Source organism: Oceanobacillus caeni (assembly GCF_042678465.1).
GTDB classification, from domain to species: Bacteria; Bacillota; Bacilli; order Bacillales; family Amphibacillaceae; genus Oceanobacillus; species Oceanobacillus caeni.
On record NZ_JBHTKV010000016.1, the window covers coordinates 1 to 81,106 of the forward strand.

75 protein-coding genes, 2 tRNA genes, 1 other RNA gene, 2 pseudogenes and 1 riboswitch are annotated in these 81,106 nt (G+C 36.4%); of the genes and pseudogenes, 14 read left to right on the forward strand and 66 right to left on the reverse strand.

What is annotated here, in order from left to right:
- Positions 1 to 112: 112 nt before the first annotated feature.
- A complete protein-coding gene (locus ACFQ18_RS11835; RefSeq protein ID WP_047185274.1) occupies positions 113 to 466 on the reverse strand; it encodes a YlbF family regulator in 354 nt (117 codons plus the stop codon).
- 140 nt (positions 467 to 606) lie between these two features.
- Here ACFQ18_RS11835 and ACFQ18_RS11840 point away from each other — a divergent pair, with 140 nt between their 5' ends.
- Complete coding sequence (locus ACFQ18_RS11840) at positions 607 to 1,494, forward strand: PucR family transcriptional regulator (RefSeq protein ID WP_060667487.1); 888 nt, start codon at positions 607 to 609, stop codon at positions 1,492 to 1,494.
- A gap of 90 nt (positions 1,495 to 1,584) precedes the next feature.
- The gene (locus ACFQ18_RS11845; RefSeq protein ID WP_047185273.1) at positions 1,585 to 2,682 is read left to right on the forward strand and encodes an ABC transporter ATP-binding protein; all 1,098 of its coding nucleotides are present in this window, start codon (positions 1,585 to 1,587) and stop codon (positions 2,680 to 2,682) included.
- A gap of 99 nt (positions 2,683 to 2,781) precedes the next feature.
- Here the strand turns inward: ACFQ18_RS11845 and ACFQ18_RS11850 are convergent, their stop codons facing one another.
- From ACFQ18_RS11850 to ACFQ18_RS11860, 3 genes are all read right to left on the reverse strand, one after another.
- Positions 2,782 to 2,979 carry an alpha/beta-type small acid-soluble spore protein gene (locus ACFQ18_RS11850; protein WP_047185272.1) on the reverse strand — a complete coding sequence of 66 codons (198 nt, stop codon included), beginning with the start codon at positions 2,977 to 2,979 and terminating at the stop codon, positions 2,782 to 2,784.
- 165 nt (positions 2,980 to 3,144) lie between these two features.
- The gene (gene fumC / locus ACFQ18_RS11855; protein WP_047185271.1) at positions 3,145 to 4,530 is read right to left on the reverse strand and encodes a class II fumarate hydratase; all 1,386 of its coding nucleotides are present in this window, start codon (positions 4,528 to 4,530) and stop codon (positions 3,145 to 3,147) included.
- Between the two features lie 161 nt (positions 4,531 to 4,691).
- The gene (locus ACFQ18_RS11860; RefSeq protein WP_047185270.1) at positions 4,692 to 4,925 is read right to left on the reverse strand and encodes a hypothetical protein; all 234 of its coding nucleotides are present in this window, start codon (positions 4,923 to 4,925) and stop codon (positions 4,692 to 4,694) included.
- A gap of 222 nt (positions 4,926 to 5,147) precedes the next feature.
- On the opposite strand from ACFQ18_RS11860, the gene ACFQ18_RS11865 reads away from it, so the two are divergent.
- A complete protein-coding gene (locus ACFQ18_RS11865; protein WP_047185269.1) occupies positions 5,148 to 6,020 on the forward strand; it encodes a cation diffusion facilitator family transporter in 873 nt (290 codons plus the stop codon).
- A gap of 26 nt (positions 6,021 to 6,046) precedes the next feature.
- Here ACFQ18_RS11865 and ACFQ18_RS11870 read toward each other — a convergent pair whose 3' ends face one another.
- From ACFQ18_RS11870 to ACFQ18_RS11895, 6 genes are all read right to left on the reverse strand, one after another.
- Positions 6,047 to 6,814 (reverse strand): cobalamin-binding protein, encoded by a 768-nt coding sequence (locus ACFQ18_RS11870; protein WP_060667489.1) that lies wholly within the window; start codon positions 6,812 to 6,814, stop codon positions 6,047 to 6,049.
- 147 nt (positions 6,815 to 6,961) lie between these two features.
- Entirely contained in the window at positions 6,962 to 7,711 is a 750-nt protein-coding gene (gene map / locus ACFQ18_RS11875) for a type I methionyl aminopeptidase (RefSeq protein ID WP_047185267.1), read from the reverse strand.
- A gap of 313 nt (positions 7,712 to 8,024) precedes the next feature.
- Positions 8,025 to 8,135, reverse strand: coding sequence for a YjcZ family sporulation protein (locus ACFQ18_RS11880; protein ID WP_047185266.1), 111 nt, complete (start codon positions 8,133 to 8,135; stop codon positions 8,025 to 8,027).
- Between the two features lie 141 nt (positions 8,136 to 8,276).
- On the reverse strand, positions 8,277 to 9,038 hold the full coding sequence (locus ACFQ18_RS11885; protein ID WP_047185265.1) for a (S)-benzoin forming benzil reductase: 762 nt from the start codon (positions 9,036 to 9,038) through the stop codon (positions 8,277 to 8,279).
- 23 nt (positions 9,039 to 9,061) lie between these two features.
- Positions 9,062 to 10,435 (reverse strand): dipeptidase, encoded by a 1,374-nt coding sequence (locus ACFQ18_RS11890; RefSeq protein WP_047185264.1) that lies wholly within the window; start codon positions 10,433 to 10,435, stop codon positions 9,062 to 9,064.
- Between the two features lie 103 nt (positions 10,436 to 10,538).
- Entirely contained in the window at positions 10,539 to 11,291 is a 753-nt protein-coding gene (locus ACFQ18_RS11895) for a YhcN/YlaJ family sporulation lipoprotein (protein ID WP_047185263.1), read from the reverse strand.
- Between the two features lie 169 nt (positions 11,292 to 11,460).
- Here ACFQ18_RS11895 and ACFQ18_RS11900 point away from each other — a divergent pair, with 169 nt between their 5' ends.
- Positions 11,461 to 11,694, forward strand: a complete 234-nt coding sequence (locus ACFQ18_RS11900) for a YhdB family protein (RefSeq protein WP_047185262.1) — start codon at positions 11,461 to 11,463, stop codon at positions 11,692 to 11,694.
- Positions 11,695 to 11,861: 167 nt separating this feature from the next.
- On the opposite strand, the gene ACFQ18_RS11905 is transcribed toward ACFQ18_RS11900, so the two are convergent.
- The 3 genes from ACFQ18_RS11905 to ACFQ18_RS11915 form a co-directional block, all read right to left on the reverse strand.
- Complete coding sequence (locus ACFQ18_RS11905; RefSeq protein WP_047185261.1) at positions 11,862 to 13,028, reverse strand: anti-sigma factor domain-containing protein; 1,167 nt, start codon at positions 13,026 to 13,028, stop codon at positions 11,862 to 11,864.
- The gene (gene sigI / locus ACFQ18_RS11910; protein ID WP_060667494.1) at positions 13,025 to 13,753 is read right to left on the reverse strand and encodes an RNA polymerase sigma-I factor; all 729 of its coding nucleotides are present in this window, start codon (positions 13,751 to 13,753) and stop codon (positions 13,025 to 13,027) included. The genes ACFQ18_RS11905 and sigI overlap by 4 nt, the downstream gene beginning before the upstream one ends.
- A gap of 282 nt (positions 13,754 to 14,035) precedes the next feature.
- The gene (locus tag ACFQ18_RS11915) at positions 14,036 to 14,845 is read right to left on the reverse strand and encodes a S1C family serine protease (RefSeq protein ID WP_204798400.1); all 810 of its coding nucleotides are present in this window, start codon (positions 14,843 to 14,845) and stop codon (positions 14,036 to 14,038) included.
- A 180-nt stretch (positions 14,846 to 15,025) separates the two neighbouring features.
- Here ACFQ18_RS11915 and ACFQ18_RS11920 point away from each other — a divergent pair, with 180 nt between their 5' ends.
- The 4 genes from ACFQ18_RS11920 (at position 15,026) to ACFQ18_RS11935 (ending at position 19,481) form a co-directional block, all read left to right on the forward strand.
- Positions 15,026 to 15,580: a beta-class carbonic anhydrase gene (locus ACFQ18_RS11920; protein WP_047185258.1), complete on the forward strand. Its 555-nt coding sequence runs from the start codon at positions 15,026 to 15,028 to the stop codon at positions 15,578 to 15,580.
- Positions 15,581 to 15,712: 132 nt separating this feature from the next.
- Positions 15,713 to 17,215: a spore germination protein gene (locus ACFQ18_RS11925; protein WP_204798401.1), complete on the forward strand. Its 1,503-nt coding sequence runs from the start codon at positions 15,713 to 15,715 to the stop codon at positions 17,213 to 17,215.
- 8 nt (positions 17,216 to 17,223) lie between these two features.
- A complete protein-coding gene (locus ACFQ18_RS11930; protein WP_145524111.1) occupies positions 17,224 to 18,327 on the forward strand; it encodes a GerAB/ArcD/ProY family transporter in 1,104 nt (367 codons plus the stop codon).
- 5 nt (positions 18,328 to 18,332) lie between these two features.
- Positions 18,333 to 19,481: a Ger(x)C family spore germination protein gene (locus ACFQ18_RS11935; RefSeq protein ID WP_204798402.1), complete on the forward strand. Its 1,149-nt coding sequence runs from the start codon at positions 18,333 to 18,335 to the stop codon at positions 19,479 to 19,481.
- 45 nt (positions 19,482 to 19,526) lie between these two features.
- Here ACFQ18_RS11935 and ACFQ18_RS11940 read toward each other — a convergent pair whose 3' ends face one another.
- From ACFQ18_RS11940 to ACFQ18_RS11980, 9 genes are all read right to left on the reverse strand, one after another.
- Positions 19,527 to 20,597, reverse strand: a complete 1,071-nt coding sequence (locus ACFQ18_RS11940) for an undecaprenyldiphospho-muramoylpentapeptide beta-N-acetylglucosaminyltransferase (RefSeq protein WP_047185254.1) — start codon at positions 20,595 to 20,597, stop codon at positions 19,527 to 19,529.
- A 317-nt stretch (positions 20,598 to 20,914) separates the two neighbouring features.
- Positions 20,915 to 22,204 (reverse strand): NCS2 family permease, encoded by a 1,290-nt coding sequence (locus ACFQ18_RS11945; protein ID WP_060667499.1) that lies wholly within the window; start codon positions 22,202 to 22,204, stop codon positions 20,915 to 20,917.
- A 356-nt stretch (positions 22,205 to 22,560) separates the two neighbouring features.
- Positions 22,561 to 23,814: a 2-oxoglutarate dehydrogenase complex dihydrolipoyllysine-residue succinyltransferase gene (odhB, locus tag ACFQ18_RS11950; RefSeq protein ID WP_060667500.1), complete on the reverse strand. Its 1,254-nt coding sequence runs from the start codon at positions 23,812 to 23,814 to the stop codon at positions 22,561 to 22,563.
- Entirely contained in the window at positions 23,801 to 26,689 is a 2,889-nt protein-coding gene (locus tag ACFQ18_RS11955; protein WP_047185251.1) for a 2-oxoglutarate dehydrogenase E1 component, read from the reverse strand. The genes odhB and ACFQ18_RS11955 overlap by 14 nt, the downstream gene beginning before the upstream one ends.
- Before the next feature lie 396 nt (positions 26,690 to 27,085).
- Positions 27,086 to 27,559: a tRNA (uridine(34)/cytosine(34)/5-carboxymethylaminomethyluridine(34)-2'-O)-methyltransferase TrmL gene (gene trmL, locus ACFQ18_RS11960; RefSeq protein WP_047185250.1), complete on the reverse strand. Its 474-nt coding sequence runs from the start codon at positions 27,557 to 27,559 to the stop codon at positions 27,086 to 27,088.
- A gap of 47 nt (positions 27,560 to 27,606) precedes the next feature.
- Positions 27,607 to 28,452 (reverse strand): amidase domain-containing protein, encoded by an 846-nt coding sequence (locus ACFQ18_RS11965; RefSeq protein WP_047185249.1) that lies wholly within the window; start codon positions 28,450 to 28,452, stop codon positions 27,607 to 27,609.
- 67 nt (positions 28,453 to 28,519) lie between these two features.
- Positions 28,520 to 29,044 carry a methylated-DNA--[protein]-cysteine S-methyltransferase gene (locus ACFQ18_RS11970; protein WP_047185248.1) on the reverse strand — a complete coding sequence of 175 codons (525 nt, stop codon included), beginning with the start codon at positions 29,042 to 29,044 and terminating at the stop codon, positions 28,520 to 28,522.
- Between the two features lie 23 nt (positions 29,045 to 29,067).
- Positions 29,068 to 30,210: a tRNA epoxyqueuosine(34) reductase QueG gene (gene queG / locus ACFQ18_RS11975; RefSeq protein ID WP_204798403.1), complete on the reverse strand. Its 1,143-nt coding sequence runs from the start codon at positions 30,208 to 30,210 to the stop codon at positions 29,068 to 29,070.
- A 217-nt stretch (positions 30,211 to 30,427) separates the two neighbouring features.
- Positions 30,428 to 30,501, reverse strand: a tRNA-Gly gene (locus ACFQ18_RS11980).
- Positions 30,502 to 30,876: 375 nt separating this feature from the next.
- Between ACFQ18_RS11980 and dat the strand changes: the two genes are divergently transcribed.
- Positions 30,877 to 31,746: a D-amino-acid transaminase gene (gene dat / locus ACFQ18_RS11985; protein WP_047185246.1), complete on the forward strand. Its 870-nt coding sequence runs from the start codon at positions 30,877 to 30,879 to the stop codon at positions 31,744 to 31,746.
- A gap of 44 nt (positions 31,747 to 31,790) precedes the next feature.
- Here the strand turns inward: dat and carB are convergent, their stop codons facing one another.
- The 22 genes and pseudogenes from carB to ACFQ18_RS12095 all read right to left on the reverse strand — a co-directional run bounded on the left by carB (position 31,791) and on the right by ACFQ18_RS12095 (position 56,415).
- Positions 31,791 to 35,012, reverse strand: coding sequence for a carbamoyl-phosphate synthase (glutamine-hydrolyzing) large subunit (carB, locus tag ACFQ18_RS11990; RefSeq protein WP_204798404.1), 3,222 nt, complete (start codon positions 35,010 to 35,012; stop codon positions 31,791 to 31,793).
- The gene (locus tag ACFQ18_RS11995; RefSeq protein WP_047185244.1) at positions 34,999 to 36,078 is read right to left on the reverse strand and encodes a carbamoyl phosphate synthase small subunit; all 1,080 of its coding nucleotides are present in this window, start codon (positions 36,076 to 36,078) and stop codon (positions 34,999 to 35,001) included. Before ACFQ18_RS11995 ends, carB begins: the two co-directional genes overlap by 14 nt.
- Before the next feature lie 4 nt (positions 36,079 to 36,082).
- Entirely contained in the window at positions 36,083 to 37,267 is a 1,185-nt protein-coding gene (locus tag ACFQ18_RS12000; protein WP_047185243.1) for an acetylornithine transaminase, read from the reverse strand.
- Positions 37,260 to 38,060 carry an acetylglutamate kinase gene (gene argB / locus ACFQ18_RS12005; RefSeq protein WP_060667505.1) on the reverse strand — a complete coding sequence of 267 codons (801 nt, stop codon included), beginning with the start codon at positions 38,058 to 38,060 and terminating at the stop codon, positions 37,260 to 37,262. Before argB ends, ACFQ18_RS12000 begins: the two co-directional genes overlap by 8 nt.
- A gap of 10 nt (positions 38,061 to 38,070) precedes the next feature.
- Positions 38,071 to 39,297 carry a bifunctional ornithine acetyltransferase/N-acetylglutamate synthase gene (argJ, locus tag ACFQ18_RS12010; protein WP_204798405.1) on the reverse strand — a complete coding sequence of 409 codons (1,227 nt, stop codon included), beginning with the start codon at positions 39,295 to 39,297 and terminating at the stop codon, positions 38,071 to 38,073.
- An 84-nt stretch (positions 39,298 to 39,381) separates the two neighbouring features.
- On the reverse strand, positions 39,382 to 40,422 hold the full coding sequence (gene argC, locus ACFQ18_RS12015; protein WP_204798406.1) for an N-acetyl-gamma-glutamyl-phosphate reductase: 1,041 nt from the start codon (positions 40,420 to 40,422) through the stop codon (positions 39,382 to 39,384).
- Positions 40,423 to 40,657: 235 nt separating this feature from the next.
- On the reverse strand, positions 40,658 to 41,611 hold the full coding sequence (locus ACFQ18_RS12020; protein ID WP_204798407.1) for an alpha/beta hydrolase: 954 nt from the start codon (positions 41,609 to 41,611) through the stop codon (positions 40,658 to 40,660).
- A 111-nt stretch (positions 41,612 to 41,722) separates the two neighbouring features.
- Positions 41,723 to 42,265: a DNA-deoxyinosine glycosylase gene (locus ACFQ18_RS12025; RefSeq protein WP_338113669.1), complete on the reverse strand. Its 543-nt coding sequence runs from the start codon at positions 42,263 to 42,265 to the stop codon at positions 41,723 to 41,725.
- Between the two features lie 26 nt (positions 42,266 to 42,291).
- Positions 42,292 to 42,780: a hypothetical protein gene (locus tag ACFQ18_RS12030; protein ID WP_047185237.1), complete on the reverse strand. Its 489-nt coding sequence runs from the start codon at positions 42,778 to 42,780 to the stop codon at positions 42,292 to 42,294.
- 89 nt (positions 42,781 to 42,869) lie between these two features.
- Positions 42,870 to 43,826: an alpha/beta hydrolase gene (locus ACFQ18_RS12035; RefSeq protein ID WP_047185236.1), complete on the reverse strand. Its 957-nt coding sequence runs from the start codon at positions 43,824 to 43,826 to the stop codon at positions 42,870 to 42,872.
- Positions 43,827 to 44,185: 359 nt separating this feature from the next.
- Positions 44,186 to 44,371, reverse strand: a pseudogene (locus tag ACFQ18_RS12040) (purine permease); the annotation flags it as partial.
- 73 nt (positions 44,372 to 44,444) lie between these two features.
- Entirely contained in the window at positions 44,445 to 44,822 is a 378-nt protein-coding gene (locus ACFQ18_RS12045) for a cupredoxin domain-containing protein (protein WP_204798408.1), read from the reverse strand.
- A 182-nt stretch (positions 44,823 to 45,004) separates the two neighbouring features.
- Positions 45,005 to 45,997: an ROK family glucokinase gene (locus tag ACFQ18_RS12050; protein ID WP_047185233.1), complete on the reverse strand. Its 993-nt coding sequence runs from the start codon at positions 45,995 to 45,997 to the stop codon at positions 45,005 to 45,007.
- 79 nt (positions 45,998 to 46,076) lie between these two features.
- On the reverse strand, positions 46,077 to 47,747 hold the full coding sequence (locus ACFQ18_RS12055; protein WP_047185232.1) for a glycoside hydrolase family 13 protein: 1,671 nt from the start codon (positions 47,745 to 47,747) through the stop codon (positions 46,077 to 46,079).
- 69 nt (positions 47,748 to 47,816) lie between these two features.
- Positions 47,817 to 48,785 (reverse strand): sugar phosphate isomerase/epimerase family protein, encoded by a 969-nt coding sequence (locus ACFQ18_RS12060; protein ID WP_047185231.1) that lies wholly within the window; start codon positions 48,783 to 48,785, stop codon positions 47,817 to 47,819.
- A gap of 15 nt (positions 48,786 to 48,800) precedes the next feature.
- Positions 48,801 to 49,835 carry a Gfo/Idh/MocA family protein gene (locus ACFQ18_RS12065; protein WP_047185230.1) on the reverse strand — a complete coding sequence of 345 codons (1,035 nt, stop codon included), beginning with the start codon at positions 49,833 to 49,835 and terminating at the stop codon, positions 48,801 to 48,803.
- 5 nt (positions 49,836 to 49,840) lie between these two features.
- Positions 49,841 to 50,872, reverse strand: a complete 1,032-nt coding sequence (locus ACFQ18_RS12070) for a Gfo/Idh/MocA family protein (protein ID WP_060667512.1) — start codon at positions 50,870 to 50,872, stop codon at positions 49,841 to 49,843.
- 87 nt (positions 50,873 to 50,959) lie between these two features.
- A complete protein-coding gene (locus ACFQ18_RS12075) occupies positions 50,960 to 51,985 on the reverse strand; it encodes a LacI family DNA-binding transcriptional regulator (RefSeq protein ID WP_060667513.1) in 1,026 nt (341 codons plus the stop codon).
- 21 nt (positions 51,986 to 52,006) lie between these two features.
- Entirely contained in the window at positions 52,007 to 52,876 is an 870-nt protein-coding gene (locus tag ACFQ18_RS12080) for a DUF1189 family protein (RefSeq protein WP_060667514.1), read from the reverse strand.
- Between the two features lie 33 nt (positions 52,877 to 52,909).
- Positions 52,910 to 53,761 carry a sugar ABC transporter permease gene (locus tag ACFQ18_RS12085; protein WP_047185226.1) on the reverse strand — a complete coding sequence of 284 codons (852 nt, stop codon included), beginning with the start codon at positions 53,759 to 53,761 and terminating at the stop codon, positions 52,910 to 52,912.
- Between the two features lie 2 nt (positions 53,762 to 53,763).
- The gene (locus ACFQ18_RS12090) at positions 53,764 to 55,068 is read right to left on the reverse strand and encodes a carbohydrate ABC transporter permease (protein ID WP_060667515.1); all 1,305 of its coding nucleotides are present in this window, start codon (positions 55,066 to 55,068) and stop codon (positions 53,764 to 53,766) included.
- A gap of 69 nt (positions 55,069 to 55,137) precedes the next feature.
- A complete protein-coding gene (locus ACFQ18_RS12095) occupies positions 55,138 to 56,415 on the reverse strand; it encodes an extracellular solute-binding protein (RefSeq protein WP_222115721.1) in 1,278 nt (425 codons plus the stop codon).
- A 455-nt stretch (positions 56,416 to 56,870) separates the two neighbouring features.
- Between ACFQ18_RS12095 and ACFQ18_RS12100 the strand changes: the two genes are divergently transcribed.
- Entirely contained in the window at positions 56,871 to 58,658 is a 1,788-nt protein-coding gene (locus ACFQ18_RS12100; protein ID WP_047185223.1) for a glycoside hydrolase family 13 protein, read from the forward strand.
- Between the two features lie 136 nt (positions 58,659 to 58,794).
- On the opposite strand, the gene ACFQ18_RS12105 is transcribed toward ACFQ18_RS12100, so the two are convergent.
- The 7 genes and pseudogenes from ACFQ18_RS12105 to ACFQ18_RS12135 all read right to left on the reverse strand — a co-directional run bounded on the left by ACFQ18_RS12105 (position 58,795) and on the right by ACFQ18_RS12135 (position 63,052).
- Positions 58,795 to 60,093 carry a nucleobase:cation symporter-2 family protein gene (locus tag ACFQ18_RS12105; protein WP_047185222.1) on the reverse strand — a complete coding sequence of 433 codons (1,299 nt, stop codon included), beginning with the start codon at positions 60,091 to 60,093 and terminating at the stop codon, positions 58,795 to 58,797.
- Between the two features lies 1 nt (position 60,094).
- Positions 60,095 to 60,673, reverse strand: a complete 579-nt coding sequence (locus ACFQ18_RS12110) for a xanthine phosphoribosyltransferase (protein ID WP_047185221.1) — start codon at positions 60,671 to 60,673, stop codon at positions 60,095 to 60,097.
- A 112-nt stretch (positions 60,674 to 60,785) separates the two neighbouring features.
- Positions 60,786 to 60,887, reverse strand: a riboswitch (purine riboswitch).
- A gap of 181 nt (positions 60,888 to 61,068) precedes the next feature.
- Positions 61,069 to 61,256, reverse strand: a non-coding RNA gene (ssrS, locus tag ACFQ18_RS12115) — 6S RNA.
- Between the two features lie 73 nt (positions 61,257 to 61,329).
- Positions 61,330 to 61,581 carry a sigma-G-dependent sporulation-specific acid-soluble spore protein CsgA gene (locus ACFQ18_RS12120; RefSeq protein WP_047185324.1) on the reverse strand — a complete coding sequence of 84 codons (252 nt, stop codon included), beginning with the start codon at positions 61,579 to 61,581 and terminating at the stop codon, positions 61,330 to 61,332.
- Positions 61,582 to 61,598: 17 nt separating this feature from the next.
- Positions 61,599 to 61,733, reverse strand: coding sequence for a small, acid-soluble spore protein L (gene sspL / locus ACFQ18_RS12125; RefSeq protein ID WP_068675606.1), 135 nt, complete (start codon positions 61,731 to 61,733; stop codon positions 61,599 to 61,601).
- Between the two features lie 94 nt (positions 61,734 to 61,827).
- Positions 61,828 to 62,907 (reverse strand): annotated as a pseudogene (locus tag ACFQ18_RS12130) (AMP-binding protein); the annotation flags it as partial.
- A gap of 16 nt (positions 62,908 to 62,923) precedes the next feature.
- Positions 62,924 to 63,052, reverse strand: a complete 129-nt coding sequence (locus ACFQ18_RS12135; protein ID WP_257457562.1) for a hypothetical protein — start codon at positions 63,050 to 63,052, stop codon at positions 62,924 to 62,926.
- Positions 63,053 to 63,321: 269 nt separating this feature from the next.
- On the opposite strand from ACFQ18_RS12135, the gene ACFQ18_RS12140 reads away from it, so the two are divergent.
- A complete protein-coding gene (locus ACFQ18_RS12140) occupies positions 63,322 to 63,798 on the forward strand; it encodes a hypothetical protein (protein ID WP_246864129.1) in 477 nt (158 codons plus the stop codon).
- Between the two features lie 195 nt (positions 63,799 to 63,993).
- Here ACFQ18_RS12140 and ACFQ18_RS12145 read toward each other — a convergent pair whose 3' ends face one another.
- Positions 63,994 to 64,974 carry an MBL fold metallo-hydrolase gene (locus ACFQ18_RS12145; RefSeq protein WP_246864128.1) on the reverse strand — a complete coding sequence of 327 codons (981 nt, stop codon included), beginning with the start codon at positions 64,972 to 64,974 and terminating at the stop codon, positions 63,994 to 63,996.
- Positions 64,950 to 66,065 carry an o-succinylbenzoate synthase gene (gene menC, locus ACFQ18_RS12150; RefSeq protein WP_191963084.1) on the reverse strand — a complete coding sequence of 372 codons (1,116 nt, stop codon included), beginning with the start codon at positions 66,063 to 66,065 and terminating at the stop codon, positions 64,950 to 64,952. The genes ACFQ18_RS12145 and menC overlap by 25 nt, the downstream gene beginning before the upstream one ends.
- A gap of 144 nt (positions 66,066 to 66,209) precedes the next feature.
- Here menC and ACFQ18_RS12155 point away from each other — a divergent pair, with 144 nt between their 5' ends.
- On the forward strand, positions 66,210 to 66,677 hold the full coding sequence (locus tag ACFQ18_RS12155) for an S-ribosylhomocysteine lyase (RefSeq protein WP_047185220.1): 468 nt from the start codon (positions 66,210 to 66,212) through the stop codon (positions 66,675 to 66,677).
- A gap of 87 nt (positions 66,678 to 66,764) precedes the next feature.
- On the opposite strand, the gene ACFQ18_RS12160 is transcribed toward ACFQ18_RS12155, so the two are convergent.
- The 5 genes from ACFQ18_RS12160 to proB form a co-directional block, all read right to left on the reverse strand.
- Positions 66,765 to 67,472 carry an MOSC domain-containing protein gene (locus ACFQ18_RS12160; RefSeq protein WP_047185219.1) on the reverse strand — a complete coding sequence of 236 codons (708 nt, stop codon included), beginning with the start codon at positions 67,470 to 67,472 and terminating at the stop codon, positions 66,765 to 66,767.
- Positions 67,473 to 67,545: 73 nt separating this feature from the next.
- Positions 67,546 to 67,719, reverse strand: a complete 174-nt coding sequence (locus ACFQ18_RS12165; protein ID WP_047185218.1) for a hypothetical protein — start codon at positions 67,717 to 67,719, stop codon at positions 67,546 to 67,548.
- 12 nt (positions 67,720 to 67,731) lie between these two features.
- Entirely contained in the window at positions 67,732 to 68,586 is an 855-nt protein-coding gene (locus tag ACFQ18_RS12170) for an SPFH domain-containing protein (protein WP_047185217.1), read from the reverse strand.
- Positions 68,587 to 69,553: 967 nt separating this feature from the next.
- The gene (locus tag ACFQ18_RS12175; RefSeq protein ID WP_047185216.1) at positions 69,554 to 70,801 is read right to left on the reverse strand and encodes a glutamate-5-semialdehyde dehydrogenase; all 1,248 of its coding nucleotides are present in this window, start codon (positions 70,799 to 70,801) and stop codon (positions 69,554 to 69,556) included.
- A complete protein-coding gene (gene proB / locus ACFQ18_RS12180; protein ID WP_060667517.1) occupies positions 70,798 to 71,916 on the reverse strand; it encodes a glutamate 5-kinase in 1,119 nt (372 codons plus the stop codon). The genes ACFQ18_RS12175 and proB overlap by 4 nt, the downstream gene beginning before the upstream one ends.
- 560 nt (positions 71,917 to 72,476) lie before the next feature.
- Between proB and ACFQ18_RS12185 the strand changes: the two genes are divergently transcribed.
- Positions 72,477 to 73,244, forward strand: a complete 768-nt coding sequence (locus tag ACFQ18_RS12185) for an NRDE family protein (RefSeq protein ID WP_047185214.1) — start codon at positions 72,477 to 72,479, stop codon at positions 73,242 to 73,244.
- A 48-nt stretch (positions 73,245 to 73,292) separates the two neighbouring features.
- Here ACFQ18_RS12185 and ACFQ18_RS12190 read toward each other — a convergent pair whose 3' ends face one another.
- The 5 genes from ACFQ18_RS12190 to ACFQ18_RS12210 form a co-directional block, all read right to left on the reverse strand.
- Positions 73,293 to 73,688: a hypothetical protein gene (locus ACFQ18_RS12190; RefSeq protein ID WP_047185213.1), complete on the reverse strand. Its 396-nt coding sequence runs from the start codon at positions 73,686 to 73,688 to the stop codon at positions 73,293 to 73,295.
- A gap of 102 nt (positions 73,689 to 73,790) precedes the next feature.
- Positions 73,791 to 73,863 (reverse strand) — tRNA-Lys (locus ACFQ18_RS12195).
- Between the two features lie 114 nt (positions 73,864 to 73,977).
- Positions 73,978 to 74,196: a YdbC family protein gene (locus ACFQ18_RS12200; protein WP_047185212.1), complete on the reverse strand. Its 219-nt coding sequence runs from the start codon at positions 74,194 to 74,196 to the stop codon at positions 73,978 to 73,980.
- 107 nt (positions 74,197 to 74,303) lie between these two features.
- Positions 74,304 to 75,782: a site-specific DNA-methyltransferase gene (locus ACFQ18_RS12205; protein WP_047185211.1), complete on the reverse strand. Its 1,479-nt coding sequence runs from the start codon at positions 75,780 to 75,782 to the stop codon at positions 74,304 to 74,306.
- Positions 75,783 to 75,907: 125 nt separating this feature from the next.
- A complete protein-coding gene (locus ACFQ18_RS12210) occupies positions 75,908 to 76,090 on the reverse strand; it encodes a hypothetical protein (protein ID WP_047186799.1) in 183 nt (60 codons plus the stop codon).
- Between the two features lie 176 nt (positions 76,091 to 76,266).
- On the opposite strand from ACFQ18_RS12210, the gene pdxK reads away from it, so the two are divergent.
- Positions 76,267 to 77,082: a pyridoxine/pyridoxal/pyridoxamine kinase gene (gene pdxK, locus ACFQ18_RS12215; protein WP_204798409.1), complete on the forward strand. Its 816-nt coding sequence runs from the start codon at positions 76,267 to 76,269 to the stop codon at positions 77,080 to 77,082.
- 64 nt (positions 77,083 to 77,146) lie between these two features.
- Here the strand turns inward: pdxK and ACFQ18_RS12220 are convergent, their stop codons facing one another.
- The 3 genes from ACFQ18_RS12220 to ACFQ18_RS12230 form a co-directional block, all read right to left on the reverse strand.
- Positions 77,147 to 78,280 (reverse strand): 5-methyltetrahydropteroyltriglutamate--homocysteine S-methyltransferase, encoded by a 1,134-nt coding sequence (locus ACFQ18_RS12220; RefSeq protein ID WP_060669313.1) that lies wholly within the window; start codon positions 78,278 to 78,280, stop codon positions 77,147 to 77,149.
- 100 nt (positions 78,281 to 78,380) lie between these two features.
- The gene (locus tag ACFQ18_RS12225; RefSeq protein WP_047186802.1) at positions 78,381 to 79,298 is read right to left on the reverse strand and encodes a LysR family transcriptional regulator; all 918 of its coding nucleotides are present in this window, start codon (positions 79,296 to 79,298) and stop codon (positions 78,381 to 78,383) included.
- Positions 79,299 to 79,474: 176 nt separating this feature from the next.
- A complete protein-coding gene (locus ACFQ18_RS12230; RefSeq protein WP_047186803.1) occupies positions 79,475 to 80,893 on the reverse strand; it encodes an MDR family MFS transporter in 1,419 nt (472 codons plus the stop codon).
- Between the last annotated feature and the right edge of the window lie 213 nt (positions 80,894 to 81,106).

Sequence of the window (81,106 nt, forward strand, 5' to 3'; positions counted from 1 at the left end):
GTTGAGCTAACCGCTACTTCTGTCTTCACGGCTCGGGACTTTCACCCTAGAGATTGCACCCATGCCGGGCGCACAAAAGAAACGACTTCACATGGTGAAGTCGTTTCTCGTATTACTGATGATCCGGATTTCCATAAAGCTCTTCTAATGGTTTTGTAATAATTTTACTAATATCATTAATTAAAAGATTTAGTTGTTGTTCATCTTCCATTAGTTTAGAAATATCACTATGTTGTTGTACTTCTTCTACAACTGTGCGAGCTTGTTCTACTTCTTCTTCCGTTATATCTAATCCTTGCATTTGTTTTTCTTGTAATTGCATTTGTGTATCGCGAAAACGTTCAAATAATTGTTTTGCTTGTGGATTACTCATTACTGCTTCAAAGGAATTTTTTAAATGATTAAATTCCTCACTTTCTCGAATTGCTTTCTCCAAATCGTACGCACTATCATGAATATTAGCCAAAAACGTACCCTCCTAGATTTTTATTCTTATCCACTATATCAAACGTGATTTCCCATGTATACCCATAAGTCATTATTTAATTTCAATGAATCACCACTACCATGTTAAAATGGATATATATGATAGAAAAGAGGAATTACATGTATATGAATGATCTAAAGAAAATATTCCCATCTTTATGCTATAAAGATGAAGGAGTTAATATTCCAGAAAAATATAGTTGGTTTATAACAGATGATCATAAAATAATTGGGATTGATAAAAAGGAACTAACCCATAAAGATGAAGAAATATTATCGGCTTTTCTTACACCATACCATATTTTTATTCCTCAACCTACAGAATTAGAACAAATTTGGAATCAACGAATTCATACTAATACTAATAATGAATATGTTAATACATTTCGTTTTGTTTATTTTTCTACAAAGAACACTCCAATGGAACCAAAACTATTTAAAGAAGCAATACATAATTTCTATACAAACCCTGTAGCAATCATGTGGGAAAACGATCATCAAGGGGTTATCATCGAAGAAAAACCTAACATTTCGGATGAATCGATATCCTATGAACAAATGATTGACGTATTAATGAGCGATTTATATATAAACATACGCTTTTGCATCGGACCATATATGAATAAGTTGGAAAGATTAAATGATTTTTATACAACTTTTATAAAGGAAGCTAATATTGCATTTCACTATACAGACCAATCAGTTGTTACGTATGTTGATGCGATTCCCTATCTTCTGATCCACCAAGCAGAAAAGGAATTTTTACAAAAAACGAAAGATATGATATTAGGCGAATTGACAAATGATCAAGATCTACTCCATTCCATTAAGGTATTTATTCTAAGTAATCAAAATGTAACTACTGCTGCAAAAAAACTACATTTACATCGCAATAGCTTACAATATCGATTAGATAAATTTATTGATAAAACCGGTATAGATGTTAGACAATTCAGTGGTGCAATGGCTGTATATTTAGCGATATTGTCCATGGTGCACAAGAAATAGTCTATTCTTTGTGCACGTCTACCATTTTCAGAATTCTCCATAAACCATACAATATAATTAACCGCTTACACCAAATTGGAGGTAATAAAAATGGCTGAATTAAGATTAGAACATATACAAAAAAAATATGATAAAGAAGTAGTTGCAGTAAAGGACTTCAATCTACATATCAAAGACAAAGAATTTATCGTCTTCGTAGGTCCTTCTGGTTGTGGTAAATCTACTACACTACGTATGGTTGCTGGATTGGAAGAAATTTCAGGTGGAGATTTTTATATTGATGGTAAACGTATGAACGATGTTGCTCCTAAAGATCGTGATATCGCGATGGTATTCCAAAACTATGCTCTTTATCCACATATGTCTGTATTTGATAATATGGCGTTTGGATTAAAACTACGTAAATTTAGCAAAGAGGAAATTAACAAACGTGTGAATAATGCGGCCAAAATTTTAGGCCTTGAAGCTTATTTAGACCGTAAACCAAAGGCCCTTTCAGGTGGTCAACGTCAACGTGTTGCTCTTGGTCGTGCAATAGTAAGAGATGCAAAAGTATTCTTAATGGACGAGCCTTTATCAAACCTAGATGCAAAACTTCGTGTTCAAATGCGTGCTGAAATTCAAAAACTACACCAAAGATTACAAACAACTACCATTTATGTAACACATGATCAAACAGAAGCGATGACAATGGCTACACGGCTTGTAGTTATGAAAGATGGAATAATCCAACAAATCGGTTCACCAAAAGAAGTTTATGATCTTCCTGAAAATGTATTTGTTGCCGGATTTATTGGGTCGCCCGCAATGAACTTCTTTCATGGTAAAATAACAGACGGTTATTTTGAAATAGGAGACGTTAAAATAAAAGTTCCAGAAGGTAGAATGAAATCGTTACGTGAACAAGGATATACAAATAAAGACGTTATTTTAGGTATGCGTCCAGAAGATATCCATGACGAGCCGGCATTCATCGCTGCCTCTCCTGAAACAAAACTCAATGTAAAAATTGATGTATCAGAACTAATGGGGGCTGAATCCTATCTATATTCTTCCGTAGCTGGCCAAGAATTTGTTGCCCGAGTAGATTCACGTTCCAATATCAATGGTGGAGATCAAATTGATTTGGCATTTGATATGAACCGTGTACATTTCTTTGATGCAGAAACAGAAAGCCGTATTAAATAAGTTTTAATCAAAAATCGAGTACATGGTGCTCGATTTTTTGACGCCCCTCTAAAAAGAGGAAAGCCTTTGCTTTCCTCTTATGCCATTTCTATATTAAATTTATTGTCCACCATTTAGTTGTTGTTGAGCTGTGTGTACTAGACGTTTTGTAATTTCTCCACCAACAGAACCGTTAGCACGAGAAGTAGTGTCTGCACCTAAGTTCACACCAAATTCAGATGCGATTTCAACCTTCATTTGGTTTAGAGCTTGCTCAACCCCAGGAACTAATAATTGGTTAGAATTGTTGCTTGCCATTTTTATCTCACCTCCTTGTTTGTTGTATTTCTATTGTCTGTTATTTTTATAAATCCTATTACAAAAAAACATTGGTAAAATGTAGATATAATTCCAATTCAACAGCTACTACAAAAAATAAACGCTTGGAGTAAACTTTCTATTACTCCAAGCGTTTGCTATTCATTATTTAGGATGTGTCATTTCTTCCGGTTTTACAAATTCATCAAATTCTTCCGCTGTCAGCAATCCTAATTTAACAGCGGTTTCTTTTAATGTTGAGTTTTCATTAAATGCTGTTTTAGCAATTTTTGCTGCATTTTCATATCCAATATGTGGATTTAATGCAGTTACTAGCATTAAGGAATCATTTAAATTCTTTTCAATTTGTTCATGGTTTGGTTCGATTCCTTGAGCACAACGCTCATCAAAAGAAAGAATACTATCGGCTAGTAATTGACAAGATTGTAAGAAGTTATAAGCAATAACTGGTTTGAATACATTTAATTCAAAGTTACCTTGGCTTGCTGCAAAGCCAATTGTAGCATCATTACCCATTACTTGTGCAGACACCATTGTAACTGCTTCACTTTGAGTTGGATTAACTTTACCAGGCATTATCGAGCTTCCTGGTTCATTCGCTGGTATGGTAATTTCCCCAATTCCGCAACGTGGGCCACTTGCTAACCACCGGACATCATTAGCAATCTTCATCATGTCCGCAGCAAGACCTTTTAGTGCACCATGAGCATATACAGATTCGTCATGACTGGTTAAAGAATGAAACTTGTTTGGCGCGGAAACAAATGTTTTTCCAGTAAATTCACTAATCGCCTGACATACACGTTCTGAGAATTCAGGATGTGCATTTAGGCCTGTACCAACTGCTGTTCCCCCAATTGCTAATTCTTTAATATGCTCAACACTTTCCTTAATCATCATTTCTGATTTTTCAAGCATACGATGCCATCCACTAATTTCTTGTCCTAATGTTAGTGGTGTAGCATCTTGAAGGTGAGTTCGTCCAATTTTTACGATATCAGAAAACGCATCGATTTTTCCTTTAAGTGTATTTTTTAATGTTTTCACAGCAGGAAGTACTTCATCTTCTAATTTTAATACGAAAGCAACATGCATAGCTGTTGGGTATGTATCATTAGAACTTTGTGATTTATTTACATCATCATTAGGATGAAGGATTAAATCGCTACCATTTTCTAATAGCCATTTATTTCCAACATGTGCGATTACTTCATTGACATTCATATTCGATTGTGTACCACTGCCAGTTTGCCAAACTACTAATGGGAAATGGTCATCTATTTTCCCTTCAATAATTTGATCTGCTGCATAGGCAATAGCTTCGGCCTTTTTACTATCTAATAAACCTAGATCACTATTAGCTTTTGCCGCACTTTTCTTCAAAATCGCAAATGCACGAACAACTTCTTTTGGCATTAATTCATTTCCAATAGGAAAGTTTTGTTTACTACGTTGTGTTTGTGCACCCCAGAATTTGTCTGCTGGTACATTAATTTCCCCTAATGTATCTCTTTCAACACGGTATTCCATCCTGTAATTCCTCCCCTATGTTACTTTTACTATCAACTATATTGTAACAAATTTCATAACAAATAAGGTACTAAATATACTAGGTTTAAGGTAATTTTATAAAGAAGTTGGATAAAAAACTACAAAAAGCCCCACCAATAATGGCGAGGCTTCCTATTTTTCTACTCCCAAACGTAGTCCATATACACTTGGCTATATTTTAAAAATTCATCTTTATTATCTGTCTCAATCGAATAATGGATCTTGTCCAATATTTTTTGTTTATTCCAGTTAAAGCAAATCTCATCCAACATTAACTGTGCATTTAAACCAAACTCATAAGGGATTTCTTTTCTTGCATAAAGTTCCGTACCTGCATAGCGACGAAAGTTGTATATTACTTTTTGTTGTTTCAAGAGAACTCCCCCTTAACCTTTTTAATATTATAATAATTTTTTAGAAAAATCTCAACACTTATTTTTACAAATACATGATGACTTTTGATTCATAATAAGTAAGGTATTTATTTCATTCCCTGTAATCATAATAATTAAACTTCTTACATATCCTGTCTTTTCTTTAGACTATGAAATTTACATATGAGAGAATTTAGGTAACAACATAGCGGAGGAAATAAGATGAATTACGCAGATAACTTAAAGCAGGCTGAAAAAGGAGCATGGATAAGCATAATAGCTTATATCACTCTTTCTATTATAAAATTGCTTATTGCTTATGTTGGTGACTCTGATGCCTTACGTGCTGATGGATTAAATAATGCAACAGATGTTATCGCATCAATAGCCGTCTTAGTTGGATTGAAAATTTCCCGTAAACCACCTGATAACGATCATCCATATGGTCATTACCGGGTCGAAACGATTGCCTCCTTATTTGCAGCTTTTATTATGGCGTTTATAGGGATACAGGTTATTTTCGATACATTCCAAAAAGTCATTTCTAATAAAGTGTCGGAGGCTCCCAATTTATTAACTGCTTGGACAGCTCTAGGTGCGGCTATTGTTATGTTTTTTGTTTACCAGTTCAATGTTAAACTTGCTAAGAAAATAGAAAGTAGCTCATTGAATGCAGCCGCACAAGATAATAAATCAGATGCTCTAGTAAGTATTGGAGCATTTGTAGGAATTATCGGTGCGCAATTTGGACTATTCTGGCTTGACCCGCTTGCAGGCTTTGTTGTGGGAATCATCATTTGTAAAACAGCTTTGGATATTTTCAGGGAAGCAACCCTCACTCTGACAGATGGTTTTGAAGAGGATAGATTAAAAGAGATTCAAGCAAGTATTGAAAAAGTGAAGGAAGTAAAAGAAGTGATTGATGTGAAAGGGAGAATCCACGGAAATCAATCACTTTTAGATGTAACCATATTAGTTGATCCCAATTTAAATGTCATTCAAAGCCATCGCATAACCGAAGATATTGAAAATTACTTGTATGACCAACATAAAATAACTTATGTGCATATCCATATCGAACCATACTGTAAATAGGCTGTTCAAAATAACAGCCTATTTAACTATTCATGTATAATTGACACTAGTTTTCTTAATCCATCTAATAATCTTGGGGATGGTCTACAAAATAGTGATTCCTCTAAAACATGAATCTTTTTATTTTTTATTGCTGGCATCTCACTCCATCCCGGTCTTTTGATCACCAATTCCGGGCGCATTTTTTCCTCTTTCACCCCCACCCATACCATACAAATATGGTCTGGATTTCGTTCTTTTACATCATCCCAATCTGTCTGAACACTTGCGACTTTTTCTGATGAGAAAATATTCTCTCCACCAGCTATTTCACTAATTTCAGACAGCCAGTTCAATCCACCTGGAGTAAATATTGGTTTAGGCCACCATTCCCAGTATAATTTAGTTTTTTTCTCATTTGATTGAAATTTATTTCTAATCCCTTCTATATCACCTAAGAATTGTTTAGCCTTTTCTTCACCTAAGTCGCTAAACCCTAGTGCTTCCCCCACTGTTTGAATGTCCTTTGCAATCTCTTGGAGTGAATTTGGATTTAAAATAATATATGGTATCTTTCTTTCATCCAATGCTTTAATGTTCTTCTCCATACCAGGCACACTTAAAGAAGCAAGTACAAGATCGGGTTTCATATCCTCCACCTTATCCATATCTATAGAGAGGTCTGGACCAACCTTTGGTAAATTTTGAATAGATGCTGGCCAGTCCGAATAATTATCCACCCCTACTAAAACTTTAGTTAATCCTAAATAGGCTACAATCTCTGTGTTACTCGGACAAATCGATACAACTCGCATAAAATTTCTCCTCTCATTTTTAACTTTATAAAGAAACGTCCAGAAAATGCTAGGTCTAAAAATCTGCATTTTCTGGACGTTGAATAGATATATTATTTAGCAGTAAGAAAAGAGTAAACTTTCTTCCTGTAGCGAATGTTAAGCTTTCTAATCTTGATCTGTTATGATAAGTGGACCATCTTTTGTAATGACAATTGTATGTTCATACTGTGCAGAACGGCCTTTATCAACTGTTCTTGCTGTCCAACCGTTCGAATCCATCTTACTTCTCCAATCACCTTCGTTAATCATTGGCTCGATTGTAATAACCATTCCTTCTTTTAGGCGCATTCCTTTATTTGGCAAACCAAAATGTGGGATGTGTGGATCTTCGTGAAGGGTAGGGCCAATTCCATGCCCAGTAAAGTCACGGACAACTGAAAAACCTTCAGCTTCTGCAAAAGTTTGGATAGCATGACCAATATCACCAATGCGATTTCCAACTTGTGCCTGCTCAATTCCTTTATAAAGGGATTCTTTTGTTACAGCCATTAAGTGTTTCCCTTTTTCATCTACGTTTCCAACTGCATATGTCCAAGCTGAATCTGCCAATCCCCCATCTATATTCACTACCATATCAATGGTTACGATATCTCCATCTTTCAGTTTCTCATTTCGGGGAAAACCATGACATATTTCATCGTTTATGGAGGCACATGTTGCATATTCATAGCCATTATATCCCTTTTGCTCAGGAGTTGCTCCATTCTTAGTTAGAAAATCTTCGACAAAAGCATCAATCTCCATTGTTGTAATACCAGGTCTAATCATTTTTGCTATTTCTTTATGTGTTTTAACAAGCAAATCGCCTGCCGCTTGCATCTTCTCAATTTCACGTTTACTTTTACGAGTAATCAACTATCTTCTTCCTTTCTTTTGGCAGATTGGAAAATATATAAAATTTTTCTCCTGCATAAGTACAACTAAGATACTTCTTAGCTTCTTACTTCTATATAAAAGCTATACCTAACTAATTATCGATACCACATAAATTTTATCATAAAGTTAAACTTCTTGCAGATTTTATGGATTTACTTTAGTGACCGACTTCCATCAATGGGGGGTTCCTTCATCCCCCACTGATAGTTAGTCGCACTTACCGAACTTCCTACCTACCTTTTTTGTCCCTCAGAAGCTTGAAAATGCAGTGGGTTACCCACTGCATTTTTTCTTAATATACGCATCCTCCTGTATAGGAAGTACCAATAATAATTAGAAGGATAAATAGAACGACTAACAGCGCAAAGCCTGAGCCGAAACCTCCAAAAAATTCTTTACTCATAACTTTCCCTCCCTCTTTTAAAGGCTAATTTACTATATTCAATTAGAATTCAAAATGGGAAGGGATTTTTAGAAAACTTAGGATTTATCAAGTATTTGGGCGAACACCTAAGTCACATTATACACCTAATAATGTTTATAATCAGAGATAATCTGTAATATTATATAATTTCCCATTGATCACACCTTCATCATTTAAAATATCAATTAATACACTAGCTACGTCAACGGGACTGTTTAATTGGTTTTCCGCTTTTAATTTTCGATAACGTTCCACATCTAAAAAAGCACCTTTATCCATCGACCGAATAGTTTCCTGCATTTGTGTATCCATAACTCCTGGATTAAATGCAATTACTTTGTTTCCTGTGTTCAATTCCTCCTGTTCCAGGGCAACGGTTTCTGTATACAGATTAATACCTGCTTTCGTAGAACAATACGTACTCCATCCAAAAATTGGTCGTTTCCCTGCTCCTGATGTAACTTCGACAGCTATAGCTTGTACATGCTCATGCTTATTTGCTTCGTTTAGGAAGGAATTCGTTATTAACATAGGAGCTATCATATTCACATGGATGTGATTAACTAGATCTTCTTTTTTGATATTCATTGCTTGATCCATCGGTTCGACAGCAGCAGCATTATTAATTAGAAAGACTTCCGTTAATTCCGGTATGAAAACGAAATCTTTTAATTGTTCAAAAGTGTCATCTACTTCGTCAGGGTCGCTTAAATTACAACTAAAATGCTTATAAATTTGATTATTCTCTTCCGCTATTTTTGGTAATTTATGATTATTCGTTCTTGATATTCCTATAACGTGAACACCAGATTCTAAAAATAACTTTGCTAGACCTTCTCCTAACCCTCTTGAAACACCAGTAATGATGGCGAATTTCGTCACTATTACTCCCCCTGTTCCTCATTTTATTCTTTTGATTTAACGTTATCCCAATAGTAAACTAATGTTTCCATTCCCTTTTCCAAACTATCCATAGGAAAGCTTTCATTTGGGGAATGTAATCGATCTTCAGGTGTACCAAACCCTAATAATACAATTGGAATTTGATAAATAGCTTCTATCCATTCTACAACTGGAATCGAACCACCCATGCGAATATAGACGGTTTCTTTACCAAAAGCTTTTGTATAACTTTCAGCCGCCTTTTTAATTAAAGGATGTGTTGGTTCTACTTTATATGCCTTAGCTGATAATTTTTCTTTTTTCACTTCTACTACAACACCTTTTGGCGCTACACGATGGACATGTTGTTCCAATAAGTATTGAATGTTTTCTGGATCTTGCCCTGGAACTAATCGACACGTAATTTTTGCAGTAGCTGATGAAGGGATGATTGTCTTGGTCCCTTCTCCCTGATACCCGCCATATATCCCATTTAATTCCAAAGTCGGTCGTCCCATTGTATGCTCTTTTGGAGAATATCCTTTTTCCGAAACTGTTTCCGGAATTCCTGTCGCCTTCACAAAGTCTTCACTCGGCACCTCAGCAATTAGTTTCCTTTCTTCATCCGTCAATGGCTCAACACCATCATAAAAACCATCAATCGTAATGACTTCCTCTTCATTTTTCATTGTGGATAAAATATGACTTAAAGCCATTATAGGGTTTCTTACTGCACCACCGTACATACCTGAATGAAGATCATGATTCGGTCCCGTTACCGTAATTTCAATACCAGTAAACCCTTTTAATCCGTATAAAATGGTTGGTTGATTTTTCGCTACCATTCCAGAATCTGAAATAACGGCAAAATCGGCTTGGAATTGTTCTTTTTTGCTTTGTAAAATTTCATATAAATTCTTACTACCAATTTCTTCTTCCCCTTCAATACAAACTTTCACGTTAATTGGAAGCCTTCCCTCTGTATTCATATATGCCTCAAATACGGCTAGATGCATAAATACTTGTCCCTTATCATCACTTGACCCTCGCGCATACAGTCTTCCATCTCTTATCTCTGGTTTAAAAGGATCACTATCCCATTTGTCAATTGGATCTACCGGTTGCACATCGTAATGTCCGTAAAACAGTACAGTAGGTGCAGTTGAACCAGCTCCATTATATTCTGCATAAACAATCGGATGTCCGTTCGTTTGCTGCTTTTCAACTTTTTCAAATCGTATATCATTCAAATATGTAACAAGGAAATCACAAGCTTTATTTACATCATCTCTATATTTACTGTCTGTACTAATACTAGGAATGGATAAGAACTCATTCAATTTAGATATTAATTCCTCTTGATGTTCTTTCAAATACTTTAACGCCTTTTCACTCATCTTTTTTCCCTCCGCATAAACGTTTTCATTCATTTTAGCATATTTTTAAAAAAATAAAAAAAGAAGCAAGCAACCATCATTAGTTGCTTGCAAGAAGTTTTATTTACCTTTTATTCTGTGGGAATAGGCGTTCAATCATATTACCAAATTGGTCAAAGAATCCTTCCACTGGTTTACCACGGTCAACATCATTCGAATAATTATTTGCTAAATTAAAGAAATCTGGGTTTGTGGAGACGTAAACATTGTCTATATCGTTGTCAACTGAACGAACAATATCTGATATTTCTTTTTTGACATGATCTGATAATTGATCATCAAACATGTCATTATCATTGTTATTAACATTATTGTTGTTAATATTGTTATTGTTGTTGTTACCGTTATTGTTGTTATTGTTGTCTGTATCTAATTCCGCAGCAACATATGCGTTATTATCCGTGGTTAATACATAGACATTATCAATTTCTTTTACTTTCTTAGAAATTTGATTTGCTGCTTCTTTGGATACTTCATAACGAGTATTGTTATTGTTACGAACGCCATCATTTCGGTCCCCAACATTACGAACGCCGTCATTTCGATCTGCGACATTACGGAAACCATCGTTTCGATCTCCTACTCGATTTCCATTGTCATTATTAAATATATCATTATTGGTTAAATATCGATTATCACGGTTTTGGAAACGATCTGCATCGCGTTCTAATGTGTAGTTACGAACGTTGGTCATTCCGTCACCAGTGTTATTCCTGTTTTGATCCATATTACCAGGAGCGGCTCCTTGATCCCCCGCTTGACATCCCACTAAAGCCATTGTTACAACAACTGCGCCAGATAAGAGCTTTTTCTTCAAATTTGTTTCCTCCTTTTGATTATGAATCAGTCATAGTATGATTCCTAAGGAGAACAATATTCGATAAATGTTGATACTATTTCTGGTAATCCAACCATAAACTAAAATACACATGTTACCTTAACAATGGGCATGATAGTAGTAACCCTGAATGTTAAGGAGGGGTAAAATGGTGCCTGATTATGACAAAGCCTTATATTATACGCTTTGGGGACAATGGGATGATTTACTTGTATTGATGGTACGAACAAAAGATGATATGCTTTCCAAAAAGATCCAGCATTTTCTGCATTCTTACCGATATTCCCTTGATCAGCAGAAGGTAATGGAATCCCATGACAACCTTCTTTATTATATAGACCATGCAATGAAACAAACACCTACTATGACGATGGAAGTATAGAAAAGCGGAGCGACTTTCACCTCAAGGGTATAAGTGCGACTAAGCCTCAGGTTTCACCATCGGCAAGTCTTCTTTATCGTGTCATGAGGTGAAGGATCTTGCTACGGCTTTAGCGCTGAAGCTGGAAAATTAAAAGGAAAAGCAATAATTTGCTTTTCCTTTCATGTTTATTCATTATTTCCGTTCTTTCCTTTTTGATTACTCGGATGATTTTCATCCTTCCAATTGGCCTGATCATTATCCTTTTTATTTTGACTTGGATGTTGATCGCTATTCTTTTTTATATTATTACCGTTAGAATTAATCTCGCCATTTTTACCTTTTAATTCACTTGGATGTGGGTCTTCCTTTGAATCTTCATCAGTTGGTATATTTTCTTCCTCATTGGTTTCCGTATGTTCTTCAACTTCAGATTCCTGGGGTGGATTAGGGGTATTAACTTCCTCGTTCGTTTCATCGTTGATGTCATCGTTCATTTCAACATTTTCATCATTTTCCATTTCTTCTTCATGATCTTCCTGTGGTTCCTCTTCATTTACTATCTCTTCTTCATCTGTTTTCTCTTCCGCATTATCTGTAGATTTAAAGAAAGTATCCATGATTTCTACTTCTGAAATATCAAGAAAATCCTCATTTTGAAGAGATTGAATAGATTCCGGTTCTTGGCCAATAATCAATTGTTTAGCCATCAGTTTATTCATTGACGTCTCTTGTTCGTTTGCCAAGTCACGAATATCTTTCGGAACATTAAAAGCAGCAAGATTCCAATCAGGTTTATTTTCCTCAAAATGGTTTTCAATTTCCTTTAAAATCTTTTGTTCATCATCTGTTTTTTCTTCATCCATATAACTTATTCCAACTAATATATTTTTCCCGTTGTTTATTAACCCATTTTCCTCACTTGTATTCATAATCATCTGAATGACTGTTTCCAAATTTTCGTTTAAATAATTCGTTAATTCTCCCATTATTTGTTCTGCATCATCATTCATAGCATGTATTTTTCGTACAGTATAATTTTCATCTACCTCTAATTCTATACTAGGGTTAATATCGACTGTAACATACGCATACGTTTTATCGTTTGGGGAAAAATAAAAGGGAAGAAAAAGACAAACCAGTACGATACATGCAACCGTTAATATTCTAGCTGGTAAATGCCTTTTATTATTTTTGGATAGGAAAAAAAACCTCTTTGGGTAAATTGGTTCAAATACAACCTCATCACCTATTTGTGCATCCTTTACGTAAACTTTCCCTTTTAAAAAAGCCCCATCTTTCGTCATTAAGATAGTATATTTTCGATGTCGTTCGAGTATAATTCCTTTTTTCACAGACCCACACCCTTAAGATAGTCCTTCAAATATATAAAATCTTCACTTAGAACAATAAAAATGGCCAAAATGAATTTTCGGTTACGTTCTAATGTTTTTTTACTTACATCCACCTGCTTGGAAAGCCCTTTAATCGGCAGTTTTTTCTTTTTCCAAACATATTCTCGCAAATCTTTATCCGCATATAAAATACGTGCCGTTCGAACAGCCGATTCTCTTGCATCATTATGTTTTGGAGAAACTTCTGTAAGCTCCATAAGACTTAATTTGTACTCTGAGAGCTTTTTCTTAAATTCTTCAATTTCATCCCTTAACATGGCCGCATTTTCTTTTTCTTGATAATGCTCCTTAGCAATACGGATTTCGGTAGGGTTTTCCAATTGATCATCATCAAAATCCTCATCAATAGAAACTGTTTTAACGCCCTTTTGACTGTAACGAATATAATCAATCACTTTCCGTTTGATGACAATGCTCGCGAAATTCAAAAATGAACTACCTTTTTCAATCGAATAGGAAAAAATCGCATCATTAAAAGCTGTTAATCCTATACTGAATTCATCATCGTGCTGGGGATTGATATATCGTTTACAAACATCCGAAACACATTTTGCTACAAATGGTTGATACGTTTTTAACAGATAATTGTGTACTTCTGTATCTCCATTTTGCGCAGAAATAATCAACTGCTCAAGGGGTTTTTCTTGTACTGTTTTATTAATCATTAAACAGGAGCACCCCCTGATAATATATTTTTCGTAGTATACAGAAACTTTTTGGGTGTGGTTTCATACTATTATTATTTATTTGATTTACTAGAGAAACTAACATTTTCATTCCACCATTTTCTAATTCGTGTCACGACATTTTTCGATCCACTTCGACATACCCTATCGTATCGCAACCAATGTAGAGAAGCTATCTCAAAAACATTACATTTTATTTAAATATCCATGACCATTTATTTCATTGTGGTGATAAAGAAGACTTCCAACAGTGGGGGGCCTTTATCCCCCACTAATGAATAATTGAATCGGTACAAACAATCCAACTTTACCGTGTGATTTATCATCTAAAGTCGCAAAAATAACTCCAATTACCTCTCCATTCCGATTTAAGACAGGACTTCCACTATTTCCGCGATAGACAGGGGCGTTAATCATCACCACGTTTTCTTCCCAATCCTTTAACATGGTAGTGCCAACAATGTGTCCTTCATTAGCGATTCCATTAAATCGTAATGGATTTCCAATAAACTGTATTTCTTCTTCCTGAGCAAAGGAAGTATCTGATAAGGTTAAATATGGTAAGTCTTCTCCTTCAACTTTTAACAAAGCCATATCAATGGAAGGATATGCCGTTACTATTTCTGCTTCAAAAAGACCATTATCTGGAAAGGCCACTACGATTTCATCTTTATTTTCGATGACGTGATGATTCGTTAATATAAGCCCATCACTTGAAATAGCAAACCCAGTCCCCTTACTATTTTCAGATTCTACAACTACTACTGCCTTTTTGTATTGTTGAATATCTTCATCCTTAGACAAAGTTGCTGATGTCTTTAAAAAGTCGATTGCAAGGATGGAAAACGTTTCAGGAATCGTAGAAAACAGACTAAAAGCCATCATAACTGCAATTAGCCAAAACGCCCATTTCGGAAATGGGCGTTTTGGTGACTTGTGCTTTCTCATTTTCTCTCTTTCTAAAGCTTTTCTTCGTTCTTCTTGGACCAGTTCATACAACTCGTCATCATCGATTTCTTCATATAAATCTTCATCCATAATATCTGTTTTATCATTAATTTTTTTATCCATATATCACCTCGAGCAATATACGTTCATTCGTTTAAAAATGGTTCTTCCATATCTATTTTCATTATACCACATGTTATTTTTTAATTCTGTTAGACGTTAATTAATATTATCAAGATAAAATTGTTACGACTTTCTCACAAAATCTGATATTATTTTATTAAAGAAATGGAGTTGATCAAAATGCATCTTGATGAAATGTTAGAATTTAATAGGAAATTCGTTGAAAGCAAAGAATACGAAGCATACACAACGGATACATATCCTAATAAAAAGATGGTTATTTTCACCTGTATGGAATCAAGGCTGATTGAATTATTACAACGCTCCTTGAATATTCAAAATGGTGATGTAAAAATGGTGAAAAATGCTGGTGCCATCATCCGAAAACCTTTTGATAGTATTATGAAGAGTATTTTAGTTGCAATCTATAATTTAAAAGCTGATGAAGTAGTTGTAATTGGCCATCATGATTGTGGGATGTCGCATGTAAATGTTGATGCTTTAACAGATAATATGATAGAACGTGGAATTAAACAAGAGACGATTGACACACTAAAGCACTCAGGAATTGATTTTGATGATGAATTCCATGGATTTAATACAGTTGAAGAATCTGTAGAACAGAGTGTAGAAATAATACGTAACCACCCACTTTTACCTAAAGGAATTAAAGTTCACGGACTTGTAATCGATCCAGGTACCGGGAAAGTGGATGTAGTTACTAGAGAAGACTAATAAGAGAATTAATAAGTAAAAACAAAAAAACTATCGCAAAATGTTTGCGATAGTTTTTTTGTTTTTTACATAAAATGCTTCCCTCCTCCGCATACTATACCAATGAAGCTTCACGACGTGGAGGGCATGCGAATGAGAAAAAATCGGTTTATGAAAAAAGATAATATTTTTCCAATCACCGTTAAAGATCTAGAAGAATTATTAAATAGTAAATTTGAAAACAACCCAGACCTTTCTATTTCTAAATTTGAAAATAAGGGTAAAAAAGCGCTAATTTTCTATATTGATTACCAGGTTCAGGGAAACATGATGGAGGAATATTTATTAACGCCCCTTCTTGAGAAAGATATGAAATGGAATAATTCTACTATTTTAAACGAAATTCCTTTAAGCAATGGAAAAACACTCCAATCACTTGATGAGATACTGACGGATTTATTAATTGGTGGGGTATTTATCTATGTAGAAGGAGAAGATAGTGTTATTGGCTATCTTTTATTAAAAAAAGAAAAACGTTCTTTAGAACAGTCGGAAACGGAATCGGTTGTATTAGGACCTAAAATTGGCTTTACAGAGTCACTGGTTACGAACTTGAATATTGTTCGGTGGACGATAAGATCGAAAGACTTAGTTCTCGAAAGTTTCTTGGTTGGGGAACTAGAACCACGCGAAGTACGACTCATTTACCTGAAGTCTGTGGCTAATGAAACAGATATTAATACGATGAAACAAAGAATAAGTGAGTTGGAAATAGATGTAGTAGATGATAGTTCCGTATTAATGCAATATTTAGAGGATTCAACTTCTACTATTTTTCCGCAGTTCCTGACAACAGAATTGCCAGATCGTTTTAGTTACAGCATTAATCGCGGAAGAATTGGTGTATTAGTTGAAAATAGTCCTACAGCTTTCATTGCACCAACGACATTTTTTAGTTTTTTTGAATCAACCGAAGATCTTTATATGCGTTGGAATATTGGAACTATTTTAAGAGCATTACGATTTATTTCATTTATTCTTTCTACGATTATGACACCATTATACGTAGCGGCAGTAACGTTTCATTATGAAATTATTCCTATACCATTGTTAATAAACTTAGGTCAATCAAGGGCAGGAGTACCGTTTACACCAATAGTTGAAGTTTTGATTTTAGAATTCATAATGGAATTACTCCGAGAATCTGGAGCACGACTCCCAACTAAAATTGGCCAAACCATTGGTATCGTTGGTGGTGTAGTTGTAGGGACAGCAGCTGTTGAAGCAGGAATTACAAGTAATGTTCTGATCATCTTTGTTGCTCTTAGTGCTTTAGCATCGTTTTCAGCACCCAATTATTTGATGGGTACAGCAGCTAGAGCCATACGATTCCCAATGATCATACTTGGTGGAGTTTTGGGGATGGTAGGACTGGCATTCGGACTTTGTTTCTTAGTCATTCACTTATTAAAGATAACGTCACTAGGCAGACCTTATTTATCCCCTGTTTATCCATTGAGATTTCAAGACTTTAATAAAGCACTTTTTCGCTTACCACCACAATTTGAAAATAAGCGATTTAAGTCATACCGTCCAAAAGAATTAATTCGCTATAGTCGAGAAAAAGCTAAACAGAAAAAGGATATTGATGAGTAGGTGGAACGATGGATATAAATATTAAAATTAAAGATAATTTACAAATACAAGCTTTTTATATTTTCTTCGTTGTTGTATCTATTCAAATCGGAGTTGGTTTAATTGGGTTTCCAAGGCTTGTTATCATGGAAACCCTTCAAGACTCATGGATCTCCATTCTTATAGCTTACGCTTATATTGTTTGTGTCCTTATTGCAATGATACTTATTCTCAAACAGTATGATAGTTCCGATATTTTTGGAATCCATGTAGACATTTTCGGAAAATGGGTTGGAAAATTAATAGGAATGGTATTCATCATACACTTTGCTATTTCTATGTTCTCTGTATTAATTACATATATTGAGATTGTTAGAGTGTTTATCTTCCCGAATGTTTCCATTTTTATATTGAGCTTTTTAATCCTTTGTTTAGTCATTTATAGCGTTCTTGGCGGGATTCGGATCATTGTGGGGGTTTGTACCGTTTTAGGTATTTATTCCAATTGGATTTTCCTTCCACTTATTCAACCGACATTACAAATGGATATAACCCACTTTCAACCATTATTTGAAACGCCATTACCTAACTTATTAGAAGGAGCAAAACTGAGTGGATATTCATTCCTAGGTTTTGAAATGGTATTAGTCCTATATCCATTCATAAAAAACAAAAAAAAGATTACGTTCCCTCTATTTCTAGCTACTAGTTGGACAACCATTATCACCTTATTTGTCACGATGGTCGTTATGGGATATTTAAGTTACCGTGAAATAAGTATCGAGCAATGGGTTTTACTTATTTTATATAAGCTTCAAACTTTTTCATTTATTGAAAGGTTTGACTTTATCATTGTAGCCAGCTGGTTGATCATTATTATCCCAAATATGATTATACTTATGTGGGGAATAACGTATGGGATGAAACGAATGTATAAAATACCTCAGAGATATACACTTTATATCGCTTCTCTCATCTCACTTGCAGCTAGCCCATTTTTTTATGAACATTTTTTAATACAAAAAGTTATTAACCTCTCAGCTCAATTGGGATTTTGGCTTGTGTATGTTTATCCATTCATCCTATTGCCTATCGTTCTAATAAAAAAACGACTCTTGGAAAATAGGAAGTGATTATCATGCGAAAAAAAATTCACATTGGTTTAATAGGGTTGTATTTAGTTTTCCTTGTTGGTTGTATTGAAAAAGAGGCAATTGAGGATCTCGCCATTATTACTGCACGTGGAATTGATGTGGCGGAAGATGACAAAATTGAAAAAACGGTTAATTTCATGCGATTTGATCCTCAAGCAGACAGCATATATGGCACCGTTTCAGGAGAGGGTAAAACGCTAAAAGGGGCAAGGGAAGTAATTGCAAGACAAGTTAGTTTTAAATTAAGAGAAGGTCAACTTAAAACGGAAATTTATGGAAAGGAAATTGCTAAAAGAGGGATAAGTCCATATATAATGGCTTCCGCACGGGATGCACTCACATCTGATACGATGAAACTTGCGGTTGCAGAAGAAACCGCAAAAGAAATATTTTATGCAGATTCCGAAGAAGCAGCCTTGATTGGAAGGTTTTTAGATGAATTACTTGGAAAAGAAGCAAAATCGGGAAATATTCCTTCCTCTTCCCTGCAATTTTCTTCACGAAGATCCGCAACAACGGGTCAGGATGGAGTATTACCTATCATTGGTTTAAAGGGTGAGGTACCCGCCCTAAAAGGAATGGGTGTTTTTCATAATGATCACCTAGCATTGGAAATATCTCTTAAAGAAGGGCTATTATTGAAGATGATAATAGATGGTGTAAAAAATACACCATTAGAAATGACTATACCGTCAAAACCTGTTGAAAAATATCTTGACAAATCTCCTCTAATCCAACACGACCATAGCATGGAGGAAGATGTTCCATTAAATTTCCTTATCATTAAGGGAAAGAGTAAGACAAAAATGAAAAGCATAAAAGATTTAACGTATCAAACGGATATCCATATGACAATAGATTTGTCAGAATTATACGAGGAGCTTAGAATAAACAAAAGAGAGGTTACAAAAGCGCTTGAAAAAGCATTAGAAAAACAGTTTAAAAAGGAATATGAGGAATTACTAAAAAAAACACAAGAAGTTAATGCCGATCCATTCGGATATGGTAAGATATATCGAATAAACAAAAGGGAAAAATTAATAACGGAAAATGAGTGGGATGAGAAATATCCAAGAATATCTGTGGACTTTAATGTAAAAGTAGATATTATGCATACCGGAACAATAGATTAAAATAATACATCCCTTGTTAGGCTTAACAAGGGATGTTTAGTCTAATTATTTTCTTACTTCCTTAATAATTTCAATAACTCGGTCACGTGCTTTTTCACTTTTAAACTCTTTCATCTGATCCATCATGACTGGTGCAACTTTTTTCAACTGGAGTAGTTCTTCCACTAACTTCTCTTCTGTCAATTCCTCTTCCTCTAACACTTGAGCATAGTTTTTATTTTTAAAAGACCTGGCATTCACAATTTGGTCTCCCCTACTAGCTGCTCTAGAGAGAGGAATAAGTAACATGGGAATCCGTAAAGCCAAAAATTCAAAAATAGCATTCGATCCAGCCCTTGATAAGACAAAATCTGTTGCAGCAAATATATCTTTTAATTCTTCATTAATATATTCAAATTGAACATACCCTTTTTCTTTAATCGAATGATCTACCTTCTCTTTTCCACATATATGAATAATTTGAAACGCATGTAAAAGCTTAGATAAACTATTCCTTACCGTTTCATTAATTTTCTGTGAACCGCCACTTCCCCCCATGATGAGAAGCACCGGTTTTTCTTTCGTCAATCCTGCAAATTTTAATCCATTCTCTCGATTTCCTTGGAAAAGTTCCTCGCGAATGACGGCCCCAACATGCTCTGATTTATCTTTTGGTAAATACTGCATCGTCTCCGGGAATGTGGCTAATACTTTTTTTGCAAATGGAATTGATAGTTTATTCGCTAATCCCGGAGTATAGTCAGACTCATGGATAATGGTGGGAACACCACGAAGCTTGGCAGCCGCTACAACTGGCACGGACACGAATCCACCTTTTGAAAAAATAACGGATGGCTTTCGCTTCCCAATAATTCGATAAGCTTGCATCGTTCCTTTGAGCACTTTAAAAGGATCCTTAATATTTTCTTTTGAAATATATCTTCTTAATTTTCCTGTTGAGATTGGGTGATAGGTTACACCTATTAATGACGTAATTAAATCACGTTCAATTCCGTTGTGTGATCCAATATAATCAATTTCCCAGCCCTTTTCCTGATAGTAAGGAATGAGAGCTAAATTTACAATGACATGTCCGGCCGTTCCACCACCAGTAAATAATATTCGTTTCGTATTCATTTATGTACTTCCTTTCTTTCCGTAAATATCTTATGAGTTATCATGATTCCTATGCCTTAAAATTACTTGTAGAAAAGGAATGCTATATTATGTGTGAAACATCTTCTATAAAGAAGACTTCCCATCGGTGGGAGTTTTACTGCCCGTTTAGGTGGGACAAAAGAAAAATTCGAGCTAAATAGCAATCAATTCTATTATAGCGCAAATTACAGTAGCAAGGGAAAATCATCTCGTTGTATGTATTCTTTTTTTTCATCCAAAAAATTGACCACAAATTGTTATACAATTTATAGTCAATTTATATTACGCTTTTGTTCTTAATGCATTGGAAAGAAGATCATTTGTAGTAGAAAAATAAATCCAAACACGTAAATAATCCAATGAACATCCTTTCCTTTACCCCTAACTAATTTCAGGATAGGATAAATAATAAATCCAACTGCTATTCCAGTTGCAATACTAGATGTAAAGGGCATCATTAGGATAACAGCAAATGCTGAAAAAGCTTCTTCAAATTCTTGCCAATTTATTTTTGCTAATCCACCCATCATAAAACTTCCAACGATAATCAATACAGGAGCTGTAATCGCCGGAACACCTGCAATTACTTTGATAATAGGAGTAAAGAAAATAGAAGAGATAAACAATATAGCAACAACTACAGAAGTAAGTCCAGTCCTTCCTCCAGCAGCAACACCAGAAGTAGATTCTACATAAGCTGTAGAAGGACTTGTTCCAAACATGGAACCAACCGTTGTTGCAGTGGCATCTGATAGCAATGCTTCTTTAGCATGCTTCATTTTTCCATTTTTCATATATCCTGCTTGTTCAGCTACACCTACCATCGTTCCAGTTGTATCAAACAGTGTAACTAATAAGAATGCAATAATTACAGTATAAAGACCATTCGCAAAGACACCGGCAATGTCTAAATCAAAGAATACAGGGGATGGCGGGGTTTCGATGACTCCCTCAAAGTGTAATTGCCCGGTAAAAAAGGCAATAATACCCGTAGCCACCATCCCAAAAAATAATGCGCCTTGGACTTTTAATGTATATAAAATTAAAGTAATGAATAATCCAACAATCGCTAAAATAACCATTGGATTTGTCAAATCTCCTAACCCAATCACATTTGCTTCATTTGCACTAATGATTCCCGCATTTTTTAATCCAACAAATGCAATAAATAAACCAATTCCAGACGTAATTCCGTATTTCAATGAATTAGGAATGGCGGAGATAATTGTCTCACGTAATTTAGTAAAAGTTAATATTAAAAAGAGTATTCCGGCTAAAAACACCGCTCCAAAAACAACTTGATAAGATAAACCTTGTGTTACCACAACACTAGTGAAGTATGCGTTTAATCCCATTCCCGGTGCTATCGCTATTGGATAATTGGCAAGTAATCCCATCATTAGTGTTCCAACAACTGCAGAGATAACAGTAGCCATAAATACTTGTTCAAACGGAACACCCGCAGCTGATAAAATAGATGGATTAACAATAATGATATACGCCATTGTTAAAAAAGTTGTAATTCCCGCAGTCACTTCTGTTCGGATATTTGTATTGTTTTGTTTTAGTTTAAAGAAATTTTCCATATCAAGCACCTATCTTTCCGAATAATAAAACCAACATTTTATATAATATTCGTTTTTAACATAAATTGCAATGGAAAAGCCCTTTTTAGTTTGCCAAAAAGAACAAAGGCGTAAGCGCCCGTTTAGCGACGTACGGACTGGACTGAGCCGTAGGAGATAAAGGAAACACGACGAACGAAGTGAGTCGATGTTGACTTATCGCACGGAGGTGAAGGAAGTCTCGCTAGTCGCTGGGCGCTGGAGCCGGACGTGGCTATTCCGCGAATTAGTTATTGAGTTATTTTTATAATTTCCTAAAGAACAGAAAAAAACCCTCGTATTAACCAATAAGTCAATACGAGGGTTTTCGTACATGATTAACCTTCCAACAATAATGTTTCAGGATCTTCTAGCATTTCTTTCACACGAACTAAGAAACTTACTGCTTCTTTTCCGTCTACAATTCGGTGATCATAAGAAAGAGCAAGATACATCATAGGACGAACTTCAATCGTGTCATCAGGCATTACCATCGCACGTTTTTGTATACTATGCATACCTAAAATCCCTACTTGTGGTGCATTTAAAATCGGTGTAGACATCATAGAGCCAAAGATTCCACCATTTGTAATAGAGAATGTACCACCTTGTAAATCACTTAATCCTAATTTATTATCTCGAGCTTTCTTACCAAGGTCAGCAATTTCCCTTTCAATTCCAGCAAATGATAATCGATCTGCATCACGAACAACTGGTACAACTAGGCCATCATTCGTAGAAACAGCAATACCGATATCGTAGAATTTTTTCACTACAAGTTCATTACCTTGAATTTCCGCATTTAATAATGGGAATTCTTTTAACGCTCCTACTACTGCTTTAGTAAAGAATGACATAAATCCAAGTTTTACACCGTGTTTTTCAACGAATTTATCTTTTCTTTCTTTTCTTAGATTCATAATTGCCGTCATATCTACTTCATTAAAAGTAGTTAACATTGCAGATTCTTGCTGTACAGAAACAAGATTCCTAGCGATTGTTTGGCGGCGTCTTGTCATTTTAATACGCTCTACTGGTTTATCAAATTCCTGTTTAGAAACTTGTGCTGGTGCATCTTTCTTCGCCACTGTTTCTTGTTTTGGAGCTGCACTAGCTTGTGCGGTTGCTTCAACGTCTTCTGGACGCACTCGACCTAGTGGATCACGTGCAGTCACCGCACTTAAATCAATATTTAATTCACGTGCACGTTTTCTAGCAGCAGGTGTAGCGATAACGTCTGCTTGATTACCTACTTCCGCTTGGACTTGTGGAGCAGCTTTTACCTCAGTAGCTGGTGCAGCCTTTGTTTCTTCTTTTTGAGGAGCTTCAGCTTTAGCCGGTGCGGCTCCTGCCGTTCCATTTTCGTCTAATTTAGCAATAACATCTCCAACTGCTACATCGTTACCTTCTTCTTGAAGAACCTCTGTAATTACCCCTGAAAAATCTGAGTTTACTTCAACGTTTACTTTATCAGTTTCAAGTTCTACAATAGGGTCTCCCTTTTCTATCTTATCCCCTACTTTTACAAGCCATTCTGCGATAGTACCTTCTGTAATTGATTCTGCGAGTTCTGGAATTTTAATTTCTTGCACTGGATTTTCCTCCTTCAGGGTTAATTGCTTGTTGTATAATTTGATTTTGTTCAAATTTATGCACGTTTGGAAGTCCTACAGCTGGTGCTGATCGATCCGGACGACCAATATAACGTATTTTTTGACCATCCTTTAATAACGGACGTACATAATCATCGACAAAGTCCCATGCTCCCATGTTTCTTGGTTCCTCTTGAACCCAAACAATTTCTTCTAGATTTGGAAGTTCATTAATAATCTCTTCTAATTCTTTCTGAGGGAATGGGTAAATTTGTTCAAGTCGAACGATACGTAACCAGTCGTAGTTTTCACTTGATCCATCCATTGTTTCTTCAATATCTACCATGATCTTACCGGTACCAATTAATAAACGTTTTGCATCTTTGCTTATTGCAAAGTTTGGCTGGTTTCTCAATGATTTAAATTTAACATCTGTAAATTCTGCTGCTTCAGATGCCATTCTTGGATTACGAATCATACTACTCTTAGGTGTCATAACAACTAACGGTCTCGCAACATCTTCCCCACCTAATTTAGCTTGTCGGCGTATTAAATGGAAGAATTGTGCAGATGATGTAGGATAAGCAATAATCCAGTTATTTTCTGCAGCCATTTGCAAAAATCTTTCTAGACGAGCACTAGAGTGTTCTGGTCCCTGACCTTCAAATCCATGCGGAAGTAACATTACTAGATTCGATTTATCTCCCCATTTTGCACGGGCAGAAGAAATAAATTGGTCAAACATTACTTGCGCCACATTGGCAAAGTCTCCAAATTGAGCTTCCCATATAACTAATGTCTCTGGAGAATGAATGCTATATCCATATTCGAATCCTAGTACAGCTACTTCAGAAAGTGGACTATTTCTAATTTCGAATGTTGCTTTAGCATCCTCAATTCCATGTAACGGACAATACTTTTCACCAGTTTCTACATCATAAAGCACCATATGACGATGGGCAAAGGTACCACGTTCGGTATCTTGACCAGTGATACGAATTGGAATTCCATCTTTTAGTATGGAAGCATATGCTAATGCTTCACCCGTTCCCCAATCCGCTTTATTTCCCTCTTCAAGGGCATCTTCACGACGTTTTAATATTCTTTCTGTTTTCTTAAATCCTTTAAAACCTTCAGGCCGTTTTAACAAATCTTTATTAAGTTTCCTCAATGATTCTAGTTCGACGCCAGTTTCAAATTTATTTAAACCGTTTCTTAAAACACTTGGCATTGGGGTCGGTTCTGAATCTACCGAGTCATTTTCAATCATACTATTATATATTTCGCGAAACTCTTGTTCTACTTTATCCGTAATCTGCTTTATGTCACCTTCATTAATATATCCGTTTTTTTCCAATGAGGCAGCATATACATACGTTACGGAAGGACGATTATCTATTTCTTTATAAAGTAAAGGTTGTGTCGTCCTTGGTTCATCCATTTCATTATGACCATAACGACGGTAACCTACTAAATCTATTAAAAAATCCTTTTTAAATTTTTTACGGTATTCATAGGCAATTTTAATTGCGGACATACAAGAAATAGGATCATCTGCATTGACGCGAATAATTGGAATCTCAAAACCTTTAGCCATATCGCTAGCATACCTAGTAGAACGGCCATCTTCTCGATCCGTTGTATAACCTAATAGGTTATTAGCTATAATATGAACAGTACCACCAGTATGATATCCAGGTAATCCGCTTAAGTTTAGTGTTTCCGCTACAACGCCTTCTCCGATAAATGCAGCATCTCCATGAATAAGTACACTAAATGCTTTATCAACATCACGTTTTGGATAGCCTGCTTTACTTCTATCATCTTGTGCAGCTCGAGCCAAACCTTCTACAATTGGATTTACAAACTCTAAGTGTGATGGATTATGAGCTAAAGTTACTCTTGTTGTGTGATCTCCATTTTTAACTATTCTTTGAGCGCCAAAGTGATACTTAACATCACCTGTCCATCCATAATTAATTTTCCTTGAGCTTTCATCAGAAGGTATTAATTCTTTATCTGATGAATGATGAAATTCAGAGAAAATCTTATCGATTGGTTTTCCAAGCACATGTGCAAGAACGGAAAGGCGTCCACGGTGTGCCATACCCATCATAATATCTTCTACATTATCTTGATTACCAAAATTAACTAGTTCATCTAACATTGGTACCATCATTTCTAGACCTTGGATTGAGAATCGTTTCTGCCCTACAAATGTTTTTTGTAGAAATAATTCGAAACCTTCTACATGAGCTAATCGCTCTAGTAATTGAATTCTCTCTTCCTTTGATAATTCTAATCTAGCATTGCCAGATTCGATTAAATCAAATAACCATTTTCTTTCCTCATCGTTGTTTACATGATCATACTCAAATGTAATGGTTCCTGTATAATATTTCTTCAATGTATTGTATACATCTAAACCATTTTCAACTCCAGCTGGGGATTGTTCCCATAGCCAATTAGCTGGCATATTTCTTAAATCTTCTTCTGTAATACCATATGTTTCCGGATCAATCTCATGGGACATTGGGTCTTTATGTTGATATACAGGGTATATATCAGCTTCTAAATGACCATAACGACGAATAGCCTCAACAAGTTTCAATGCTGAGGTTAGCTTTTTCACATCAAAATTCGAAGGAGCATTAGGAGTCGCTATGTTTGTTGAATTTTCTATATTTTGCTGATTTAGCTTCTCAGGTGAACCATATTTTTCAAATATTTCCCTGATTGATGGTTCGACAGCTTCAGGATCTTTTTTAAATAATTCATATTGTTGCTGTACATACCCAATATTTGGGCCATAAAATTGTTCCCAAAATCCTCTAGCAGATTCTTCCAATCCTACTACCACGATGAATACCCCCATAAATACTTTCTCCGTTTTTGTAAACGGTTTATAATTGATTGATACTGCCCTTCACCAATAATATACATTATTTTATGGATGGATACAATAAATCCACACGATATTTGTAAAGAAAATGAATTGTCGTAATTATTGTATATTATACGAAATATAACTAAATATTCAATTTATATTTCATGTTGATTTTTAGTTAACATTGAAACCGTTTTGATTTATACTATATTATAATAGCATCTATATAAAGGAGGAAATACATATGAAGTTAGCTTTAATTTTAGGGGTAGCTCTTACATTTCTAGTTTCTATTTTCCAATCAGGATATGAAGCAAAACCGGGAGTTCCTAAAGATAATCAATAATACGAAAACCGCCATGTATGAAAACATGACGGTTTTTCTTATGTCAAATGCGTAAAATTCTGTTGCCTTAATGCTTCGTAAATAATGATTGCCGCTGTATTGGATAAATTCAAGGAACGTACTTTATCATTCATATGAATTCTTAAGCAGCGATCCTCTTTACCGATAAGCAATTCTTTTGGTATTCCATTTGTTTCCCTACCAAAAACGAAAAATATATCTATATTTTGGTCACTAAAATCATAATCCGTATAATGCTTCGTACCAAAGTTCTCAATATAATAAAATTCACCTTCAGGATATTTATCATAAAGCTCATCAAGTGAATCATATTCACGAATATCTACATTTTGCCAGTAATCAAGACCCGCACGACGAACCATTTTATCATCCGTAGAGAAGCCAAGTGGACGAATCAAATGAAGGGTAGTATCTGTTGCTAAGCATGTTCTTCCAATGTTCCCTGTATTAGCCGGAATTTCTGGTTGATATAATACAACATGTAAACTCACTTTTCTATTCTCCTATCCATTTAAGTACAACATCTATTATAACATTTCTACTCCCCAATACGGAAAAATTTATATTGTATATTCGGCGTATATGCCGTTGAATCTTCATAAGACCAATATCGATGCCTGCTATTATCCGTATGTGCATTTACTAAAGGCATTCCATATGCATCCTTACTTACAACGATTGTATTATGGTCCCATCTGTCATTTCCTTGAAAATCATAGCAAATAATATCACCTAATAAAAGGTCTTCAGGATTTTCTACTTCTCTTCCTTTTAAACCTTCTCTGGAACCACTCAAATACCAACGTAATGAATGTGCAACTGCCCAACTATAACTCCAATTATCTCCACTATACCACCAGCCTCTTTCACGAAAAGGTGCCCCTCGCATTGGTGCCCCACCAGCTCTAAGGCACTGAGAAACAAAATTGGTACAATCCACATCAAACACTCGGTATTCTGGATTATAACTATTCCACCAACGTTCTGCATATTGTACCGCAGCATGTCGATCATAAGAAAATCGCTCACCATTTCGTTCAGTTGTCTTATCTACACTTAAGGTGGGAATATCTTCAGAAACGGTATTGGTAACTATCTGTTTATGATCTACTATTTCGTTATCTATTAGTCTGAATTGATACGGAACAACCAGTTCTTCCAGATGAAAATTCTTTCCCTGTTTTATTAAGAAAGAGACATGAAATAAGTACTTATAAAGGGTTTTATTGTCATACTTCAACTTTTGAAAAACTTCTCCATTACCCTTCGTCTGTACAATTTTGGCATCTCTTTTTTCCCATAAAGCTTTTTTTCGTGCCCACCAATGATTGTTATTTCGTTCATTTTGAAAAAAGTCTAACCACCAATGTTTTACCTTTTCCATAAAAATCCCCTCCACTTTTAGTTTATGAAGGGATGGCTTGGTTAAAGTATAAATAGGCGGGATAAAATTAAAAACTTACTATAATATTTTCGTGTTTTAATAAAAACTCCTTCTTATCTAACCCCCCATTATAACCGACCATTTTTCCGTTTGTTCCGATAACACGGTGGCATGGAACTATAATAGAAAAGGGATTTTTATTAACAGCTCCGCCAACTGCACGAACAGCCTTGGGATTTCCGATCGCTATCGCTATGTCTTTATATGACCTTGTTTCACCAAACGGAATGATGTCATATAAGGAACGCCATACCATTCTTTGGAAAGGTGTACCATGAAACTCTAAATCGATTGAAAAAGTGGATTGTTTTCTATCAAAATAATTCTTTAACTCCGATTTAGCTTGTAAAAAAACCTTTGCATCTGGATAATGAATTAATTCTGTGCATGATAAATAACGTGTCATCCACTTATGATAGTATTCGGATAATTCATTCATTGAACCAAAATCCATTCGAATAAGTTTATCATCGTGTCCAAGTAAGGTCATCGGTCCAACAGGAGTATCGATTTCATCAAAATAAAGCTTCATAGTACCATAACCACCTTATCTACTTAAATAGCTGTTTCTGCAAATTCCAATCCTTTTTCCATTTCGTATTTTACTCGATCATCTTTCTCGACTTTTATAGCTTCTTTGATAGCTAAAAAAGCTTCTTCTGTTCCAATTTTACCTAGTGACCATGCGGCTGTTCCGCGAATGACTGGTCTTGGGTCGTTTTTCATCACTTCAATAATCTCTGTTACAGCAGTTTTGTCTTTATAATGGGCCAGTGCAATTAATGCGTTTCTTTGAAGTGGTTTCTTCCCCCGCCATGAACCTGAAATAGAACCAAATTTTTCCTTAAATTCACGATTTGAAATTCGCAACATAGGGATTAATTTCGGCTTGGATATTTCAGGATCCGGTTCGAACTCAGGATGTGTGTGAAAATCGATCCCTTTGTTTTTTGGACATACTTGCTGACATGTATCACAACCATATAAACGATTTCCGAGTTTTATACGAAATTCATCCTCTAAATAATCCTTTGTTTGCGTTAAAAATGCAATACACCTATTCGCATTAAGTTGTCCACCTTCCCCTACTAACGCTCCAGTTGGGCAAGCATCCAAACATTTTCTACAATCTCCACAACTATCTTCTACCGGATTATCTGGTATAAACGGAATGTTCGTTATCATTTCCCCTAAATAAACAAAGGAACCAAATTCAGGAGTAATGATGGATGTATTTTTACCACTAAACCCAATGCCAGCACGTTCCGCAACTGCACGATCAGATAACTCTCCAGTATCTACCATTATCTTTGTTATGGCTTCGGGTACCTTTTCATGAATAAAATCAGCTAATTTGTTTAAACGATCCCGTAAGACTTCGTGGTAATCAATTCCCCATGAAGCCCTAGCAAAAAGACCACGCCTTTCTTCCTTGGTACTTTTCGGTGCATTTTTCATTCGAGACGGATAAGCTAAAGCAATAGAAATAATCGATTGTGCTTCTGGAAGTAATCGTACCGGTTCTGTACGTTCTTCAATAGTTCCTTTTTCAAATCCAGATTGGTAATTTAATTCTTGTTGACGTCTTAAACGTTCCTTTAATTCGGTAAAAACATCCGCTGTAGCAAATCCAATTTTATCTATGCCTATCTTCATCGCATATTCTCTTATTTCCTGTTGTAGTTCTTCGGTGCGCATTTATTGAACCTCCCTTCTTCGATTTATTTTTATATAGTTCCAGAATACTACGGAAATTTTGCCTTTTTCAAGTTATGTATCTAGGTAAGATTATGGAGGTGTTTTCTTCGTAGGATATTTTTACATGTTAAAAAGTGGAAAAAAGGTCTAGGAAAGTGAAAAACGCAATACTTCGTAGCCCTTTTTACTACGAAACACTGCGTTACAACCTTATGTATGGAGCGGGTGATGGGAATCGAACCCACGACATCAGCTTGGAAGGCTGAGGTTATACCATTTAACTACACCCGCATATAATTAAATTATTAAACTAAACTCAATCACGACCAACATGCCTCTCCATCTACAAGCATATTCAGGGAAGTGAATACTTCGAGGCAACTCGTAGCGGATTCGGTGGATGTATCGCTCGTGGCTGAGGTTATACTATTTAACTACACCCGCATTTTTTGTTTATCGAACTAACAAAATATATTATAACAATCTAGCATACTGAATTCAAGAGGTAATTCTACATTTTTTTACAAAGTTTTTAAAAAACCTTAACTTTTTTGTAAAACTAGATATAATTGGTGACAAAATGTTACATGGATATGACAAGATTTGTTATCGACCCGCTTTGGAAGAAGTGATAAACTAGATTTACTTGGGAGGGGAAAGTATAAAATGGCTATATATCCTATTATTTTGACTCAGACTAAATTCATGCATCACGATCATTTAAAGTATCCATTTGAAGAAAGAGGCTTACAGTTTGGGGATGGAATTTATGAAGTGATTCGCATTTATCAAGGTGAGTATTATTTATTTGAAGAACATGTAGATCGTTTATATCGTTCTGCGGAAGCAATTAAACTAACATTACCTTTTTCAAAAGAAGAATTAAAAGATTTATTACTAGAATTAATAAATAGAAATAAAATGAAAAAGGACGGAAAGTTATACCTTCAAGCAACACGCGGTTCAGCTCCAAGGGATCATATTTTTCCAAAAGACGTTCTTCCAAATATTTATGGATACATCCAAGAATTACCTCGTAACGTAAATAATTTAAACAATGGAGTAAAAGCTATAACAGAGCGAGATACAAGATGGGAAAATTGCTATATTAAAAGCTTAAATCTTTTACCTAATGTTCTTGCGAAACAAGAAGCTAGTGAGAATGGCTGTTATGAAGCGATTCTACATAAAGATGGGAAAGTAACGGAATGTAGTAGTTCAAATGTGTATTTAGTGAAGAACGGAAAAATATTCACTCACCCAGCTACAAATAACATTCTTCATGGTTGTGTTAGAATGGCTGTTGAAAGATTTGCTAATGATCTAAACATCGAATTCATTGAAGATGCCTTTTCTATTGAAGAAATTGCTAATGCAGATGAATTATTTTTATCAAGTAGTACGTCAGAAGTTTTACCAATCATCCAAGTTGACAAAACGATTATTTCTGATGGAAAACCTGGTAAAGTAACAAGAATGCTTCAGGCAGCTTATGAACAAGATGCTAAACTAGCTAAACAAAGATTAGAATATTAATATCTATAAGGGAAATCGGGAGTGATGGACACTCCCGATTTCATTTAATTTAATTTACTTTTTCTGATTTCTAAGTATTCCTGTAGAGATAAGGTTTTATCTTGATGTTCATTAATATGGCATTCTACCATTGCGTCTAGCGTTTCTAAACTTGTGAAATATGGGATTTGGTATCTAACTGCCAATTCCCTTAGATAGAATCCGATTTTTTCCTTTTCTCTTCCTTGGTTCGGAATGTTTAACACAAGATCTGGCATATTCGTTTTCCAATAATTAAAGATTTCATCCTTATTATTAGAAAGTGGAAATGCATAGATTCCTTTTGTTTCTAAAAATTTTGCGGTACCTTCCGTTGCTACAAGTTGAGATCCTGCTTCTACAAACTTTTGAATAAGAGGTAAACTTTCCTCTTTTAATCGATTGGATATGGAAACAAATAACTGATTTACATTTCGAATATCACCCATTTGAGAAGCCACTTTTTGTAGTGCCTGATTATCGGAATAGCCTAAGCCAATAATTTCCCCAGTGGATTTCATTTCAGGCCCTAAGACATGGTCGACACCCTTTAGTTTACTTGCTGAGAATATGGGCGATTTGACCGTATAATAGGTTGGTTCGGGAAGTAAATCTAATTGATTTGTGATCTCCCTTAATGAATGACCTAATTGTGTTCTTACTGCCCACTCAACCATTGGAACACCTGTTACCTTGCTCATAATCGGGATTGTTCTAGATGATCTCGGATTGACCTCTAATACGTAGATAACATCCTTATGAATAACAAACTGAATGTTCATCATTCCAATAACTGGAACGATCTGACTTATCTTTTTAGCCATATCTATCAGTTGTTGTTTTACTTCTTCTGTTAAAGAAATTGGCGGAAATACCCCGATGCTGTCTCCAGAGTGAACCCCAGCACGTTCAATATGCTCAAAAATTCCCGGAACAACAATATCTGTCCCATCACTAATAACATCAATTTCGCATTCGACACCAGGCAAATATTGGTCAATAAGTAATGGCCAACAACGACCATTTGTATCCTTTTGAATACGCGATACATAGCTATATAATTCTTTTTCATTATTACAAATGAACATCGATTGTCCACCTATTACATAGGAAGGACGAATAAGAACTGGAAATCCTAAATCGTATATTGATTCTGACACTTCATCCAAAGAGTGAACGATATGTCCAGAAATGTGTGGGATACTCAGTTGATTTAGAAGCTCATAAAATTGTTCTCTATCTTCCATTTGGTCAATATGTTCTGGTAGTGTACCAAATATATGGATGCCCTCTTCTTTTAAATCATTAGCCAAATTAATGGCTGTTTGACCACCAAACTGAATAAGAACCCCTTCTACTTGTTCTTTCTCAATAACTTGAAGTACATCTTCTAATGCTAATGGTTCAACATATAATCGATCTGCTATGGAATAATCCGTACTTACTGTTTCGGGGTTATTATTAATAACAATTGCTTCATATCCCATTTCTTTCACAGCCCAAGCTGCATGAACGGAACAATAATCAAATTCTACCCCTTGTCCAATGCGTATCGGCCCAGATCCTAAAACAAGCACCTTCCTTTTATCATTGACTACTTCTACTTCGTCTTTTCCTTGCCATGTAGAATAATAGTACGGCGTTACTGCATCAAATTCGCCTGCACAAGTATCTACTAATTTATATGCTGGTTGTAAAGAAACCTCTTTATAATAGTCTCTTAGGTTTTTCGCAGATGTTCCTACAAGTTCGGCAATCCGGAGATCACTAATATGAAAACGTTTCGCTTCGATTAGCATTTCTTTCGGAACATTTGGCCACTCGTATTCGCTCAATTTCGTTTCAAACCGTACCATTCGTTCTATTTTTCGTAAAAACCAAAAATTGATATGTGTCCTATTCATGATTTGCTCTATGCACATTTCGCGCCCGAAAGCCTCCACGATAGCAAACAGTCGCAAATCATTTGGTTTAGTGAGTAACTCTAAAATTTCATCGTTTGTTTTTTCATTCATTCCAGGCCACTTCAAACTATACATATTCATTTCAAGCGATCGAATAGCCTTATTTAATGCACCTTCAAAAGTCCGATCTATGGACATGACTTCCCCAGTAGCTTTCATTTGTGTCCCCAATGTACGATCCGCTTCTGTAAATTTGTCAAACGGAAAACGTGGAATTTTTAAAACGACATAGTCGATTACTGGTTCAAACGATGCATAGGTATTACCTGTAATCGGATTAATAATTTCATCTAAATGCTGACCAATCGCACATTTAGTTGCAATTCTAGCAATTGGATATCCAGTCGCTTTTGATGCCAGTGCGGATGAACGACTAACACGTGGATTAACTTCGATAATACAGTATTCTTTAGATTCTGGATGAAGAGCAAATTGAATATTACATCCTCCAACTACACCTAATGCACGTATTACTTTTAAAGAGGAAGTACGGAGCATTTGGTATTCTACATCTGTCAGAGTTTGCGAAGGAGCAACAACTATGGAATCCCCAGTATGTACACCTACCGGGTCAACGTTTTCCATATTACAAATAATCACGCATGTATCATTGGAATCCCGCATTACTTCATATTCAATTTCTTTCCAACCTTTAATACTCTTTTCAACTAATACTTGGTTAATCGGACTTAAGCTTAGGCCATTTTTGAGAAGTGCCGTAAACTCTTCTTCATTATAGGCAAAACCTCCCCCTTCTCCGCCAAGCGTGTAAGCTGGTCTGAGGATAACTGGGTAACCAATTTGTTTGATGAATTCCAAACCTTCATCTAACGTTTCCACGATTTGGGATTCAGCAATTGGTTCACCAATATCAATCATTAATTGACGGAATTTTTCTCTATCTTCCCCTTTTTGAATGGAGTCAACAGAAGTTCCCAATAATGTTACATTGTATTTGTCTAAAATACCTTCTTCATACAACTTGACCGTTAAATTTAAACCCGTTTGTCCTCCTAGCGTTCCAATTAAACCATCTGGTCTTTCTTTGGCAATAATTTTTTCTAAAGAATCAATGGTCAAAGGTTCCATATATACTTGGTCAGCAATCGACTCATCTGTCATAATCGTTGCTGGATTATTATTAACAAGTACCACTTCTATACCTTCTTCTTTTAAAGCAAGACATGCTTGGGTACCAGCATAGTCGAATTCCGCGGCTTGCCCGATAACAATCGGACCCGAACCTATGACTAATACTTTATTTAATGATTTATGCTTCGACATACTCTTTCCCTCCTGAAGAAATCACCTGCTGCATGAAATCAGCGAAAATATATTCTGTATCACTTGGCCCAGGATGTGCTTCAGGGTGGAATTGAACAGATTGAATGGGTAAGTGTATATGTTTTATTCCTTCAACAGACTTATCATTAACATTTCTAAACCATACTTGAAATTCATTTGAATCTATACTGTTATCAATGACAGCATATCCATGGTTTTGTGACGTTATATAGACTTTTTTAGTTTCCATCTGTTTTACTGGGTAATTTCCTCGATGCCCAAATGATAACCTTTCTGTTTTTGCACCATAGGCTAAAGCAATCAGTTGGTGACCTAGGGAAATTCCAAGAGTAGGATAATGTTGGGTTAATTTCTTAATGGTTGAAAGTACCCCATTTAATTCTTCAGGATTCCCTGGTCCACTACTAATTAAGATCCCATCAGGATGTAAAGCGTTTATTTGTTCGAAAGGAGTGTTGTATGGAACAATCGTTACCTTACATTTTTCTTTCAACAGTACTTGAAGTAATGATTTTTTATAACCGAAATCAAGAATGACTACATGATGGTCTCCATCCCCATAAACTTCTGGCGCTTTAACGGAAACTTTACTAACTAATTCTATGGAATCCTTGCTTTTCCAATTACTATTCGTATACCCTTCTTGCTTCGTAATGGCTCCTTTTACAGTCTTATATTTTTTAATAGTTGCAACTAAAGAACGTGTATCAATATTTACTAATCCAGGTATATTAGATTTTTTTAATTGCTCAGAAATCGTTGTAGTAGATTGATAATGGCTAGGCTCATCACAAACATCATTTATAATAACAGCTGAAACGGCAATATCATTACTTTGATCATCATGTATATTGATACCATAGCTACCTACAGTTGGGTAAGTAAATGTTAATATTTGACCTTGATAAGATGGATCTGTTAACATTTCTTGATATCCGGTCATGCTCGTATTAAATATAACCTCCCCTTCCGCTTCTATGTCTGCTCCTAACCATTCTCCTACGAATGATTCGCCCGTCTCTAACACAAGGTATCCTTTAGTCATGATGTCATTCCTCCGTTTCTATTTCATGAAAAACATTCACAAATTGGTTTAACTCTTCCTTAGTAGTTGTTAATGGAGGTAAAACTCTTAATACATTTGCACCTGCTGACAGTACTAAAATCCCTTTTTCTCGGAATCGATCAATCCATGGACCAACCGGCTCTGTAAGTTCGATTCCAACTAAAAAACCAAGCCCTTTTATTCCAATCACTTTATTAGAAGATTGCCGTAATTTCTCCAATTGTTTCCGGAACCAGTCACTTTTCTCTTTTACCTCTGCAAGAAATCCATCACTTAATATGCTTTCGATTGTTGCAATTCCAGCACTTGTCGCAAGTGGGTTACCACCAAAAGTACTTCCATGTGTTCCAGGGCTAAACGAAGCTGCAACAGATTCACTCGCAAGCATTGCACCGATAGGAATACCTGATCCTAGTCCTTTTGCTAAAGTTATTACGTCTGGTTTCACACCAAATTGTTCATAGGCAAATAATGTTCCCGTTCTTCCCATTCCAGTTTGTACTTCATCAACCATTAGGAGAATGTCGTTTTCTTTACAGATTTTTTCCAACTGTGTAAGCCATTCTTTATCAACTGGATTTACTCCACCTTCTCCTTGAATAACTTCTAGAAGAACTGCGGTTGTTTTCCCATCGCTAATTTCACTTAAAGACTCAAAATCGTTTAAAGCTAAATAACGAAATCCTACAGCAAGCGGCGTAAAACCTTGATGAATCTTTTCTTGCCCGGTAGCTGCCATCGTTGCTCCAGTACGTCCATGAAAGGATTGTTTAAACGTTACAATATCCGTACGTTCTGGATTACCTTGATCTTTCGCATATTTCTTAGCAATCTTAATTGCTGCTTCGTTCGCTTCCGCACCACTATTGCAAAAGAACACTTTTTCAAACACACTATTTTGAGTTAAAAGTTCGGCCAACTCTTCCTGATTCGGAATCTCATAAAGATTCGAACAATGCCATAGTAGATCAAGTTGTTCTTTTACTCTAGATTGTACTTGATCTGGAACATGCCCTAAATTACATGTTGCAATACCAGAAGTATAATCTAAATATTCATTTTCCTTATCATCCCAAACTTTACTCCCTTTTCCTTTTACAAGTTTTACTGGGAATCGATTGTATGTATTCATGATTGCTATATTTTTAACTGCTAGATTATTAGACATGTTGGACCTCTCCCATTACAATTTTTGTTCCAATGTTTTTCCCTTTCATATAATCTTTCAAGTCACTCGGAGATACCCCATTTATAATAACGGATTCATCTACCCCAGCCGATAATGCATCCATAGCGGAGTTTACTTTAGGAATCATTCCACCATAAATAACTCCGGAAGATATCATGGAATTAATCTCTCGTTTGGTTAGTTTAGAATGGACCACTTGTTTCCCATCAATCGTCTCCATAACCCCTGGAATATCGCTCACGAATATCAATTTGCCCCCTACGCTACTCGCAACAGCTGCAGCTGCCATATCCCCATTAATATTGTAGCGAATCCCTTCCTTGCCAATTCCAATTGGTGAGATAACTGGTATACCACCTTGCTCCATGATTAACTTAAGCCAATAATCATTAATTTTTTTCACCTTACCTACGAAACCTAATTTCCCCGAAGGATCAATAGGCTCTGCTTGTAAAAGAGAACCGTCGACACCACTAAGGCCAAAAGCTATCCCTTCCGCTTTTATCAACTTATTAACAATTCGTTTATTGATAGAACCGCTCATCACCATCTCAGCAATTTTTAGAACATCTTCAGTTGTTATACGTAATCCATCCACAAAAGAGCTTTCGACTTCCGCTTGCTTAAGTGCTTGATTAATTTCAGGTCCCCCACCATGAACGATAATCGGGTCACATATTTTCTTTTCTTTTAATTCAACAAGGCTTTTATAAAAGTCTTCAGGAAGTTTTTCTAAAACACTACCACCCATTTTTAACACAACAATACCCATTTTGTTCACCTCACGTACGATAAGAAGCATTAATTCTTACATAGTTATAGGTTAAATCACAGCCCCACGCTGTTGCTCCAAATTCTCCGTTTTGCAAATCGATATTAATCTTAACTACTTCATTTTGAAGATACTCACTTGCTTCTTTTTCCATAAATGAAACAACTGCCCCATCTTTCACTACATCGATATCCCCAATTGACACACCAATTTTGTTTGGCAAAATTGGTTGTTCACTATAGCCAACTGCGCAAATAATACGGCCCCAGTTTGGATCTGAACCATATACAGCTGTTTTTACAAGATTAGAAGAAATAACTGCTTTCGCCACCTGTTTCGCCACTATTTCGGTTGGTGCACCAAAAGTGTTAACCTCAATAAGTTTAGTTGCCCCTTCTCCATCCTTAGCTACTTTCTTCGCTAGTTCTTGACTAACAAATTGTAATGCTTCCACAAACTCTGCCCATTGTGGATGTTGTTCATTTAACATTTCATTTTCTTGCGTTCCATTAGCTAACACAAGGACCATATCGTTTGTACTTGAATCGCCATCTACCGTTATCATATTAAAGGAATAGTCGATTGTTTGGCGTAATGCGTTTTGCAGACTTACAGCGTCAACTACGGCATCTGTCGTCAAAAATCCTAGCATGGTAGCCATATTGGGATGAATCATTCCAGATCCCTTAGCCGCCCCACCAATTGTGATCATTTTTCCATCAATTTCGATTTCCGCTGCTACATGCTTTGTTTTTGTATCTGTTGTTAAAATTGCTTGCTCAAAGTTCTCTGCAGCTACATGATTTTCTTCTCCCATAGCGGCAATTCCTATACGAATCTTATCCATTGGCAATGTTTCACCAATAATACCAGTAGAAGCAACCGCAACTTGATCGACCTCAACCGTCATTTTTTCAGCTGCTAATCTTTGCATTTCTAAAGCATCTTGATACCCTTGTTCACCAGTAAAAGAATTCGCATTCCCAGAATTAACAATAATGGTTTGAATTTTATGGACCTTTTCTAAACTTTTCTTCGTGACCTGCAATGGCGCAGCTTGAAAAGCATTTAAGGTAAATACACCAGCCGCAACAGCCGGAACTTCTGAATGAATCCAACCAAAGTCTAGTTTTTTTCTACGAATTCCACAGTGTACCCCTCCTGCTATAAACCCTTTTGGACTTGTCACATGTCCATTTTCTAAGATATTCATTTTCTTTGGTTGTGTTGTGATCAACTTATTTCATCCTTTCCTTATGAGGTTGTTCCAAAAAGTCCGGTGAAATTGACACTTTTCATCCTCCTTTTTGAACACATATTTTTATGGAAAAATAGGGATATGATATAGTCCGTGCTTCTCATCCCAACCATTCATTAAATTTGCATTCTGAATTGCTTGCCCAGCTGCCCCTTTAACTAAATTGTCGATTGCGGATCCAATAATGAGTTGATTGGTTCGTTCATCAACATGTAAGCCAATATCACAGAAATTGCTTCCGTACACTTCTTTTGTTGAAGGAAATCCTCCTTCTTCTCTAATTCTTACAAAAGGATGCGTTTCATAGTAGGATTGGTATAAATCCATCACGTCTTGAGTGGATACTTGCTTATCTAACTTTCCATACATGGTACATAGTAATCCTCTTGTCATCGGGATTAAATGTGTTGTAAAGGTCGTAGCTATGTCTTCATTCGCAACTTGCGATAAATATAAATCGATTTCAGGAATGTGCTGATGTTTTCCAATTTTATAAGGGGTAACATTTTCATTCGTTTCAGAGTAATGCGTCATCTGAGATTGTTTTCTTCCCGCTCCAGATACTCCAGTTTTACCATCAATAACGATGGATTGATTATTCAATATCCCATGTTCTACTGCAGGTATTAAACCAAGCAATGCAGAAGTGGGAAAGCATCCAGGGTTAGAAATAACCTTTGCCTTTATAATCTCCTCTTTATAAATCTCGGACAATCCGTAAACTGCTTCATCTAATGTTTCCTGTGGTGCCGCTTCTCTACCATACCAGGTTAGATACGCTTCACGAGAATGTAGGCGTAAGTCCCCGGATAAATCAATGCATTGTACATTTGATTCTTGGAATTGTGGTACTAAATCTTTTGCAACCCCAGCAGGTGTAGCAAGAAAGACAATATCTATTTCATCTTTTAATCTATTAATATTTAATTCTTCCATTGGATCATCATAAAATTCTGTTAAATGCGGATAAACAGATGTAATTTGCTCTCCATATTGTGAATGTGAAATGATCTGTTTAATCTTCATATAACGATGGGACTGAAGTAATCGAATTAATTCAACCGCGCCATAACCCGTTCCACCAATGATTGCTACATTTTTCACCGAATGACTCCCTTTCATATTTTTCGAATTATTCATTATTATAGATTTTTCTATCCATTTATGCAAGTATATTTATGAAAAAAAATTAATATTTATGCATAAATATTTCTGAAAACCTCCATTTAATTGTATAAAAGATGTATAAAGAAGACTTCCATCAATGGGATTTTCCTTTATCCACCACCGATGGTTAAAGGATAAAAAATGGTTCTCCAGAAAACTGAAGAACCATTTTTTAATATACATATTTGTCTAAAAACCTAGTTAATGTATCTAAATATTTATCTCGTTCCAAGATAATGGATTCACCGTGATTAGCTCCATCCACAATCATAAGCTCTGCTTCACTTTTCGTGTTTTTCAACAATTCCTTAGTCATGGAGGTTGGAACAAATGTGTCACTTCCCCCATGTATATAAAGGATTGGTACCTCCGCTTTTTTTACTTGTTCCAGTGCGGAAGCCTCCTTAATGTTATATCCGGCTTTTATATTGGTGATGAGTCCAGTTGTTGGTAATATCGGAAATTCAGGTAATTTAAACATTCTATCCAATTGATATGCAAATAAATCATTTACACTTGTATATGGACTATCTGCTACAATTGCTTTAACATTATCCGGAAGCTCTTCTCCACTAGCCATTAATACTGTTGCGGCGCCCATGGAAAGACCATGTAACACAATCTCTGTATCATCCCCAAGTTCATCAACTACACGATTGACCCAGTCGATTAAGTCAAGACGATCATGCCAACCAAAGCCAATATAGTCGCCACCACTTTCTCCATGTCCTCGCATGTCTGCGGTAAACATATTGTAACCTAATTCCTCTACATAATGCTGACCAAACAAGCCCATATCACTAGCTCGTCCTAAATAGCCATGAGCAAAGACTACTGTTTTATTCGTTGGCTCTTTGGCAGGTAAAAAATATCCCTGAAGTGCAATTCCATCATAAGATTTCATTTTCCACTCTTTAAAGTCTTGAGCTTTTACCCAATCACGCCAATCCCCTTGTGTAAACTCTTCCATCGCTTGGGCGGAAACCTGCAAATCCTGATTACCATTTAAGAAATCTTTAACATTTCTTTCTATTGCTAAATCATATAAGTAATATCCGATCATGAAATTGATAATAATTGCTATAATAAATAACCCTACGACGATTCTTAAGATTATTTTTTTCATTTATTCGCTCCTCTACGCTAACTATTATTCTATTATACTCGAATAGTTAGTCATAGCGGAAGACGATATAAATGGTAGTTTATTACATCTTTACGTGGAGCTTATCCCCCATCACTTTCTTTGTCCCCCAGAAGTTTGAGGTGGGATAAATTTTAAAATAATACTCCAAGACTCCACTTTTTCATCAAATGTTTTGGTAAATCGACCTGGAATAGGGCTAGTGGAAGGCAATTTCTTAACATGGACATCCGGAAATTGAGTGAAATCAAAGTGCTTTTTGAATGTGTCAAAAGCTTTCGTCCCATTACATCCAATAAAACGAATAGTGGGATATCTCTCTAAAAGCCCAGCTATATCATTAGCCTCTGCATCTTTAATGGAAGAATCTAAACTTCCTTCCCGATAACAAGCTGCAATTGCATCCCATAATGCTATTCCATGTTTTTTCACAAAATCGATTCGGTCATCATAATTATCTATTTTATTTTCTTGAAATAAAGCAAAAAGAATTGGCCAAAAATGATTCCTAGGATTGCCATAATATTGCTGTTCTTCTAGTGATTTCACACTAGGCATGGAACCAAGGATTAAAACTCTTGGTTCATCTGGAAGTACTGGTGGAAAAGAAACTATTTTTTTATCCAATTCAATCACTCACTATCCGTATTTGCTTTTTAAAATTATTGGCTACTTTGTTTATGTTCTTCTTCCAAGGTCTCGTCCGCCTTCTTTCTTCTTTTCGGTAGTTTTTCCCGTATTAATGAAAAGAAACGCTTAAGCGGTGGTATCCCTTTCTTTATCCAATGCTCTTCCATCTTTTGAAACATCGGTTTCAGTTTCTCATTAATAAATGGAACGTGATATAACCTTGTGAGCAATTCGGTTATAACAAATATAAGCCAGCCGATTATATATACGTACCCAATCATTAATGTAATGGCTAGCCCATTTAAATCAAACACTTTCTCCAACATAAATTCATATCCATTACCCGTTTTTCTCTGTGCAGTATACACAAATGAAACTAATGGTATTAAAAGAGATAATATCATAGCAATTGCTGCCAACGCACTAAATCTCTGTTTGACCCAGTATACAATGCTTGCTACTAGGGTTATAGAAAAAATAATCATATAGATGACCAAAAATATTTGTGGCAAACTTTCCAATGACCTCACTCCTTATAAAGGATAAATGATAAATAATACGTGTTTGTTCATTTATATGAAATGAGGGTGTTCTTTTATGTTTTGTTTTCTTAGTGGATTATTCCATTTAAAAATTGAGATAATCGATGTTCAAATTCTTCCGTCGCCACTTCATATGCTTTTGTATGACCCGCACCAGGAACTATCCATAATTCCTTTTCTCCTCCCGCGGCTTCATAAAGCTCATGTGCCATTTCTGTTGGTACTAATTCATCCTCATCCCCATGAATGATAAATAGTGGTAGCTTATTATTTTTCACTTGATCTAAAGCAGATGCCTCCTCAAAGGTGAATCCAGATCTAACTTTAGTCATCATACTAGTAAAGTCCAAAAGCGGACGTGCTGGTAAATCATATAAATGCTTTAATTGATGGGCAAGCTCTTCTTTTACCGTTGTATATCCACTATCTGCAATAATACCTCTCACTTGTGGAGGCAATTCCTCACCACTTACCATTAATACAGTAGCCGCCCCCATGGAATTACCATGAAGGACTATGTCTTCTATATCATATTTTTCAATTAATACATCAACCCATCCAAGATAATCAATTCGATCATGCCATCCATAACCAACATAATCTCCTTCACTATTTCCATGCCCTCTTGCATCCGGAATTAGAATATCAAATCCCAGATCATAATAGAATTTAGCATAATCTCCCATTTTGTCACTATCCGATCTATAACCATGGGCAAGAATGACTGCTTTATTATTTTGTTTTTCATTCTTTAAATACCTAGCATATAATGTTAATCCATCAAAAGAAGTTTGGCTAACAGCTTCCAAATTTTGTTCTTTAAACCAATTCCTCGCGTCATCTAATGTAGAAGGTTCTTCCTCCTTTTTTACGACCTCAACAGTTTGTTCCTTTTTACCATCATACAACTCCACTTCCACTCCACGCTTTACAGCTTCCCCATAAAAATAATTAACAACGAAAAACAAAGATGCACTCAGGACAATAAAAAGGATTGCTAATACTTTAATAATCTTTCTTTTCAATTGTCTGCCCCCGATCCGTTTTCTTTTAAATTACCATAAAAACTTCTACTAAGCATTCGTCTAATTTCTAGGGTAACGGAATAAACTAGTAAAATCACCATGATAAAAGTCTATCACGGACATAAGAAACGGAATACTACCGTGGAAAGTCCGTGACAAAGGGGATCACGGACAAAGTTCCTGTTCTTCTTGCTTCAATCGTCCATGAGTGCTCTTCTCACGGACAAAGTTCCTGTTCTTCTTGCTTCAATTGTCCGTGAGCTCCTGTCACGGACAAAAGAAATAAAAACGCTCCTGGAATGTCCGTGACAAGGTTCATAGACAAAAAGAGTGACCCTAAAGAACCTTTATTAGAAAACTTATGCTGGAAACAAAAAAGGTATCCCTCTATTAGAGATACCTTTATAAAAACGAACTATGCTTCTTTTTCCTGCAACGATACCATTACTCGTTAAAATTTGTAAGCTTGCCGGTAAAACAGAGAATAATTCTGGAACAACAGTAACTCCAAGACCCATTCCCACTGGACACGCGATAATCATAGCACCTGTCGATAAATAAAAGCATGACCCTCTCTCTCCGAGATGTCATGCTGTGTCGTAATTCAACAAATCCTCATTATTCAACCACTACTTCTCCAACCATGCCCTCCTTCTCATGGTATCGGCATATCAATTCATACGTGCCGGTCTTTTCGGGCTTTATCGAGATTTTTTTCTCTTCTCCCGGTTGAAGCTCCACATCAATGGCTAGTCTTTTTACAGTAAAGGTATGTTCTTTCATTCCTTTATTCTGAAGCAGTAGAATTGTCGTTTCTTCATTTGGAAGCGTAATTACGTCCGGATTAAAGAAATCATCGTTCAATTCGACCACGACTTCATTATTTGCATTCTGAGCTTGAGTTTCTGCAACTCCATGTAGCGAGCCAAAACTAGAAAGAACCATGATCACCGCAAATACACAAACTAACCTTATTAACGGATTTTTAATAGACATTGGATAATACCTCCTTTCTGCCTGTTAGTTTCTTCAATTTACAGGAAAATATCAAAGAATATTAGAAGTGATATATTCGTCTATATCAGGTATGACTAATTCTAGATTTCATGATTTCACTTTTATTAAACGTTTCCTAAATAACTTTAAAAGGAGAAAGCCATTCTTACGGCTTTCTCCTTTTATGCTTCTACTAAATTATCATTCCTTAGTTCCCGCTTCTCAAATCGACTTTTCACAAGATAAGCCGCACCAATCATTCCTGCATCATTGTCCAATTGTGCGAGCTTCACTTCACAACATTCACTTACCCTAGGAAGGGCATACTTTTTGAATGCTGCTGTTATTTTAGCGAGCAGCGGCTCCCCTGCTTTAGAGAGTCCGCCACCAATTATAATCTGACTAGGATTGATCGTAACTGCCATATTTGCCATCGCCTTACCTAACATATCTGCCATCCGTTCAATAATCCTTTGACTCGCTTCATCTCCGGACGTTGCACAATCAAAAACATCTTTCGCTTCTAACATACCACGTTGGTTATAACGGGCAGCGAGTACACCGTGAGGAGCTTCTTTTATATGATCCATGGCCATGTGCACAATTCCCGTTGCCGAAGCTATTGTTTCCAAACATCCCATTCTTCCGCAATTACAGCGGTATTCGTTTGGCGCAACTAAAATGTGTCCAATTTCACCGGCAGTGCCATTCGTTCCGTTCGAAATCTCTCCATTTGCGATAATTCCGCCACCAACTCCAGTGCCAAGCGTAATAAATATAAGGTTTTCAGCAGAGTTGCCGCTCCCTTTCCAGTTCTCCGCTAATGCTGCTAAATTAGCATCATTTTCTATAAATACAGGTAAACTTGATAATCGGTGAAGTTCTTCTTTCAGATTGAAGTTTTTCCAACCAATATTTACAGCCTCTTCCACGATACCAGTTACTGGATGTATAAAGCCTGGAGCGCCCACACCTATTCCTATTATTTTATTTTCTATTTTGTATTTTGATAAGGTATCCGCTATCGATGCCCAAATATCTTTTACAATTGTCTTTCCTGCATTATCTTTGTTCGTTGGTATTTTCCACTTAACTAAAAATTCTCCCTTATGATTGATTAAGCCGATTTTTACAGTAGTGCCTCCAATATCTATGCCTATCATCAACTCATCCATTTAGACGTACTCCTTATCATGTAAGTTTAGCGGATTGCTTCCTTATGAGTAGGTTACTCCTGAATGATCAAACAACATCTTATTTTATCTGATACACTCGGGCTTCATACGGACGGAAAGTCATCGTATCCAGTGTTTCATGAGCCTCTTGCACCTGATAGTTGCTTAATCGCAATTCCGCCTGCTTCCCTAGTAAATTTTCAGGGAACTCGAAATCGGCAGTACCATCCAATAAGTTTGTTAAAATAACATACTGTTGCTCACCTAACGTACGCACGTAAGCATAAATTTGCTCATGTTCTTCTAAGATAAGTTCATAGCTACCGTATATGAGTGTCTCATTTCCACGGCGCAGCTCGATCAACTTCTTATAATAATGGTAGATGGAATCGGGATTCTCCAGTTCGGCTTCTACATTGATTTCCTTCACATTTGGATTTACTTTCATCCATGGTGTTCCCGTTGTAAATCCGCCGTTTTCCTTACTATTCCATTGCATCGGTGTTCGGGAGTTGTCCCGGCCGCTCTTCCAGATGATTTTCATCACCTCTTCATGACTTTTACCGGCTACCCGTTCTTCTTTATAAAGTGTTTTAATTGCAACATCATTATAATCATCAATGGAATCAAACTTGACGTTCGTCATTCCAATCTCTTGCCCTTGATAAATAAACGGTGTTCCTTGCATTAAAAAGTACATGGTTGCAAAGCTTTTTGCCGATTTTTCCCGCAAGTCCGTATCATTTCCCCATGTGGAAACAGAACGAGGCTGATCATGATTTTCTAAGAACAGAGCATTCCAGCCGATACCATCCAGACCTTTTTGCCATTTGCTGAGCGCTTTTTTAAGACCTTGCATATCGAGTCCGCCTGTTGCACTCTTGCCCCAAAGGTCCAAATGTTCAAATTGGAAAATCATATTGAAAAAGCCATTCTCCTCGCCGACCCATGCATCCGCTTGTTGAATTTTGACTCCGTTCGCTTCTCCGACGGTCATAATATCATATTTATCAAATGTTTCTTTTCTTAGTTCCTCCAGGAAAACTTCAATTCCAGGTCGGTTCATATGTCCCTCATACGAAGGAACATATTTTTGATTGTCGGGGTTCGGCATATCCGGAAAACCGGGAACTTTTTTAATATGTGAAATTGCATCGACTCGGAAACCATCGATTCCTTTGTCCAACCACCAATTCACCATTTTATACAAATCGTGGCGAACTTCCGGGTTTTCCCAGTTGAGGTCTGGTTGTTTACTGGCGAATACATGCATGTAATATTCCCCTGTCTTCTCATCGTATTCCCAGACGGACCCTCCAAAGATAGATTCCCAATTATTCGGGGCTTTGCCGTCTATCCCAGGATGCCAAATATAATAATCCCGGTATGGATTGTCCCTTGAAGAACGGGATTCAATGAACCATTCATGCTTATCCGATGTATGGTTAATGACGAGGTCCATAATCAATTTCATACCACGGGCATGTACCTCTTCCAGTAATTCATCAAAATCTTCCATCGTTCCGTATTCGGCTGAAATTCCCTGGTAATCGCTAATATCGTAACCATTATCAATGTTCGGAGATGGATAGATTGGGGAGATCCAAATGACATCAATCCCTAAATCCTGTAAATAATCCAATTTCGAGATGATACCTTGGATATCCCCGACGCCATCTCCATTTGAATCCATAAAACTTCGCGGATAAATTTGATAGGCTACCGCTTCCTTCCACCACTGGCTAGTCATACTTATTTCCTCCTTTAGCTGAACGGTTTGATATAGAACATCAGCTAATTCTTTTCCTGTAAAGCAAGATTATGCCCACCAGATATTAGCGGGGGCCTCTTCCATATTGATAGCTTTCAAGTTTCGAACTGCTGCGCGAAAGCCTTCATCAATAGACATGATTGGATCTTCATGTTCAATGCTCATGACATAATCATAGCCATACGTCCTTAATGCACTAACTATGTTAGACCATTCTTGGATACTATGACCGTACCCAACTGAACGGAAACTCCATGCACGCGTCTGGACATCTGCATATGGCTGCATGTCTGTCAGTCCATACATGTTTACATTATCTTGATCAATAAATGTGTCTTTCGCGTGGAAATGATGAATCGCATTTTCCTTACCTAATATTTTAATCGCTGCAACCGGGTCGATGCCTTGCCACCATAAATGACTTGGGTCCAGATTAGCACCAATTGCCTCGTTCGTTGCATCTCGCAGTTTCAGTAATGTATAAGGTGTATGAACGAGAAAGCCTGCATGAAGTTCCAATCCAACTTTCACCCCATGATCTTTTGCAAATTGAGCTTGCTCTTTCCAATAAGGAATCAATTTTTTCTCCCATTGCCAATTTAAAATATCAGTGTACTCGGTTGGCCATGGTGTCACAGGCCAGTTAGGGTATTTGGAATCTTCATGTGATCCTGGTGTACCGGAAAACGTGTTGACGACTGGTACATCCAGCATTTGCGCAAGTTTCACGGTTTTCACGAACATATCATGGGATTTTTTTGCATGTTCTTTATTTGGGGAAACCGGGTTATCATGGCAGCTGAATGCACTGATCGTTAAGCCCCTTGAATGGACTTTATCGATAAATTCCTTCCGTTTATCCTCATTAGCGAGTAATTCATCCACATCACAATGAGCAGTGCCAGGATTCCCACCAGTACCAATTTCAACTGCTTGCAATCCAGCTTCCTTTACATGATCCAACATTTGTTCAAAAGGTTTTTCATTAAATAATACTGTAAATACGCCTAATTTCATGGATACCGCCTCCAGTTAATTTAATGTTATACTTGATTTGTTTTCACTACTTTTGTAAATCGCTTCAATTATTTTAGTAACAGTTCTGGCTTGCTCGGGTTTGTTCACTAATTCCGCTTCCCCAAGACAGCTTTCAATAAAGTTTTTGGCCTGAAGAAATCCTGCTTTTGCTTGATCATCTTCTACTTTTGCTGTGGTTGTTAGGTATGCTCCGTGTTTCGGCTGATAGAATTCAATTGGAAATACATTCAATCCGCCATTCGAACCGGATATGCTTACATTTGTCGTATCTTCTTTTATATTTGCTGCCCAAGAGCATTCAAATAACATAGAGGCACCATTCTCAAATCGGATATAGGAAGATACATGGTCATCCACATCAAAAGATTCATGATCAAAGTTGCCCCAGTCGTTGAGCTGATTTGGCGTTTTGCTTAATCTGTTATACGTTGTTCCTGTTACTTCTACTGCGTTGGGTTCATCTAATAGCCAAAGTGCTGCATCCAAAAAGTGACAACCCCAATCTATCAGACTTCCTCCGCCTTGTAATTGTTTATTCGTAAATACACCCCAGCCCGGAACTTTCCGGCACCTTAATGCCTGGACCCTTGCTACAAGCGGGTCCCCAACCTCTTTCATCGTTTGTTTTGCCAGCTGAACAGATTCTATGAACCGATAATGATACGCAATGCTTAAACACTTATCCGCTTTCTTTGCTGCTTTGATCATTAAATCGCACTCTTCGGCCGTGATGGCCATCGGTTTTTCACATAAAACATGGACTCCTGCTTCTAATGCCGCGATAGAGATTTCTGCATGGAATTTATTCGGTGTGCAAATTGTCACCGCATCAACGGTGGCGAATAGTTCTTCATAATCGGAAAACACGTAAGGGATATTAAACTTTTCCGCTACTTCTTTTGCTTTTGTAATTTTAAGATCTTGTATTGCGGTAATTTCCACTTTGTCTGATAATGCCTGGTAGGCCGGGATATGACGATCTTGCGCTATCCCACCTACTCCGATGATTCCCATTTTCAATTTCCGCATCCATTTCACTTCTCCAAACTGATAATTCGTTTCGTTTCCACTGATTCCAATGCACCTAGAATCACTTGCAATGATTTCTTACCTTCCTCGCCATCAATTAATGGATTTGTATCATGAAGAATGGATTCGATGAAATGATCGATTGTATGTGAGGTTGTTTGACCTCCATCTTCATTCGATTGAATGCCATCCAACTCATACTTCACTACCTCTCCATTATTGTATTGCACAATAAGGGAGTATTCGGGATCATCCTCAAGCCTTAACGTTGCCTTTTCCCCATAAAGAATCGTTGAATTATCTTCTTTTGCGGTATATGCCCAGCTTGCTGCAAGTGTACCGACGATGCCGCTTGTTGATTTTAAAATTAACGTTGCATTATCATCGACATTGATATTTTCTTTCGCATTCGTTTCGACAAAAGCTCCAACCTCTACGAATTCCTCACCTAACAGATAACGCAGTAAATCCGCTTTATGTACACCAAGGTCACCCATTGCTCCGATAAAGGCCTGATCTTTTTTGAAGAACCAACTGTCCGCTCCGTCTGCACTCCAGCCTTCTGGGCCACCATGTCCAAAACTCGTACGGAAACTATAAATTTTTCCAATTTCACCTTGTTCGATTAATTTCCTTGCTTTTTGATGAGAAGAAACGAAGCGTTGATTATGGCCGATCATGAGTTTCTTATTATTCCTCTCGGCTGCTTCAATCATCTGTTCAGCTTCTTCACGGGAAGTTGCCATCGGTTTTTCACATAAGACATGAGCGCCTGCATTTAGGGCAGCGATACTTACTGGTGCATGTAAATAGTTAGGGAGACAGACGCTCACTGCATCGATATTTTCTGATTCCAGCAATGCTTCATAACTTGTATATGCCTTAGCATGATATTTTTCAGCAGTTTCTTTTACTCTTGCTTCATTAATGTCACTCACAGCGACAATCTCCACATGTGGGTTATTGTTGTATTCGATTAAGTGGCGGTGTTTTGCAATACTTCCACAGCCAATGACGGCAACACGAATTTTTGTCATAGGACGATTCCTCCTTCGATTATTTCTCGGCTATTTGTCTAGTGAATCCGCATTTCCATGCGCAGGGGGCCAGTCAATCTTCCATATTCACTCAGACTTATATTCACTTACGGATTCACGGTAAATTACTTTGTGTGGAATGATGATCCGTTTTGCCGGTTCTGATTTATTTACTGTCTTTTCTATTAATGCTTTAGCTGATTGTGCGCCTATTTCATAGATTTGTATATCAATCGTTGTTAATGCAGGACGTGTAATTTCTGATAAATATACATTATTGAAGCTTACTAACGAAATATCCTTTGGAACATGCAATCCCGAATCTTCAAGCATGCTTAAAACACCTAAGCTGATTAAATCATCACTAATTACAATCGCTGTCGGAGGCGTCTCGAGCGCTAATAAACTCTCTACTGCTTCCCGCCCTCCTGATTTCAGAAATTCGGTATGAATCTGATACGCTTCTTTATTTTCTAGTCCAGCTTCATCCAGTGCTGCTTTATAGCCTTCCTCACGGTCAACTGTTACGAATAAATCCCTTGCCCCACCAATAAAAGCGATTTTTTCATGCCCTTGTTCAATAAGATGTTCGGTAATTTCTTTCCCTGCTGAAAAGTTATCATTATCGACATGGGTTGTTTCGCTGATGTTCTCATAGGGCTTTCCAACGATAACAAACGGAAATTCACTTTCCCTAAGGAACTGCGTAACAGGATCATTCATCCGGGAATAAAGTAAGATCATACCGTCGACATAACTGCCATAAACCATACGTTCAACTTCCGCAAGTATTTCTTCCTCTGTTTGTCCGCTGGAAAGCATCATTGTATATTGTTCCTTATGTGTAACAGATCCAATTCCCCGTAATACTTCTGGGAAAAATGGGTTTTGCAATGCTTTGTCAGCAGATGATGGCAAGATAACACCGATTGACTTTGTTGATTTGGCAACTAAGTTTCGTGCATGAATATTCGGATGATAACCTAGCTTTTTCATTGCTTTTCGTACTTTTTTCTTTGTATCAGGACTAATTCTCGGATTATCGGCAATTACCCTAGAAACTGTAGAGGGTGATACACCTGTTACCTTTGCTATGTCTTTAATTGTTACCATTTTCCATTTCACCCCGCTTCTTTAATCGACTGACTTCCCATACTGGGTCTTTATTTTCTGTAGTTGTTTCCTTTCAACGTACTCATCACTGAAGTGAGTATGATAAAACACAGCGAGCAAGATAAAGATTAGAGCCGTTGACTGTGTCATAATAATGACAATAACATCGAATCCTAACAATCCCATAATCATTGCGATTAAAGTTGCTAATCCAAGTGTGTTTACAATTAGATTGACAGATTCTTTATATGTCCCTATTGATGAGGATTGACCTCTCTTCGTTAAATAGATGAAGAATGAAGCACCTATTACAAAAAAGAGCAGGCTTGCAAAGGCGATATTAAAAACAGCAAAGATTAAGCCACCTACAACGATTGCTTTATTCTGGGTAAACCATTGATTAGAAATCGCTGCTTGCAGTTCTTTTTCATTGGTTACTCCAGACAAATTGAAATCCCGAGTATATTTAATGTTTGCAATTGGCTGCCCCGCTTCTTTGATTGTTATGCCTTCCTTTTGGAAGAGGACTGCATTTTCCATTTCCAGCGCTTGCTCCATTTTCTCATCTGATAAATTTCCGCCGATCACGCCAGTTTCTTTCTCTTGATAGAAAGTAGGAGCATGCTCCATTTCTCCTTGAGAGAAAGTTGCATTTTCTAATGAGGTCACGGTTGTGTCATCAATAAGTGCAAACGCATTCGGATACGTTTCATCAATTTCGTAAGTATCCATTTTCGCAAAATCCAGCGACACTGGGATCAAAATCAAACCATTTAAAAAGAAAAACACAATAATGATTTGCAACCAGTTTAATTGATGTCTCCCCGTAAACATGTCGGTAGGCCTGAATATACTTTTAAAGTAATTTAATGGGAATATATCTGTTTTCATCTATACTCACTTCATTTCTATGATTTAAATCGATTATCCTTTTGTTCCGCCTGCAGTTAAACCGGAAACAAAATTCTTTTGTAACATAAAGAATAAGATACTAATCGGTATCGCAATTAAGATTGCCCCTGCAGAGAAGAGTGCTACTTTCTGTTCTTGCGGATTACTAATAAATGTATGTAATCCAATTGCTACAGTGTAATTTTCAGGTGACCGCAATAGGAATTTAGCTAACATGTATTCGCCAAACGGTGTCATAAATGCCCATAATGCTTGAACAGCAATCATCGGTTTTGCCATTGGCAGCACGATTTGTGCGAATATCCTGAAGTGACCAGCACCATCCAGCTTTGCCGATTCATCCAAATCGTATGGTATCGTATCAAAATACCCCTTCATGAGCCATGTATTCATCGGAATACCTCCACCAATGTAAAGGAACATCAAGAACCAACTTTGGTCGAGTGCACCTAACAGCAATGCCATAACGTAGAAAGCAACTAAAGTAGCAGTCGTTGGTATCATCTGTACGAGTAAGAAAAACATCAAGCTTTTCTTACGGCCAATAAAACGGTAACGGCTAAATGTATAACCGGCCAATGTAATAAGTATCACCTGGACAATCATCGTGACAAATGCAATGACCAACGTATTAATATACCATTCGCCATAGAGTGTTTCTGTAAATAATCTCCTGAAGTTATCCAATGTCCATGTCGCATCGAAACTGAGATCAAAGGCGGAGATGTTACCGGCTTTAAACGCGGAGCTTGCTGTTATCAACAAAGGATACAATATAATCACGGATAGGAGTAGTAAAAATGCATACGTGAAAAACTTTGTAAAGAATCGGGAAGATTTTTGTGATCGGAATAAATTACTCATCGTTAATCCTCCATTTCAAATGCTTTTGTCTTTTTAAATACAATCAACGCAATAGTAATGACAAATATCGAAATAAATAATGTTACTGCTGCTGCAATTGAATATTGTGGTGATGTTCCAGTTGTAAGCTTAAATATCCATGATATTAAGATATCCGTTGAACCCGCACCTGCTCCGATACTTCCTGGTCCGCCTTCATTAAAGAGGTAAATCATGTTGAAGTTGTTCAGATTAAAGGTATATTGCGTAATAAACACTGGCGCTGCAATCATTAATATCGTTGGAAGGGTTATATGACGAAAGCGCTGGATTGGACCAGCCCCATCAATTTTTGCTGATTCATATTGTTCTTCTGGAATAGATTGCAAGATTCCCGATACCAGCACATAAATATAAGGGAATCCTAACCAACCTTGAACTAATATAATTGCTATCTTAGTAAAAAAGGGGTCCGTCTTCCATGGTAAAGCTCCCAAATCTATAAAAGGAACAAGCGAATTGATAAACGGAATGACCTGTGAATTTATTGCTCCCAAGCTATCATTAAACATGTTTGAGAAACTCATAATAGTAATGAATGCAGGTACAGCCCACGGGAGTAAGAAAATAATTCCAAATAACCGTTTAAACTTAATAAACTTCTGGTTTAACACAACTGCCGTAAATATACCGATCGCTATTTGTAATGAAGTGGCACCTAGTGTCCAAATTATCGTCCAACCAAGTACAGCTATAAATGTATCACGATACGAGCTGAGGAAGAACATATTGATAAAGTTTTCAAACCCAACCCAATCAATTAAACTAGCTGGAGGTATATGATAAAAGTCATAGTTTGTAAATGAGATAAAGATCGTAACTAAAACCGGGAAGATAATTGCAAAAATCATAACTAGGTAAGCGGGTATTGTAAATAGATAAGGAAAACCATTATGATACACATTCTTCAAAATATCCTTCGCCGTTTTATTTATTTTCTTTTCCTCAACGATTTGTATTGCAACTTTCCTCGCATCATAAATATTAATGGCATAAAATAAGAAAAATATAACTGTCAAAAGTAGTTGCAAGGATCCCTCTATGAGCAAGAATAAAGAATGATCCTCACCTGGTGTTAACCCTAACGTAACCATACCAGTAAACGCAGCAAAACCAAACACAATCATTTCATAAATAAACAAAGCGAATACTACTAGAAAGGCAATGCCTTTAAATGTTTGTTTGTTATAAAACTGACCTATTCCTGGAATGACTGAGAGCCATGTCGCTGTTCTTACCCTCTTCTTCGCGTCCTTTGTACGTTCCACAACAGTGTCACTCCCTTTTTCCAAATGCCCGGCAGAGCCTAATTGGGCCCTGCCGTTACATTGTTTTCCTTATTGATATTTTTGTTCGATATTTTCTTGAATGACTTTTACTGCATCATTCGCTGATTCTTCCGGTGTTTTATTACCAGAAGCAGCATCGAACATTAATGTTTCTGCACCTTTCCAAACTTCAGCCATTTCAGGTATATTCGGCATTGGAACAGAAGTGTTATATTGTTCAATTACCGCGCTTGTTAACTCGTTATCTCCTTGGCTGACTTCTTCTTTTGTGAAATTGTTAGCAGGGATTTCTGCTCGCATATCATATAGTATTTTTTGATTTTCTTCGTTTGTTACATAAGTCAACCATTCTTCTGCCAGCTCTTTATCTTCTGCATAATTACTGATGATCCATGCTTTCCCGCCGGCAAATGGTTGGTAAGCTTCACCATTTGGAAGAGTTGGTATAGCAGATACGCCGTAATTTAGACCTGCTTCATTATAAGTCGCAGCTTGCCAAGGTCCACCGATAATAGCTGCAGTGTTTCCACCCGTGAATTGGGCATCAATGAAATCTCCTGCAGAGGTGGCATCCATCATTCCTTGTGGCCATACATCCTGGAACCATTTTGTCGCATACGCAATTCCTTCAATTGCGCCTGGATCATTCAAGCCAACGTCTGTCGGGTCTGTTCCGTCTTGTCCAAACACATAACCACCATGTCCTGCAAGGAGTCCATATGTGCTATAGAAGTCCAACCAATTTGCTAAGAATACAGTACTCTTACCACTTTCAGAAGCAAATGCAAAACGCTCATCATCTATTAGAGCTTCCAATTCCTCAAAAGTTTCCGGTGCCGCGTCTAGTAAATCTTTATTATAATAAAGGACTAATGCTTCAATAACGAATGGAGCTCCGTAAATTTTCTCTTCAAATGTCACTTGCTTTTCGTCTGTTTCATCATATCTTCCATCTTCAGGGAACGTATATTCCGCTAAATGTCCTTGTTGGCCTAAGTTTCCAACACGGTCATAAGGAGCAATCATAACGTCCGGTGCAAGTCCAGCTGGACCATCTAATGGCAACGCCTCCAACGTGTCGAACATGTCTTTTTCTGAAACCTTAATGGTGACACCATGTTCTTCTTCAAATGCAGGGGCAATTTCCTCTATAAAGCCGATATAATCATCCTCCACCCCAACTTCTAATGTTGCGGATCCTGTACTTTCTCCTCCATCCGTTGAATTGGATGAATCAGCTTTGTCTTCTTTGCCACCACTACAAGCTGCTAAAAACAGAATTGCAACCATAATCATACTTAATGTAAACTTTTTCCAATTCCTTATATTCATTTTACAACCCCTCTTTCACGTTTTGTCGATTAATTCAATCTTTTGCCCCCGAAAGACTACTAAAACGCTTTCTTAAATTACCAAAAAATGATTTTGTTTTAAGTATTATATCTCCTTTCCAATATCGTAGTTTTGAAGATTGCGAAATCGTTTGCACAACCTCTATTAATATATTATACTAAACTCAAGATTTGCGCAAACGATTTCATTAAATATTTTTAGTTTTATATATAAATAGGATAATTCAAATACTATTTTCCCTCGCGTTTTAAGGAGAAAAAGAGACTATCAATTTAGTGTCAAATCTACCTTTATTATTGACAGCCTAATCCGCTTACATTACATTAAATGGAGAACAACTTAAGGGCAATGCTTTGTACAAATGACAACAACCCCGATTTCTAACATTACGGAAATCGGGGTTTCTATTTCAGAAAGGAGAAAATTAAATGCTAAAAGAAGCAATCTACCACCGTCCAAAGAATAACTTCGCATACGCTTATGATAAGGACACATTACATATCGTACTGCAAACGAAAAAGAATGATATGGAGTCTGTTGCACTTCTGTTTGGAGATCCGTATGACTGGAAAGATGAGGTATGGCAAACGCAAACGGTTGAAATGATTAAGTCAGGATCGACCGCCTTATATGATTATTGGTTTATCGCAGTAAAACCTGAGTTCTACCGGATGCGCTATGGATTTCGTTGCATGGATTCTAGTGAAACATGCTATTACACGGAGAGTGGTATTTATTCTGATCCTCCAGCAGATATTTCAAATTACTTCTGCTTCCCGTACTTGAATCAAATCGATGTCTTCCAAGCACCAGACTGGGTTAAGGACACTGTTTGGTATCAAATTTTTCCAGAACGGTTTGGAAACGGGGACCCATCATTAAATCCGAAGGGAACTTTACCATGGGGGTCAGCTGCACCGACTGCTACAAACTTCTTTGGCGGTGATTTTCAAGGCGTTATCGATCACTTGGATTATCTTGTTGATTTAGGAATTAATGGTATCTATTTCACGCCTATTTTTAAAGCGTATTCCAATCATAAATATGACACGATTGATTACATGGAAATTGATCCGCAATTTGGGGATAAGGAAACTTTCCGCCGTCTCGTGCGGGAATGTCATCAGCGGGGAATTCGTGTCATGCTTGATGCGGTATTTAATCATAGCGGCTATTATTTCCCTCCATTTCAAGATGTACTGGATAAACAAGAGAAATCAGCTTATACGGAGTGGTTCCACCTTCGAGAATTCCCTGTAAAACCAGAGCCAGTACCAAATTATCATGCGTTTGGCTTTGCTGGATCCATGCCGAAGCTCAATACGGAAAATCAGGAAGTGAAAGCCTACTTACTAAAAGTTGCCCGCTACTGGATCGAGGAATTTGATATCGACGGGTGGCGTTTAGATGTCGCGAATGAAGTCGATCATCAGTTTTGGAGAGATTTTAGAAAAGAAGTGAAAGCAGTGAAACCGGACGCTTATATATTAGGAGAAATTTGGCATGATTCAATGCCTTGGCTTGGCGGCGACCAATTCGATGCTGTCATGAATTATCCGTTTACAAATAGTGCAATCGATTTCTTTGCAAAAAATGAGCGATCTCCTGAAGACTTTACGAATTCCATTACCAATGTATTGCATATGTATCCAGCGAATGTGAATAAAGTTGCATTTAATTTGCTTGATAGCCACGACACACCGCGGATTTTGACATTAGCAGATGGCGAGATGGATCGTGTGAAACTTCTATATCTCTTTCAACTTTCTTTCATTGGTACACCTTGTATCTATTATGGGGATGAAATTGGGATGGAAGGCGGTCAAGATCCGGGTTGCCGCGCATGTATGGTATGGGACGAAACGAAGCAGAATCGAGAGTTGTTTACGTATGTTAAAAATCTGATTGCAATGCGAAAAACAATTCCCGCTTTTGGAAATGATGGTACGTTCCAAATCGTTATGTACGATAATGAAACAAATACATTGGTCTATCAAAAGCAAGCAGATAACCGGCGTATCCTTTTTGTAATAAATAATAGTACGGAGGAACAGACGTTAGGTTTACCAGATTTTCCTGAAAAATATTGTAGCGAACTAGTAGTTGGAACTAGTATAGATACAGTCTATTCACGAAAGCCGATTCAACTGACAGCGTCAGATAAGATAAAAGTCTCTACTTTAGGATTTCGCATTTTTGAGTATAGTAATGAATAGATTCACTTTCTAAATATATACCTAAGGACAGTTCTTGTTAAAAAATCACAAGAACTGTCCTGTCATCAAAGATCACGGACATAAAGAGAAACAAAAAAAAGATACCCCCGCATGGAGATACCTTTATAAAAACGAACTATGCTTCTTTTTCCTGCAAAATAGGGACAGGATTATTTTCTACTTTTTTCTCTGGTTTCATATTAAAAATAATGTTTAAAACAATAGCAGTTACACTTCCTGCAACAATACCATTACTCGTTAAAATTTGTAAGCTTGCCGGTAAAACAGAGAATAATTCTGGAACAACAGTTACTCCAAGACCCATTCCCACCGAACACGCGATAATCATAGAGTTCTCAGACGAATCCCCCATTACTTTTCCAAGCATTTTAATCCCTTGTGAAATAACCATACCAAACATAGCAAGCATAGCGCCACCTAATACGGATGTTGGGACGATGGTTGTTAAGGCTGCAATTTTAGGAACCAACCCTAATACAATTAAAATAATACCTGCAACCAAGATAACTTTACGTTTTTTCACGCCTGTCAATTGAACCAATCCTACGTTTTGCGAGAATGCTGTATATTGAAATCCATTAAATACTCCACCTAAAAACACAGCAAGACCTTCTGCACGATAACCCTTTGCTAAATCTTTTTCGGTTAACTTTTTGTCTGTTATATCACTTAGTGCAAAATAAACACCTGTGGATTCTACTAATGATACCATTGCAACAAGACACATCGTAATGATTGCTGAGACTTCAAAAGTAGGCATCCCGAAATAGAAAGGATGGGGCATATGCAAATAAGACGCATCTGCAACCGCACTAAAATCGACTTTCCCCATAAAACCAGCAACGATTGTACCGATGACTAAGCCAATTAAAATGGAAATAGAACGAATAAATCCTTTTGCAAAACGATACATAAGGATGATAAAAGCCAACGTACCAAAACCTAATAAAAGATTAATAGAAGAACCGAAATCACTTGCACCTTGACCGCCAGCCAAGTTATTAATAGCAACTGGAATTAAAGTGAGACCAATAATTGTGACAACACTACCTGTTACAACTGGTGGAAAAAATCGAACAAGTTTCCCAAAAACGGTACTAATAAGAATAATGAATAATCCGGAACAAATAATAGCACCGTAAATAGCAGAAATGCCAAATTCTCCACCAATAGCTATTATTGGACCTACAGCTGTAAAGGTACACCCAAGTACAACCGGCAATCCAATTCCAAAGAAACGATTACTCACTACTTGTAGCAGAGTTGCGACACCACACATAAATATATCAATAGCAACTAAATAGGTTAACTGTTCCGTTGTTAGACCGAGTGCACCACCGATAATAAGCGGTACTAAGATGGCACCAGCATACATAGCTAAAACATGCTGAAGACCTAAGGCAGTTGTTTTCATTTTATAGTTCCTCCTTGAAGGTTACTTTTCCATCAGCCAACGAGTCAATAATAGCTAATGACTCTACACGGATTCCTCGTTCTTCTAACAACGCTCTACCGGTTTGGAATCCTTTTTCAATAACAATTCCTATACCAACTAATGTCGCTCCTGACTGTTCGACGATATCAGTAAGTCCTAGAGCTGCTTGTCCATTCGCTAAAAAGTCATCAATGACCAGAACATTATCCTCTTTTGAAATGTATTGTTCGGAAACGGATATCTCGTTCGATTCCTTTTTTGTAAAAGAATATACTTCCGCTGAATATAAGCCATCAATTAAAGTTAAAGATTTACGTTTTCTCGCAAAAACCGTTTTTACACCAAGTTCTAGAGCCGTCATTACAGAAGGAGCAATACCAGAAGACTCTAATGTTAATACTTTCGTGATTCCAGCGTCTTTAAAACGTTGGGCAAACTCCTGTCCAATTTGTTGCATTAATACAGGATCAATTTGATGATTTAAAAATGAATCCACTTTTAGCACGGATTCCGATAATACATTTCCCTCTTCTAAGATTTTATGCTTTAAGGCCTTCATATAAATCTCCTTCCAAATTTTAAATAAAAAAAGCTTAAGAAATACTCCTTACTATGAAGAAGCATATTCTCAAGCTTAAAAGTTTGAAATTAGAGTAATCCCTTAGAAATGTGATTACTCTCTGCTTTTTCATAGTCGGTTTATTTACGGTAAACCGGTAGAAACTCGCAAGCCATATTCTCGCTATTATATGAAAAATGTATTTAGTTTTCAAATTTATTTCCAGTATAACACGGATTTTCCGAATTACAACCCATAAAACGAAGTGAAATGTTTCTAAAAAATTGTGTTTTAGTATGAAAGGGGATACAGTTCCATTTTAAAGTATGGATTTTAATGTAGATAGTAAAAGGCCAGTATTCAACATGAATACTGACCTTCGATTTTCACTATGTAGTACAGCCACATTTGCCGTATTTGTTATAATAAAAAGTTTTAAACCACCACTTCACCAAGTGGGTGTTCGCAGAAATCTTCCTGCCTTCCGTTACATGACGGCCCGGCATTTGGATTCCGATGTAAAACTCCCTATTATCTTATTAGAGGTTAAAACTTTAATTAAATACGCACAATGTAGCTTGTAACTATATATTACACGTTCCTATCATAAATGGCAATAGTAAATTTTTCCTAACCATTTTTGACCTATGCAGAATTTACACAAACAAAATCTCAAAAACTTCTGTTAATTGCTGAACTCTTTCGTCATTTTGTACATTCTTCGCGTAGTTCAATTCATTTTCCAGTACATTATCTAAGTATGCAACTTCTGATTCTTCTAGATCATCTACGAATTCCTTTTCACTTTTATAGTGGTTCTGTTCTATTTTCTTTATAATATGTTGACAAACTTCATTTTCACTATAATTGGATAATGACTCCCGCAGATATCTTAGTGTGTTATCTATGATCATTCACCTCTTACTTAGATCTTCGTATTTTTCTTTTTTGCCCGCTGCTCTAATTGTGATTTTGGCTGTTGATCAGCAACATCTTCTGTTAAACCTTGAGGATTCACACTTGAATTGACTCTTTTGTTTCTCGATTTCTTATCCGTCATGATTAACACCTCCAATCATAGTGTTTCTAAAATTTTTCATTATATCCTAATTAATACGAAAAAGAGCGAAACAATATTGTTTCGCTCCTGCCAACTATTTTATAGCAATGTCCTCATACGTTTTTCGTAATGAACGTTTTAGTATTTTTCCACTTGGATTTTTCGGCAGTTCATTCGTAATGACGATATATTTAGGTATTTTAAATTTGGATAATTTTTGTTTACAATAAGCTAATATTTCATCTTTTGATAAAGATTTTCCGTCTTTTGGTACAACAATAGCAGTGACCGCTTCAATCCAGTATGCATCTGGAACTCCAATAACCGCAACTTCTGATACTCCATCTAACTGGTAAATAAGTTCTTCTACCTCTCTACTTGAAACATTGACACCGCCAGTATTGATCATATCCTTTTTTCGATCAACTATTGTAATATATCCATCTTCGTCCATAACACCTAAATCCCCGCTATGAAACCACCCATTTCGAAATGCTTCTGCCGTTTTTTCAGGATTATGCAAATATCCTTTCATTGCATGTGGAGTTCGATGGACAATTTCTCCTATTTCACCAGTAGCTACCTCTTGGTCATTTTCATCTACTATTTTAGTTTGACAGTTTAAAACTACTTTTCCAGCTGAACCGAGTTTTTTTAATTGGTCTTCAGGTCTTAGGACAGTAACTAAAGGCGCTACTTCCGTTTGACCATAACAATTCCAAAGTTGCATGTTAGGAAGCCGCTCACTTAACTCCTTAATCACTTCTCGTGGCATAATGGCCGCTCCATAATACCCTTTTCTTAAAGAAGATAAATCAAACATTTCAAAATCCGGATGACGCAATAATCCAATCCAAACAGTCGGTGGACAGAATAGGGATGTTACCTTCTTCTCTTCAATGGTTTTGAGAATCGCTTCAGGAGTTGCCGAACCAAGAATAACACCACTTGCCCCCATATAAACACTCGGTCCTAAAAAGACATGGAGTTGTGCGCTGTGATATAGTGGCAAGGCATGAATCACCACATCATTCGTTTCCATTTTTGCATCTATTACCGTGCTCATATACTCGCTGATAATACTTTTGTGCGTTAACATAACACCCTTTGGTTTCGATTCCGTTCCACTCGTATACAAAACGTGAGCAAGATCGTCGTCATCGATATCCGCTTCAATTGTTTCTGTCGGCTTACCTTCTCTTGCTACAGACAACATATTTTGGATAACGGTCTTTCGTACGTTCCAATAAATCACCGAGTGTATTTCTTCTTGCACGCCTTACCATTTTATCTAATTCAGCTTGTGTATGAACGGTCATCCCATCACTCCTTAAAGAAAATTAGATGCATCTATTTTAAAGAATTTTCTATCTATTATTTTAATTCAGTAATGTACTTTAATCAATTAACTACTACACTTTTTTTCATCTCAACGTCTAGTGGGGGGTTCCATAATGATAGAATATTTCTCGAGTGCACGGGAAATATACCATTTATAGGTAGTAAGAGTAAAAAATCCTTTCCTTACTGCACCCAACGTTATAGGTCTGGCTAATGCCAAATCTTTTCTGAATTGGAGGTTTTTGTGATGGGTCAAATTATTTCATGGATTCTATTTATAGCCCCCTGGTTTTTATTACTCCCTTTAGATTCACAACGCGTAAAGCGTTTTATGTCAGTAGGTCTATTTGTGGCTGTATTATATACAGTTATTTTCCAAATCGCTGAAGTATGGAATAGGTGGGATGTACACGAGGAAAACAATATTTTCTTTCTTACCAACATTTCATCTTTCGTATATGGTTTTTTGATTGTAATAACCATTTATATGTTTTATTTTACGTACTCGAATTTTTGGCTATTCCTAATTGCGAACTGGATTATCGATTTCATTCAAGCTCTTATTATAAGTCCTTTTATCTTTCAGAAGGTTGGGCTGTATACGATGAACAATATGTCTAATTTCGGACTCTTTGTTATGATTGCTATTACCGTACCTGTCGTTTACTTATATCAAAGATGGCAAGATTCCGCGCTTAGACAGTCGGACAATAACGATAGGTAAAAGCTATTTCTTTTCCAAGAGCTATCCCCCTAAACATCAGATCACACCATTCACATTCTTGAGGATAGATATCCTAGCCTAAAATGCTATGAAGCACAACTATCTTGTTGTGCTTCATAGCATTTCTCCATCATATCCTTCATTCCCAAGCCAGTTTATTATTCTCTAAAGATTCTCTCCAAATTAATTTCCATCTTATTCTTTTTCTTTTGCCTTAAATAATACTTTTCCATTCACTTCTTTTCTTTCTACCCTTTTCATATTTTCTAAATAAATCAATCTAGTTAAAACTGCCATGAATGCACTTAAGTCAATGATAATGTTCATCGTACCATAGATCTCTTCACATACTTGTTTAACAGTTTTATATTCATCTTTTACAGCAGCATGTACTTCTTCAAGACGCATCATATGTCTCTCTTGCAATTCCGTTACACGTTTTTTAAATTCATAAATCGGTTCTCCATGTCCTGTCAAAGCAATTTTAGGAGAATAACCTTTGATAACTTCCAACGACTGGAAATAGTCTTGTAATGGATTCCCTTCTTCTTCAGCAGTCCATACACCAACTACCGGGGAAACATCTTTTAATACATGGTCTCCAACAATGAGAACGTTCTTTTCTTTATTGTAGAAACAAAAATGATCATATGCGTGACCCGGAGTCCATATGGTTTCATATAAATCGTCACCTAGTTTAATTTTTTGGTGATTTTCAAACGTTTCATCTGGTTGAAAAGCAAAAATCCTCTTATTTTCAAAATAAAAATTAGGTAGATTAGGTCCATCATACTTTTTGATATATGCTCTTACTTGTTCTAAATCTTGATTTAATGCTTTCTCCATTTCTTTCATACTTATTTTTGGTATAGCAACAGGAACGCCAACTGTCTCTTGGAACCAACGAGCTAGTCCAACATGATCTTCGTGTGTATGAGTTATAACTACCTTTTCTATCTTGATACCTGTATCTAATACGTCTTTCCATATTTCAACAGCTTCATCTAAATTAGCACCTGTATCAATTACGGTATAACCATTTTCTCCTTCAATTAAATAACTATTGACATCTCCCATCCCCATCGGAAATGTTACGATTAATCTTTGTATTCCTTCAGTAATCTCTGTTAACATAATTCTTCCTTCTTTCTTTAAATTGCTATTTCCTTTTTCCATTCGGTAAATTCATCCATTATTTTTTTATTAATTTCAAATCCAATTCCTGGTTTTATCGGAACTTCAATCATACCTTGTTCCACAACTACTTCCGGTGTAATAATATCTTTTTCCCAATAATTTTGCGAACCAGCAGTATCTCCTGGGAGAACAAATTGTGGCAAAGTGGTTAATGCTATATTGTGAGCCCTACCTATTCCCGCTTCAAGCATTCCACCACACCAAACTTCCATCTGATGTTCTTGGCAAAAGTCATGAATCCTTTTAGCCTCTGTTAGCCCGCCAACTCGTCCTATTTTAATATTGATTATTTTACAGCTTCCTAATTCAAATGCTTTTCTAACATCTTCCAAAGAATGAATACTTTCATCTAAACAAATCGGGGTATCCATTTCCTTTTGCAATTTAGCATGTTCAACAATATCATCATGTGCCAAAGGTTGTTCTATCATCATAAGATTTAATTCATCTAATTTTTTCAAATGATTAATATCCTCTAAACTGTAGGCAGAATTTGCATCTGCCATAATTGCTGTATCCGGAAAATGGGAGCGCACTTCCCTTAATACTTCAATATCTGCCCCCGGTTTAATTTTTAATTTTATTCGCTTATACCCTATTTGAAGTGCATCCTCTATTTTCTCAATTAAATCTTTGATAGTTGGCTGAATCCCAATACTTATTCCTACTTCTATTTTCTTCTTATCTCCACCAAGTGCTATGCTTAATGAAACATTTTCTCGTTTAGCATATAAGTCCCAAATCGCACCTTCTATAGCTGCCTTAGCCATATTATTTCTTCTTATCGGCTGAAACACCTTAGAAACATCGTTTGGGTGGGTCAACCTACTTCTCTTCAAAATAGGAATCAAAAAATCCTCTAACATATGTTGTGTTGTTTTTACCGTCTCTTCCGTATACCAAGGCTCTGAAAACGCGACCGATTCCCCGTATCCACAGTTTCCTTCCCCATCATAAACTTCTATTACAAAAAACTCCTTATCTTGAGTCGTTCCAAAACTCGTTATAAATGGATTTTTCAGTCGCATGTTTAATTTTCTTAGGACTATTTTCTTTAATGGTATTGTCATTATGATGTCCTCCCGGAACATATTCTTTACCTTATTATAGAATAGAACCCTTAGAGTTCTCCAGTTATTGCCCACTTATCAGGTACATCCAAATATGTTACTATGAAATATAGATTGATAATTTAAGAGTTTAGGGGTGAAAAAATGGTTAAAAAAATGAACGTGGAAAGTTTCAACCTCGATCATACTAAAGTTCAAGCACCATACATTCGCTTAGCAGGTATTACAGAAGGTGCAAATGGAGATATTATTCATAAATATGACCTTCGTTTTAAACAACCTAATAAAGCACATATGGAAATGCCTGCTTTACATTCATTAGAGCATTTAATGGCCGAATTAATTAGAAACCACCACAGTACGATTGTGGATTTAAGCCCAATGGGATGTCAAACTGGTTTCTACCTCACCGTTTTAAATGACGATAATTACGATGGCATTTTAGATACAATCGAAAAAACATTAGAAGATGTTTTGAAAGCAGAAGAAGTTCCGGCATGTAATGAGGTACAATGTGGCTGGGCTGCTAGCCACAGCTTAGAAGGCGCGAAGGAATTAGCTCGTGAAATGCTAGCAAAACGAAATGAATGGAAAGACGTATTTGGAGAGTAATTAAATCCATTAAATCCTTTATAGCTTAATAACACACCTCAAAAGTTGAGTGAAATCAAACTTTTGAGGTGTTTTTTTAAATCTAATTCAAGCTTTATTTGGGCCAAACACCCGCTTTTCAACAGAAGATTCTTTCCCTTCCAACCGCTTCTCCAATGTTTGCCGCCAATTGGATGCCAAAAATTCGCAGGAAGCAAGATCCTTCGCAAGTTGTAAGTCATCTTTTCTTTCATACATCACTTCATTACATTTTGAAATGGTCCATTCTGGATAAGGCCGTTCTAACAGAATAAGATTTTGTTTTTCTTGAACAAACCCCTCTTTTAAAACCCGAAAATACCATCCCGTTCTCCCCGTATTCTGGATTCGTAAAGCAAAATCTATGATCTTAAAGCGACGCGCTGGTTTCCAACAAGGTCTACGCGGTTGAGATACCTGAATAATTGCATCACCGAATTGATAAGTATCTCCTATACAAACCGTTTCCTCATCCAAATAATTAACTGCGATATTTTCACCCATTGCCCCAATCCCAATATGTATATCAAGCTCCAATTTCCATGTATCATAATGTTTTGTTGAATAAGCGAAAACAGCTTTTTCCGATCCTCCATGATTTTTCTTATCTGCAACTTCATCTCCTGCTAACCCACTATTACTAAGCCATTTCTTATCGTGAACAGTGTCCTTAAATATACCACTCTCCCACTCACGCTCCATCGGATTTTTAGCTTCGGGTTTTCCAATTTGCTTAACTTTTCCTACTAACAAATTTTGAACATAAGGATTATTCATAACAATCACCTCCTAGTACAATTAAAAAACTTGGCATTCGCTGCGAAACTTTGCGAATGCCTTAATGCAAAAGCTATGACCCGTTCTCATCACGTTTATTTGGCAATCTTCCTGCCTTTTTTGCTTGTTCACGCAATAAATACTCGATGTGACTGTTTACACTTCGAAATTCATCATTTGCCCATGATTCAATAACTTTATATAGCGTTGGATCAATTCGTAAAGGAAAATTCTTCTTTTTAGCCATAATAGCCCTACTTTATTGGTATAGTGATCCAGTATTGATTACTGGTTGTGCGCCATTATCGGAAACGATAGAAACAAGTAAATTGTTTATCATAGCTACTTTACGTTCTTCATCTAAATCGACAATTCCTTCTTTTTCTAATCTTTGAATCGCATCTTCTGCCATTCCTACTGCCCCATCTACAATTTGCTTACGTGCAGCAATGATGGCACTTGCTTGTTGACGCTGGAGCATCGCTTGCGCAATTTCTGTAGAGTAGGCCAAGTGCGTTAGCCTTGCTTCGATGACTTCTACACCTGCAACTTTTAATCTTTCTTGTAATTCAACTAATAATTCCTGTGATACTTCGTCCGCGTTACCACGTAGGGAAAGATCATTGTTTTCATACGAATCATAAGGGTATTTCGTTGCAACCGTTCTGATTGCTGTTTCACTTTGAATCTCTACAAATTTTTCATATTGATCCACATCGAATACAGCCTTTGCTGCATCAACCACTTTGAATACGATAACAGCCGCAATTTCAATCGGATTCCCGTTAACGTCATTTACTTTCAATCTATTACTGTTAAAATTCCTAACGCGAAGTGAAATCGTTCTTCTAACCGTAAATGGGATGGTAAGCGCAATTCCCTCTTGCCTAATGGTTCCCATATATTTCCCCAAAAACATAACTACGACCGATTGATTTGGTTGTACCAATGTAATTCCAGAGGCTAGTGTGATGGCAAGAACTATTAAAATCCCACCAATTACAAATCGCTGTTCCAAAATACTAAATACTGCTCCAGCCAAAAGTATAGCAATAATCAAAATTCCTAAAAAGCCATTTAATCTCCATGCTTGTTTCTCACGAAGTCCATCCATGATATCAATCCTTTCATTTCACTTTCATATTATTATGATATCATGTTTAGGATTATTCTGTCAATTTGAACTATGTCTCTTGGAATAATAAATATTCACCGGTTGAAGATGCTTTTATATTAAACCTGTCCCCATTATACGAGGATCGGGATTAAATTACCTACTAAGTTTAAACAAACAACCATTTTTATGAAGAAAGTGACCCATATTTGATTTTAGCCTTTCCAAATGTTTATCTTTTTTCATACCTTGTTGATAACCAATTGTTGAACAGTATTAAAATCTTTCTTTATTGTCCGTTGATCATTCACTATTTCGTTTTCAAAACACTTGTCATATTGTTAGTTAGGAATGTTAAAGAATTTGAGAAACTAATAGGAGGTGAATAAATATGCCATTTTATCCCCCCAAATCCAGGAAGAAGACCGTTTTACCCTCCTAATCCAAGGAGGAGACCATTTTACCCTCCAACCCCGGGAAGGAGACCATTCCCTCCAGGCAACATACAAAGAAATTGGCCAGCTAATCGAATAGAACGACAGCCACATCCTTTTTTAAATCCAACCCAAGGTCAACAAGCACCAACTTCTGGACTACAAGGATTACAAACGGTGATGGGACACGTGGGAAACGTTACAAATGGAATTAATATGCTGAGACAAATGGGATCATTAATGAAGTTTTTTTAATTAATTTTAGTTAGGAAGCTGTTTTAAAGGGAAAACCTTAAATAACAGCTTCTTTTCCTATTTGAGCGCTATTCGGAAACCACGTTATATCACTTAAACTATTGTGGGTGTAGGTTTCACAGCTAAACCTTAGAATGTAGTAGTTGATCTTCTTCATCCATAAAATCCAATTTCTAGTATTCTTCTATAAATACGAAAACGCCACAGCTAGAAACACAGTGATAAGAGTAAATTTTATAAGATAACAAAAGCCACCACAATCGTGATGGCCTTTCTACTTATTTTCTTATTTGTCCGTTACCATTAATAAAAAATTTACTGGATGTTAAAGCAGGTAATCCCATTGGTCCTCTTGCATGAAGTTTTTGTGTACTGATGCCAATTTCAGCTCCATAACCGAATTCAAATCCATCCGTAAATCTAGTAGAAGCATTGTGATACACAGCAGCGGCATCTACACCATTTTGGAAAATTTGCGCGTTTTTGTCATCTTCGGTAATAATAGCTTCCGAATGTCTTGTACCGTATTGATTAATATGTGCAACAGCAGCCGTTACATGATCAACTAATTTTACACTGATTGTTAATCCTAAATACTCTGTAGCCCAATCTTCTTCCGTAGCGGCTTTCGCTTCTGGGAACGCTTCGCATACAGCCTCATCCCCATAAATTTCCACTTGATTCTCTTTCAACAGGTTTAACAGGTTAACACCATTTTTCTCAAACCAGGCTGGATGAATAAGAAGAGTTTCAATCGCATTACAAACAGAAGGTCGTTGTAACTTGGCATTTAAAACAATTTCCTCAGTCATTGATTTCTTAGCGGATTCGTCAATAAAGATATGACAATTTCCCGCACCTGTTTCAATTACTGGAACAGTTGATTCTCGTACTACTGTATCAATTAAGTTCTTCCCACCTCTTGGGATTAGAACATCCAAATATTCATTCAGACGGAAAAGTTCCTTAGCTGTTTCTCTGCTTGTATCTTCTATTAACTGAACAGCACCTACTGGAACAGAACTTTTTTCTAATGCTTTATGAACGGATTTCATTAATGCAATGTTTGAGTACTTGGCAGAAGAGCTACCTCTTAATATAACTGCATTACCCGTTTTTAATGTTAGTGCTGCTGCATCAATGGTGACATTTGGTCTCGCTTCATAAATCATCCCTACTACCCCGATAGGAACTCTTTTTCTTTCAATATATAAGCCATTTTCCTTTTCTATCGTTTCTAACGTTTCACCGATTGGATCTTTTAAGTCAATAACCTGTCTCATTCCTTCAGCCATTCCTTCGATTCGAGCCTTATCAAGAAAAATTCTATCTAAAACAGCTTCAGTAAGCCCCTTTTGTCTACCATCTTGTATATCTTTCTTATTTTCCTCTAAGATCACATCTTTATCTGCAACGATTTGCTCTGCAACTAAGGCTAATGCCTCATTTTTATCCTCTGTTGTTAATGTTGTCATTTGATAACTTGCTTCTTGTGCTTTTTTCCCCTTAAATTGTACTTCACTCATTCGATTACCTCCCCAATCTTTTTCACCACAACCCACTGATCGCGATGTATCACCTCAATTGCCGGAATTCGAGTAGCTCCTTCTTCTCTACGTAATTCTATACTTTTATTTAATTCACTAGAAGAACATTTCACTTGTCCTTTTCCAAGGAGACCGTTCTTGCTTAGAACTTCAACGACGTCCCCTTCTTCAAATAAACCTTGAACTTTAAACACACCGGGAGACAATAAACTACTGCCATGATAGAGGATCGCCTCTTCTGCTCCTTGGTCAACATACACTTTACCAGATGATTCTGAATGTAAACCAATCCATTGTTTATTTGTATTTACCCAAGTTAATTTCTTATTACTTATATAAGTTCCATTTCCTTTACCACTTAATACGTTAAGTAATTTATTTTTCCCTTCTCCCTGACCGATGAAAACAGGAACGCCTAAGGAAAGAGCGGTTCTTGCAGCGAGTAATTTTGATTTCATTCCTCCAGTACCAACTTTGGAACCATTTGAATCTACTGCATGAAACATCTCATCATCTACCGTATCTAAATAATCAAATTTTTTCGCATCTGGATTCGTCCTTGGATTTCCATCATAGATTCCATTTATATCTGTTAATATAATCAAGCGATCTGCATGAACGAAACCACTGACTAAGGCTGATAGCATATCATTATCACCAAAAGTTAACTCATCAATGGATACCGTATCATTCTCATTAATAATCGGCAAAATACCTCGATCCAATAGCTCACTTAATGTAGCGAATGCATTTCGATATCGCTCCCTATTCGAAAAGTCCGAACGGGTTAGTAAAATTAAAGCGGCAGTTACATCATATTCATGAAACTTATCCAAATAGGTCTGAATAAGCAAACTTTGTCCAACAGCGGCTGCAGCTTGTTTCCCTTTTATGGTTACTGGACGCGAAGAATAACCTAATCTTTTAAAACCCGCTGCTACGGCACCAGATGAAACCAAAACGACTTCATGGTTATTCTCTCTTAATGCAGCTATCGCATGTACATGGTCTTCTAATTTCTTATGATCAATTTCCCCTTGTTCATTCGTTAATGAACTACTTCCGATTTTAACCACAATTCGTTCCTTTGCCATTTATCTCTGCTCCTGTTTTATAATGATAATTTATAAGATTCAAGTTGCAAGTCCAATTAAATAAAAAAAGCCCCATCATCCTTCATGTTTAAAAGGACGAAAGAGCTCTGCTTCCGCGGTACCACCATTTTTGGATGTTTATACATCCCACTTTTCTTCATATAACGTTGAAGAGACGCCAATGTTTTCACAAAGGACTGATGAAGGTAGGTTCAGTGATTTGCCTGTGGCGGAATCTCCCAGCAATTAACTCCACTCTCTTACACTGCAAGGTTCACTTACTAGTCCTTCCTAAACGTTCTAATCTATTACCATTATTATGTATAGAAACCGTATATATGTCAATAGTTAAACATTGGTAGAAAAATGTTTTATTGTGAAAAGTCAAAACTCTCCGTATAATAGAAACTAAAGCGTAAGCGCCCGATTAGGGACGTACGAAGGTAAAGGAGTCTCGCTACAGCTATAGCGCTGGAGCTGGACGTGGCCTACCTTATGACAGGATTTTATAGACTGAATTTCTATACTTTCTTACATATTAGAAAAGGAGGGAAAACTATATGTGTCTAATAAACTTACATTTTCATGATCACCCTACTTACAAATTAATCATTGCGGCAAATCGTGATGAATTCTATCAACGACCAACCGCACCCGCATCCTATTGGAAGGATCACCCAGAAATTCTTGCCGGACGGGACTTACTACAAATGGGAACGTGGTTTGGCATAACAACAAAAAAAGGACGTTTCGCAGCATTAACCAATTATCGTGATCCGAATTTACCGGAAACAGGAAAATTTTCACGCGGAGAAATAGTACGTTCCTTTTTAGCAGGGGAACAAACTCCTGAGGAATATTTACAAACATTAAAATTGGATAGGGAGAAATATGCAGGTTATAATGTCCTAATTGGCAATGGGGATGAATTATATCACTACAACAATATTTTAGATGAATCAAACAAAATCACATCTGGTACACATGGGCTGAGCAATGCCACATTAAATACACCATGGCCTAAGATAGTCAAGGGGAAACGAATGTTACAGGATTATGTAACTAATCATAAAGAAATAGATTCAAATGAATTATTCCGTATCACTTCCAATGCTGAGCAAGCAGACGATGAAGATTTACCGGATACAGGAGTAGGAATTGAGTTGGAGCGAACCCTGTCTTCTCTATTCATTACATCTCCTGAATACGGAACAAGATCTTCTACTGTTTTATTAATTGATAAAGAGAATCATGTCACTTTTAATGAACGTACATATGAGAAAGGTAAATTCCAAAGAGAAAAACAATTTACATTCTCAATTGAATAAAGAAGAGCTCGCCACAATAATGGCGAGCTCTTTATATAGGACTGATCTTTACTTATCTTTTCTTTTGAATATCTTTTTCTTAATAACATAAACAATCAATCCTAATACAGCGTATATGAAAAACAAGACGATAAATCCCCATAAACCAATTACGGCATCGGCAAATTCCATATTTCCTCGATTCGTGATCGCTTGTTGTAATTCAATTGCAAATACTAAAACAACCATTCCAGTAAACGTATATATAAAAGATAAAATCGTAGTACTCCACTTTAATCTTTCAATTAATTTAAAGAAAAAATGCACGACTAAGAACGTAACCATGCCGATAATTCCCATAACCCAGAAATGTAATTCTTTATCTGTCATATCGCTAAAAAGAAATGTCAGTATATCATGTATTTCATTAACAACGTCTGCCAGAGTAATGACTATTTCTCTCATCTTGATTACCACTCTCCTTTGCATGTAAGTTTGCAAGAGATATAGATTTAAGTATAAAAAAAGAGAATAGGCTATGTGCCTACCCTCTCTCTTTTTAGTTAGTGGGACATGTAGGGATCGAACCTACGACCCGCTGATTAAGAGTCAGCTGCTCTACCGACTGAGCTAATGTCCCGTATTCCCTGTCGACTTAATTATTGTAACAAATAGGAATACAGAATGCAAGACTTTTTTTAAAAAAATTTGGCAATCGCACAAAGTTTTTTAGCGAATGCCTTAGGAAATACCATTATTCCCACTCGACTAGCGTGGCTTTTAAATTTAATAGTTCATCTTTAGTTAGTGTAATGCCTTTTCCCATTTTTTCTTTATTAGGCGCCCAATCTCTAAGGTCATATTTCGGATCTCTTCCATTCCAACTAATTAGATTTAACTCCTTTGTCCACCCTTTTGGTGATTCAGAAATCACTGCAATTGTTTCAATAATATCATATTTAATTTCTGCCATGATATCAGCTCCCTTTTATATGACTTTTTAACTACCTTGTTAAAAATTATATCAAATTGGAATACAAAACCAAAATTCTCATGTTCATATATATATTACAACATATCCTAATCATCCATTAATTCAAAAAACTTAAAGCCTAAATCAGCATCTCTTCTATGATTTAAAAGCTTCTCCCTACTTTTTATTAGGCGCTCTCGTCCAATTTCCGAAATGGTTCGATATCCAGCTTTAAATGCTACGGATTTTTTATTAATTAATTCTGCATGTTGAACTAATATGAATTGAAGTTTTGTTTCAAACTTCTGATTATAACGCCATACCGCTTCCCCAGTTGTACCAGAACCCGAAAAGAAATCGAGTACAATGGCCTTCTCATCATTATATAAAAGTGATTGAATCAAGTAGCGGATTAATTTTTCCGGTTTGGAATAATCAAATACCTTTTTTCCAAATAAATCAATTATTTCTTTATCCGCATCCTCGTAAGTAGGAAAACCATACCCATTTATGGTAAATAAATTTTTAATTTTCTTTACTTCTCTTCCACTTTTTACATGGTTAGGACGAAAAGGTACTTTACTAATAACAATCTCCTCTCCATTTTGGATAATTTCATTTAGCTTTTCTTGAGAATAACGCCATTCTCCTTTTAAACGAAAGGAATTTTGATTTACGCCACTTTCAATGATGACGTCATCTAATAATTCCGTAATGATTTTACCACCGGACATATTCTGAGCTTTAACCAATCCATCCGCAAGACGAAAGTGAACAGTCCCTTCAGGAAAAGTTAACGTGCGTAATGTATTTCCAGCATTATTCAACGGATACTTCTTTCCCTCTTCCGTTTTTTCAATGGAAAGCGCGTGAGTCCGTTCATTGCTCTTGGAAAAGACAACAATATATTCGGTTACACATCCTACATTTCTGTCTAAAAAAGAAGGTTTTTTCTTTTTCTCCCAAATAAATGTACAAACAAAATTGTCCTCACCAAAAATCTCATCGCATATTTTTTTCAGATTATATAGCTCTTTATCACTAATACTAATAAAAATCATGCCATCCTCTGTTAAAAGATTTCTGGCAAGGAGTAGCCTTGGATATATAAAATTTAGCCAATTTGTATGAAACCTTCCTGATGAATGAATAAAATTGGAAAGACTTTTGTGGTTGTTGAATATCTCACTGAAGTTATCGTTATAAATAAAATCCATTCCGGTGTTATATGGGGGGTCAATATAAATCATCTTGACCTTTTCTAGATGTGATTGCTGCAGGAGTCGTAATACTTCTAAATTATCCCCTTCTATATAAAGGTTTTTTGTCGTATCCCAATCAACACTTTTTCTTAAATTTAAGGATAATCTCTTCGTGGGTGGATCAGAAGCGGAACGAATCGAATCTGTTTTTCCATACCACGAGAATTCATATTCCTTATTCTCTTTTATAAGATGCTCTCCAAATAATAGCTTTAATTTTTCTACATCAATTTTTGACTCTGTAAAAACTTCCGGAAATATCTCCTTCATTTTTTCAATATTTTTGTCTATTTCATTCAGCTTTCGTCCATCCATCTTTTGCATAAGCTTTCACCTATCATTCTCATTTATATTTAAATTAGCATATGCATCAGATAATTTGCAATTATTTGCATCCTATATACAAAAAATACAACTACCACTCCAATGAGTCCGCAGTTGCAGTAAAACTAACTTGTAAAAAGAGAATTATCAAGAACGGTTTGGAATTGAGCCAAATCCCTTGAATCTTGACGAATGGATTGCTCATCTAGTAATGGATCAGAATCATATTTTTGCATATCTTCTCTAATTAATTCTTCAGACTTTTCTTCATTGAGTGGATCCATACTTCCATTTTGGTGGGTGTCCATACTATCTCTCCTAACAAATCGTTATATACCTAGCATTAGCCAAAACCAATTTAAATATTACTCCGTGAATATTTTGTCGCAATAATCTTTACACTAATGATAAAAAGGTTTATGATAACTAATACAATATCCAAGTATTACACTATGCTTTAATATTACGATAAGGGGGATTTTACATGACAATAAAAAAAACATTAACACTAGCAGGATCTGATACAAGTGGTGGTGCTGGTATTGCGGCCGACCTTAAAACATTCCAAGAACATGATGTATACGGTATGACTGCATTAACCACCATTGTTACGATGGATCCAGAAGGGTGGCATCATCGTGTGAATCCGATTGATGTACTACTTGTAGAGAAACAATTAGAAACAGCATTATCAGTGGGAATCGATGCAGCTAAATCGGGTATGCTTGGTTCTGTTGATATTATTGAATTAGGGGCGAAGAAGTTTAAAGAGGTGAAACTGGATAAATATGTGCTCGACCCTGTAATGGTATGTAAGGGGGAAGATGAAGTATTACAACCAGAAAATACCGATGCAATGCGCGAATTACTATTACCATTAGCACTTGTAACAACGCCAAACCTTTTTGAAGCTTGGCAACTCGCTCAAACAGATGGCCCTATTAGGGATGTAGATGGAATGAAAGAGGCGGCAGCCAAAATTCACGAATTAGGTGCGAAAAATGTCGTTATTAAAGGCGGGAAAACATTAGATCCCGAAAGAGCAATCGATCTTTTCTATGACGGAAAAGACTTTACCGTTTTAGAAGGAGAAAAAATTGATACGACATATACCCACGGCGCTGGTTGTACATTCGCAGCGGCGGTTACAGCAAATTTAGCAAACGGTAAATCAGTAAAAGATTCCGTAGCAGATGCAAAAACATTTGTGAATGCCGCAATCAAATATGGTTGGAAACTGAATGAATATGTTGGTCCCGTCATGCACGGTGCGTTTAATAAATATAAAGTAACAAATTAATTTAAGAAGTCGCAGGTGGGTTTTCACTTGCGACTTCTTCTTTATCTAAACTAACGCTTTTGGTTTATCCCCAAATTTCATCTGCTACTTCTTTAATAAGGCGAAGTTTATTCCATTGTTGTTCTTCCGTTAATATATTTCCTTCCTCCGTAGAAGCAAATCCACATTGCGGGCTAATGCAAAGTCTGTTTAAATCCACATATTTCGTTGCTTCTTTTATACGACTTTTAATTGTCTCTTTATCTTCTAATTCTCCCGTTTTTGATGAGAATAGTCCCAATACAACCAACTTGTTATCACTAACATCTTGTAATGGTGCAAAGTCACCAGCACGTTCTGTATCAAATTCTAGATAATAGCCGGAAACATTTTCTTTTGCAAATAATAACGCAGAGATTGGATCATAGCCACCGGAAGAAGCCCAAGAAGAATGATAGTTACCACGGCAAACATGCGTTGTTACAATTAAATCTTCAGGTAAATTTTCAATTGCCAAATTGTTTACACGTAAGTATAGTTCTCCAACACCCTTTACTGTTGCAGTGTCCTGGCGTGCTTTCCAGTAATTTTCATCCACAAGCATCCCCCATGTGCAGTCATCTAGTTGAACATTCCTACATCCGGCATCGTATAAATCCTTTATCACTGTTTGATATGCTTTTGCGATATCCTCAACTAGTTCATCTACATCTGGATATAGCGCTTTAGTTGTCTCTATATTTTCTGCACGCTCTAATTCTGCCAAAAATTGGGCCGGTGCAGGAATGGTTTGTCTTGCCGTAACACCTTCAGTTGCATATTGTTGAACAAAAGAAAAATGTTTAACAAATGGATGATTTTCACCACTAATTTTCCCTGTAAGACGAGCTGTTTCTGCTCGAGTTTCTTCATGGTGGAACTTATAGCCTTGTTCAATGGATTCTTTATGAACTCCATTCAATCCCCACATAAAATCTAAATGCCACCATGAACGACGAAATTCCCCATCCGTGATAACTTGTAAGCCAACTTCTTTTTGTTTTTGAATTAAATCGACGATGCATTCGTCTTCTACTTTTTTCAATTCAGTTTCTGATAAGTTCCCTTTTGCAAAAGCAAAACGTGCTTCTTTCAATTGTTTCGGTCGTAAAAAACTCCCTACATTATCAAAACGAAATGGTGCTACAAGCCTTTTTTCAAATTTAGTCTCTACAGCCATCTGAACTCTCTCCCTTTGAATCATTTTGTTAAACAAAGTGTAGCATGGAAGAGTCCATATAGTGTAACATTAAAAACCTATTACTTGTCATAGTTTTAAACTATAGCAACTTTCTTTCTTCCTCAATGGATTCTTTTAAATAATGAATATAAATTTCAGCTAGTGGACTATTTGTTACATTTTTATGTGTAATATAACCTACCGTAATGGTCTCATCTACTTTTAATGGAACAGCAACAATATCTCCATTTAATTTTCTACTAATAACCCCAGTAGAAATCGTATAGCCGTTTAAACCTATTAATAAATTAAACATCGTAGCACGGTCTGTAACCCGAATGTTCTTCGGCCTTGAGAGTGTACTAAGTATCTCTTCTGAAAAATAAAAGGAATTATAATCCCCCTGTTCATAAGATAAATATGGATAGGGAAGTAAATCGGATAATGTTACATACTCCCTATTTACAAGCGGATTAGTCGAACTAATAAACACATGTGGTGTTGCATCAAATAACTTATGAAAAGTTAAATTTCCTTCTCTAATAAATTTAGAGATTACCTGTTGATTGAAATCATTCACATATAAAATACCAATTTCACTACGAAGATTTTTAACATCATCAATGATTTCATATGTTTTGGTTTCTCTTAATGTAAACTCATACTCATCGCGATTATAATCTTCTAAAAGACGAACAAAGGCACTGACCGCAAATGCATAATGCTGCGCAGAAACAGAAAAATGCTGCTGCTTTAGATCTGGTGCGTTAGAATAACGATTTTCAAGAAGTTCTGCTTGTTCCACAACTTGCCTAGCATACCCAAGAAATTCTGAACCTTCTGGTGTTATAAGAATCCCTTTGTTCGTTCTATAAAAAATCGTAATTCCCAATTCTTTTTCCAATTCTTTTAATGCGTTAGAAAGACTTGGTTGACTTATAAATAAATTTTGTGCTGCCTTACTTATGGAACGACTTCTTGCCACTTCAATCACATACTTTAATTGTTGTAATGTCATTTGAGATCCCTTTTCTTTTTTTCATTAATCATATCAAATATTTCTAAAAAAACGCATGGAAATTATAAAATTCCATGCGTTTTTTATTCAATAAATATTGCCAACTAGAAACGTCGTAATGACATTTTCAACGGGCTTTTTGGACGATCTCTTAATCATACGTTATATCCACTACTTTACCTACTCTTAATCATAGCCTTTTCCCCTTTAACTTTATCCCGAACAAAGAATGCTATAATTAAGCCAATTACTGCAAAGATTCCTGAAATCATAAAAGAAACATTCACACCATGAATGAGTCCGTTAACCCCTTCCTCTGGCACAGCAGCTGTCGTCATAATGGTAATTGGTAATGCTGTCCCAATGGCACCTGATACTTGTCGGAATGTATTATTCACTGCAGTTCCATGCGGTATTAAATGCATAGGCAACACATTTAGACCTGCTGTTGTCGCTGGCATCATTACCATCGCAATACCCAACATTCGAAAGGCATGAACCGTTGCAATATACGTAAATGTCGTCTGATCTGTAAGAAATGCCAACATAAACGTAGTAACCGTAATAAGGACCAAACCGGGAATCAATAACCATCTAGCACCAAATTTATCAAAAATTCTACCGGTAATAGGGTTCATGATACCTTGAAGGATGGCACCAGGTAATAATGCCAACCCAGATTCAAGTGCAGTAAACCCATGCATATTTTGCATATACAATGGCAAAATAACTGCGGCCCCAATCATTGCCATAAATGTAACCATTCCAAGTACAGTCGTTAAGGTAAACATTTTATATTTAAAAACACGCATTTCCAATATTGGCTCTTTTAATCTTAATTGTCTTAAAATGAACCACGTAAGTGCAATGGCACCAACAATAAACGAAATGATAACTTGCATACTACCCCAACCAGCATTTCCAGCAATACTAAATCCATACAAGAAACCACCAAATCCAAAGGTAGATAAAATAATCGATAACACATCAACTTTAGGATTCGATAATTCCGTAATGTTCCTAAGGATAAAGTAAGCGATGATAATGTTGATGATAGCAATTGGCAAAATCATATAAAATAACGTTCGCCAAGTTGCGTTCTCTACAATATATCCGGATAATGAAGGTCCTATAGCTGGGGCAAAGGCAATAATAAGACCGAACATTCCCATCACTGTTCCACGTTTCTCAATTGGGAATATAAGCATCATAATCGTTTGCGTAAAAGGCATTAAAATACCTGCACCCGCAGCTTGAAAAATCCTCCCCAATAATAATATGGAAAAAGTTGGTGCAATCGCAGCTAGCAACGTACCAACTGTAAATAGACTCATTGCAGTTAAAAACAAGGTCCTAGTTGAAAACTTTCCAATTAAAAAAGCAGTTATAGGAATCATTATACCGTTAACAAGCATAAATGCGGATTGCAACCATTGCACCGTATTTTCACCAATATGTAGGTCTGCCATAATATGAGGCAATGCAGTACCCAATAACGTTTGATTTAAAATAGCAACAAATGCTCCTGAAATTAATACGATTAATAAAGGCACTTTATTAATACTCTCAGCGCCACGTGAAGATTGATCAGGCAATTCTTATTCCTCCTTTTAAATTTATGGGAGACTTGGTTTTATCTATTATTCCAAAGCTTCACTTTTATAAGAGCAATTTTTATATTTTACCATAAACATAATGTTAATATCAAGATAATTATATTTTAAGTTTACCTTTTTTCCCCTATAAGAACATGTTTTCGTCATATTGAGATTCTTTAGGGAAAACTTTTTGCAGTTTCAATGAAGAAG

Bases quoted from the DNA above. Each gene is read 5' to 3' on its own strand.
- ACFQ18_RS11890 (WP_047185264.1), bottom strand. From the start codon at position 10,435: ATGAGTGAAAAGGCGTTAAAGTATTTGAAAGAACATCAAGAGGAATTA.
- ACFQ18_RS12140 (WP_246864129.1), top strand. From the start codon at position 63,322: ATGGGTCAAATTATTTCATGGATTCTATTTATAGCCCCCTGGTTTTTA.
- ACFQ18_RS11920 (WP_047185258.1), top strand. From the start codon at position 15,026: ATGCATCTTGATGAAATGTTAGAATTTAATAGGAAATTCGTTGAAAGC.
- ACFQ18_RS12050 (WP_047185233.1), bottom strand. From the start codon at position 45,997: ATGGATGAGTTGATGATAGGCATAGATATTGGAGGCACTACTGTAAAA.
- ACFQ18_RS12225 (WP_047186802.1), bottom strand. From the start codon at position 79,298: ATGACATTACAACAATTAAAGTATGTGATTGAAGTGGCAAGAAGTCGT.
- ACFQ18_RS11945 (WP_060667499.1), bottom strand. From the start codon at position 22,204: ATGGAAAATTTCTTTAAACTAAAACAAAACAATACAAATATCCGAACA.
- ACFQ18_RS12170 (WP_047185217.1), bottom strand. From the start codon at position 68,586: ATGGATGGACTTCGTGAGAAACAAGCATGGAGATTAAATGGCTTTTTA.
- ACFQ18_RS12205 (WP_047185211.1), bottom strand. From the start codon at position 75,782: ATGCAAAAGATGGATGGACGAAAGCTGAATGAAATAGACAAAAATATT.
- ACFQ18_RS11865 (WP_047185269.1), top strand. From the start codon at position 5,148: ATGAATTACGCAGATAACTTAAAGCAGGCTGAAAAAGGAGCATGGATA.
- proB (WP_060667517.1), bottom strand. From the start codon at position 71,916: ATGGCAAAGGAACGAATTGTGGTTAAAATCGGAAGTAGTTCATTAACG.
- carB (WP_204798404.1), bottom strand. From the start codon at position 35,012: ATGTCGAAGCATAAATCATTAAATAAAGTATTAGTCATAGGTTCGGGT.
- ACFQ18_RS11915 (WP_204798400.1), bottom strand. From the start codon at position 14,845: ATGGATAAAAAAATTAATGATAAAACAGATATTATGGATGAAGATTTA.
- argB (WP_060667505.1), bottom strand. From the start codon at position 38,060: ATGGGTATTGTTGTGTTAAAAATGGGTGGTAGTGTTTTAGAAAAACTT.
- ACFQ18_RS12190 (WP_047185213.1), bottom strand. From the start codon at position 73,688: ATGAGAGAAATAGTCATTACTCTGGCAGACGTTGTTAATGAAATACAT.
- ACFQ18_RS11935 (WP_204798402.1), top strand. From the start codon at position 18,333: ATGCGAAAAAAAATTCACATTGGTTTAATAGGGTTGTATTTAGTTTTC.
- ACFQ18_RS12020 (WP_204798407.1), bottom strand. From the start codon at position 41,611: ATGAAAAAAATAATCTTAAGAATCGTCGTAGGGTTATTTATTATAGCA.
- ACFQ18_RS11845 (WP_047185273.1), top strand. From the start codon at position 1,585: ATGGCTGAATTAAGATTAGAACATATACAAAAAAAATATGATAAAGAA.
- ACFQ18_RS12210 (WP_047186799.1), bottom strand. From the start codon at position 76,090: ATGGACACCCACCAAAATGGAAGTATGGATCCACTCAATGAAGAAAAG.
- menC (WP_191963084.1), bottom strand. From the start codon at position 66,065: ATGACAATACCATTAAAGAAAATAGTCCTAAGAAAATTAAACATGCGA.
- ACFQ18_RS11840 (WP_060667487.1), top strand. From the start codon at position 607: ATGTATATGAATGATCTAAAGAAAATATTCCCATCTTTATGCTATAAA.
- ACFQ18_RS11965 (WP_047185249.1), bottom strand. From the start codon at position 28,452: ATGGAAAAGGTAAAACATTGGTGGTTAGACTTTTTTCAAAATGAACGA.
- dat (WP_047185246.1), top strand. From the start codon at position 30,877: ATGGCTATATATCCTATTATTTTGACTCAGACTAAATTCATGCATCAC.
- ACFQ18_RS12165 (WP_047185218.1), bottom strand. From the start codon at position 67,719: ATGGCTAAAAAGAAGAATTTTCCTTTACGAATTGATCCAACGCTATAT.
- pdxK (WP_204798409.1), top strand. From the start codon at position 76,267: ATGACAATAAAAAAAACATTAACACTAGCAGGATCTGATACAAGTGGT.
- ACFQ18_RS12220 (WP_060669313.1), bottom strand. From the start codon at position 78,280: ATGGCTGTAGAGACTAAATTTGAAAAAAGGCTTGTAGCACCATTTCGT.
- sigI (WP_060667494.1), bottom strand. From the start codon at position 13,753: ATGATTAATAAAACAGTACAAGAAAAACCCCTTGAGCAGTTGATTATT.
- ACFQ18_RS12065 (WP_047185230.1), bottom strand. From the start codon at position 49,835: ATGCGGAAATTGAAAATGGGAATCATCGGAGTAGGTGGGATAGCGCAA.
- queG (WP_204798403.1), bottom strand. From the start codon at position 30,210: ATGCGCACCGAAGAACTACAACAGGAAATAAGAGAATATGCGATGAAG.
- ACFQ18_RS12080 (WP_060667514.1), bottom strand. From the start codon at position 52,876: ATGAAAACAGATATATTCCCATTAAATTACTTTAAAAGTATATTCAGG.
- ACFQ18_RS11955 (WP_047185251.1), bottom strand. From the start codon at position 26,689: ATGGGGGTATTCATCGTGGTAGTAGGATTGGAAGAATCTGCTAGAGGA.
- ACFQ18_RS11900 (WP_047185262.1), top strand. From the start codon at position 11,461: ATGGTGCCTGATTATGACAAAGCCTTATATTATACGCTTTGGGGACAA.
- ACFQ18_RS12175 (WP_047185216.1), bottom strand. From the start codon at position 70,801: ATGAGTGAAGTACAATTTAAGGGGAAAAAAGCACAAGAAGCAAGTTAT.
- ACFQ18_RS12000 (WP_047185243.1), bottom strand. From the start codon at position 37,267: ATGTCTAATAATCTAGCAGTTAAAAATATAGCAATCATGAATACATAC.
- ACFQ18_RS12070 (WP_060667512.1), bottom strand. From the start codon at position 50,872: ATGACAAAAATTCGTGTTGCCGTCATTGGCTGTGGAAGTATTGCAAAA.
- sspL (WP_068675606.1), bottom strand. From the start codon at position 61,733: ATGACGGATAAGAAATCGAGAAACAAAAGAGTCAATTCAAGTGTGAAT.
- ACFQ18_RS11870 (WP_060667489.1), bottom strand. From the start codon at position 6,814: ATGCGAGTTGTATCGATTTGTCCGAGTAACACAGAGATTGTAGCCTAT.
- ACFQ18_RS12105 (WP_047185222.1), bottom strand. From the start codon at position 60,093: ATGAAAACAACTGCCTTAGGTCTTCAGCATGTTTTAGCTATGTATGCT.
- ACFQ18_RS12200 (WP_047185212.1), bottom strand. From the start codon at position 74,196: ATGGCAGAAATTAAATATGATATTATTGAAACAATTGCAGTGATTTCT.
- ACFQ18_RS12110 (WP_047185221.1), bottom strand. From the start codon at position 60,673: ATGAAGGCCTTAAAGCATAAAATCTTAGAAGAGGGAAATGTATTATCG.
- ACFQ18_RS11925 (WP_204798401.1), top strand. From the start codon at position 15,713: ATGAGAAAAAATCGGTTTATGAAAAAAGATAATATTTTTCCAATCACC.
- ACFQ18_RS11850 (WP_047185272.1), bottom strand. From the start codon at position 2,979: ATGGCAAGCAACAATTCTAACCAATTATTAGTTCCTGGGGTTGAGCAA.
- ACFQ18_RS12135 (WP_257457562.1), bottom strand. From the start codon at position 63,052: ATGACCGTTCATACACAAGCTGAATTAGATAAAATGGTAAGGCGTGCA.
- ACFQ18_RS12145 (WP_246864128.1), bottom strand. From the start codon at position 64,974: ATGGAAAAAGGAAATAGCAATTTAAAGAAAGAAGGAAGAATTATGTTA.
- ACFQ18_RS11930 (WP_145524111.1), top strand. From the start codon at position 17,224: ATGGATATAAATATTAAAATTAAAGATAATTTACAAATACAAGCTTTT.
- ACFQ18_RS12160 (WP_047185219.1), bottom strand. From the start codon at position 67,472: ATGAATAATCCTTATGTTCAAAATTTGTTAGTAGGAAAAGTTAAGCAA.
- ACFQ18_RS12155 (WP_047185220.1), top strand. From the start codon at position 66,210: ATGGTTAAAAAAATGAACGTGGAAAGTTTCAACCTCGATCATACTAAA.
- ACFQ18_RS12075 (WP_060667513.1), bottom strand. From the start codon at position 51,985: ATGGTAACAATTAAAGACATAGCAAAGGTAACAGGTGTATCACCCTCT.
- ACFQ18_RS12055 (WP_047185232.1), bottom strand. From the start codon at position 47,747: ATGACTAGCCAGTGGTGGAAGGAAGCGGTAGCCTATCAAATTTATCCG.
- ACFQ18_RS12085 (WP_047185226.1), bottom strand. From the start codon at position 53,761: ATGAGTAATTTATTCCGATCACAAAAATCTTCCCGATTCTTTACAAAG.
- ACFQ18_RS12185 (WP_047185214.1), top strand. From the start codon at position 72,477: ATGTGTCTAATAAACTTACATTTTCATGATCACCCTACTTACAAATTA.
- ACFQ18_RS11995 (WP_047185244.1), bottom strand. From the start codon at position 36,078: ATGACTAAAGGATACCTTGTGTTAGAGACGGGCGAATCATTCGTAGGA.
- ACFQ18_RS11940 (WP_047185254.1), bottom strand. From the start codon at position 20,597: ATGAATACGAAACGAATATTATTTACTGGTGGTGGAACGGCCGGACAT.
- ACFQ18_RS12100 (WP_047185223.1), top strand. From the start codon at position 56,871: ATGCTAAAAGAAGCAATCTACCACCGTCCAAAGAATAACTTCGCATAC.
- ACFQ18_RS12060 (WP_047185231.1), bottom strand. From the start codon at position 48,785: ATGAAATTAGGCGTATTTACAGTATTATTTAATGAAAAACCTTTTGAA.
- ACFQ18_RS11970 (WP_047185248.1), bottom strand. From the start codon at position 29,044: ATGAAGCTTTATTTTGATGAAATCGATACTCCTGTTGGACCGATGACC.
- ACFQ18_RS11880 (WP_047185266.1), bottom strand. From the start codon at position 8,135: ATGAGTAAAGAATTTTTTGGAGGTTTCGGCTCAGGCTTTGCGCTGTTA.
- ACFQ18_RS12045 (WP_204798408.1), bottom strand. From the start codon at position 44,822: ATGTCTATTAAAAATCCGTTAATAAGGTTAGTTTGTGTATTTGCGGTG.
- fumC (WP_047185271.1), bottom strand. From the start codon at position 4,530: ATGGAATACCGTGTTGAAAGAGATACATTAGGGGAAATTAATGTACCA.